Source organism: Shewanella sp. 8A, assembly GCF_023475945.1.
Classification (GTDB): Bacteria; Pseudomonadota; Gammaproteobacteria; order Enterobacterales; family Shewanellaceae; genus Shewanella; species Shewanella xiamenensis.
On sequence record NZ_JAMDJP010000003.1, the window covers coordinates 1 to 115,343 of the forward strand.

The following is a 115,343-nucleotide window of genomic DNA, read 5'->3' on the forward strand; positions in this document are numbered from 1 at the left end:
GCATTGTGGTCCCACCTGATCCCATCCCGAACTCAGAAGTGAAACGCAATCGCGCCGATGGTAGTGTGGGGTCTCCCCATGTGAGAGTAGGTCATCGCCAAGCGCCTAATTAAACAATGAAGCCAGCTGAATAGCTGGCTTTTTTGTTTTAGGCATTTGTAATTTCATTCTCTCTATTACTACTTCCTATTCATACTTCCTTTTATTCGCTTCTGCGATGACGATAGTTATTACCTACATATCGATTTGACCGACAGAGCAATAGTTTCAAAGGCTTTCTTCGAGCTAATAAAAAGGGCAGCGTTTGGCTGCCCTTTATGCTTAGCATTGGTTTTTAAACCCGATTATTTAGCTTCTTTTAGCCACTGTGCTGCACGTTTGGCGAAGTAGGTAAGAATGCCATCGGCACCGGCACGTTTGAAGCATAGTAGCGATTCCATGACGATAGCCTTTTCAGCTAACCAGCCATTTTGGATCGCGGCCATGTGCATGGCATATTCACCACTCACTTGGTAAGCAAAAGTAGGAACAGCTAACTCAGTTTTAACACGATGAACGATGTCGAGATATGGCATACCTGGTTTTACCATCACCATATCAGCACCTTCTTGGATATCGAGCGCCACTTCGTGTAGTGCTTCATCACTGTTAGCTGGATCCATTTGATAGCTATGCTTATTGCCACCTTTTAGGTTGCCTGCTGAGCCAACTGCATCACGGAATGGGCCATAGTAGCTCGAAGAGTATTTAGCTGAATAGGCCATGATCTGGGTATTAACATGGCCAGCTGCTTCCAGTGCTTGACGGATCGCGCCGATGCGGCCATCCATCATATCCGATGGCGCAACAATATCAGCGCCCGCTTCGGCATGGGACAAGGCTTGTTTAACTAAAATTTCTGTAGTGATGTCATTCAGGATATAGCCTGTTTCATCAATAATGCCGTCTTGACCATGGGTCGTGAAAGGATCTAGAGCCACGTCCGTCATAATGCCAAGTTGTGGGAAGGCTTTTTTGAGTTCACGTACAGCACGTTGCACTAGTGCGTCAGAATTGTAAGCTTCTTCTGCCATAAGAGACTTTTTCTCTGCTGGCGTGACAGGAAAGAGGGCAATTAAGGGGATGCCTAATTCAACAAGTTCTTCTGCTTCTTTGAGCAGTAAGTCGATTGAATAACGCTCCACACCTGGCATTGAAGCGACTTTTTCGCTGCGATTACTGCCTTCGAGCACAAACATAGGATAGATTAGGTCATTCACTGTTAGGTGATTCTCTGCCATCAGGCGACGGCTAAAATCATGTTTGCGCATGCGGCGCATTCTGCGCTGTGGAAAGGCACTGGTAATGATATTCACATTAGACTCCTAATTAGGTTCTGTTTGCGCTGGCGCATACAATTTCACTTGATTGCGTCCGCTATTTTTTGCTTGATAGAGGGCTTTATCTGCCTGCTCTAATAATTCGGTACTGTGTTGTTCATTCAAGATTACGTCGGCACTCACGCCGATACTGACGGTGAGTGGTATGGGTTTTCCTTCCCATTCAAGGCCGATACTAGTCACTGCATCTCTTATATTTTCAGCGACTTGAAGCGCACCATCCGCGTTGGTATTGGGGAGAATAATAGCAAACTCTTCTCCACCAAAACGTGATACTAGATCCGTTGGTCGTTTTAAATGCTGCTGCAATGTCTTCGTGATAAGTTTTAGGGCTTGATCACCCGCTAAATGGCCAAATTGATCATTGATAGATTTAAATCGATCGATATCGATCATTAATAGTGCTATTGGCGTTTCTTGACGACGACTTATACGGCTTTCTGCTAATAGGCGTTTATCGAAGGCACTGCGGTTTTTAGCCCCCGTTAAGCTGTCTATAGTGCTTTGTTCTGTGAGCTTTTGATTAACTTCATGCAATTCGCGCAGGGTAATTTCAAGTTCCAAAGTGCGCTCTTGCACCATTTGTTCCAGTCTTTCGTTAGTTTCTGCTTCTACTTTTAATGCATCTTCACGTGCGCTACGAATTTTTTGTGCTTGTTTTAGTGCTTCTTGTTGAATGCGTTGTTTGGCTTTACGTTCGTCGTTATAGCGGATAGCAAGCACGAGTGACATAAAGATGATTTCAAAGGTTAACCCCAGCATTACAGGTGTCTGAGGTTTGATATTCAGCTCGATAACGCCTAAATACAGTAAGCTACTCAGGCACGCACCCGTCAGCATACTCACCCAGCCAACAGTATAAAGTTTGGCTAATTTTTGCCCTCTAGCGGCTTGAATAATTGCGAGTATCATCATAATGATACTGAGCACGACAACCGAGATAATCTCAATGTAAAGTACAGTGCCATAACGCAAAAAGGGGACTAATAAACAGATTAAAAGGATATAAACGGCACTATAACGGCACATCAATAGCATGCGGCGATTATAGTATTTTAATTGTAAAATTTTTTCGGTAAACATTAAGGCGAAAGCCATAACTAAAGGGAGTAGCACAGGAACCATCAGTTGCTGCAATGTTGGCCAATTAGGCCAGAGGAAGCGGAATGCGAAACCATTAATCGTAGCAACTAAGAGAGTCATGCTAAGGACGTAGCCGGAGTAATAGCTGTAACTGAATGAACCAGAAGCTAACGCGATAAATAGACTGAATATACCGATGGCGGCGAGTACCCCAAGCTGAAATCCATGTTCGACAGCTGTTGATTCCGCTATTTGTGCCAAATCGTTGGCCGACCACAAATTTAAAGGAACGGCCGCATTGCCTTCGGTTTCAATATGTATATAAAAGGTATGTTGTTCATTGGTGTTAATTTTAAAAGGGTATAGAAAAATATTACTCAGCAGTGGACGCTGTTTATAGGGAAGTGTATCTCCCATATACGTTGTGTTGACGAGTTGGTTATCTACAAGATGGTAAATAGTTACTTTATCTAATAAGGGATTATCTAAGGCAAGAATGCGTGAAAGGCTTTCGTTGTTACTACTAAGATTAACTGACAGCCAAAAATTATGCAGGCTAAGACGTTGAATATCCTTACTGGTAAACTTATGCCATTGTGCCTTGGGAAGTGCTTCAATATCCGCTAACTGACTTTCAGAATGGGGATGAGTCACCATTAGCCAAGGTGTTAGACTGAGCGGCGTCGGAGTGTGTTCATTGATGTTGATTATGCTTGCGAAGCTGCCAGATGATATGAGCATGCTGATAAGCAAAATCAATAAGCAACTTAATTTAGCCATTCTGTTGACTCAAATTAAAAAACGCTAGGCTATTTTGATAGCATTGTTTTGCAAATTCAGCCGGATCTTCACCGCGTAGATTGGCAATATACTGAGCAATATAAGGCAAATATTCGGGTTTATTTTTACTGGATTTAGGCTTAGGACGCATGCTACGCGGTAGCAGATAAGGACTATCTGTTTCGATCAATAAACGATCTTTTGGAATAAAGGGCACTAGCGCTGCTAATTCTTGGCCACGCCTTTCATCACAAACCCAACCTGTAATTCCTAAGTGTAAATCGAGATCGATATAAGCTTCCATTTGCGTGCGAGTGCCAGTAAAGCAGTGTAACAATGCGCCGCGAAGATGGGGGCGGTAATCACTAACAATGCTGAGAAAATCACTATGGGCATCTCGCTCATGCATCAGAACGGGTTTTTGAAGTTCAATCGCCAGTTCTAATTGGGCGATAAATGCTTTGCGCTGGGCCGGACGGGGGGAAAAGTCCCTATTATAGTCTAGCCCGCATTCACCAACGGCAACGACCTGCGATGCTTGGCATAAATCTATGAGAGTTTGTTTGGAATTCGTTTGCCATTCGCTAGCATGATGCGGGTGTACACCTGCAGTGCAATAAAGCTGTTTGGGATACTGTTGGCATAATTGAATGGCTGCCGCGCTTTCGCTTAAATCACTGCCAATAACAATTAACGGCGAAACCCCTTGGTCCGCCGCTGCTTGTATGATTTGCGCTATGTCTGGTTCGAGTGCGCTGCCAAGCAAGTTGACAGCGATATCTATATAAGATGACATTATTTTAGGCGTTTTACCCTCACCTTAGCATTACGATCCTCAGTACCCATTAAGAAAGAGCCAAGCGCAGCTTTTTCGATAAATACTTTTTCACCGACTTTGAGATTGAATTTACGGTTTTCGGTTTGTTTCCAAACTTGGCCATTGGTAAAGGTAATCTTTAAGGCACCGTAGGCATCTTCTGCTATTGACTCCACATCGAGATAAATTTTGTCAGTCGTATTCTCTTGGACGCGTTTAACTTCCATACCGAAATTATCTTCGACATTGGTCGCGGCAGCAGCAACAGGAGCTGCAGTCGCCAAAGCTGCAGGGGCCGCTGCGGGAGTGACAACGGGGGCGACAGCTATCGGTGCCGTGGTGTTATTGGTCACTGTGGTGACTTGAATGCTTGCTGCGAGGTTGTCATAGCATACCAAGCGCTCGAGCTTGTCCGTTATCCCTGCACATTGAGTTAATTGCTGCTCAATACCGGCATTAGCCTGTGCAGATACCAGTAACACTGCACCAGTCAGTAGAGTTAAACGCATCCCAGTTTCCTTATTATTATTTTCCTCTAATGCCGATTGAGGCATTAGTCATTCGTTGGTTGTTCTTCATCGGTCTCGTCATCAGGTTTACTGTAAAAACGAGCCGCAAATAATCCGCCTTCGAACAATAACAGCATTGGCACGGCAAGCATAGTTTGGGAAATAACATCAGGTGGTGTGAGCAGCATACCCACCACGAATGCGCCGACAATAATATAGGGGCGTTTTTGCTTGAGATCTTCAGGTGTTGTCACACCGGCCCAGCAGAGTAAAACAACGGCAATCGGGATCTCAAAGGATAAGCCGAATGCAAAAAATAATTTCAGTACAAAATCAAGATAGCTGCTGATATCGGTTGCAACTTGTACTCCCTCTGGAGCCGTGTTGGCAAAAAAGCCAAATACAACTGGGAATACAACGTAATAAGCGAAGGCTATACCTAAATAAAATAGCACTGTGCTGCTAAAAAGTAGCGGCATAACTAAGCGTTTTTCATGCTTATACAAACCCGGTGCTACGAAGGACCAAATTTGAAAGAGCACATAGGGTACGGCCACAAAAAATGACAGAACTAATGTCAGTTTAAAAGGGGCGAAGAAAGGTGCGGCCACATCGGTCGCAATCATACTGCCACCTAAGGGCAAAGACTGCATTAAAGGGATTGCCATGTAATGGTAAATATCATTTGCCCAATACACACTACAAATAAATACAATCAATACACTGGCAATGGATTTAAGCAGCTTGGACCTAAGTTCAAGCAAATGGCTGATAAGTGGCTGCTGTTGCGACATGAATTATCCGTTAGCTTTCGGGTTAGAACGGGTATCCTCGCCCTGAATGGACTCACTATGTGGGGCGGAGGAAGCCGAAGTTGGACTCGCCTCGGTAGAAACCGTTTGGCTTGCAGGATTGTGGATCTGGTTTTCCTGTGCACTGGGAATATCTTGCACTTGGTAAGGACGATTCACTGACTGCGCGGCTTGCTTCAATTGATCGATTGACTCTTGCAGCTCGGGAGAGAGGTTAGATAAACCTTTGCTCTCCGCTTTTTTGAGGTCGGCGTGCAACTGCTCGATCTTTAGCTCTTGCTCAAGTTCTTCTTTGACTGAGTTGGCCATGCGTTTCATCGCGCGGATCCAACTGGTTACTGAACGTACTGCAACCGGTAGACGTTCGGGGCCAAGAACGACCAGCCCCAGAACACCGATCAGCAGCAGCTCCATAAAGCCGATACCGTCAAACATAAAGAGTTACGCCTGTTCTTTGTGAGACTCAGGTTTCTTTTCAGTCGCCTGTTGAGTTGGTTGTGCGGTTTGTGCTGTTTGCACTGGTTTTGCCGCTTCAGTGTCTTCTAGCGCCTTTTTATCTTCTTCTGAAGACATGGCGTTTTTGAAGCCCTTAACAGCACCACCTAAGTCACCACCCAAAGAGCGTAATTTCTTAGTTCCAAACAATAAGACAACGATTAACGCGATGATAAGAAGTTGCCAAATACTAATGCCACCCATGAAGGTATCCTCTTAATTGATATCGGTTCTATTATGAACCTCTGATTAATTAGTGCTAGCTAAAATTTACGATTCTTTGGCCTAGATCGCCATCCGATAATCCACAGTACCGTACCTGAAATCAGGCACACGTAAGGGCTCAACAGTGTAGCGTCTTGGTTGAACAATAACGTGCCACAGATCAATAAAATTGCAGAAGTGATGAGTAAGTAATTACTCTTATGTGCTTGCTGCTGGTATTTCAAATACTTATCTAGCATTTGTTGCTGAGAACTCAGCAATTTCCTGCCTAATTTAAGGTTGTCATAAATTAGTTCAGGGAATTCCGGAAGTTTATCAGACCAATATGGCAGTTTTGTGGATACCTTTTTAAACATGGCTTTAGGTCCCACTTGCTCGGCCATCCACTGCTCTAAAAAGGGTTTAGCGGTCTGCCAGAGATCCAGCTGCGGATAAAGCTGACGGCCTAAACCTTCAATATACAGCAAAGTCTTTTCGAGCAGCACGAGCTGAGGCTGCACGACGATATCAAAATGCCGTGCGGTACGGAACAGCTCTAACAACACATGCCCAAAGGAGATTTCATCTAAGGGCTTGTTAAACATGGGTTCACACACGACCTTGATGGCTTGTTCAAACGCTTGCAGATCGGTTTTTTCCGACACCCAGCCCGACTCAATATACAGTTGCGCGATGCGGTGATAATCACGATTGAAAAACGCGAGGAAGTTTTCCGCGAGATAGCGCTTATCGACCTCGCTGAGCGTGCCCATAATGCCGCAATCAAGGCCGATGTAGTAAGGATTTTCGGGATGTTCGCGGGAGATAAAAATATTTCCCGGATGCATATCCGCGTGGAAAAAGTTATCGCGGAACACTTGGGTGAAAAATAGCTCTACGCCCCGTTCGGCTAGCAGTTTAAAGTTTGTGCCTTGTGCCTTAAGTGCAGCGATATCCGATACTGGAATGCCATAAATCCGTTCCATCACCATCAAGCGTGGATAACAAAACTCTTCATATACATAAGGAATATAGAGCGCGTCTGAGTCGAGGAAGTTATTACGTAGCTTAATGGCATTGAGGGCCTCAAGCTTAAGGTTGAGCTCCCCTAAAATGGTGACGCGGTAATCTTCAATCACCTCGGCTGGGCGTAGTCGGTTACCTTCGCCAAGAAGATAATCGATGACCTTCGCCGTTTGCGACATCAGCAGGAGATCGGCCTGGATTTTAGTTTCTACGTTCGGGCGCAGCACTTTTAATACCACGGCCTTGCCATTGGATTTAAGCGTGGCGGTATGTACTTGGGAAATCGAGGCCGAGGCTAATGGCGTTTCATTAAAGTCATTAAAGAAGGTCTCGATTGGTGCTTTAAGCTCTGCTTCTATCGCGAGTCGGGCGAGTGCGCCATCGAAGGGAGGGACTTTATCCTGCAACATGGCAAGCTCTGTCGCCCATTCATCACTCAGTAAGTCACGGCGGGTGGAGAGCATTTGCCCGAGCTTGATATACACAGGGCCAAGCTCTTGCATTGCTAGCTTTAAGCGCTCGCCACCGGATTTACCTTTGTGTTTATTACGGATCCAAAACAGACTATTGCGGGCGAGTTTAAAGTACCAAGGGGTCATCTTTGGCGGTAAAACATCATCTAACCCATATTGCAATAGGGTCTTAATCACATGATAACCGCGGCGGATACTGGCAAGGGTCATGGCTTAATTGAGTCTCTTAATTGGGCAATCCGTTGTTCGAGCGCGCGAGTGTCGTTAACTAAGTCATCTATTTGATCGCACAAATGAATAAGTTCAATCCGATGGGGCGCAAGCCGATACTCTTCGATAGCGAGTTGCCCTAAATGGGAGCGGGTTTTACGCAATACTTCAAGTGCAAAACCTTTTGCCTGATGGCTTGTACTGATGAGCTTGTGAGTGGGGCCGTCACCCAAATAACGCGAAATGGGTTCGGCAAAATCAAACTCTATGCTACGTAGATATTGGCTAAAGCTTTGTAATAAGTTCAGATCGCCTTCGAGCTTGAGCTTATCTTGCTTGATAAGTTCAGTCAGGTTGGCACCTTCGGACACGCGATAAAGTGTGGTTGCATCAGCGTGCAGACTGACATCGACATCGCCCTCATAGCGACTCATTACTTGGATTTCTTTGGCAAAGACCAAGTAAATTGGCCAGTTGAGTTGCGTTAATTGAATACGAAATACTTTGCCATGTAGCTGGCGCTGGCGCGCATAGGCGTCGCCCGCTTGGGTCTGAAGTTGTTTCAGACCCATCTCAATCGCGGCGCAGGCAAGTAACACCACTTCTTGCGGCATCATTAGAATTTATAACCACGGTGCAGGGCGACAATGCCATCGGTCATATTGGTGTAATCGACCTGTTCAAAGCCCGCATCCACCATCATTTGCTTAAGAGTGTCTTGATCTGGATGCATCCGAATGGATTCGGCCAAGTACTCATAGCTGTCAGCGTCTTTAGTAATGAGTTCACCCATCTTTGGTAAGACTTTGAAGCTATATAAATCATACACTTTACGCATGATTTCATGCTGGGGCTTAGAAAACTCTAATACCAATAACTTACCGCCTGGCTTAAGTACGCGGTTCATAGAACGAAGCGCGGCATCTTTGTCTGTTACGTTACGCAGACCGAAGGCGATAGTGATGATATCGAAGTGATTATCGGGGAAGGGCAGTGCTTCGGCATTGGCTTGCACGTAGCTGACATTGTTGACAATGCCTTTGTCACGTAGCTTAGTGCGGCCCACTTTTAGCATAGAATCGTTGATATCAGCTAAAACCACTTCGCCTTTATCGCCCACTAAGTGAGAGAATTTAGCGGTTAAATCGCCCGTACCACCGGCAAGGTCAAGCACCTTCATACCCGGACGAGCGCCAGATACTTCAATGGTGTAGCGTTTCCAAAAACGGTGAATACCGAAGGACATAACGTCATTCATGATATCGTACTTGGCGGCAACCGAATGGAACACGCCAGCAACGAGATCGGCCTTTTTATCCGCCTCTACGGTTTTATAACCAAAGTGGGTATTTTTAGATTCACCCTCAGACATCAATGTATTCCTATTGTTTTGCAAAGTATTAGTGGCGAGTGTAAGCCATCGCCTGCATTTGCTGAATCTTTGATCTATCACTCTGTGATCGAGCTAGTAAACTCTCCTCAAGGCGTTAGCTTAAAGAGTTTGGCTTTTGCCAGTGTTTAGTGTGCCGACCCGATAAAATGGACTGGCATTAGACCACAATATCAGGATTTGGTGAATAGCTTCGCGCCTGTAAGGGTACAAGCAAACGATGCTATCGGGCTAAAAATTGGCATCTTGCTTGTACATAGGCATAAATTAACTCGCTGATACTCTGACCCACATCCCTAAAGCCAGCTTCTATGCCAGCCTCATGGCAGCTTGGAGCCGCTTCGGCTAAATGTAAATAAGCACAGGGACAGCGGCTGGCGATATAGCTGATGTAGTGGGCGGCATCGAGTAGTGGAATTCCGGCGGCGGTCGAGGCGCTGCTCGGCATTTTGGCGATGGCATCGACATCCAACTCTAACGCTACTGGGAGCGAGGTTTGGTTAAGTTTGTTGGCAATATCCTGCAGCGCCTGCGTCAGGCTAATCTCTCGGCGAATCCAAATTTGTTGCAGACTATGCCAAGTGCCACCAAACTCAGTGAGTTGTTGTAAATTGGCTTCGCTGTTTTTGAGCTCGTGCAAACCGAGTACATGGTAATACCCCAGCGCGCCGCGATTGGCGGCGTAACTAAAGCCATTACCGCTGTGACGCCCTTCGAGCAGGCGAAAATCACTGTGCGGATCTAAATTCACTGCGGCAACTTGGCGTTGATAATGGGCCGAGGTCGCCATTAACAGGCCATAGGCATTGTTGTGGCCGCCACCAATCACTATGGGTTCAAGCCCTGCCGCTTGTATGGCGCTGACTAGTTTAATCACCCGTTCATCGAGCAGCTCAACTGCTTGGCGTAGATGGGTTAGGCTCGCGCCTTCGCCATCCTGTGCTTGTAATTGCAGATCCGCCGTATGAACTTGCCCTAAAATCAGGCATTCGGCGCCCGAAAGAAAACGATTCGACTGTAAATTCAACCACTGGCGCATGCTGGTGGTAAAGGCGTCGGTGGCACCGCCTCTGCCTAGGTTAGCCCGTGGGCCGATATCTTCACCCACTCCGACAATGGCAAATTGTGCACCATGGGCTTTAGCGGTGGTGAGTATCGTTTCTAATGGATGTTCATGGTTAGCCAGGTGTACGCATTGGCCTATTTTGGTCTCACCGGCTCGCGGGCTAACGAGACTGGCGATATCGGCTTGGGTAAATGGGATAAATTCAGACATAGATTAGTATTCTTATCGGGTAGGGACAGGGATATTGTGGCGTACCCAAGGACGAATATTCAATGGTACTTAATGGTATCTGCCAATAAAAAAGCCAGCTTAGCTGGCTTTCTTTCGATGTTATTTAGCGTTACTCGATATCGAGTGGTTCTGGCGATAGAATGACGCCAGTGTTATCGGCATAGATATGATCGCCAGGGAGGAAGGTCACGCCGCCAAAGTTGACCGGGATATCGACTTCACCCACTGAATTGCCATCGGCGCCCACAGGAATTGAAGCAAGGGCTTGAATGCCGATGTCTAATTCTTCCAGCGCATCCACATCGCGTACTGAACCGTAAACGATAATGCCTTCCCAGTTGTTGTTGACTGCGATTTCTGCGATAGATGCATCGATCAGGGCGCGGCGTAATGAACCACCACCGTCAACCAGCAAGACTTTACCTTGGCCATCTTCTTGTAAGACCTCGGTGATTAGGCCGTTGTCTTCAAAGCACTTAATGGTGCTGATAGAACCGCCAAAAGAGCTACAACCACCGTAGTTACTGAACATGGGCTCGACTACATCTACGACATCTAAGTACATGTCACATAGTTCTGAGGTGTTGTATTCCATATTTACACTCCTATTGATCCGCGTTGCGTACAGTTTAGCGAGTTTACGCCAGTATAAAAGGGATTCCTGAAAAGAAAAGTGTTATCAATCACGGTATTGTTGCACTTGGACGTTAACACTTATGTTGTAAACTTTCGTCACTTAACAGGTGTTTATCCTCAAAACTTGATATCGGTCATTAAATAACGGTTTTTTATTACAACTCTGTTGCGCGTTTTGGTATTATATCCCAAGTTTAAATTAACTTACTTAACTTAATTTGCTTTAGGGGCAAGGACCCCCCGTTACGCTTATGGACGGTAGAGGGCCTTCGAGAGGTGCCTATGGAAGCTGTAAACACGATTGAAATTATTGGTTATTTTGCCTCAGTAATGGTGGCAATTTCACTTATGATGAAGAATATCATCTGGTTAAGATGGTTAAACTTTGTCGGTTGTACCTTGTTTGTTATCTATGGCGTATTTATTTCAGCCTGGCCTGTTGCGGGTATGAACGCCTTTGTTGCCTGTATCAATATTTACCATTTGACGAAAATTTACCGCGCTAAAGCGCTGGAACAAGCTGTCGCTTGAAGGTTTTCTGACAGTGCTGCCCGTTCATAGCAACTGGGCAGCACTGTATTCTCCCCGTACGTTTTCCCTCTTGCTCCAATTGATCGCTTCATTCCTCACCATTTTCGCCACAGGTGTCATAAAACTTTAGGCCTGATGTCACTTTACCGTCATCGCCAGTTCTTAGTCTCACCTTAACACTGAGCACTTAAGCCATCTCTGTTTAAGTTGTCGTAGGTTTAGCGTGGGGTTCTATCGTGAAATAGTCGTCTGACAGGGCGTTAACACATGCAGACGCTAACAGCTGTCGAGAGAATGCACTCATTAACATCGCCATGATACTCGCTGGCATGCCAGCAAGGAGCCTGTTTTATGTTGAGTTACATTACAGACTTAGATAAGCGCATGTTTTACCGCATTGTGGATTTGAGCCAGCGTCACGGTGTTTATGCTTGGGCGAAGCGTATATCGGCAACTGGAGATGGGCATGTGTATCTGTATCTCTCTGTTGGGTTGATGCTGACACACTCCCAAGGGCAGAACCTGTTCAATCTACTGTTGGCGAGTTTTTTGATTGAATTGCCGTTGTACATATTACTCAAAAATAGCATTCGCCGTACTCGACCCTGTCATGCCTTGGTTGGGTTTGAAAGCGGCTTTGAACCCTCAGATCGTTTTAGCCTACCTTCGGGACACACGGCGGCCGCCTTTGTGATGGCCACAAGTGTGGCGCAGGTGTATCCCGTGGCTGCGCCTTTTGCTTACGTATGGGCGCTCTGTATTGGTGCCTCACGTATTGCGCTTGGGGTGCATTACCCCTCAGATATTGTCGCCGGTGTTCTGTTAGGTACGGGGGCTGTTTTGCTTGTGCATCCCGTGATTTAACACAATCAGGCACTCATTCGTTGGATACCTCCTTGATTCACCACTCTTTCATTCACAGTTAAAGGATAAGCAATGCGAATACTCTACGGAGTTCAAGGCACAGGGAATGGTCATTTAAGTCGTGCTCGAGTGATGGCAAAGGCCTTAGTTGAGCGCAATATTCAAGTCGACTTTTTGTTTTCGGGGCGCAAGACTGAAGATTTTTTCGATATGGAGTGTTTTGGGGATTACCGCGTCCAAGCAGGGATGACTTTTGCTACGCACTCAGGGCGAGTCAATATCACGCAAACGGTGAAGCAGAATTGTTCTTTATCGTTGCTTAAGGATATTCAAGCGCTGGATCTTAGTTGCTATGACCTCGTTCTAAATGATTTTGAACCCATATCCGCATGGGCGGCGAGGCGCCAGGGAGTCCCCTCTATTGGGATAAGCCACCAAGCTGCCTTGACTCATCCTGTGCCTAAATTGGGAAGCACTTGGTTGAATGAGTTACTACTCAACTACTTTGCACCGGTGGATGTGGCTTTAGGATGCCATTGGCATCATTTTGGTTTTCCGATCTTGCCTCCCTTTGTCGAAGTGGATGTCAGTCCCATTGAACATACCCATCAAATATTGGTGTATTTACCCTTCGAAGAGGCGGATGTGATTGCCGATTTTTTTAAGCCTTTTACGGATTATCAGTTTTTGGTGTATCACGCCAAGCAGCCTACCAAACGCATTGCCGATCATATTCAATGGCATGGGTTTAATCGTGATGGATTTAAACAGCATTTAGCGAGCTGCGGTGGTGTCATCGGTAATGCGGGATTCGAGCTTGCGAGTGAGGCGCTGACCTTAGGTAAAAAGTTGTTGGTCAAGCCGCTGATTGGTCAATTCGAGCAGCTATCGAATGTGGCAGCGCTACAATTATTGGGCGCGGGCGACAGTATGATGAGCTTAGATATCAGCGCGGTGAAGCGTTGGCTTAAGGCCGCATCGCCAAATCCCATTGCCTATCCGCAAGTCGGTGATGCTTTAGTGAAATGGATAGGGAGTGGTCAGTGGCAGCACACCGCGCCATTGTGCGCCGATCTTTGGAGCCAAGTGAAATTGCCAGACACATGGCGCTAAGATTGATATGAGCTCTGTGATAAAAGGCTATTTCCGCTCTAGCTGGGAATCTGGGGTTAGCGTATAATTTGGCCAATTTGCTGTTAGCCCCAGCAGCGTGTCTTTATTGGCCTAGTCTGGCCACAATTTAGTTGTCATAAATGAGCCTTAAGAAGTTTACTCAGTACAAGTTACTGTTTTTAATGTTGTTGTCCCTCGGTATTTTGCTTCCTTTTATTCCCGACCAAGCCTACCACATGCCCGGCCCTGATACAGCCAAGCAAAATCTGCATGTGATTGAATTTAACGATCAAGGCCAGCCCCACAATGATGGACAATGGCAAGCGCTTAAGGCGCGGATTTTACAACCCAATAATGGCACTGCGCCTGAGTTGCTGATTTTTGTCCATGGCTGGCACCACAGTGCCAATCCCAAGGATGAAAACTTTGTCGCTTTCGAACAGTTTTATCAGCAAATGGCGGCCTCTGATTCTCAACGAAACTTGCTCGGCTTATACATCGGCTGGCGGGGAGATAAGTACGATCCTTTCTGGCTCGATGGTTCGGATGATGCTACTAGTTGGATTGAACCATTGGATTTCCCGACTATTTTGCAGCGTAAAGCCGTAGCAAAACGCATAGGGCAAACGGGTTTATCGCAGTTACTGGATAAATTGGATGGATTGGTCGCTGAGCATCAGCTACTGCGTTATACCGTTATCGGTCATAGTCTTGGTGGCTTAGTCGTGTTGCACGCCAGCAAAGATAGAATTAAGGCGGCTATCGATACTGAGCAAGATAACCCGAATCTATTCTTACTGTTAAACCCCGCCGCGCCAGCGCAGGATTTTAAGCCGCTCGATACTTTGATGAGCTTAGATAGGCAAAAACCGAGTATGGTAGTGTTGCAATCTAAGGGCGATTTTGCGGTAAAAGAGGCGTTTAATTACATAAAAGATGGCGAACGGGCACTGGGTAATTCTTGGGCAATAACCCATGATATCGATAAATGTTCAGGCGGTAACTGTGCTACGCCGATGAAAATGCCTTCAGCATTAATGGCTCACGATCAGCTTCCCGGTTGTATGATGACGTTGCCGCATTCGGGCTGGAAAATTCGAGCCCGCTTACAGGCAAGGCGCAGTGTGCAGACCTGTCCCGATGCCAATATGCAGGCGGTTTGGGTGCTCGCTGTGTCCGATGAAATTGTCTCTGGGCATAATGGGATCTTAACGTCGGATCACGCTAAGGCGCTGTCCGAGGTGATGGGTATGATTGATTTATATCGAAATCAATTGCCTAAACATGCGGTTGAAAGCCCTGCGAATGAAGATTTAGCCACCCTTGCGCCAGAGCCTGAAGCCACAAATACAACCAGTGGCCAAACGAGTACTCCAGACGAGCCTGTGGTTATTGTTGAACCTGTTGCTGAAGCTGAAAACCCATCACAGCAACCAGAGCCTCCAGTACCGATTAAGACAGAATCAACCTTGGAATTGCCACAGCGGGAAGGTGTAAAGGAAGAATCGCCACAGGCTAATCCAGCGAATGAGCATCAACCGCTAGAGGAAACGCCACCTCGACCTAAAGTTGAGAATGAGTAACTCATTACTACAATTGGGTTACCACAATCTCGGCGGAAAAATGAGCATATGGAAGTGCGCACTTTATTGATTTTTCATTTGCCATTTACGCCAACTTAGCAGCAGTAACGAGATTAGCAACAGGCTAACGATCGCCCATGTAGGGTATTTATGTTGATGATAAAACGCGAGTATTGGGGCGATTTCATCGCGGATTAACACTGGCCCTAGACTAAAAAGAGTCACCCAAATGCTGGTGGCGAGTAGGTTGCCCATCACAAATTGTTTAAAAGGCATCTTGGCCAGCCCACAGCCTATAAACATAAATTGCTTAAGCCCTTCGACAAAGCGGCTGAGCACTAAGGCTGCAATGCCATATTGGCCAATCACATCATGAATTTTGTCTTCTAGTTTGGGTTTTATCCAACCTTTTCGCAGCAATACCTCGCCAAAGCGTCGACCAATAAAATAACCCAATGTATTGCCACACAGGGCTGCACCGCTGGCTACGATCAAAACTAATGAAAGTGACATTTGCCCCGTAGCCGCCAGTAAACTGGCAACAATGAGTAAGGATTGTCCTGGGGCTGGAATGCCAAATCCCTCGACGGCAATAGCGATAAACAGAAGCAGATAACCGTATTGCTGCAACCAAGGGGTCATTTCGGTAATAAGGTGTTGTAAGACTTCTGGCATGATGAAAACAGGGAGCAGGAATGAATCATCCCATCTTACTCGGCACTGCCAAATTTAGGGTAGCTTTATGAGCAAAGTTTCATACTGATTTTATGGAATGGAGCATATCGAAGGCACAAAAAAGCCGAACTGAGTTCGGCTTTTTAGGCATTACGACTTAATGGTCGCCTAAGCGAAAGCGGCCTGCAGTTGTGGTACAACTTGCTTCTTACGGCTTAATACACCGTCTAACCACACTTTGCCATCAACTGGAGTTTTACCGTAGGCGCGGTTAATCAGATCGGTATCGTCAGAAACCACTAATAGTTCTGAGCCTTCTTTCATAATGTCGGTCAGCAGTAACAGTACGCTGTGGCGGTTACCTTCAACCTTCAATGCTTTGATATCGGCTTCTAGTTCGGCTTTGATTGCATCAAATACTGACAGATCAATTACTTCTAATTGGCCGATACCCACTAAGTTACCGTTCATGTTGAAGTCTTTAAAGTCGCGCATCACGAGGTCGCGTGCTGGCGTGCCTTCAACTGCCGATTTTACTTTGAACATTTCCATGCCCAGTGCTTTAAAGTCTTCTATGCCTGCGATTTCGGCTAAGGCTTCAACGCAGCGAATGTCAGCTGTGGTGCAAGTCGGTGATTTGAAGATCACAGTGTCGCTTAGGATGGCGCACATCATAATGCCAGCGATATTTTTAGGAATGGCGACTTGGTAAAAGTCGTACATCATCTTAATGACCGTGTTGCTGCAACCTACTGGGCGGATCCAACACTCTAATGGCGTATCAGTGGTCAGATCGCCTAATTTGTGGTGATCCACAATCCCTACGATGGTCGCTTTGGCGATATCGTCCGGTGCTTGAGTCAGTTCAGAGTGGTCAACAATGTAGACCTGCTCGCCAGCATAGCTGGTTTTGTATTCTGGCGCTTCAAAGCCAAAACGCTCCAGAATAAAAGCGGTTTCGGGTGATAACTCACCTAAACGTGCGGCAACGGCTTCTTCACCGATTTGGTTTTTTAGATAAGCTAACGCGATAGCACCACAGATTGAATCAGAATCGGGGATTTTGTGACCGACAACGTACATAGGCATTTCAGGGACTCTCCTTTAAATTTGTGGCAATTTTAACAATATTTCGTCCGATTCGGAAATAGCCAAAGCGCATATCGCTGCGCCTTAAGCGGCTATTTCTGTCAAAACTTAGGCATTGTTGACTCAGATTTTAGATTTTCACTTTTATCACGACTTTACGCACCGCTGTCGGTGTATCACTCGTGCCGGGCATATGCATGTCGCCAGGGAAAAAGAGCGCAAACATGCCTGCCTTTAGTTGAATGTAGGAGGCGTTGGCTTTATTCGACTCGTAATCGAACTCGGCGTAATCGTGCTTTTCGAAATAAGGTTTTGAGGGTGTTTGGTCGGCCAATGGTAGATAGCCAAACTCTTCTTCGCCGCTGACCACATACTGCACATCGATGTATTTTTGATGTACTTCAAAGGGTTCCGTCGATTGTAGCTTGGTGTGGTAATCATTGACGATCACGAAAATATCCTCGCCATCAAGGGGATAATTGCCAACGGGCAGTTGGCTAAAGTCTGTGCTGGCAAGATGTGCTAATGCCGTGGCAATGCGTGGGCTGAGTGATTGATAAATATGGCGATTAGCTAAGGTATCGACAATCATGGGGTACTCGATATGGCGTAAGTAAATGAGTGAATTGTAAAGATTATAATCAGTTCACCGCCGTTAGAACATAAGCGATAGACATAAAAAACAGGCCATAAATGGCCTGTTTTGATGGTTTGCGGCTTAGTAAGTGTACTTAGCCTCGAGGAAGTAGTAACCCCCATTAAATCCAAACGGCGTGTTGGTTAATGGATAGACGAAAATACCATTGAAGTTATTGTCATCTGGGCGTTTTTCAGGATACACATCAAACAAGTTTTGTACGCCAGCGGTGAAGCTTAAGGCATCGGTTGCGGCGTAGCGTACGGATAAATCCATCACCCATTGGTCGCTGTAATTCACATCACCCGTTGAGTAACCCACAGTGTAATCACCGAAATAGCTGAGGCGAATGTTAGTCTTAAAGTCACCTAATTCATGGGTCAGACCAAAGTTACCTGTGTTATGTGGCGTCGCAGAGGTCATGCGGGTTTGTTCGATATTATCGAAGAGTTTAGGGCCGAGTCCGTCCAAAATTTCAGGGAAATGAATATCTTGGATTTCAGTTTTGTTATAGGCGTACGCCAAGTTGGCGCGTAAATCGCCCCAAGAGCCGATATCAAAATCTTGGCTCACTACTAAATCGACGCCGCGAGTACGGGTATCGACGGCATTAATAAAGAAGCGCGCCGATTCTGCATTGGTATTGGCCAGCGCCGCGGCAACTGCGGGTGAGTCGTTTGGCGTCACTGAGCTTGAGAGGATAATCCTGTCATCGATTGAAATCTGATAGGCATCCAAGGTTAACGCTAAACCCGTATCATTGGTGTAGACCAAGCCTAAGCTGAAGGATTGCGACAGCTCTGGGTCGAGTTCGTTAATGCCAAGGGCCTTAGTGACTGGTGATAAGGTGTTGAAGGTGCCTGATTCGATAGGCACTAACTGGCCCGTAGTCGGATCAGGATTAAACAGGGTAGATATATTGCTGAAGTACAGCTGTTGTACGCTCGGCGCTCTAAAGCCTGTGTTCACTGTGCCGCGCAGGGCTAAATGGTCAGTGAAGTCGTAACGACCCGCGAGCTTCCAACTGGTGTTGCCGCCAAAGTCAGAATAGTTTTCGTAACGTAGCGCCGCTGCCCAATAAAACTCAGTGGTTAATTGGTTTTCAAGCTCGACATAAACACCGGTATTGTCGCGAGTTTCATCGACTTCTGACTCAGGTGTAAAGCCGGTAAAACCTTGGCTGCCCGCTGCACGGTTATCATAACCGCCATTGATGTAAGAACCCGGTTCGCCTGCGTCAATCTGATAACCGTTTTGGCGCCAAGAGACACCCGTTGCCACTAAGATCTCTGAGTCATTGGCAAAGTTATAGTAGCGCGAGATATCGATGTTCAGGTTTGCTTCGCTGGTGGACAGGGTGCCCGCATCGAATTCCGTCGGGCTATCTGGGCCGAGTGATGCGTTTAGGGTGTTTACAATGTTGTATTCGAACGAGTTTCCGCCATAGCCCGCTGAAGTATCAATATTCCACTCGCCGAGATTGAACTCATAGCCCAGCACGAATGATGAGTCGATGATCTTAGGATTGATCTGCGGTAAAAAGCCGTCGGGATAAAGCTCGGTCAAGTTACGGGCATCGAGCGCGCGGCGATAAAATGCGCCGGATTTGGTTTCACGTTGGCTAATGCCACCAAAGGCATAGAGTTTACTGTCGTTTGAGAAAGGCTGCGCCGCGTTGATAAATAAGCCTAAGTTATCGTATTCGGCGTCGCCCACTTGGTGGCTCTTACGGTTGAAAGTCGCTTCACGCGGATCAGCAGAACCGTCTGGCAGCTTAGGATATTGTTGGCGTGGATCTAAGCCTGCGCGGTTGGTGCTGTCTTTATGGTGGGCTTCGACGCCAATATTCACAAAACCGTCGTTGTTAAAACTCATCCCGTGGTTTACGCCAACGCGCCATTGTTCACCGTCACCCTGATAGGTTTGTCCGGCTTGAGCCGAGACGCTACCGCCTTGGTCGTTGTCTTTTAAGACTACGTTGATAACACCGGCAATCGCATCTGAGCCGTATTGTGCCGAGGCGCCGTCACGCAGGATTTCAATGCGTTTAATGGATGTCATCGGGATTGCGTTCAAATCGACGTTAGATGAGCCCTTGCCGACAGTGCCGCTTAAATGCACCAGCGCCGAACCATGGCGGCGTTTACCGTTTACCAGTACTAGCGTGTGGTCTGGCGACAGGCCGCGTAAGCTGGCAGGACGCACCGCATCTGAGCCATCGGTCACCGATGAGAAGGGGAAACTGTAACTTGGCGCGGCAAATTGCAGCGCCTTAGCGGTTTCGGTCATACCTGTGGATTCGAGTTGCTCCGCGGTAATGATATCGACGGGGGCAACGCTGTCGGTTGCGGTGCGCAGAGCGATCCGCGAGCCGACGACTTCAATTTTCTCAACGTTGCTGGCCTGTTCTTCTGCGTGTACGACAGGAAAAACCAAAGTTGAAGATACTGCTAATGCGATAACGGCTGGACGCATAAAACCTCTCAATGTGGATTAACCTTAAGCTGGAACGAAAACATTGAACCAACGAAAGTAACAATTCGATAGGGCGAAGGTTATCACTGTAACAATTGTTACATCTAGACAGAAAAGAACTAACTCAGAGCTTACTGTTCTAGATAATCATTTAAAGCTAGTCGAATATGTCGCCACAGCTCATATGATTGGCTAAGTGAATAAAATCATCTAGATCCATTAGGTTTGCTGAAGGTTTATCGCGCTTGGCGGCTGTGTTTTAATGGCAGTAAACCTCAGGTTTGAGGCACTTTAAGGAGTTAAGTTTTGCCCGCATTACGCTTTCTTGCAGGTCCTACGGCCTTTAACATTATCAGGGAGCAAGGTCTGCATCCCGATGCTTTTACACAACTATTGGCGGCATCCGGTGGACCCAAATGGTTAGGGATTGCGGGGCTTGATAAGTATCTTTTTGCTGAATTTTTTAAAGATAGGCAAACGCCGCTATACACCTTAGGGGCATCCTCTGGCGCCTGGCGTTTAGCCTGTTTAGCACAGCAGGATCCACTACAAGCCTACGCACGTTTAGAGGATTACTACATTGGCCAACGGTATGAAACGATACCGACACCGCAGGAAGTGAGCGAGCAGGTAAAGGGCATAGTCCAAGGAATTCTTGGCGAGACGGGTGGTCGCGAGATAGTCAATCATCCCTTTATTCATAGTCACTTAATTGCCTGCCGCGCTAAACACATCAATCGTCTTAGCCATAGATTGCCATTAGCGGCTGGGCTAGCGATGGCGGCTGCGACCAACATCATTAGCCGCAAAACCTTGGGCTGGCATTTCGAGCGGGTGGTGTTTAGCCAGCAAGTGGCAGCATCACCTTTTAAGCAACTTGACGATTTACCCAGCCAGCAGGCGAGGCTCACCGAGGCCAATATGGATGCTGTGATGTTGGCAACGGGATCTATTCCATTAGTGCTTGCGTCAGTCTCACGGATTGATGGCGCGCCCGCGGGGCAATACTATGATGGCGGCATCACCGACTATCACTTCGATTTGCCCTTATCCCATACTATTATGGGATTGACCCTGTACCCGCATTTTTATCCCCATATGAGCCCTGGATGGTTCGATAAATCCTTGACCTGGCGCCGAGCGCGCACCAATTACCATAACGCCTTGGTGCTGGCGCCTTCGGCGGAGTTTGTGGCGTCACTGCCTTTTGGTAAGGTGCCCGACCGTGAAGACTTTAAACAACTGGATACTGCGCAGCGGATGCAGTATTGGCGCCGTTCTGTTGCCTTAAGCGAGCGCCTTGCTGACGAATTTGCCGAGGTGTGTGCCAAGGGAAATATCGCCGCACACTTAGCGCCGCTGTAGGGTGAGAGAGGCAAGTACGCCTAAATGCTTTTTTAGCGTCAGCGACTTTAGGAAGGAAATTATTTCTCCTGCTACACTCTAAATTAATAAGAATTCGGCTAGTTTTTGAGCGTTTTCTTCTATAAGGGGCAGGAGGTTGCTATGCAAACACGAGAAATGGCGTTAATTATGCGCGATGCCTTGTTGCTGCCACAGGGAAGGATTGAGGTCCGCGTGGTCGAGCCGGGCCAATTGCGCATGGTCGCGGATGTGTTAAAAGGCAAATACGATTTAGCGTTTGCGGCGAGTAAGCCCAGCGGCAATCCGCCCTGTTATCCGACTGCGACACAGTGCGAGATTATCGATTTTAATCAGTTAGAAGATGATACCCTCAGCATTGTTTTAGAGGGGTGCCAAAGGGTTAGTATTCTCTCGGCTGCACAGACGAAAGATAAGTTATGGATGTCCCGCACTCTGCCTTGCCAAAACTGGCAGGAAGAGCCGATACAAGGGGAGTTCGAGCTGATCAGTGCCGCCCTTGAACAGTTTTATGAAGTAAATCCTGACTTACTAGAATTATATTCCCAAGTGCATTTAGAGGATGCGGCTTGGGTTAGCCAACGTTGGTTAGAAGTGCTGCCCATGTATAACCGCGATAAGCTGGTGCTGGTGAATCAACCCGATTGCCACAAAACCATGGACTTTGTTTTACAACTCATCAAGTCCCATGTGGACTGAAAAACCACACCGAGGCTAAAATAGCGACTCATTGTAGCCGCTAGTTCTTTTTATGACTCAAACCGCCCGCGCCGCCCAGCCTTCTTTTGTGGTACTTCCCTTAGATGTGGTCGATAAACCAACCGTGTTTTCCTTTTTGATTGATCATTTTGCCCGTATTGGCGAAGCGGTATGGCGTCAGCGCATCCTCGATGGCAAAGTACATTGGCAAGACGGCAGCTTAATTGGGCTCGATACCGCTTATCGCCCGACGGCGAGGGCCTATTATTACCGTGAAGTGCCGGTGGAAACGAAAGTCCCGTTCGCGGAGCAGATTTTATTTCAAGATGACAATCTTATCTTGGCCTACAAACCGCATTTTTTACCCGTGACCCCTAGTGGCGATTATGTGAATGAATGCCTAGTGCATCGTTTACGTCTTCGAACGGGCATCGACACTATCGCACCAGCGCATCGACTTGATCGTGAAACCGCCGGAGTGATCCTGATGACCATTCGTCCTGAAACGCGGCATATTTATCATCAGCTTTTTGTCGATGATGCGATTCGTAAAGATTATCAAGCGATTGCCAAACTTACTCCTGAACTTTTGGCACAACATGCGAGTGGCGAATTAATGTTGCCACGACATTGGACGGTCAAAAATCGCATGCAACGCAGCGAACCCAGTTTTACCATGAAAATAGTCGAAGGCGAGGCAAATACCCATTCGGAAATAAGCTTGATCGCGATTAAAGGGCAGTTTGGATTATTCGAGTTAAGTCCGATTACCGGCAAAACTCACCAATTGCGGGTGCATATGCAAAGTCTTGGTATGCCATTATTAAATGACCGCTTTTATCCAACCTTATTACCTCAAGGGCCGGATGATTTTGCCAAACCACTACAACTCTTAGCGCAGCGATTACGTTTTGTCGATCCTCTTTCGGACAATAAACATGATGTTCAATGCGAACACTTGTATATAAATATCGATTGATGTTATTTATTTGTGTTGAAACTCGTTTATTCGTTTTTTAATACCCTGTCTTTAGTTGAAATATAAGTTTTATCTGTTTATATTTATTGTTCTTAATAAATAATTAAGGTCAATATTGCTGTGGTTTAAGCTATTTTTGATACTTTGTGTTACATCTGTTTTTGATGTTCTCATTGCTCTAGCCTAATCTAGGATAAGATTAAGCGTTAGAAGAGTCTTCTGATGATAACTCAGTGTAAGAATTACTTTTATAAGTTATTACATGGATGTTTGCTTTTATGATGGGTGTTTTTATATCTGCGTAAGGTTTTTATATGACATCTACATATTCAGTAAGTATTGCAGACGATTGTTATTACGAAAATTTTATTTGGATTGGTCCTTGCCATAGACAATCTTGGTATCCTGATTTTGATGCATTTAATTCTGTTGAAGCTTTGTTAGAACTGGGGCATTCAGCAGAACTAATTGTATTATCGTTGCAGACGGAAGAACAAGATAAGTGTCTCCGTGTTCTTAGAGAAAATGATGCTACTTTTTTGAGTCATATATTAGTCTGCCATGAAAGTGCCTTATCTCCTTATTTAGCAAATGGTTTATGGAATGCTGAATATAATGAACACTATCAAATATACAAACTGAAGAAGCAGCAGGTTAAGTTAGATTATCAAGATGATCCTCGTTATAAGCTGCTGGCTTATCTGTGGTGTCATCACAATGCCATATTAGAACCGCATTCCGTACCTGAAAAAAAATACCTCTATGATTATCCGTTATTACGCTGTTTTGGTATTCATCCTGAGGAAAGCTTTACTTGGTTGGGCGAATTACAAAAATCTCAGTTGATTGAAAAGGCTGAATTATCTAATCGATTACGTTTTTGCCCTGGGTGTCATTCTGGGCATCTTAATTACATCGATGTCTGTCCCCAATGTCATAGTATCGACATCGAGTTGCAAAGTAGTTTGCATTGTTTTAACTGTGGGCACGTTGGTGCTCAAGCATCATTTCGCAAGTTGAATACGCTAAGTTGTCCAAACTGTTTACAAAGCCTGCGTCACATTGGGGTGGATTACGATAGGCCGATAGAGAATCAGCATTGTAATAGCTGCCAAACCTTGTTTGTCGATGCTGTGGTGGAGGCAAAATGCTTGCATTGCCAGCTCAGCAGCAAGCTAGATGATTTGCATGTAAGGAATGTGTACAGCTTTAAACTGGCGATCCCTGGGCGTACCTTAGTTCGTCAAGGGCGTTCGCAATCTTGGTTCGCCTTTGAGCCAGGTGAGCAAATGACCAGTGCACAGTTTTTTTGGTTGGTTGATTGGCAAAATAAATTGGCGAAACGCCATCATCAAACCCATTCTATTTTGTCGATTCAAATGCTCAATGTAGATGAGTTTTTGCAGGCAGAGGGCGAGGCGAAGGGCTTTGCTCAGCTTGATGCCCTGCAAGAGCGGCTGCGAAGCGTTATTCGGGTGACTGATGCATGCAGTAATTATACCCGTGATGGTTTGCTGATGTTACTGCCCATGACGGATATGAGCCAGCTAAAGAGTATCTATAAGAAGTTGTTTGATCTTAAAGAATTGCAATCCACATCTAAGATTGAACTCAGCGTAAAAGCCCTAACCTTGCCCGCGGACATTGGTGAAAATGTGGGTGAATGGCTAACAGATCAATTAGTTAAAGCTAAGCCAATATGAGTGAGTTCAACACCATCAGCTACATGGTGCTCGATATCTGGCACCAATTGGCTGAACACTTAAGCTTTTTCGCTTGGCTGGTGCCGCTCATACTGCTGTATGAGGCGCCGCTAATGCTATTGGTGCTCACTGGCATTATGCGGTTTTACTACACCAACTTCGTACAAGTGCCTCGGCAGTCACTTTATAAACCTAAAGTTTCCTGTGTGATCACTTGTTATGCCGAGGGTGAAGCTGTCAAATCGACAATCGATTCCTTTATCGAACAGGTTTATGACGGTGAGATAGAGATCATTGCTGTTGTTGATGGTGCCGTCCAAAACGCACTGACTTATCAAGTTGCGATGGCGGCGGCCAAGGCTTGCCAAGCACCAAATCGCAAGGTGGTGGTGTTGCCCAAGTGGCAGCGCGGAGGCCGGGTGTCGACCTTAAATGCGGGGCTATCAATTGCCACGGGCGACATTGTGATCAATGCCGATGCGGATACCTCGTTCGACAATGACATGGTGTCGCAGATAGTGCCCTATTTTGAAGATCCTAATGTGCCCGCTGTTGGGGGCGCATTAAGGGTGCGCAATGTGAATGAGTCGATATTGACTCGCATGCAGTCGATTGAATATCTGATCTCAATGCAAGGTGGAAAAACCGGACTTGGGCAATGGAACCTGCTGAATAATATTTCTGGGGCTTTTGGCGCTTTTAGGCGGACCTTTTTAATTCAAATTGGCGGCTGGGATACCCATACTGCTGAAGATTTGGATTTAACCGTGAGGATTAAGCAATACTTTAAGCGTCATCCAGACTGGCGTATTCCTTTTGCGACCTTGGCCGTTGGCCATACAGATGCGCCGGCCGATCTCAAAACGTTAGTGTTACAGCGCCTGCGTTGGGATGGGGATTTATTATTTTTGTATTTTCGCAAACACTGGCCAGCCTTTACGCCTAAGCTGCTCGGCACCGGAACCTTTATCTTTACCTTGCTCTATGGTTTCTTGCAGAACGTGTTGATGCCATTTGTTATCGTATTTTATTCCATCGGAATAGTGCTGAGTTATCCGTGGCAGTTTATTACCTCAATTTCGCTAACGATTTATGGCTTCTATTTTGCCATCTTAGTGTTCTTCTACTTGATGGTTTTATTAGCAATTTCGGAGCGATTGTCCCAGGACTTACGTTTAGCCATTTGGTTACCTTTATATCCGTTTTATGCGCTGTTTATGCGTTTAGTGTGTCTATTTGCGCTATTGAATGAGGTTTTTCGCCGCTCCCATGAAGAAAGTTCAATGGCGCCGTGGTGGGTTTTGAAACGTGGGAGAAAGTTCTAATGAAAGTGAATTATCAACCGAGCGACAAAGCGCAACGACCAACTGATGACAAAGGCATAGGGGTAAAATATGCCGCAGCTAAAAGAGGGGGCTTTAAAGGGCGTTGGTACTTGTTATTAACCTTAGTTATTGCACCTGTAGTTGTGGTCGGCTGGATATTACTGCGCCCTCATTTGTTTATTTTGGCCAGTGGCATAGTGACTACCGAACCCTTAGAGGTGCGTGCCCCAAGTGCTGGAGATGTGGCCGCGATTATGGTGAAACGAGGTGATGTGATTACCAAGGGAGCCGATATTCTCACCTTAGTAGATACGCAGTTAGATGCTCAGATCCAAGAGTTAGAGAAGCAATTATCTCAGCTTGAGTTTGATCATCTCAGCATCAATGCTGAAATCCTCGCGCAATTACAACAGCGTATCGATGTCGCGGCTGAAGGTGTTACGCGGCAGAATGGTTTGCTTGATAGTTTTGAGCGTTACCAACGTCAAGGTGTTGTTCCCACGGCTGATATGGCGGCGGTGTTACAGGCGCATACTGCTGCAAAAATGGCGCTTGAACAGGCAAAAGTCGATTTGATGCAGGCACGTCAACAGCAGAAAACCGAGTTGCTTGCGGGGTCCATCGCTCAATCAAAATATAATATCGAGCTGCAGTTAGCTCGATTAAGAGCGCAAGAGTCGCAATTACATATCAAGGCGCTTAATTCGACTCGCGTGGTCGATGTGCTAGTACAAACGGGAGAGCATATAGTCGAAGATAAACCCCTCGTACTGCTCTCGGGGCGTAAGGAGGCGGTCATCTTTGCCTATCTTGAGCCTAAGTACTTGGAATACACTGCTATTGGTCAAAAGGCAACCATCAAGTTACCCAATGGCACTCGGTTACGCGCCGAGATCTCTGAACCCACCGAGCTGGTGGGGCGCTTACCTAAGCAATTGTCAGGTCCCTTCGATGGCGAAAAACCCGTATTGAAAATCACCTTGAAGCCGGAAACTGATTTGCCTACTGCTATTGAAGGAGTTCCTGTTGAAGTGAGTTTCGATTATCTTTGGTAGCCATTCCTATTGGATAAATGTCGCTCTCAATAAAGCGAAGTGAGGGCGGTGTACAAATTTTAATACTGTTCTGTGCGTGCCAGCTTTGGTTTTAAACTAGTTGGCGGTAGCCTTATATGGTTATGATACTGTCCGACCAACGTTTCAGTGCTGCGTTTTATCGGCCCATTAGGATGGTAAGATGACCAAATCTGCAATCATTTCAATTTTGCTCTGTCTCGCAGTGCTTTTAGGCGCCATGTATGTTGGTAACTGGACGAAACATCCTTATGTTCATGAGTTGACAACAGAGATCCGTAAAGCGAGTGCGGTAATCGAACCCAAAAAGCCAAGTGCAGAGATCATGCAGGAGGATGAGAGTAAAGCCGAATCGTCATCCTCACCAAAGGTCATTTGGGATCAGATGTTAGATAATACCTCGCCGCTAAAGCGTCCCGAGTCACAGCTATTTAATCAGAGCTTACCCAAGCAAGAAGATAGCGCGGTAACGCCAGCTAATTCGGCCGTGGTTGAAAAGCGTGTTGAACCGTTGCAATAAGCTATTCTTGCCTCGGTGGTTCGAACCGAGTTTCGCTCATATCCCCATGTAATACGGCAATTTTAGTGGGCTCGCCATTATCCGCTAATACCAAAATGCCGATGCCGCTGCGGTTGACTAAACGCTTGCTCCGTTCGCCATTTGGCCGTCTGCCCCGTAATGACATTCGCTTTCGCTTGGTAAATAGGTTCAATGGTGAGAAGTGGCCGTAAAGCCAACCATTGAGCTTGTCGAAAAGTGGCAGCAGTTTTTCGGGGAACTGGTTTTTAATCCCGCTACAGGTAATTTGGTAAATCTTTGGGCTGCTACGGCGAAAGCGAATGCTGATGTCATAGGCAAAGGAATAGTGCACATCCCCCGAGAGGATCACAAATTGCTCTGGGGTCTTGCGGTGCATAAAGATGCTTAGCAAAGCATTGGCTGCGCCCGGATGCGCCATCCAGTTTTCCGCATCAACCAGCAGCGAAGCGCCCATAAAAGTGGCCATGCGTTGCACCGCCTCAATCACTTTGACACCAAACATCGGCGCGGGCGAGACGATAATGACCTTAGATTGACCCAGTAGCGCCTGCTGTAAATCCATTAAGGCTTCCCAATCCATCAAGCCCGAGGGTTTGGCGAGATTCGATTCGCTGCGCCAACGGCGGGTGCGAGTATCGAGTACAACCAGCTTGGGTGAGGTGTCTAAGCTGTAATGCCATTGCTCAAATGTCAGTAAGAGATCAATCAAGGCATCCTGAGTGTTAGGGTCGGGGCGATTGAAAAACGCATCTAACTTTGGGCGAACCTCGGCATTAAATTTATCCGGTGCATTACCTAATCCTTGGAATAAGGTATAGGCAATCAAGGCATTACCAATGATTCGTTTAGAAAATGCATGACCGTAGGCGGCTTGTTCCCATTTAGCGGTCAGATTCCAATCATCGGTAATATCATGGTCATCAAACATCATATACACGGGAATATGCGCCATAAGGCGCCTAACCTGAGTGAGTCCCGCTTTAAAGGCCAGTAAGTTTTGCCATTCTTTTTGCCACCGCAGCTTGTTGGCGGCAGAGAGACCGTCGACATCCTTGGGTAAATCAACCAACTCCCATAGTTCGGGCGACCAAGTGAGTAGGTATAGGGCGATCATTTCACTCAGGCTAACTAAATGGTTTTCTGCGATGGATGAGGTAAATATCGGATGGTTGACATACCAGCGCCAAAGCGCAGTTTTGGCGGGATATTCGGTACGTGGCAGCAGCGTTTTATGGCGTAAGTACAAGCTATCGGCTTGATAACGGATTGCCTCGCTTCCCGCAATAGTGGCGCCGTGAAAGGCTTCATGGTGCAGGCCGAGTTTTTCAATCACCTGACCAATGGCGCATAACATGGGGCCAGCCACATCATCCACATAAACTTGATCGCCACTGAGCATTAACAGGGCTGGGCGCTGCTGCGAATCCTTATCGATAAGCTGTGCTAGCGTGGTATCGGCGGCGACTAAGGCATCCTCGCTATGGTGGTGGGGGTTGCGGCATGAGCCATGCCATACCTGTTTGAGTTCGGTGCAAAAGTAAACCTGGGGTGAGTCGGCACCGCTATAGTGCAATCCATTGACACCATTGAAAATATCGCCAATCCCCTTAGCCGAAACGCGGTATGGAATAGCCGTTTCAGGCGTAAGCAGTGTAGGTCGCGACACACTAATCAAATACTGAAAGGCGTGTTTGCCGAGTGGGATGCAATGCACTTCTTCCTCTGTTAACCCATAACTTTGCTCCCCTAAGGCCAGTTGTAACTCAGTCAATGGCTCACGGCTCACAAACCAGAGAGTAAAGTGCGAGGCATCACAGTGGCGCAGCATCGGGCCTGCGAGGATAAGGGGAAGTGCTTGAGTCAAATTCAGCCTTTTATTGTTAATCAGGTCGAGTGGGATAAACCCAAATCAGTTTACGTACGGGCAAATAAGAGTAAACAAGTGCGTTGAATATGAAAAGCTTTTAGAATTATCCGCCAAATGGGTGGCTAAGGAGTTTGGGGCAATATGGCAAATATTATGGTGACGGGCGCAACCGGATTACTCGGCAGGGCGGTCGTTAAACAGTTAACTGCCGCAGGGCATAAGGTGATTGCCACCGGCTTTAGCCGCGCCGAAGCGAATATCCATAAACTCGATTTAACCCAAGCTATTACAGTAGAAGCCTTTATTGCCCACGAACGGCCAGAGGTTATCGTGCACTGCGCCGCTGAGCGTCGCCCCGATGTGTCCGAGCACTCGCCTGAGCAGGCTTTGGCGCTGAATCTGAGCGCTAGCCAAACCCTTGCTAAGGCCGCTAAACAGCATGGAGCTTGGCTGCTGTATATCTCAACCGACTATGTGTTTGATGGCACAACGCCGCCCTATGCCGAAGATGCCGCACCCAATCCCGTCAACTTTTATGGTGAGTCTAAATTACAGGGTGAAACCTGTGTGCTGAATACCGACAGCGGTTTTGCGGTATTACGTTTACCGATCCTCTACGGCGAAGTGACTCAACTGAGCGAATCTGCGGTATTAGTGTTAATCAATCAATTACTGGATAGCAGGCCGCAGCGGGTCGATGCTTGGGCCATTCGCTCGCCGACCTCGACGGCGGATATTGCTGGCGCCATCGCTAAGCTGATCAAGCGGCAGTTACATGTTGCCGATGTGTCTGGGATTTATCATTTTAGTGCGTCGCAAACCATGACTAAGTACCAAATGCTACTGAGTTTAGGTGAGTTATTGGCGATTAACACCGCGCATTTAATCCCTGAACTCACACCGATGGATCGCGCTAAAAGGCCGCAAAACTGCACCTTAAGTTGCGGGCGTTTAGCGGCGCTGGGCATTTATTCTGAGTTGGAATTTAGCGCAGGGCTTAATCAGGCGCTCGCTCAATCCAGTGCAGCACTTGCAGCTGCTGGCCTTAAGCTTAAGGAATAATGATGGTTAAAATTTTAGGAGCGAATCTGCAAGCCGCCGACCAAGTCGCGCTGCTGCGCACCTTAGGTTTATTGCTGCAAATTGGTTTGACGTTGTTTGCCGCCGATACCTTTGGCCTGAGTTTGCAAATGGAGCCGCTCATGCACGTGTTTGTGCTGGAGGTGCTCTATCTTTCGCTCACATTAGCATTACGTAAACCCTTGTTTGCTAAAGAGCGCGGCCTGTTTATTGCCCTGAGTCTGGATACGTTGTTTTGGATTTCTTGGCTGTATTTTTCGGGCGGGGCGACCAATGCGTTTATTTCGCTATTATTGTTACCTATCGCCTTGGCTGCGGTCACATTGCCTATTTGGGCGCCTTGGAGCTTGACCGCGATATCAACGCTTGCCTATAGCCTGATGATTTTTACCGTGCCAGAGTCGCAGATGCAGCACCATGGCATGGATATGAGTTCCCACTATTTAGGCATGTGGTTTAACTTTGTGATTTCAGCCTTAGTGCTGACCACCAGTGTGGCACTGATCGCCAAACGGATGCGCCGTCAGGATGCGCAGCTTGCCTATATGCGCGAAGGACAACTGCGGCAGGAGCAGTTAGTGGCGCTCGGTACTGTGTCGGCGCAAATGGCCCATCAATTAGCTACACCACTCTCAACACTGCATTTATTGCTCGATGAGTTAAGGGAAGAACCCCCTGAACCCTCAATAACCTTAGTTGAAATGGAAACCGCACTGGGGCGTTGTGAGCACACCTTGGCGGAGCTGCGATTGGCGACCGAGTCGATTCGTGACCGTCGTCAGCGGCCTCAAAATATCACTGAGCTGGTGGCTGGATTAAAACAGAAAACCCAGTTATTGATGCCGCAAACAGAACTCAATTGGTTGATAACCTGTGAGCCTAAGCTGCTAGAAGAAAAGCAGATCTTAACCGATATGAGCTTAACTCCCGCCATTATGGCCTTGATTGAAAATGCCGCCCGCGCCAGTGTCGAAACCATAGGTACTTCGCAGGTGGATATTAGCGTCGATTGTTCGCCAAGCGAGGGGCAGGCTTATTTGCAGATCCGTGATTATGGCGCGGGTATCGCCCCTTCATTATTGCCACAATTAGGCACCTTATTAATCGAAAGCCCTAAAGGCTTAGGCGTAGCCTTGTTACTGAGCCATGCTAGCTTGGAGCGTTTAGGGGCGGAGCTTATTCTGGCAAATCATCCCCAAGGCGGCACCGTGGCGCAAATTCGTTTTACACTCTTGGCGCCTAAAGTGCCAACTGGAGAAACCGTATGAAACGGTTATTGATTATTGAAGATGATCAAGCGCTTGCAGGTATTTTAGCGCGGCGTTTGACTCGCCATGGGTTTGAATGTCGTTTAAGTCACGATGCCAGTAGTGCCCTGCTGGTGGCGCGGGAGTGTTGCCCAACCCATATCCTGCTGGATATGAAATTGGCCGAGGCCAACGGCCTGAGTTTAATTGTGCCGCTGCGTAATTTGTTACCCAAAGTGGTGATGGTGCTACTGACGGGCTACGCCAGCATTGCCACCGCGGTGGAGGCGATTCGTCTTGGCGCGGATAACTATCTGGCTAAACCCGTCGATACCCAAACCCTGCTAGCCGCCTTTGAGCTTGATGCTTATACCAATACCTTGCAAGAAGATGATGTTGACGACTCACCGCTTAATCCTAAACGGCTGGAGTGGGAACATATTCAGCAGGTGCTCAATGCTAATCAGGGCAATGTGTCGGCTACCGCTCGGCAACTGGGTATGCACCGCCGCACCTTGCAGCGTAAGTTATTAAAGAAACCGGTGAGTGAAACGGGCCGCTAAAGTAAACGAGTATTCGCTCAAGGAAGGAGGCGTGGAATGCGTGAGTATGATGGTGTTGAGGTGCGTTATCGCAGGCCCGATGCCGATTTAGCTAAAAGCTTACAAGTGGTTGAAAATCTATTGGGCTTTGCCCCCGATCCGCAGCAGTTAGACTTTGATTTATCCTTTTGGGCGGGCGGTGTTGGGGTGCTCGATAAGCTGGCGATCTCCTGCAATGTTTCGCCCGAGCAGTGGCAAACACTCAAGCAAAAGCTGGACTTATATTCCCCCGAAGAGATGGTTGCGAGGGATGATTGCCGCGAAGACTTTATCTGGTTAGTCGCCGACGATGAGGAGTGCAGTGATATTTTGGCGGCTTCGGCGCAGTTTATTAATGACAATAAGGCACCGTTTCAAGGGGAATGTGACACTTCGCAGTCAATCCACTTTGGCTATATGAGCGATGTGAATACTTGGACGGCAGTATGGGGGCAAGGCAGCCGCATCAATTATGCCTACTTTTGTCAGGGTTAAGAGTTGCCAGGGTTAAGAGTTGCCAAGGTTAAGAGGTGTCAGTACTGAAAGCTGCCAAGGTTAACCAGTATCAGTGCTAAACGCTTGTGTCGCTACCAAGGCAGTTCTACCCCATCGTAGGCCAAAAATTGCCCTGTTTGAGTTGGGGTGGCATTGGTAATAATGCCCACTAAACATTGGGCTACGTACTCTGGTGTAAACAGCTTTTCTTTGGGTACACTCTGCTGAAAAGGTTTGGATAGTGGCGTATCTGTGGTGCCGGGATGCAGTGACAGCACCACGCAGTGTTTGATGCTTCTTTGCCATTCAATCGATAGCGTTTTAAGGAACATATTCAGCGCCGCTTTCGAGGTGCGATAGCTGTACCAACCACCTAATCTGTTATCGCTTATGCTGCCGACTTTGGCCGACACTACAGCAAATCTTGCCGACGTACTGCGTTTTAACGCCGTTTCAAAGTGCTGTGCCAGCATCATACTCGGCAGCGTATTGAGCTGGATATTGTGCATGAAAAAATCCCCATCGAGTGCCTGCAGGCTTTTTTCTGGCCCCTTATCCTCCGTGTGCAGCACGCCAATACAGTTGATTAGCCAATCTAATTGGGGGATGTTTTGACTCAGTTGCTTAATTTCCTCCTCAAGGGTGATATCCAGCTGATGCCAGATAACGCCATCGTCTCGCCCAGTATCTGGCCGATGCTGTTTATAGGTCGCATGAATAGTGGCCTCGGGATAGGTTTCGCCAAGCTTATTGACTATCGCTTGACCTATACCACCGCTGCCGCCCAGTACTAGAATATGCATGGCTTTTCTCCTCAATACTCAGTCGTTATAGCCATTCAAGTTGCGCTATATGCTGTTCCGCAGTGGCCAAAATCGCCTGTTTAACCGACTCCTCGGTGTTATCCCAAGTGCGGTACAGCATGGCGATGCGTGGATTGTGGGAGAGCTGCGCGCGGTGTTTATCCATAAAGCGCCAATACAGGCTGTTCAATGGGCAGGCTGATTCGCCGCTACGTTCTTTTATCTTGTAATGACAACTGCCGCAGTAATCACTCATTTTATTGATATAACTGCCGCTTGCGGCATAGGGTTTAGTGCCGACGATGCCGCCATCGGCGAATAGCGCCATACCGCGAGTGTTGGGCATTTCGACCCATTCAATCGCATCCACATACACGCCTAAGTACCATTTATCCACTTCATCGGGGGCGATTTCGGTCAATAAACAAAAGTTGCCAATCACCATCAAACGTTGAATATGATGGGCATAGGCATAATCGAGTGACTGAGATAAGGCGTGGTGCAGGCAATTCATTTGAGTCTTGCCATGCCAAAAGTAGTCGGGCAGCTTGCGCGTGGCCTCGAGGGCATTAATGCTGGCGTACTTTGGCATATTCGCCCAATAGATGCCGCGCACATATTCACGCCAACCGATGATTTGCCGAACAAAGCCTTCGACTTGGGCTATCTCAATAAAAGGGTTGGCATGATAGTGCTCAATCACCGCATTGATCACTTCTAATGGGCTGATTAATTTGGCGTTTAAGCTAAAGGACAGCCGACTATGATACAGGCTCCACTGCGCTGGATGTTGCTGGGTCATCGCATCTTGAAACCGGCCAAAGGCGGGCAGGCAATACTCACAAAAATGTTTTAGTAATTCGAGGCTTTGCGCGCGGTTTATCGGCCAGAGTAAATGCGTATCCGCCTTGCCCATAGTATTAATCCCATGGCGCATAAGGCGAGCGAGAATGTCTTGCACATTGTGGCCAAACATCAAAGGTGTAGGTAAAGATTTGATATCTTGGGATTTAAGCTTTTGCCTGTTGTTGGCATCAAAGTTCCACTGTCCGCCAACGGGCTTGCCATCTGTCATTAAGATATTGAATCTTTTGCGCATTCGCCGATAAAAATGCTCCATCAGCCTGTGTTGCCCTTGGGGGAATTCCCTATCAATTTCGTCAAAGGGGAATAAAAAGTGCTCGGTATCGACGCAATTCACCACGGCATTGGCCAACTTCAACTGGCTTAATTGCGCGAGGAGTCGATATTCGTCAGGCCGTTGATATTCAAACTTAATCGCCCCTGTTTCGGCAACATAGTGTTGGAGTAGGGCATTAAGATCGACAAAGTCTTGGGTATCGTCGAGGGTGAGGTAATGCACTTGATGCCCCGCCGCGCCAAGCTCGCTGGCAAACTGCGCCATGGCACTAAAGAACGCACAAATTTTTTGCACATGATGCGTCACATAGGTGTTTTCTTGATGCAATTCTGCAATTAAATACAGCACCTTAGGATCGACTTGCTGATACCAAGTATGCTGGGCGTTAAGCTGATCGCCCAAAATCAGCCTAACCGTATGGAAGTGCTGTAATTGCTGCTGTGATTGCTGCCGTAATTGCATTAGGTGGACTCTGGTGGATGGTATTTGCAATTGTGGATTACGATGATATGGGTGGTTGGGATCAATCTGAAGATTGCTCTACGAGGGTAGTTTTATCGCTGTGATTTGGGATTGGTTAACTGATTTGAATATCGAATCGGATGAAGTGATGTAAAAGCAAAGTCAAAGTCGTGGGGCTTCACCCCACACCCGACCAAGGAGGACTGCTCGTCCTATCCTCCTTGGATTCTCCAAGACGCCCCAACGGAGTTGAAAGCCCCTTGTGCTCATAGCCAAATTTGCTATCGCTTCCGAAGGATGCGTCCCTGCACATGCGAAAGCTAGCTCTCCATCCATGGCGAGACTCACGCAATTTGTCTATTTGCCCTGCGGCAACTCCGAGGGGAGATGAACTTCTGTGGATTCGGTGTTGGCTGTTTATCTCAAAAGAGTTTTGCTTGCCCCATCTTTCGATAAATTCATAAACTTTTTGATGAGGTAAATAGTTCAAATCAAAGCTATAGTCGATTGAAGGCTTTGTGGATCTGCTCTTCATAGCATCTAACTGCATCTGCAGCTCTGTCGTTACAAATTTTAATGTTAAATCCTTGTCGCACACCAAAATGTAATACTTCTGTAAGCCATTCCCTATACAAATACAAGCAATTCATTGCTTTAGTGATATTTGGTATAACTTCAATGGTATGTTGAACATTCAAATGAGCAATTCTGACATTACGAAAATCAACCATACTTTGGTGATATTTCACCCATTCATCCTCGGAAATTTTCAAATACTTTAAAATCATTTCTTTATTGAAAATTTTTAGTTTATCCCCCGGTGGGATTGTTATCTGACTAACTAATTTACTCCAATGAGTCTCTTGACTCGTTTGCCCAAAAATCTGATTCCATGAAATAACAGCCTCTGCATAACACATATTCATAATTGACCTCCAAGCATGATCACTATCGGTGCTATTTCTAAAAATATAGTCACCGAAAACACAACCTCTGAGACCGTTGTCAATGATTTTGAATTGCTGAGAGAAAATATCCATCTAAGTATCAACCTTGATTCATAAAACCTTTGTTCTATCAGTGCCATAACTCTTTTTAGTTAATAGCTTGTCTGCATTAAATAGTCTTTATCTTCACTTAACATTAAATCCAGTCTGTTGATAAATTCAAAAAGTACTAACTTAATAGATTGTTCGTAGCGCAAACATTCTTCATCTGTTTTGACCTGTAGGCCTTCACTCAACACACTGTGGAGCAGGGGTAATGAGTTTTGCCCATTGATGCTTAATCTTTCAGGCAGGGCATGTTTGATTCTATCTACAGCCTTAGTAAATTGAGATTCCCTTTTAGGAATTAATAGAGACACCCATTATTAAATTTTACAATGTTGATGGCTCTTGGTATTAACAGCTTACGCCGAAGTTACAGAATACTCATCCCCTCGGAGTTGCCGCAGGGCATTTGCGTTCGTTGCGTGAGCGAGGCATGGATGCCGAGATAGCGTCAGTCGAATCAGGGACGAGCGTCTGACGCGATAGCATTAGAACGCTTAATGCCCAAGGGGCTTTCAACTCCGTAGGGGCGTCTTGGAGCATCCAAGGAGGATAGGACGAGCAGTCCTCCTTGGTCGGGTGTGGGGTGAAGCCCCACGACTTTGAGTAGTGTCATTCAATGAGCCAACAAGATTAAATTGAATGCCTTTAGCTCTTACTATATATCACTTAATGATTGAATTAATTGGAGTAAATCTGAAATCATTTGATTGCGTTAACCAACCCAGTTTGTATTGCATAGCTTTCTAGCTTGATATCAAGATTATCCAAATCTTTATAAAACTCATCATCGAGTTGATTGAGTCGGGCTTCGGCGACTGGATTATCGGTTGCGGCGAGGCGTTGGCCTCTGTCGGTCGGGACGGGATGGTCGCCAAATACCGCCTGTTTAGCCTGTTGTAATAGGGCTAATGAGTGCAAAGCGCCAATTTGCTCAAGGCCGCGCTCGGCAACGGCATAATGCTCGCCCGATGAGTTATCGAAATACTGGATAAAGCCGCCGTTGTAGACTTCGCCAGAGAGACAATTGACGGCGTAATAGTGCTGCGCTGCTTCGCTTAGCGTGTGAAAGCCCTGATTATCGTCGTGCACCCGCACCACAATATCTCGCAACAACGCTCTAAAAGGGCAGGTTTTATCTAATTCCCGCTCCTTTTGGTAATAGGCTTTTGCTTGCTCAATATTTTCACGATTGCCATTTTTGCAGGGCATACATAAGCCTGCGTTTCGCTCGGCGGTGCTGGGCATAATTAAAGTTTGGCAGGCTGTGCAGGGGACTTTTTCCGACATTATCTTTCCTTAGATATTCAGGTCAGCAAGAGAAATAACAGATTCACAAACGACCCATTGTAAAATGACCTGTTTTTAGAGTTAAAGCATACGCAGAGATTAGTGGAATTAAGCATTGGTATGGAAGTGACCGTTGGCGGCATGGCCGCTCTTTCACATCCATGTGATCGCGGCATTCGCACTTCCATATGCAGCAGATGCCGCCGTCGAGCCTATAGGGATATATTTACGGCGTGTCACTGGAATAACAGTGCTTAATCTATGGTTGAATACTCTTAAACATCTGTCGTTAGCTGTAATGTAATTGTTTAAATATCACAATTAACAGCCAGCTATCCTAATGTATTAGTTGTACTTTATATTCATCGCGATCAGGGGTTCGCGAGAAGCCTTCTCAGCTCGTAGGCGTGCTAAGTACTTTTCCCATAGTTCCACTTGGTGAGTAGCGAGATCGTAAAGCACTTGCCAGGAGAATAACCCGGTATCGTGGCCATCGTCGAAGACGATTTTAACTGCGTAGTTACCTACGGGTTCGATGCTGGTGATATTGACGTTTTTCTTATGGGTGACCAGCTTAGGGTTACCGTGACCATGCACTTCGGCGGAGGGAGAATAGACGCGTAACATCTCACAGGTGAGTTGATACTGCTCGCCGTTATCGAAGCTGATTTCTAAAATGCGCGATTTACGCTTGAGCTTAAGATCGGTGACATTGGGTGTGCTAGTGGTCATAGGTAGTGCCAAGAAAATGCTGAGAATGGACAAGCTGTAACATAACAATTTGTGGCTAAGGTTACAAAGTGTAAGCCTTAGCCACTGTCACAATTTCGAACTTGTCTCCGCCATATATGCATGGCAGATGTTGTGTGCTAATCGCTTAGAGGATAAAGCGGCTTAGGTCTTCGTCTTGAACCAGATTATCTAAGTGAGCACTCACATAATCGGCATCAATCACAAATGAGCTGCCAGACTTGTCAGACGCCTCATAGGAGATATCTTCCATCAGCTTTTCCATTACGGTATGCAGACGACGGGCACCAATGTTTTCGGTGCGCTCGTTCACCTGCCATGCCGCTTTGGCGATGCTCTCAATACCTGATTCGGTAAACTCAATGGTCACGCCTTCGGTCGCCATCAGCGCGATATATTGCTCGGTCAGTGAGGCATGTGGCTCAGTTAAAATGCGTTTAAAATCATCGGCTGATAGCGCATCTAGCTCAACGCGGATCGGTAAACGGCCTTGTAGCTCGGGGATTAAGTCCGATGGTTTTGACATCTGGAATGCGCCCGACGCAATAAACAGAATATGGTCGGTTTTCACCATGCCGTGTTTAGTGGTTACCGTGCAGCCTTCGACTAAAGGTAATAGGTCGCGCTGTACCCCTTCGCGGGACACGTCTGGGCCTGAGGTTTCGCCACGCTTACAGATTTTGTCGATTTCGTCGAGGAACACGATACCGTGCTGCTCAACCAATTCAATGGCTTGCTCTTTTAAATCTTCTTGATTTACCAGCTTGGCCGCTTCTTCTTCGATCAACAGCTTAAAGGCTTCTTTGATCTTCATTTTGCGACGTTTGGCCGGTGCTTGGCCCATATTTTTAAACAGGCTTTGCAGTTGATTGGTCATTTCTTCCATGCCGGGCGGTGACATGATTTCAATACCAATTTGTGGCTGGGCTACATCGATATCGATTTCTTTGTCATCTAATTGGCCTTCGCGCAGCTTCTTACGGAAGATTTGACGGGTATTGGAGCTGGTATCGCTTTCTGTGTTATCCCAGTCATTTTTCGGCTTGGGCAGCAGGGCATCGAGAATGCGCTCTTCAGCGTGTTCTTCGGCGCGTTGGCGGCATTTGCCCATTTGCTGCTCGCGGGTCAGCTTGATGGCGATGTCGGTTAAATCACGGATGATTTGCTCGACTTCTTTACCCACGTAACCCACTTCGGTGAACTTAGTGGCTTCAACCTTGATAAATGGCGCGTTGGCGAGCTTTGCCAAACGGCGGGCGATTTCAGTTTTACCTACGCCGGTTGGGCCAATCATCAGAATGTTTTTTGGGGTAACTTCTTGACGGAAATCGGCATCTAGCTGCATGCGGCGCCAGCGGTTACGCAGGGCGACGGCGACGGAACGTTTGGCCTTTTTCTGGCCGATAATGTGGGCATCCAGCTCGTGGACAATCTCACGGGGGGTCATTTCAGACATAATATTCCTCACGCCCTGTTAGTAATTAAGTTCTTCAATTGTCTTGAATTGATTGGTGAATACGCAGATATCGCCGGCAATAGTCAATGACTTTTCAGCAATTTCCAGCGCCGATAATTCGGTATTTTGTAGTAGTGCTAACGCCGCCGCTTGGGCATAGTTACCGCCCGAGCCAATGGCGACTAAATCATGCTCTGGCTGCACTACGTCACCATTACCTGTGATGATAAGTGAGGCTTCGGCATCGGCGACCACAAGCATAGCCTCGAGTTTGCGCAGCATACGGTCGGTACGCCAATCTTTGGCAAGTTCAACAGCCGAGCGTAACAGGTGACCTTGGTGCATCTCGAGCTTGGACTCGAAACGCTCAAATAAGGTAAAAGCGTCGGCGGTGCCGCCAGCAAAACCTGCCAACACTTTATTGTGATACAAGCGACGCACTTTTTTGGCGTTACCTTTCATGACGGTATTGCCTAGGGAGACTTGGCCATCGCCGGCGATGACAACTTGGTTATTACGGCGTACTGATACGATAGTGGTCACAATGAATCCTCTTCTCTTGCCCGCAATGAAAATTCTGCGGTGGATGATGGACTAAATATGGGGATGGATAGTCAGAATTCAAGTTATTGCAGAAAAAGCCAATGGGGTTTGCGTGTTCGCGCGCCTTTTGCAACCAAATAACGGCATACGGGGAAGTGGCGGCCAGCTTCAGTCTTGCCACGACTGAAGCGTCGGCTGATTCGCAAAGACTGCCGTTGGCGCTATTTCGGCAGTCTCGGTTTTACCATAGGCGATCACGAGGTTTTTAATAGACTGATGGCGGCGGGAATACTATCAATACCACATTCTTGTAATGTCTGATTGATGCCCTGGGCAAATTTCGCTTTATGTTGCCGCACAACGCTATAGATCTGAAAACAAAGCACTATGTCACTTTCTGTCAGTCCATTATTTTTAAATGCCATGGCAGATAAGTAACAGCGGATCATAAAGCAATCTATCACGAGCAGGCGAAATGCCATCCAAGGCTGCTGTGAATCACTCATGGGGAAATGCTCATGGTAAAGCGAATATAAAATATAACGGTCAAATAAATCCTGATAATTGCTCAACGCAGGCAACGCTTTTTCTTCCCACGCTTTATTTAAATCGTCAATTTGATATTGATTACTCTCATTACACAGCAAACCAATTGCGTCATTAAGCGAGGTAAAACGAGGCTTTAAGCTTCTTGAGTGGAGTTTGCATAATTGATCATGTATGGAAACAAAAGCATGGGTTTGAGGCTGTGGTGTGTAGGGTATTTTTTGATATTGCTCATCGATTTGATTGGTTTGGGCCAGCAAGATTAATTGTTCAAAACGCTGATCTATTTGTGCAATAGGAAGAGTATTTTGCCTCACTTGGTCACTGACTTTTACCAATAATCCTATGGCCATGAGTGCCTGTTGCCAATCCACACCCATATTAATTAATAAATCCAAACTGTAATCGTAGGTTTTTTCTAACCATGCAGGATTGGCCGCGGTTGGACGTTTGGCGCCACCGCTCTTTGCCTCAAATTGAAATGCATTGGCGTCAAATAGCACCAGGCGGGCAGCCTCAGGGCAAGATATCGTTAAACTTTCGTATTTAGTGGTTGCGATAACATTGTCACTACGGGGGTAGGTTTTACAGGTGTGACTTAAGGCTGTTTCACCAGCAGCCGCATGGATGGAACATAACTTCTGCTCGTTTACAAACGGGCATATTCCATTGGCGTTAAGTTTGATTTTTGCCCACTGATTAGCATCGGTTTTGGTTTCAATAAATGCCTCTTTGGCAAGAGACGCGAGTTTTGGATGGTTAAGGGTATTTTTGTAGCTTTTTTTGTCAAAAATGATGGTCCAGTCATGGCAGCAACTGTCTTCACATGCGGCACCTATACAACTGAATTGTGAAGCGTAGCCTGGTGTAACAATGAGATTATTCATTGGCGTTTATTCATCTGAGTGTTCCATAAACAAAAAGGTAACAAATCTATAGGATTAAGGCCAATCTTTGGTGAATTTGACGGCCGAGTGTAAAAGAAACCTTAGTGTCTACTCTTAATGAAAATGATGCGGAGGAAAACAAAGTCACTATAGGATGGATAGTCAGAATTCAAGTTATTGCATAAAAAGCCACAGGACTTTGTTGATTTTTGTCCTGTGGCGAAAGCGGATATGCTGGATGGATTAAGGTGCAGATAACGAGGAGCGGCCGACAACAGTTCGTCCATCGAGGGGATAGTATTTTAGCTCCCAATTCTCGCTGCCAAGGCGGCGATCATCCGACACATAGTTAAAGTAACAATAAGTATTAGGGTCACTTATCGCGCCGCCGCTATACCAGTAGACGATGTCGATATTGGGTGCTTGTTGCGTTTCCCAATCCGTGTGTGTGGTAAGGACAAAGTCCTGATTATCGAGTAACGATTGCCACAGTTCTCCGCAGTAAGCGCCTTGTAATTGAGTGCCTTGGCTGCTGCTTTGAGCCGTGTCTTTTCCGAGTGGAAAGCCCGTGGTGGTCGAGTCGATAGTGCCATCACCATAGCAAGCGAGATTTTGGGTATATCCCGAGTGTCCGCCCGCAAGCCAACAACTGTGATACAGCTTGACGCCAGAGGTAAAAGCAGCAAAAGCAGCTTTTGCCCGAGTATCGTGGGCATCTTGACTTAGATTCATAAAGCGCGGGGCTGCGACTACAGCAAGAATGCCTAAAATGATGATAACCACCACTAGTTCGATTAGGGTGAATCCCTTAGATGTGTGTAAACGACTCATACTGCTCACCTGTTGCCAAGATAGTCGCATTCTAACTTCATTTTGAAAAATTATCATTAAGTTATTGATAGATATTAATTTAATTAACAATAGCGCTACATTGGTTGTTCGGGTTTTGGGCGGCGAGGCGGGGTTTGTAGGGATAAAAAAATCCCCGAGAACACTGGCCGTACTCGGGGAAAGGTTCAAAAGCAGTGGATCTTTAATGCCTACGGAGCATAAAGGAGAGAACCTAACTTGAGTGTGGCAGTGAATGGTGTTTGATACAAAGCCAAAGATGCAAACTGCGACAGCTTGTCGCAGTTTGGATGAAAACGCCGCCATCAGCGCATTCTAAATGGTCTGAGTTATATGGAATGAGCGGTTTAATCGTGACAAGCGTGGCGAGAATATATTGCGATTGTTTAGCGTGCTGGTCACTGATTTATAAAACAGAATTTAGATTTCCTAAGTGTTGTACTAACTCTGCCATATTGTTCACTTCAAGCTTTTTCATAATCTTTGCGCGATGCACTTCGATGGTTCTTAAGGATAAATACATGGCTTCGGAGATCTGTTTGTTGGTCATGCCTTGAACCACATGGGCTAATACTTGTTGTTCGCGCTCAGTCAGTTGGGCAAATTTCTGCTGCAGACTCTGTTGCTCAAAGCTGGATTGGCTTTCTTTATGTGCCTTTTCAATCGCTTGTACAAGGGCTTTACCCGACACAGGTTTTTGAAAAAAGTCGCATGCGCCTTTACGAAAAGCGCTTAATGCCATGGGTAAATCACCGTGCCCAGTGAGAAAAATCACTCCTAATGGACTTTGGGTTTCAAGTAGTTTTTGCTGCACTTCTTGGCCAGTGATCTCCGGCATTCGGCTATCTAAGATGACACAGCCCGCTTGAGTTAACGGGCATTGGGCTAAAAAATCCCGTCCACTGCTAAAGGTTTGTACTTGGTAGCCAAATTGCCCGAGCATAAATCCTAAAGAGTCGAGAATCGCTTCATCATCATCGACTAAATACAGTGGCAGCATAGTGGACATGGTTTTCCTTTTGGTGGTGGGGCTCTTTATCAGCTTAAGCCTGCCTTGTCGTAGGCTCAATTTTAAGCCTAGGTCTTGGGAGGTTTATCACTAAATTAGTCAAATCACTTTAGGGGGAATGCCAGAGTTTGGTGTTATTCACAGCATCATTTTGGCCTTGCGTATAAAGTACTCCGAATACAAAAGCATACAAGACAGGGCGATAGCAATGAGAACTTGGTGTAGGGCAATACTCGTGAGCTGCATATTGAGCGTAATGATGCTTAATTTGTCCTATGCCGATGAAGATATTCCCGTTCATGAATTTAAAGTGGGAGTGCTGGCGAATCATGGGGTGTTGCAGGCAAAACAGCGCTGGCAGCCTATGATGGATTACCTTAGCGAAAACGTCCCTAATAGCCGTTTTGAAGTGGTGCCTGTCGACTTTAATGGTATGCGTAGCCAGTTACTGAGCAATGAATTGCAGTTTATTGTGACTAACCCCGGCCAGTATCTGCACTTGAGTAATAATTTCCCCCTCTCTTGGCTCGCGACCATGAAAAGCCGTAAACATCAGGGCAGCACTTTTACCATAGGCGCGACCATTATTGTGCGTGCCGATAGCCCTATACGTAGCTTGCAGGATTTACGCGGTAAGAATGTGGTTGCTAGCGATCCGCAGGCACTTGGTGGCTATCAGGCTGCGATGGGATTACTGCATAAAATGGGTTATTTACCGGAGCAATTCTTTGGCCAAGTGCGATTTTTAGGATTTCCCCTCGCGCCGCTGATCTATCAAGTGCGCGATGGGAGTGCCGATGCCGCCATTGCGCCTTTTTGTACCCTAGAGGAAATGATTGAAACAGGGCTTATCAATAAGACGGACTATCGTGTCATTCATCCAACCCATCCTCCTGGATATGACTGCGAGGTGAGCACCCAACTCTATCCTAATTGGTCATTTGCGGCGGCGGATACGGTTTCGCCACGGATCACCATGCAAATCACCCGCGCCTTGTTTGACCTGCCCCCAGACCATGTGGCGGCGATTACCGCCGATACTTTAGGTTGGACTGCGCCGGTGAGTCAGCTAAAGGTGATTGAATTATTTAAAGAATTACAGCTGCAAGGTGCATCACCTCCCTTATATCAAACCGTGTATAAATGGATGGAGAAAAATAAAGAGTGGGGTGGGGTATTACTGCTGATCTTTATTGTATCGACCATTTATCACCTGTGGCTCGAATATAAATTCCGCCAAAAGAGCGAGTTTTTAGTCAGTACTGAGCGGCAATTAAAAGACAAGGCATTGCAGTTAGAACGCTTACAAAGTGCGGCGATCCTTGGGGAAATCGGTGCTGGGTTGGCCCATGAGCTAAATCAACCGATTGCGGCGATAACCCAATACAGTGAGGGCGCCATGATACAGCTAGAAAGGCTGGGACAGGACAACCCAGAGCTTTATGATATTTTGGGTAAAATCAATGCGCAGTCGATACGGGCCGGGGCGGTAGTACACCGTATTCGTGGCTTGCTTAAACGCCGTCAGTCGAAGGCCGAACCGCTGGATGTGACGTTAGTCGTCAAAGAGGCACTGGCCTTATTACGCCGAGAATTAGACCGAGCGGGGGTACAAGTTGACGTACAGGTGCAAGGTCGTCCCTATGAATTGATGGGCGATAGTGTTGGCTTAAGTCAAATGTGGGTCAATTTGGTGAAAAATAGCCTCGATGCGCTGGAAGCATGTGAGGATAACCGTGCACGTAAGTTAAGGATTGAGATCCACTATCAACCCACTGAAATCAAAGTATTGGTAATTGATAATGGCCAAGGTTTACAGGGGCAAGCTAATGAGTTGATGGCCTCTTTTGCCTCCACCAAAGATGCAGGGCTCGGATTAGGTTTAGCGATCTGTAAGGATGTCGTCAGCCGTCACCACGGCAGTATTGAGATTGAAAACTGCAAGCAATCGACACAAACGCCATTGCCTTGGCAGCAAGGCTGTGTGGTGACGGTGATATTACCTCGGGGCTAGAATGAATCGCCGCAGAGTTTTTAAGTATCTATCTTCAGTTGCGGGTGCAAGCTGCTTTTTATCAGGCCCAATTATCGTTTAAGGCGCGGGATATTCTTGGCTAAATTGCAGCAGCTTTTGGGCTAAAAATTCAATAGTGCGGCGAATTTTATGGCTAGGATAGTCGGTTTGTAGATAAACCAATTGTAGTGGCACCGCAGGCGCGAGTTTATCGGCTAGGATAAGCTGTAGTCTGCCTTCGGTGACATCCTGCGCCACATCGAGCCAACTTTTATAGGCTATACCTCGCCCCGCCAGTGCCCAATCGCGCACAACGGCGCCATCATTGCAAAAGCGTTTTCCTCTCACTTCAATCTCTACGGTTTCACCATTATGGCTGAATTTCCATTTCTGCCATGGCTCGCCGCCACGATTTAAGATCAACACTTGGTGTTGGCTCAGCTCGTTCAGTGTTTGCGGTTCACCATATTGCGCAAGATAAGCGGGGGAGGCGACGAGCACCCTTGGCGTCATCGACAGTTGGCGCCGTTTTAGATTGGAATCTTCCAGTTGGCCATAACGCAGGGCTAAATGGATATTTTGATCGATGAGATCCGTCATATGGTCGCCAAAGTACAGCTGAATCGACAGCTCAGGCGCGCTATCCATCAGCTCATCTAGCCAATTGCGGATCTGGCTGCGGCCAATGTCCGAGGGCAGAGCAATACGCACTTCGCCTTTAAGCTCGCCCCTATGCTCGGCCAAATTAGCGGAAGCGGTTTCGAGTAACGCAAGGGCAGGTTTAGCTGCATCGAGAAATATTCGCCCTTCTTCCGTGAGTTGCAACCGCCGAGTTGATCGCGCAAATAGCTGACAACCTAACTTTTTTTCAAGTCGTTGCAGGGCCGCACTCGCGGCGGCGGGCGTCATGCCGACTTCTTTACTGGCGGCGGACAGGCTTTCTAGTGCAGCAATACGCAGGGCGAGTTGCAGATCGTTTATATGATACATATCAAATTATTTTTGAAAATGATTTAAATAATAGGCTGATTATCAATATAGATTAACTAATGCACAATTGCACTCAGATATTCAATCATCATTTATGGTTCGGGAGTGCATATGAGTTTATTTACAGCCTATGAGTCAGCGGCACTGACATTGCAAAATCGTATTGTTATGGCGCCGATGACAAGGGCGCGTACCACACAACCGGGTAATATCCCTAATGATTTAATGGCGCAATATTACGCCCAGCGTGCGTCGGCAGGGCTTATCATCAGTGAAGCGACCCAAATTTCCGACGACAGCCAAGGCTACTCATTTACCCCCGGCGTCTATACCGAGGCGCAAATTGATGGCTGGAAAAAGGTTACTGCGGCGGTGCATCAAGCGGGTGGAAAAATCTTTAATCAAATCTGGCATGTAGGCCGAGTGTCCCATCCGATTTTTCAACAGGGTGCAGCGCCGATTGCACCTTCAGCGATTGCTCCTGTCGGTACTAAGGTATGGATCGTTGATGAGGAGCATCCCGAGGGACAAATGGTAGATTGCCCCGAGCCGAGGGAAATGACGCAAGCGGATATCGACCGCGTGGTGGCCGACTTTGCCAACGCAGGGGCAAATGCCGTTGCCGCGGGTTTTGATGGCATCGAAATCCATGGCGGCAATGGTTATCTCATTGACCAATTCCTGCGGACTAATTCTAACCATAGAACCGACGCCTACGGCGGTACGCCGGAGAAGCGTATTCGGTTTTTATTGGAAGTGGTTAAAGCGGTAAGTGCCCAGATTGGTGCCGATAAAGTGGGTGTTCGCCTTGCACCCTATGTGACCTTTAAGGATATGGCCTGCCCAGAGATTGTCGATACTATCCTGTTGGCCGCCAAACACTTATCGGCGTTGGGCGTAGCGTATTTGCACTTGTCTGAAGCCGATTGGGATGATGCGCCGCAAATACCCGAGTCCTTCAGAATTGAGCTACGCAAAGTGTTTAAAGGCAGCATTATTGTGGCGGGGCGTTACGATGTCGAGCGTGCCAATGAGGTTATCGAAAAAGGTTATGCCGACTTAGTGGCCTTTGGCCGTGCCTTTATTGCTAACCCCGATCTGCCCTATCGATTAGCCAATCAATTACCCCTATCGCCCTTCGATAAGGGGCCATTATTTGGCGGCAGTGCGGCGGGCTATACCGATTATCCTAGCTATCAAGCGGCACTGCGCGCCGTCATCCGCTCTAGTGACGATGAGGTGGCATAATGCAAAACCGTATTTATTGCCCTGTTTCTCCTTGGATAAGAGTAGGTTTGTGGAGCTCAGGATTACTCGGCTTAGCCATTATAGGCTTTGCGCTTGCGAGTCTAAGTATGACGGCGTTTGCCGCTCAAGGTGGTTCAACCCAAGCCAGTGTTGATGTCAAAACCGCTCTTACTCCTAAGGTAACGGCAATGGAGCTGATCAGCGATGGTTCACCACAGGCTGAATCTATTGCCCACGCCGCTTTGCTATACGCTAGTTTTTGGGATACTGGTGATCCGACATTTGCCCGTTGGGCATTAGCGACCCGTTTTATTGATCGCACCTTGCCCGAAGGTCGTGCACAGGGGATTAGCGGACCGCTCGACGCCTCTAAAACCTTTAGGGCGGCGGTGCCAGATCTCTCGGTAACCGTTGAGCACTTGCTGGTAGTCGGTGACCGTGCGGTTGTGCGCCTCCGTTTTTATGGCCACTTTACGGGGACCTTTGGTGAACAGCGTGGTCAAGGGCAAAAAATTGATTTTCGCGCCGTAGATATGTACCGCGTGCGTGAGGGTTTTATTACTGATAACTGGCACCTAGAGGATTATCAAACGCTATTTAACCAGCTTGCCTCTAACGCTGTGACCACAGGAGCGAAGTCATGAATCAACGTCGACAATTTTTAAAGACCAGTTTACAGGCGGGCGGCGCTTTGATTGCAGGGGTAGGGCTGAGTCAGTCAGCCTTTTCAATGGGAGTTCCGAGCTTAGTGGCGGTCGATGATCAAACTCAAACTTCGGTAGGAGGCAATATGAATAAGCGTTTTTGGCCTAATGGCGAGCAACTAGTGATCTCTATATCCATGCAGTTTGAGGCTGGCGCGCAGGATAAAAACGCTGAAGGGCCGTTTCCACCAATGGAGAAAGGCTACCCAGATACAATTACTCCCAGTTGGTACGACTACGGGATGAATGAAGGGATACCGCGTTTGCTGCGTATATGGCGTAAGCACAATATTCACGTGACATCCCATATGGTGGGCCGCGCCGCCGAATTACATCCACAACTTGCCAAACAAGTGGCGGATGAAGGCCATGAGATTTCAGGCCATGGGCAGACGTGGACGCCGCAATACAGTATGTCGCCAGCGCAGGAGCGTGATTCTTATATCCAGAGTATCAATACCTTAGAAAAGATCACTGGTCAGCGTCCTGTCGGGTTTAATGCGTTTTGGATGCGCCACAGCACCCAAACCTTAAATATCCTGCAGGACTTAGGTTTTATCTATCACATTGATGATTTATCAAGGGATGAACCTTCAATTATCCCTGTGCAGGGTAAACCGTTTGCCGTGGTGCCTTATACATTGCGCAACAATGATATAGGTCGCTTTGGTGGTAACACTGCGATGACGGCTGCCGCCTTCTTACAGGAGCTTAAAGACGAATTCGATATGCTCTATCAGGAAGGAGCATCGCAGCGGCGGATGATGTCGATTAGTGTGCACGACCGTATCGGGGGCACGCCAGGTCTTGCCAATGCCTTAGACAAGTTTATTCAATACGCGAAAGAACACTCAAAAGTGGGTTTTATGCGTAAGGATGCGATTGCTAAATGGGCGCTGGCGCAAAAGGATACGCCAACCAATCCTGCAAGAACATTTTAAGAGCTAAAAACACAGCACAGGGATGTGCTGTGTTTTTTACTTTCTTGGGGATATTGGCGCTTAACGCATCGCGAGCATGGCCCAAGTGCGGCGACCTTGCTCAAGAAGAATCCCCACGGCAAGCCCTGCCGCGGCGTTAATGGCTAGGCAGGTCACAGCGGTAGATAAGATCACAAAGATACAGAAGGGCTTACCATCAATAAGGCGTTTTGACCACGCCAGTTGCAAACCGCCGATGGACAGCAAACTGCCGAGAATTGCTACAGGAATAAGCCCGAGCAACCATGCCATTTGGCTATCCCAAAACAGGGCGATAACCACACAAGTACCGCCGAAGATTAATGGTGCGAGGTGGGTTCGTGCGCCAAAGTGATACTGCACCGCAAGTCCTCCTGCGCCATGGCACATGGCCGCTGCACCAAAAGGCGCGAGTAATAAATTGGCCAGCCCAGAGCTAATGGCCAAGTTTTTAGGCGTGAGTTTAGCGGCGTCTTCGGGGAATTTTTCCTGCGCCATGGCCGAGGTGGCTATCACTGCATTGGTTAAGGTGAGGGCGAGCTGGGGCAACACCAGTAAAATCGCCGCCGAGCTCCACTCATTAAGGCTCGGCCAAGCCAAATGCAGTGAGGCGCTCAAAGCGGGAATCGTCAGGCTGCTAGTTATTTCGGTTTGGCTGTTGGCTTGCCACAACATACCCGCTGCGATAACGAGTGGCATGGCAAGGTAACGCAATGGCAAGAATTTACTCACAAACAGTAAGGCAAACGCGCCGAGTCCGAGCAACCAAAAGTCACTCATCATCTTAGTGCCCATCCACATCAATTGCAGACCAATCGCTAATTGAATCCCCACACTCACTGCTTGGGATAATTGCTTGGCAAGCCAAGTAATGGCGCCGCTAAACGCCAAGATTAACAGAATGATACCCATCAGCATGGCACTGGCTTGGAGCATCCCTGGCGTTAAGCCTTGGGCGATCACAAGGGCAGCGATGACCTTCATGGGCTGAACTGGGATCGGACGGCGATAAAATAAGGCGCTAAAGATGGCGAATAGGCCAAAGCCTAAAAATATCCCTTGGGGCGAAAATTGGTTTAGGGCAATTAATCCCAAGACTAAAGGTAAAAATGTGCCTAAGTCAGCAAAGGCTCCGCTGGTTTCACCGAGTAAACGGTTGAGCGGTTGAGTAGGGTGCTGTGTTGGGGTTTTGCCCGCGGTCATAGAGGTTGCCACAATTGAACATTGCCTACTTAGGCAAAATAAATGCCAGATATTTAAGGAGTTAAAGGGGATATAGGGAGTAATTTTCTGAGGTTTTTTTAAGCCGAGAGACATTTTGGCTGTCGAGCGGATGATACTGTGGCCTAAATGTCAGTTATGCACTTTTAGCCTAATAGACCCTAGGTACCTGCCTAGGGTCTATTGCGGATAAGTTATGGTCAGCGAAGAGAACAAGATAAATATTTGTTCTTCCCTTTGACTACATTTGGTTGTGCATGTCGTTTAGAGCGGAATGTAAGAGATCATCATCGTTTGGATTCACCTCTAATTGTGCATGTTCTCCCTGAAAGCCATACTGGTCCAAATGAGGTGTTTTGTGTTCCTCAATCAGTGGATTTTCAAAATGGTTAATCGTAACCATATCTAACATATCAGTATCCATATCTTGGAATGTTGATGATGGTGTGTTTAACGTTGCCAGTTCAATCGGTGTAGTTGGTTGTTGCTCAATAGAATCGGGCATCAGTCCCACCATTTGCAGATAGTGATCGATAGGGGATGTGGTTGCTTGCGCGGAAAAATTGCCTCCCTCAAAAAGGGTTGTATCGACAGATTTATCCTGCGCTGGGTTAGTTTGAGCAGTCTGTTCGTCTACAGATCCCACTAGGAGACTGGCATCATAGTTAACACTACTGACATTCAAGTGGCCACTTGACGCCAAATCAAGGTCATGTGCCGAAGTGGCTAGAGTAGCCGGCTCTGCAACATCAAGATTAACGCTGTCTATAGCTTCAAAGTTTGCTTCATCACTTGATTGTGATGATGTTTGCGCATGGAGTTGCAACTCTCCAAAAGTATATGGCCCGAGGTAGTCTGCCAATGGCGAGACCGCAGTGCCATCCGCCGCACTGCCAAGATCGACGTGTTGCGATGTGTCCGCAAAGTGCAGGTAATCAGCGAGCGGTGAGCCGGTACCACCCTGCTCGTTGGTTACAACTTTAGTGAATACCGGCACCGAGTCGTGACTCTCATCTGTACTATCAGTTGAGGAAGGCAAAGTACTCGCTGCATGGTTCGACAAATCTGATTGATCAGCCTGATGATGCGCGTCCTCCACAATTCCAGCATGCTGTTCAGCGTCAGTGCTTGGTGCCTGTGGCGCCGGAGGAGCAGGTCTGGTAGAGCGCACCGCACTGTCGTCGATACCAGTGATTTCAAGGTGAAGTACTCGCTGATCACTGGTGCCATGCTTATCCGTTGCTACCACCGGAATATCTAGAGAAAGTTTATGCCCTTGAGCAAGGTGATGATAGGCAGCATCGGCAGGGTTGAAACTGAAACTACCGTCTGAGTTAAGCGTAAATCCAGCAACGTGTGCACTGGTACTGAAGGTTCTAGTATCGCCTGAATCCACATCCGAGGCTTGTATGTGACCAGTCAGACGAGGGCCTCCCTCTACAACTGTCAAAACTCCATTCAGATTAGGCATGGCAACTTCCGATGTGGTTTTCTGCACAGAAGATTTGCCGCTGTAGCTGGTGCCATCACCAAAAATAATATCCTCTATATTGTTGGCGGTCCCCCAGCTTTTTCCGGTGGCTATCTCCGTAACCTGTACGTTTCCATAGTTGGTGCCTGAATCGACATGATTAGCAGACGAGGTAATCCGATAAGCACTAGCAGGTTTATCCAGCACAATGTAATCCTTTGGATCTCTCCCATCACTGCCACCGCCATCGGCACCGTGAACAGTGGCCGCATCGCTGAAGACAAAAATATCTCCAACAGAATTGCTCCCATGTGCGTTATGACTCAGAGCTGCGTAATCTGAGGCTTGCCAAACCCGCTGATGGGCGCCTGCGTGTACGACGCCGTCAACAATGGAGAATCCACCTCCTGACGCACCACCATCAATATTGATTACGGTATGCGGAGTTGTGACGCCTGTGATTTGGGGGCGATCATTCGTTCCCGTAATCTGGATAGTCAGATTATTTGTAGCAGTTGCACCGGAGCCATCCCGCACCTCGACAGGGATCGTAAGCGTTTGCGTCTGTCCCTGAGCGAGATGTTGGTAGGCAGCATCACTGGGGTCAAAGGTATAACTGCCGTCAGCGTGCAATGTGAAACCGGAGATTTTCGCGGTGGTGCTGAACGCTTGAGTGTCGCCTGTATCAACGTCGGTAGCGACCATCCTGCCGCTCAACTGTGCACCATTCTCAGCGACACTCTTGCTTTGTGCCGCAAGCGTAGGTGCATCGTTCGTGCCGTTGATCGTTACTGTAATGGTGTGCGCCGTGCCGTCCACAGAATGCACGGTTATCGTGTCCTGAAGAGCGTCATGTCGCCCCAGTGCCTGGATGCGAGGATCAGCGTTATTGGCAACGAAATTCCAGTGACCGTTTGCGCCGACCTCAAATTGCCCCAATCCCTTGTCGCCTGATATCAGGCTGCCTGCGGTCGTGCCGGTCGGAATCAGCCGGGACTCGGCAGCGCCATCCGGGTCGGTCACACTCAGGGTGCCCCCCGTACTCAACTTGCCCCGCAATACATGCTGGTCTTCGGTGACGGAGCCGCTGTCTTGTCCGGAAATGATTGCCGCATCGGGCGCTGCAGACAGCATCATGGTTGCCGTTTGGCTCACGCGCCCTCCGTGCCCATCGACAAGATCGTAGTGGAACGTCACCTGACCGTTGTAGTTCGCGGCTGGCGTGAATGTATAGCTGCCGTCTCGGTGGCTCACCAAGCTGCCGTGATCGGATGTAATGTTGGTGATGCTCAGGTTGTCGCCATCCACATCGCTGACATGCGCCAAGAGTTGCGCCTTGCTCAGGACAAACACAGCATCCTCTCGGCTAGCCGTTAGCACCTCGACTTGGGATACTTTCGGGACGTCATTTCTGCCGGTGATGGTAATGATGAGATTTTCTGTGTCGCTCGCCCCTTCGCCGTCGGTCACGGTGATCGGAATGGTGAGCTTCTGGGTCTGGCCGGCGGCCAGATGCTGGTAAGCAGTATTAGCCGGATCAAAGGTGTAGCTGCCATCGTCATGGAGCACAAAGCCTGCAGTGGTGGAACTGGTGCTGAAGTTCAGGACATCGCCATGGTCTACATCTTGCGCCACCATCTGTCCGCGTAGCACGCTGCCGTCTTCAGTCACTGACTGACTCTGCGCCTGCAGCACAGGCGCGTCATTGCTGCCCTGCACGGTGATGTGCAGCTCATGGCTGCTACCATCGGCGCTGTGCACCATCAGGGTGTCGGTCAGCGTCTCACCGGCCTTGAGCGCCTGCACGGCGGGGTCGGTGTTATCCAGGCGGTACTGCCAGGCGCCCTGCTCGTCGAGGCTGAAGTGGCCGTGCCGCCCTTTCGCGTCGGCCAGGGCGATGAAGTGCGCTTCGCCGGCATCAGGGTCGACCACGCTCAGCTGGCCGCTAACCTGCGCCTGCGCGGTATCCTCGGTGAGTGTTCCGCTGTCCACCCCGCTGATGGTGGCGGCGGTGCGCTGGGAACTGCCGAACAGCTGCACGGTGACGGTGTGACTCGTGCCATCAGCGCTGGTGACGGTGAAGTTTTCGCTCAGGGATTTGCCTGCCGCCAGCAACAGCAAGGCGCTCTGATGACCATCGGCTTGGTAATGCCAGAGGCCCTGCGCGTCGATGCTGAACTGGCCGTACTGGCCCTTGACATCTTGCTGGGCGGTAAAGTGAGCTTGGTCACCATCGGCGTCGAGCACAGTCAAGTGACCCTGAGTCTGCAGTTGAGCGTCACCATCGACGAGCACGCTGCCACCGTCGGCACCGGCCAGTACTGCGGCCGATCCGTGCGGGTTGAGTAGGCTATGGTTGGGCACACTGCCAAGCGTTCTGATGGCAACGTCGTATTTGGCGGAGCCCGCATAATCCAGCTGCTGCGGATTGCCACTGTTGTTCACATAGAACGAACTGCTAGCGCCCGGCGTTCCCTCGAGAATCAGTTGTGAGCCAGGATGGCTCTTGATCAGTTCGACTAGATGCCCCAGTGGTATATGTGTGCCAAAGGAATCTTGATGAGTGAAGCTCTCCAATACATGGCCATCGGCGGCCACTACTGTGGGTGTGCCGCCCGTAAAGGACAGCTCAAGGCCACTCAGGTTAGCGATATTGCCCGAACTGATTGCGCCCCCTATCGCGGGCCAAGGATCCAACTGGTTGAATAGTGAGTTTGCCACATGGGCCATCACATCCAGGTATGCATCATCCGCCCCCTGAAGAGCAACGCTGATAGTATGTGCCGTGCCATCGAAGCTGTGCACAACAAAGCTGTCACTGACGGTCTGCCCCTTGACCAGCGCCTGCACGGCCCTGCTGTTGTTATCTGCCTGGTAAACCCAGGCACCGTTCTTGTCCAGGCTCAGATGGCCGTAATGGCCCGCAAGATCCTGAATTGGTTGGAAGACCGCCTGGCCGGCATCGGCATCGGTCACCTGCAACTGGCCGCGAGCCTCCAACTGATGGGCGGCATTGAGATTCTGATCCTCGGTGACTGTGCCGCTGTCAGTGCCGCTGATCACCGCATCCTCGGCCGTGCCCTGGATGCTTAGGGTGATCTGATGGGTCGTGCCCTCGGCACTGATGACGCTCACCACCTCGCTGAGCACTCCCGGCAACGGCGGCGTCTGCCATGCTAGGGCCAGGTGCACCGCAGCGTTCTCCGGGTCGGTGAGCATGGTAGCGCCGGAGAGCGGCAGGCCATGCAGCACCCCCATATCGCCGCGATCGTGGACGAAGAATTGTACATCGCTCTGCGAGCCTTGCAGGTGCACTTCATAGCCTGTGCCCTGATGTAGCCAGCTCAGCAGCTCGTCCACCCCGAGCGTGCTACGGCCCTGGGCGTCCATCGCATAGACCACTGGCGTTGTGCCCGATGGGCCACTGAGCACAATGGCAGCGCCCTGCACCGTCAGATCCAGCACGCCGGCTAAGGCGCCCGATTGCCCTTGCGTCAGCGCCTCGCCCACTGCATGAAAGCCCTCCATAGTGGACTGCACCAAAGCTTGCCCTAGCGCCTGGGCCATATTGCCGGTCTCGCCCAGCGTGCCGCCCGGTTTGAGCGCCTGCACCTCAGGCTTGTTGTTGTCCACTGTGTAGCTCCAAGCACCTAGGGCATCGATGCTGAAATGGCCATACTGGGTTGCCACGCCATTTTGCGCGACAAAGTTGGACTGGCCAGCATCGGCATCCTGGATCTGTAATTGCCCCGAAGCATGCAGTAGACCTTGGGCATCGACGTTCTGATCTTCAATCACTCGGCCTGTGTCGACGCCGCTGATGGTGGCACCATCGTTGGTGCCAGTGAGCGTAATCGTCAAATTCGCAGTGCTAGTTGCGCCAGTGCTGTCGGTAACTGTGATGGGGATAGTGAGCGTCTCAGTCTGGCCTTGGGCTAGATGTTGGTAAGCCGCACTGGCTGGGTCGAAGCTGTAGCTGCCATCGGTGTTGAGCGTGAAGCCATCGACCCCATTGGCGAGACTGAAGGAGAGTGTGTCACCGGTATCCACATCCGTGACCACCATCTGCCCGGTGAGTTTGGCGCCATCTTCGGTGACCGATTGGCTTTGCGCCGTGAGCACTGGTGCATCGTTGCTACCAGTGAGGGTCACTGTGACTGCATGGTTAGTGCCATCGGCGCTGGTAACGGTGAAGCTGTCGGTGAGGGTTTCGCCCGCCTTGAGCTGCTGAATGGCACTTTGGCTGTTATCGGCGCTGTAGCGCCACTGACCGTCGGCGTCGAGGCTGAGCGTGCCGTAACTGCCCGCCACATTGGTTTGTGCGGTGAAATGGTCCTGGCCTGCATCCGGGTCGCTGATTGTGAGTTGTCCATGGGTTTCGAGCTGGCCTGCCGTCAGGTTGGCGTCTTCAGTGACGGTGCCGCTATCGACACCCGCAATCTCGGCGCCGTCATCATGGCCGTTGATGGTGATGGTCACTGTGTGGGTCGTGCCGCCCACAGACTGGACGGTGATACTGTCGGTGAGGGTTTCGCCCGCCTTGAGCTGCTGGATAGCGGTTTGGCTGTTGTCGGCGCTGTAGTGCCACTGGCCGTCGGCGTCGAGGCTGAACGTGCCGTAACTGCCCGCCACATTGGTTTGTGCGGTGAAGTGGTCCTGGCCCGTATCCGGGTCGGTGATTGTCAGTTTTCCATGGGTTTCGAGCTGGTCTGCCGTCAGGTTGGCGTCTTCAGTGACGGTGCCGCTGTCCACTCCCGCAATCACTGCGCCATCATCATGGCCGTTGATGGTAACGGTGATCTGGTGAGTGGTGCCGTCGACCGACTGAACAGTGAGGCTGTCGGTCAGTGTGCCGGTCTGTGAGAGCGCTTGAACAGTCGGGTTGGTGTTGTCCAGCGTGTAGGTCCAGTGGCCGTCCGCCGCGAGCGTGAAGCTGCCATAGCTGCCAGCGGCCTTCGTCTGCGCCGTGAAGGCGGCTTCCTGATCATCGATGTCGGTGACGGTGAGCTGGCCCGCCGTGGTGAGCTGGGTGTCTTCGGTGACCGAGCCAGCATCTATGCCGCTGATGACGGCGCCATCGTTGCTGCCGCTGACGGTGATAACCAGCTGCTGGGTGGAGGTTGCGCCTGCACTGTCGGTCACGCTGACCGGAATGGTCAGTGTCTCAGTCTGGCCTTGAGCCAGATGTTGGTAGGCCGCGTCAATTGGCTCGAAGCTGTAGCTGCCATCGGCGTTGAGCGTAAAGCCATCTACCGAATTAGCGAGGCTGAAGGTGAGTGTGTCACCGGTATCCACATCTGTGGCAACCATCTGGCCCGTGAGCAACGAGCCATCTTCGGTTACCGATTGGCTTTGTGCCGTGAGCACTGGCGCATCGTTCGTGCCGACGATATCGACGGAAATCGTGTGAGTGGTGCCGTCGGCGCTATGTACGGTGAAGCTGTCGTGCAGGAGCTGGCCTTCGCCAAGCTGCTGGATCTCAGTCTTGCTGTTGTCGACGCTGTAGCGCCAATAGGCCTGGCCGTTGGCCTGCGGGGTCAGAACAAAGCTGCCGTAACCGCTCAGGCCCGCGCCCTGCTGGGCCGGGAAGAGGCCTTCGCCGCTGTCCACATCGCCCACGCTGAGGTGGCCTTCGATGGCGGTGTGCTGGTCTTCCTTGATCTGGCCGGGCGTGCCGTGGTCAGTGATGGTGGCGCCGTCGTTGGTGCCGGTGAGCGTAATCGTCAGGTTCTGAGTGCTGCTGGCCCCGGCGCCGTCAGTCACGGTGACCGGGATGGTCTGCGTCTCGGTCCGGCCGGCGGCCAGGTGCTGGTAGGCCGCGTTGGACGGGTCGAAGCTGTAGCTGCCGTCGGCGTTCAGGGTGAGGCCGGCCACCGGCTGGTCGATGTGGAAGCTCAGGGTGTCGCCCGCATCCGCGTCGCTGGCCTGCATCTGGCCGCTGAGCAGGGCGCCGTCTTCACTCACCGACTGGGTTTGCGCGAACAGCACCGGGGCGTCGTTCTTGCCGTAGACCGCCACCGAAACCACATGGCTGGTGCCATCGGCACTGGTCACCAGGAAGCTGTCGGTCAGTTGGGCGCCGGCCTGCAGGTTCTGCACCGCCGACTGGCCGTTGTCCACGCTGTAGACCCAGTGGCCGCTGGCATCGATGCTGAAGCTGCCATAGGTGCCGGCCACCTCCTGCTGCGCGTTGAAGTGGCTCTCGCCGGCATCGGCGTCGCTGATGCCGAGCTGGCCGCTGGTCTGCAGCTGGCCGGCGTGATCGACGCGGATGTCGGTGACCGAGATGGTCAGCGCGTCGCTGGCATCGGGCACGGCTCCCGCTGCGCTCAAGGGGGTGGGCAGGCCGTCGATGGGCACACTGCTCAAGGTGTTTTGATGCACGTTGTAGCGCGCATTGCCGGCGAAGTGCAGCTGCCCTTGGTCACCGCTGTCATGCAAGTAGAAGGCGCTGGAGCCGCCCACCGGCCCGTCCAACACCAGCCGCGCACCCGGATGGCTCTTCAGCAAGTCCACCACCTGACCGAGGCCGATGTCGTAGCCGAACATGCCCCTGTTACTGCCACTGGCCAGCACATGGCCATCCGCATCCACCACGTGGGGGTTGCCGCCGTAGAAGCTGAGAACCACGTTGCCCAGACTGCCCGCATCCTTGGCGTCGATCGCGTTGCCGATCTGTTTGAACAGGAACACGTTGCTCTTGAGCGTGCTGACGATGCTGGACAAGAGGTCGTGCTGGATCTCGTCGGCGCCCTGGATGCTCAGGCTCAGGGTGTGGGCCGTACCGTCGGCGCTGTGCACGGTGAAGCTCTCGGTGGCGCTCTGTCCCGCGCCCAAGGCCTGCACGGCGGGGCTGTTGTTGTCGGCCTTGTAGACCCAATGGCCATCCGCACCCAGTGAGAGATGGCCGAACTTGCCGGCCAGGTCTGAGAGGGGCGTGAACTGGTCGCCACCGGCGTCCGGCGTGCTGGCGTGCAGCTGGCCTTGGGCGATGAGCTGGCCGCCGCTGACGTTCTGGTCTTCGGTCAGGGTCTGGTGATCCTCCCCGGTGATGACCGCGGCATCGTTCTTGCCGGTAATCGTGACGGTCACCTGATGCAGGCCGCCATCGGCGCTGGTCACGGTGAAGGTGTCTGTCACCTGCTGGCCGTCCTTGAGCGCTTGTACCTCGTGCTTGCTGTTGTCGAGCTGATAGCTCCACTGGCCATTGTCCAGCAGCGTGAAGCTGCCATAAGTACCGGCGGTATTGCTTTGCGCCAGGAAGTGGGCTTCACCATCATCGATATCCGAGATGGTCAGTCGGCCGTTGGTTGCCTGTGTTGAGTCCTCCGTGGTCGCGGCGCTAATGTCACCGCCAATCACCGCGCCGTCGTTGGTACCAGTCAGGTTCAGGCTGAGGTTCTGCGTGCTGCTCGCGCCCGCGCTGTCGGTCACCGTGATCGGAATCGTCAGGTTCAGGGTCTGGCCTTGGGCTAGGTGTTGGTAGGCCGCATTGGACGGATCGAAGCTGTAGCTGCCATCGGCGTTGAGCGTAAAGCCATCTACCGAATTGGCGAGACTGAAGGTGAGTGTGTCACCGGTATCCACATCCGTGGCCACCATCTGGCCAGTGAGCAACGAGCCATCTTCGGTTACAGATTGGCTTTGCGCGGTAAGCACTGGGGCATCGTTGCTGCCGGTGATTGTGATAGTGACGGTGTGGGTCGTGCCGCCCACTGATTGGACGGTAAGGCTGTCGGTGAGGATTTCGCCCGCTTTGAGCTGCTGGATAGCGGTTTGGCTGTTGTCGGCGCTGTAGTGCCACTGGCCGTCGGCGTCGAGGCTGAACGTGCCATAACTGCCCGCCACATGGGTTTGTGCGGTGAAATGGTCCTGATCCGCGTCCGGGTCACTGATTGTCAGTTGACCATGGGTTTCGAGCTGGCCTGCCGTCAGGTTGGCGTCTTCAGTGACTGTGCCGCTATCGACACCTGCAATCACGGCGCCATCATCATGGCCGTTGATGGTGACGGTGACTTTGTGTGTCGTGCCGTCCACTGACTGCACGGTCAGGCTGTCGGTCAGCGTGGCGTTTTGGCCTAGGGCCTGAACTGCTGGGAGACTATTATCGAGCGTGTAGGTCCAGTGGCCATCGGCTGCCAGCGTGAAGCTGCCGTAGCTGCCCGCGGTGTTCGCTTGCGCCGTGAAGGCCGACTCCTGGTCGTCGATATCGGTGACCGTGAGTTGGCCTTGGGTTGTGAGCTGGGTGTCTTCGGTGACTGCGCTGGCATCTGTGCCACTAATGATTGCGCCATCGTTGCTGCCTGTGAGCGTAATCGTCAAATTCGCAGTGCTAGTTGCGCCAGCGTTGTCGGTGACTGTGATGGGGATAGAGAGCGTCTCAGTCTGGCCAGCGGCCAGATGTTGGTAGGCCGCATTGCTTGGGTCAAAGTTGTAGCTGCCATCGGCGTTCAGGGTGAAGCCCGCGACGCGGGTGCCCATGCTGAAGTGCAGGGTGTCGCCCTGATCCACATCGGTGGCGACCATCTGACCGCTGAGGCGGCTGCCGTCTTCCATCACGGATTGGCTTTGCGCAGTGAGCACTGGTGCGTCATTGCTGCCAGTAAGGGTCACTGTGACGGTATGATTGGTGCCATCGGCGCTGGTAACGATGAGGCTGTCGGTGAGCGTGGCGTCGGCTTTTAGTTGCTGGATAGCGGTTTGGCTGTTATCGCTGACGTAAGTCCAGTGTCCTGCTTGATCGAGGCTGAACGTGCCATAACTGCCCGCCACATTGGTTTGTGAGGTGAAATGGTCTTGGCCTGCATCCGGATCGCTGATCGTCAGTTGTCCATGGGTTTCGAGCTGGCTTGCTGACAGGTTGGCGTCTTCAGTGACGGTGCCACTGTCCACGCCAGCAATCACGGCGCCGTCATCATGGCCGTTAATGGTGACGGTGATGGTGTGGGTTGTGCCGTCCACCGACTGCACGGTCAGGCTGTCGGTCAGTGTGGCGTTCTGACCTAGGGCCTGAACCGCACTGTTCTTGTTGTCCAGCGTGTAGGTCCAGTGACCATCGGCCGCCAGCGTGAAGCTGCCGTAGCTGCCTGCGGTTTTGACCTGCGCCGTGAAGGCTGACTCCTGGTCGTCGATATCGGTGACCGTGAGTTGGCCACCGGTCGTGAGCTGGGTGTCTTCGATGACCGTACCTGCATCTGTGCCACTAATGACGGCGCCATCGTTGCTGCCTGTGAGCGTAATCGTCAGGTTCGCAGTGCTAGTTGCGCCAGTGCTGTCGGTCACTGTGACGGGGATGGTGAGCGTCTCAGTCTGGCCAGCTGCCAGGTGTTGGTAGGCCGCGTTACTGGGGTCAAAGCTATAGCTGCCATCGGCGTTGAGCGTAAAGCCATTGACCGCATTGGCGAGACTAAAGGTAAGTGTGTCGCCGGTATCCACATCGGTAGCAACCATCTGCCCACTGAGTTTGGTGCCATCTTCGGTTACAGATTGGCTTTGCGCGGTAAGTACTGGCGCATCATTGCTGCCGGTAATTGTGATAGTGACAGTGTGGGTCGTGCCGCCCACAGACTGGACGGTAAGGCTGTCAGTGAGGGTTTCGCCCGCCTTGAGTTGCTGGATAGCGGTTTGGCTGTTGTCGCTGACGTAAGTCCAGTGCCCCGCTTGATCGAGGCTGAAGCTGCCATAGCTGCCCGCCACATGGGTTTGTGCGGTGAAGTGGTCCTGGCCCGCGTCCGGATCGCTGATCGTCAGTTGTCCAGACGTGGTGATTTTTCCAGTAGTCACGTTACTGTCTTCAGTGACTGCGCCGCTGTCCACGCCAGCAATCACTGCGCCGTCATCATGGCCGTTGATGGTGACGGTGATGGTGTGGGTTGTGCCGTCCACCGACTGCACGGTAAGGCTGTCGGTCAGCGTGGCGTTCTGGCCAAGGGCCTGGACTGCACTGTTCTTGTTGTCCAGCGTGTAGGTCCAGTGGCCATCGGCCGCCAGCGTGAAGCTGCCGTAGCTGCCCGCGGTTTTGACCTGTGCCGTGAAGGCTGACTCCTGGTCGTCGATATCGGTGACCGTGAGTTGGCCACTGGTTGTGAGCTGGGTGTCTTCGGTGACCGCGCCAGTATCTGTGCCGCTGATGAGGGCGCCATCGTTGCTGCCAGTGAGCGTAATCGTCAAATTCGCAGTGCTAGTTGCGCCAGCACTGTCGGTCACGCTGACCGGAATGGTGAGCGTCTGAGTCTGGCCTGCGGCAAGGTGTTGGTAGGCCGCGTTACTGGGGTCAAAGCTATAGCTGCCATCGGCGTTGAGCGTAAAGCCATCTACCGAATTAGCGAGGCTGAAGGTGAGTGTGTCACCGGTATCCATATCCGTAGCGACCATCTGGCCCGTGAGCAACGAGCCATCTTCGGTTACAGATTGGCTTTGCGCGGTGAGTACTGGCACATCGTTCGTGCCGACGATATCGACGGAAATCGTGTGAGTGGTGCCGTCGGCGCTATGTACGGTGAAGCTGTCGTGCAGGAGCTGGCCTTCGCCAAGCTGCTGGATCTCAGTCTTGCTGTTGTCGACGCTGTAGCGCCAATAGGCCTGGCCGTTGGCCTGCGGGGTCAGAACAAAGCTGCCGTAACCGCTCAGGCCCGCGCCTTGCTGGGCAGGGAAGAGGCCTTCGCCACTGTCCACATCGCGCACGCTGAGATGGCCTTCGATGGCGGTGTGCAGATCTTCCTTGATCTGGCCGGGCGTGCCGTGATCGGTGAGGGTTGCGCCGTCGTTGGTGCCGGTGAGCGTAATCGTCAGGTTCGCAGTGCTAGTTGCGCCAGTGCTGTCGGTCACGCTGACCGGAATGGTGAGCGTCTGCGTCTGGCCTTGGGCCAAGTATTGGTAGGCCGCGTTACTGGGGTCAAAGCTGTAGCTGCCATCGGCGTTCAGGGTGAAGCCCGCGACGCGGGTGCCAATGCTGAAGTGCAAGGTGTCGCCCTGATCCACATCGGTGGCGACCATCTGACCGCTGAGGCGGCTGCCGTCTTCCGTCACGGATTGGCTTTGCGCGGTGAGCACTGGCGCGTCGTTGCTGCCAGTGAGGGTCACTGTGACGGTATGATTGGTGCCATCGGCGCTGGTAACGGTGAAGCTGTCGGTGAGCGTGGCACCGGCTTTGAGTTGCTGGATAGCGGTTTGGCTGTTGTCAGCGCTGTAGCGCCACTGACCGTCGGCGTTGAGGCTGAACGTGCCATAACTGCCCGCCACATTGGTTTGTGCGGTGAAATGGTCTTGGCCTGCATCCGGATCGCTGATTGTCAGTTGTCCAGACGTGGTGATTTTTCCGGTAGCCACGTTACTGTCTTCTGTGACTGTGCCGCTATCGACACCTGCAATCAGGGCGCCGTCATCATGGCCGTTGATGGTTACTGTGATGGCGTGGGTCGTGCCGTCTACCGACTGCACGGTCAGGCTGTCGGTCAGCGTGGCGTTTTGGCCAAGGGCCTGAACCGCACTGTTCTTGTTGTCCAGCGTGTAGGTCCAGTGACCATCGGCCGCCAGCGTGAAGCTGCCGTAGCTGCCTGCGGTGTTCGCTTGTGCCGTGAAGGCAGACTCCTGGTCGTCGATGTCGGTGACCGTGAGTTGGCCTTGGGTTGTGAGCTGGGTGTCTTCGGTGACTGTACTGGCATCTGTGCCGCTGATGATGGCGCCATCGTTGCTGCCTGTGACGGTGATAACCAACTGCTGGGTGGCGGTCGCCCCCGCACTGTCGGTCACGCTGACCGGAATGGTGAGCGTCTGCGTCTGGCCAGCGGCCAGATGTTGATAAGCCGCATTGGCTGGGTCAAAGCTGTAGCTGCCATCGGCGTTGAGCGTAAAGCCAGCCGTCTGGGCGGTGGAGCTAAAGGTTTGGCTGTCACCCGTATCCACATCCTTAGCCACCATCTGCCCGGTTAGTTTGGCCCCATCTTCTGTGATGGATTGGCTTTGCGCGGTGAGTACTGGCACATCGTTGCTGCCTGTGACGGTGATAACCAACTGCTGGGTGGCGGTCGCCCCCGCACTGTCGGTCACGCTGACCGGAATGGTGAGCGTCTGCGTCTGGCCTGCGGCAAGGTGTTGATAAGCCGCATTGGATGGATCGAAGCTATAGCTGCCATCGGCGTTGAGCGTAAAGCCATCGACCGCATTGGCGAGGCTGAAGGTAAGTGTGTCACCGATATCCACATCCGTAGCAACCATCTGGCCCGTGAGCAACGAGCCATCTTCGGTTACCGATTGGCTTTGCGCGGTAAGCACCGGCGCGTCGTTGCTGCCAGTTAAGGTGATGGTCACTGTGTGGGTCGTACCGCCCACTGATTGGACGGTAAGGCTGTCGGTGAGGGTTTCGCCCGCCTTGAGTTGCTGGATTGCGGTTTGGCTGTTGTCGGCGCTGTAGTTCCACTGGCCGTCGGCGTCGAGGCTGAACGTGCCGTAACTGCCCGCCACATGGGTTTGTGCAGTGAAGTGGTCCTGGCCCGCATCTGGGTCGCTGATTGTCAGTTGTCCACGGGTTTCGAGCTGGCCAGCCGTCAGGTTGGCGTCTTCAGTGACGGTGCCGCTATCGACCCCCGCAATCACGGCGCCATCATCATGGCCGTTGATGGTTACTGTGATGGTGTGGGTCGTGCCGTCCACCGACTGCACGGTCAGGCTGTCGGTCAGTGTGGCGTTTTGGCCAAGAGCCTGAACCGCACTGTTCTTGTTGTCCAGCGTGTAGGTCCAGCGGCCATCGGCCGCCAGCGTGAAGCTGCCGTAGCTGCCTGCGGTGTTCGCCTGCGCCGTGAAGGCCGACTCCTGGTCGTCGATGTCGGTGACCGTGAGTTGGCCACCAGTCGTGAGCTGGGTGTCTTCGGTGACTGTACTGGCATCTGTGCCGCTGATGACGGCGCCATCGTTGCTGCCTGTGAGCGTAATCGTCAGGTTCGCAGTGCTAGTTGCGCCAGCGCTGTCGGTGGCTGTGATGGGGATTGTGAGCGTCTCAGTCTGGCCGGCGGCCAGGTGTTGATAAGCCGCATCAGTTGGGTCGAAGCTGTAGCTGCCATCGGCGTTGAGCGTAAAGCCAGCCGTCTGGGCTGTGGTGCTAAAGGTTTGGCTGTCGCTGGTATCCACATCAGTAGCCACCATCTGCCCACTGAGTTTGGTGCCGTCTTCCGTGACCGATTGGCGCTGCGCGGTAAGTACCGGCGCATCGTTGCTGCCGGTGATTGTGACGGTGACGGTGTGCTGACTTCCATCGGCGCTGTGGAAAGTGTATGTCTCAACCAGAGTCTGGCCCGCTTTTAGCTGTTGAATTTCCGGCAGGTTGTTGTCGACGCTGTAACCCCAGCCCCCAGTCGGTGCGAGCAAGAAGTTGCCTAGGCCGAGGCTGCCAGCACCCTGTTGTAGCGGAAAGCGGGCTTCGCCAGTATCAATGTCGCTCACGGTCAATGTGCTGGAGAACGAAATCAGACCGCTGATTTTGACGTTACTGTCTTCAGTGACGGTGCCGCTATCGACCCCCGCAATCACGGCGCCATCATCATGGCCGTTGATGGTGACGGTGACTTTGTGTGTCGTGCCGTCCACCGACTGCACGGTCAGGCTGTCGGTCAGTGTGGCGTTCTGGCCAAGGGCCTGGACTGCTGGGAGACTGTTATCGAGCGTGTAGGTCCAATGGCCATCGGCCGCCAGCGTGAAGCTGCCGTAGCTGCCTGCGGTTTTGACCTGCGCCGTGAAGGCCGACTCCTGGTCGTCGATATCGGTGACCGTGAGTTGGCCTTGGGTTGTGAGCTGGGTGTCTTCGGTGACTGCGCTGGCATCTGTGCCACTAATGATGGCGCCATCGTTGCTGCCTGTGACGGTGATAACCAACTGCTGGGTGACGGTCGCCCCCTCACTGTCGGTCACGCTGACCGGAATGGTCAGCGTCTGCGTCTGGCCAGCTGCCAGGTGTTGGTAGGCCGCGTTACTGGGGTCAAAGCTATAGCTGCCATCGGCGTTGAGCGTAAAGCCATCTACCGAATTGACGAGACTGAAAGTGAGTGTGTCACCCGTATCCACATCGGTAGCCACCATCTGCCCGCTGAGTTGGGTGCCATCTTCGCTGACCGATTGGCTTTGCGCGATAAGTACCGGCGCATCATTGCTGCCGGTAATTGTGATAGTGACAGTGTGGGTCGTGCCGCCCACAGACTGGACGGTGAGGCTGTCGGTGAGGGTTTCGCCCGCCTTGAGTTGCTGAATAGCGGTTTGGCTGTTGTCGGCGCTGTAGTGCCACTGGCCGTCGGCGTCGAGGCTGAACGTGCCATAACTGCCCGCCACATTGGTTTGTGCGGTGAAATGGTTCTGCCCCGCATCCGAGTCGGTGATTGTCAGTTGTCCAGACGTGGTGATTTTTCCAGTAGTCACGTTACTGTCTTCAGTGACTGTGCCGCTATCGACACCTGCAATCACGGCGCCATCATCATGGCCGTTGATGGTGACGGTGACGGTGTGGGCCGTGCCGTCCACCGACTGCACGGTCAGGCTGTCGGTCAGGGTGGCGTTCTGGCCAAGGGCCTGGACCGCAATGTTCTTGTTGTCCAGCGTGTAGGTCCAATGGCCATCGGTCGCCAGCGTGAAGCTGCCGTAGCTGCCCGCGGTGTTCGCTTGCGCCGTGAAGGCCGACTCCTGGTCGTCGATATCGGTGACCGTGAGTTGGCCTTGGGTTGTGAGCTGGGTGTCTTCGGTGACTGCGCTGGCATCTGTGCCGCTGATGACGGCGCCATCGTTGCTGCCTGTGAGCGTAATCGTCAAATTCGCAGTGCTAGTTGCGCCAGCGTTGTCGGTGACTGTGATGGGGATAGAGAGCGTCTCAGTCTGGCCAGCGGGCAGATGTTGATAAGCCGCATTGGATGGATCGAGGCTGTAGCTGCCATCGGCGTTAAGCGTAAAGCCATCGACCGCATTGGCGAGACTGAAGGTAAGTGTGTCACCGGTATCCACATCAGTAGCCACCATCTGGCCAGTGAGCAACGAGCCATCTTCGCTGACCGATTGGCTTTGCGCTGCAAGCACTGGCGCATCGTTCGTGCCGACGATATCGACGGAAATCGTGTGAGTCGTGCCGTCGGCGCTATGTACTGTGAAGTTTTCGTGCAGCATCAGTCCTTCGCTGAGCTGCTGGATTTCTGGCTTACTGTTGTCGAGCTGGTAGCTCCATCGGCCGTCTGCACTCAGGCTAAAGTGGCCGTAAGTGCCAGCCGTGTCGGTCTGCGCTACGAAGTGTGCTTCACCATCGTCCACATCGGCCACACTGAGCTGGCCGGTGGTGATCTGGGCGTTGTCTTCTTTGGCACTGCCAGTGCTGACTCCGCCGATAGTCGCGCCATCGTTGCTGCCGTTGAGCTTGATTACTAAGTCCTGGGAGCTGGTCGCGCCAGCGGCATCGGTCACTGTAACAGGAATGGTGAGCGTCAGCGTCTGGCCGGCTGCCAGGTGCTGGTAGCTGGCATGACTGGGGTCGAAGCGCCAACTGCCGTCGGTGTTGACGGAGAGACCATCCACTGGCTGCGCGATACTGAAGGTGAGCGTATCGCCACTGTCGGGATCCGTCGCGGTGAACTGCCCGGTGACCTGTGCGCCATCTTCGGTGGTGTGCACCGTGGCAATCGGATTCAGCGTGGGCACATCGTTGGTGTTGTTCACGGTGAGCTCAAAGGTGGTGCTCACTTTTGCGCCGCTGCTGTCGGTTGCAGTGAGAGTGACGTGTGTTGTGCCCACATCGCCATTGGTGGGCGTACCCGAGAAGGTGCCTGTAGCCGCATCGAAGTGCAGCCAGGCCGGCAAGCTGCCGGTGCTCAAAATCAATGTATCGCCGGTATCGATATCGGCAAAGGTGCCCGCAGGAATGCTGAAGCTGAAGGCAGTATCTTCCGTTGCAGTCGTTGTGACCAAGCTTTGAGCCACTACTGGTGCATCGTCGCTGCCCGTTATCGTCACTGTTAGTGTGTGGTTTGTGCCGTCTGCACTCGATATTGTCAGGCTATCAGTGAGGCGCTCACCGGTATTGAGCTGCTGAATGGCTGTTAGTGTGTTATCTACTGTGTAGGTCCAGTTACCGGTAGCGTCTATGCTGAAATGTCCGTAGCCAGCACTGCCTGTGACATCGGTTAGTGCCGCGAACTGGGCTTGGCCTGCATCGGGATCGGTTATAGTTAATGTGCCGTGTGCCTGTAATTGCCCATGCTGGACAGATTGATCCTCGACAAGCGTTGCAGTGTCGGTTCCACCGATAATCGCTTTATCATCAGCGCCTTTGATCAAAATCTCGATCTTTTGGGTCGTTCCATCCAACGCTTTTACAAACAGGGTTTCAGTTACGAATTCGCCATGTTTGAGAGCTTGTATGCTGGGATTGTTGTTGTCTGCTATGTAGGTCCAATGACCATCGCTATTGATGGATAATACGCCGAATTGACCTTGGCGCTGTTCGGCTGCAAATCCTGCTCGTCCGGTATCGGGATTGCTGACCCAGAGTTGACCATCTGTATGGAGTTGTCCTTGAGAAAGGCGTTTGTCTTCAAACACTCTCACCACTGATGTGCCCCTAATCACAGAGTGATCATCGGTACCATGAATGGTGATGGAGATGGTTTGCTGTGTGCCATCTTGGGTTTGTACCACAAGGGTATCAGTGATGGATTCTCCTGTTTTGAGTGCTTGAATTGCCGTTTGCGAGTTATCTGCGATGTAGGTCCAGTGGCCTAATTCATCAATGGTGAGGGTGCCAAACTGACCAGATTGCTCGGTCGCAGTAAATAAGTGTGGTCCGTGGTCGTTATCTGTAATGGTAAGGTTGCCATTAGCTCTAAGCATGCCTTGGTATGTGTCACTATCTTCAGTGAGTGAGGCCGAGGTTGTACCTGATATTTCGGCCTTATCATCGGTCCCGTTAATCGTGACCGTGATGTTTTGCGCGGTGCCATCGGCGCTGTGGATGATAAAAGTATCGGTTAGATGTTCACCCGATCTAAGGCTCTGAATGGTTGCTTGGGTGTTATCAGCGTTGTAGATCCAATGGCCGTTTACATCGATCGTGAGATAGCCAAATTGTCCTTGTAATGAATCTGCCGAAAAATGCGCTTGATCCTTATCTGGATCTTGGATGCTTAATTGGCCTGATACCGTTAATTGACCGTTGATCGTCTGAGTATCTTCCGTCACTAAACCTGTCATCTCGCCTTGAATGATAGCGGCATCATCAGCGCCATTCACTTGAATACTGACTTGTTGGCTTACTGGATGGCCTGATTGATCGGTTGCGGTGACGGTAAAGGTTTCCGTTACCTGTTGACCAGAGACTAGAGCAAGTGTGGCGTTTGCATGGTTATTTAGTTGGTATTGCCATTGGCCCGTGAGTGGATTGATGCTTAGTTGGCCATATTGACCTTGTCCATCAAGCACAGCCCAAGTGATTACATCGTTATGATCGGGATCGACACTGCGTAGTTGCCCCATCACTGTCTGCAAGGCGTCCGCCGCATTAGTGCTAGCGAGGTGCGATCCTAAAATTTGGGGCAGATCGTTACTGCCTTCGACATCGATGACGATGATAGTGCTTACTTGTTCGCCATTGGGACCGCTGACAGTAACCGTAAATTGTTCGGTTTGATGCTCACCTTCGGCTAATCCATCAGTCTTAGGCGCATTGTTATCGAGTTGGTAATGCCACTCGCCAGTGATTGGATCGATATCAAGGCGACCAAATTGGCCTTGATGTTCTGCGACTGTCCATTGGAGTGACGTTATTGCTTCACCATGGGCATGCAGTTTGCCTGAGATGCTCGCCGCTGGGGCATCTTCTTTAATAGATTGATGGGTGACTTGTTCGTCAATGCTCAGTGGTGTGTGATGTTGCTCAGTGCTAATAATCGGAGGACGCACACTTTGAGTCAATGTGGTTCTCGCCATTGATACCGTTAATGCTGTCGGTTCAATCTGCTGCTTAATATCTCCAATTTCAGGCAGTTGGCTGAGGGTAACAAGTGGATGCTGTGTGTCGTCAAAATGCGGACCTTGCCCTAAATGGGTTGATTCACTCGAGCCATAATCTTGGAACTTAGGGAAGGTTTGGGTTTCAGCTGCATTTGCTTGCTGCTGTTGTTCTAGCAAGGTTTTTTCAGGATCAGTGCTTGCTGTCTGTGTAGTTGAATGGCGGTTATCAATATCTGCCGTAGTCGATTGCGCATTAGCTTTTTGCTCTGTCGATTGTTCGGTATTAGCAAGCTGCGTTGTAGCATGCGTGGCTAAGCGCCAAGACTGAGTTGCCACAATATCTGGGGTTGCAGAGTTTTGGACTTCGCTCTCTCTAAATTCCTTCGCCTTGAGTTTGGCGACATCTTTATCAAGTTTTTTAGCGGCAATTTCAGACTTTTTGGCGAGTTTTGCTGAAATTCGACTTTTACGTTTTGCGGTTGAGAGCGTTAATGGTTTTTTTGGGCTCATAGTTAGTGCTTCCTAGCGTTCACCAAAGGCTTCAGTCACATTGGTAAATACGGGTTTCCACAGGTATTGGAAGACGGTTTTATCCCCAGTGATAATATCCGCTTCACCTGTCATACCGGGGATCAGTTCCAACTTATCGGGTCGTTCGCCAAAGTAGGGCTTATCAATCGAGATTTGTACTTTGTAAAAGACGCCGCCTTTTTCATCTGCATCTGTGCTTGGGGAGATACGTTTGACGATCCCATCGAGTGCCCCGTAGCGACTGTAATCAAAAGCATCAATTTTTATGCGTGCTTTTTGTCCAACACTGACAAAGCCAATATCCCGAGGGGAGAGTTTGGCCTCTAGTAGAGCTGTTGGCGTGGTGGGAACGATCACCGCAACGGTGCCTCCAGGTTGAATCACACTCCCTGATGAGGTGTTAGGAATCGATTGAATAATGCCATCAACGGGGGAGGTGATGGTGTTTTGTTGCACCTGCGAATCGGAGGATTTTAAACGTGCCGTAATCCCCAATAATTCAGCCTGTGCATCTGTGCGTGCTTCACCCACTTCTTTAAATAATGTGGCTTCCTTTTGCTCCAACTGTCGTTGAAGATTTTCAATATCCCGCGCCAATACTTGCTGTTTACCTTCCATACCTTTTAGCTCACGTATATAGGAGTCTAATTTTTGTTGAGATTCCAACATCGTGAGCTTAGAGACTGCCTGCGATTCTTTGATGGACTCCATCATATTGATGGTTTGTTGGGCCGAATTAATTTGATGTTTAAGTGGCGGAATTTCTTGCTCAAGACTTGCCAGCTCAGCCTGAGATTTAGCGATTTCAGCGAGAGAAGATTGAATGATGGCTTGTTTTTCATTATTCATCCGTTCGAGATCACTAATATGTCCTTTCACAAGATTGGGATGACTTTCAACATAGGCATCAAAGTTGGCTTCTCTTGACTCGATAAAAGCACTGTAACGCTCAATTTTGAGCACTAGATTAGCTTGTTTACTTTCCAGCTCTTCAGCGGCAGCTTGGCTATCAATAGCGATAAAGTTGGCGAGAACATCACCTTTTTTCACTAAATCTCCTTCAGAAACCAAGATAGAGGCTAAGGTTCCTCCAGAAAAACTTTGAATTACTTGTTGATGTCCAAGGGGGATAACTTGGCCTTTCGCTTTGGCAATTTCTTCAATATCGGTGAGCAGTGACCAAACAAACATAATGAACACTGAACCCGCAATAAAATAAGTGATTTGTTTGACGATGCGTTTTTCTGCTGGTGTTTCAATGGCTTGAGTGAACTCATGTTCTGGCAAAGAACGATGGTTAAGTTGACGATCATTCATTGAGAGTTATCTCCATACTAGCCATTAATTGGGTTTCATCGCTTGCTGTGGGTTTGTTTGGAATAGGGCCGGCATAAACCACTGTGCCTTTATTTAAGATAACGACCTTATCAGCATGCTGGATCAGTTCTTGATCATGGCTAGTAAACAAAATAGTCGTTTTGCCCTTTAACTTGGTTAAGGTCTCGATAAAGGTTTTTTTCGCAAAAGGATTGCGATTGGCTATGGGTTCATCCATGACAAGCAAAGGTGATTTTTTTAACAGAGCTCGAGCCAGGCTGATATAGCCGCTACCAACCACTGAAAACATATTGGCCCCCTGTGCAGATAAACTACGATGTAAATCGCCACCGAGCACCTCTTTTAAAGCGTCGCCTCCAGCCTCATACAGGGCTTGGCATAACTCCTCATCGGTGGCATCGGGTTTCGCCAAACGTAAGTTGTCTGCTAACGATCCTGGCAGTAGCTCGGTGTGGGTTGGGCTGAATGCGGCCCATTGGCGTAACGCTTCGGGGTCAAATTGTTTCAGGTTTTTGCCATCTAAAGTCACAAAGCCGGCCTGTGTATCTATCACGCCTATAGCTGCCAGCAATAAGGTCGTTTTACCACTGCCATTCGGGCCGATAATGGCGACGGTCTCTCCTGCTTCTACATCAAATGTGACGCCAGAGAGTGCAGGCTCTGCTTCTGCAGTGTAGCGAAGGGTGACATGTTTAAAGCTAAGTGATGGCGCTTTATTTAAGTTGGGTCCGTCGAGTCGGAGTTGATTAAATTCGGTCGTTACTTCCATAAAACGATCAAACTGGGTGATAGTGTTGGTTATCATGTTAATTTTAGGCATTGAAGAAAATGCTAATTGAGCAGGGCCTGTAATGCGCCAAATTAACATACCACAGGCGATTAACGCGCCGGGTGATATGCTTTGATTTAACACTAAAAAAATGCCACAAAACACGGTAACTAAGGCTGTCATTAGCCCCATAGCATGGGCAACTGCCGCATTAAGTCCATTACGTTTGGCATATATAAACTGTTGACGGCAGTGCTCGCGGCAGCGACGGATAAAATCCGCGTACCAGCCTTCGGTTTCCCCTGCGGTTTTGAGCTCTAATACATTCTTGGCTAGTTCATTGAGGCTGTTTTGGTAGTCACTGCTGATGGTTGGGCTGGCGGCTTGGGTAAAACGGTTTAGGGCTTTCATGACGAGGTAAAACAGAATGAGCATACAAAGTGGCACTAATACTAACCAACCACTGAGAACGGTGATGGCAATTAGCGCCACTATCGTAAAGGGCAAATCAATCAGCCCGGCTCCGCTGGGGCCAGACAGCAATCCTCTCACCTTTTCGGCATTACGTAGTCGCGCTAAATGATTTGATAGTCCCACTCGGGATAGCATCATCAAGGGCATACTGAGGAGTTGATTAAAGGATACGGCTGACAGATCTCGCGCTAATTTATTGCTTGCACTGGCCAGCACTTTGGCGCGCAGCAATCGGCTTGCAATAAAAATGCTTAAGGCAAGCAATGCACCAATTGCGATCCCCGGCAAAATATCAGGGGCTTGTCCTCCTATCACTCTGTCGTATACCGCCATTGTAAAAAGCGGTATCGCTAATCCGGTTAAGCTGGAGATGAGGCTTAATAAAAAAACGGGTTTGAACCATTTTTTTTGCTGCTTAAACTGGCTGGCAAAGCGACTCCTTTTTTGATTGATAGACGGTAGGCTATTAATAATAAAAACTTTCCCATCAGAAGGGAGTGTGAGTGGCTGCCATTGATGGTGTGGGCCTAAATACTCAAAGATGTGCTGGTTTCGACGCCCAATTTGCGGTTCCCCCTCTTCAGGTAGGATCAAGAACGGATAGATTGTATGGCTGAGCATTTCAGGATCAATAGAGCGTAGGTCGGCCACAACATGATGTTTTTTGAATAAAACATACGCATCTAAGTAACTCGCATCATCGACTAACGCGCTGCGTTCAATATTCTTAGCTTGGGCATTAAGTCCTAGTTGATTAAATAGTGTGACTAATAGGGATTTTAAATTTGGGACAGACTGCGCTTGGTTATGCATTGCTAAAGTTCCCCATTTGACGACATAGTTGCATCCCCTTGCGATGAAATATGGATACGATAGTCACTGATCGCCGTAATTTCCGTAAAATAGGAGGCCACAATGAGGGTTATGTGGTTTTTGAGTTCGAGTAACAAAGCGAGTAGGCGTTGCTGGGAGTCTGCATCGAGGGAGACCATAGGCTCGTCGAGTAACAGTATCGAAGGGGATTGTGCAAGCGCTCTGACAATGGTGATGAGTTTGATAGCCCCTTGATTGAGCATTTGGTTGTCATTATTACCCACTAAGGTTTGATAACCCGCAGGTAACTGCGCAATCGTGGCAGATAAGCCCAGTTTGTCTGCGAGAACCATGGCATAGGCTTCTCGCTCATGGCGAAACAGAGTCAGGTTATCCAAAATCGATCCTGCAAATAACGTTGCCCATGGCGGCACATAGCTAATAGATTGACGATACTCAAGCGGGTCATGTTCAGTCAGTGGGATGGAGTCGATTTTGATCGTCCCCTCAGATACTTGATGATAACCGCCCACGGTACTTAATAATAAACTGGCATGTGTGAGTGGATTTGAAGTGACAGTGACAAGGCTACCCGCGGGGATAGTCAGGTTAATGTGCTTAAGCTTTGCCCCCGTTTGTTGTGCTGATACCTGTTCAAATTCAATAGGGCCAGAGGGTAATTTTTGGTGGTAAACCTGAGTGCCATTCAAGGATTCTGGCGGCGAGGCTATGATTTCATTAACATCCTGCATCGCAGACTGAGCGGTAACAAACTTTGCTTTTAAACTGCCGATTGCACTTAAGGGCGCTACGGCTCTGCCTGCAAGGATTGAACATGCCGCTAATCCCCCTGTTGTTAGATCGCCATTTAAGACTTCAAAACAGCCAATCAGCACCAGTGCCAGTGTGGTGGCCTGCGAGGCTCCTTGGATCCATTCTTGTAACTTGGATGATAGCCAATCAACCTCATTTTGCTGCGCTAACCTTTGGTAGTTGATTTTTTTGTAGGCATAAGTAATTCGCGATTCTAATGCTAGGGACTTTGCAGTCGTTAAGCCTGATAAGACTAAAATGAGTAAACGGGTTCGTTCATCATCGCTGATGGCGAGTTCTCGGGTGGCGACGGAGAGTTTTTTGCCTATTTGCCACACGCCAATGCCTGCTATCCCCCAAACCAGTATGGGGATAAAGACTAAAGGCCCACCAATATAGGCAACTAAGGCTAAAAATATGATAACAAATGGAAAATCCATTAAGGCAACAGCAGCTTGCCCTGAGTAAATCTCCCGCATGGTTGCAATACTGGTGATACCTTGGAGTATTTTGCCTGATCCTAATTGCTCAACGTGATGGTAATCCGCCTTCATTAGTCGGTCGACAAATTGAGTGGTGGTTTGCAGTTCATAATTTGAAGCATTGAGAGCAAGCAACCAACTGCGTGTATAGCGCAACAATAGCTCTAGTAGTATGGCGATCCCAACGCCAATTGCTAATACACTGGCAGTGCCATAGGCTTCATTGGGTAAAATCCGGTCATAGATTTGTAGCATGGTGAATGGTAATGCCAGTGACAGCACATTAATCAGGGTGGATGAAAGCAAAAGCTCGGAAAATGATTTGTGCTGTGCCAATAGACGTAAAGATTCGATCATGTTTCATACACCTTAATATAGCATTACATTCATCACGAAAATCAGAACCGCAACTACATCCTAATTAACACTATCATTAACAATTTGTTGTGTACAACATCAAGTAAGTGAATTTTATTACTTATTTAGCTTAGTCTTAATATGTTGATTTTGAATAATTGTTAATGTTTTGCTTTTCTCGTGTTTACTGTTGTTATGGTGTTTTCAGTGATGTTAGACAGTTTCATCATGGTTTGTAGTGATAGTGGGGGATGAACAAGTCATGGTGCAAAATAAAGTAGGCGATTATTTTTCTCGTCGGGTTTGCATTCGGATTGGTGCTAGCAAAAGGCGGGTATTGCATCATGGCTAATAGCGTTATCGCGCTAGATTTGATTAGAAGAGGCTTGCAACTCAATTTCAAAGGTATATGACTTAATCAACTCGACAACGACTGGAAATGCCTCGTTTAGACACTATTGTGACTTCTACCGCTGAATGAGAACGTCTCTTTAAACAGAAAACCTTTGACTCTAGTTTTGTCCACTGACCGCAATTTATAAAGATAACCAATTCATCTAGCCGTATGTCGTAACACTCTAGGATTCAACGGTCTTGAACGCCGTAGGGTGAGATAAAATGTAAGTCTTGCGGTGGTGACATCATACTCACTCAGGCAAGTCACGAATTTGTTGGTTGCATCTACTCATCTATTAGCTCGAATTAAGGCGATGTTGTGAGGTAAAAAGAGAGCTTAGCCAACGGCATCAGCTCTCGAAGGTTGCAGGGAAGCGATAATCGCTTTAGCCTCGGATAGGCTTTCAGCGAGTCAGTACGATTATTGTTGTTTGTGTTTAGGGCCTTGTTTGTTTTTCATCGGGTCGCCTTGATAGCCCAAGGCTTGCCAATCTAGACGAGTGCCTTTGTTGTGGCAGTCATTACAGTTAAGGGCTTGTTCCTTTGGTGATACCATATGGTTGATACGCCACCACATTTCAGTGGCAGCAAAGTCATATTCACCACTGTATTTGATGCCTTTTTCCAACATAGTTGGATTGGCTTCCATACCCAGTTTCGCCGCTAAATTCCAATCAAACTCGCTCCAATATCCGCCTTTGCCGTAGGTTTTCGGGGTGATAAAGATATTGAGTTTTTTGTCGTAAATCTGCTTACCTGTATGTACCTTAAAGGGATAAATCTTGGCTTTAGCGTCGTTAATGTCGCCCATAGGGTAGGTCAGCTTGGTGACGACTTTCGGGTCCATCTTGTCCCCCGCCATATAAGCGTTTGCGGTGCCGTTGTACCAAGCGTACTGTGGCTTGACCATTTTTTCCCACACAAAGTCACCCTTTTTCTTCTGATAGGTGTGTTTGCCGTATTGATCTACGGTCTCAGGTTTATCATCACCCGCAGTTGACCAATCCCAGTGCATTTTGGTGGGCTCATTCTTAGCGAAGAATGGAATATGGCAGGTTTGGCAGGCCACGGTTGCGGTATGGGTATTGAGCTTTTTGTTGCTGTGCGGCGCGCTCTCGTGGCAGTTCTCACAACCTATATGGTCGATACCGCCTGGAGATACCCCCATAGCATTACCCGAAATTTTATGTTTTTCAGTGGTATGACAGTTTTGGCATTGGAAGTTATTGCCGTCGCTGTCCATATGCACATCGGTGGCTTTATCGGGATAGGCCATAGAAGAGTCGAGATCCCCGTGCTTGACCGCATCACCACCGCCACCATAGAAATGGCAGCTACCGCAGTTATCCCGCACGGGTTCACCCACGTTTTGCGCGATCTTCGCCAGATCGAGTTTTGCCATGGGTTCACCTGCACCGGCGGGATCTTTCACATAGGTGCCAGTGGTGTCGTGGCAGACAAGGCAATCCACTTTGGTTTTGTCTTTAAAATCAAAGTTACTGTCCTTCCAGCCATAACCTGCATGGCAGCTAGTGCAGCGAGGCTCGTTGCTGGAAATCGACACACAGAAGTTATTGATACTGTTTTTCTTACCGCGTAATACGGTTCTATCGGGGAGCTTTTGTTCTAATTCCCATGTCCAGTGGGAGGTTTTCATCATATCTGTGGCTTGTTCTTCGTGGCAGGTTAGGCACTGAGTCGTGACTTCAGAACCGGTTGCGAAGGGGCCTTTAAGGACCTCTTTATGGGGATTAGCGGCCTGCGCATGCAACGCCATACCCGCCAAGGCAATAACAATGAGTTTTTTCATTCTGTACTCCTGCCCTCGGTGATACCGAGGGCTGAATGGCGTCTAGGTTAGAAGTTAATAGTTAGTGAGGCGTTCACATCGAAGGCCTTATCGACTACCGGCAGCATTGAGTAGGCTGAGCCCGCTAACACGTCATCGATTTTTTGTGGTGCGCCCACAGGCGTGCCGCTACCTGTGTATTCGTAGTCGTAGTAGAGTCCGGCCAGTTTGATAAACATCTTGGGATTGATATCAAAGATGTAATAGGCTTCGCCTACGTGGCCACGGGTGGCTAACTTGCTGCCAATAGGGTCATCTTGAGCTTGGGTGAAGGGCGTCCAGTATTCGGAACCATAGTTATATTCCAAACCGAATTTGCCGTAGGGGGCGGGGATTTGAATACCCACATAGATGCCATAACCATCTTTAGTATCGGTATCATCGCTGGTTTTCGGCACCATGATGATTTCGGTCCCTGTGCTGTTGAGCTCAGCTTCAAACACCGCATCGGATAACATGCCGCCGAACATGCCGGCATTGCCATTTGGCTCTGCGCGCGTCCAGCCTAGTGACGCAAACCATTTGATATCGTTAGCTTCTTCCCGTGCAAAGCCAATGCCGCCAAGGTACATATCACCAATGACGCCGCTAGGTTGCACTCGGGTGACAAAGTTAAAGTTGTCAAACTTTTGCATATCTTGGTACATGGTGGGGGCAAAAATGCCTGCCAGTTGGGTCGGGAAGGCCATTGTGCCTTTAAAGCCATCGTTGACGTCTTTGGCACCAAACAGGGTGAATTGCAGGAAGTTAGTACCATCGTTAATAGCATCGATATTAAAGCCACCGAGATGAGTATCTTTGGTAACGATATCGCCAAACATTTCGCCATTACCCCATTGGGATTCAAAGCCTTGGCCATAACAGAAGCGAACCACTTGCCCCTCAACGCCAGTGATTTCCCCTAGGTTGTAGCCTAAGGTGGCACCGTCGAAGTTAAAGTTAACTAAATGGCCTGAAGGCGTACCGCCACGCAGTTCGTTTTCACGGTAGTGGCTTGGTGGGCCATAGGTAGATGGGCGGCGGCCAATGGAGAGGTAAAACTCGGAGCCGTTGATGTTTTTCCAGTCGAAATAGGCGCGCTCGACCCGCAGCCAGTCACCACTGGTGTTGCCGCTGCTGGTGCCATCCATTGTGAATGAGCGCCAAGAGTCGAACACTTGTACGCCGGTGGAGTCGCCCCAGTTTTTGTACATGCTCAGACGACCGGCAAAGCTGACGTTATCCCATACCTTGGCCTTAAGATTTAACCGCAGGCGAGTGGTATAAAAGATATCATTATCAATATCTTGGATATTTTGCTGTGCCAGTACGTAGGGCATGACGCCCTGTAACATGCCATTTTGAAAGGCGGCGGCCAGATCGGGATTGGCTTGCATCATCTGGCCGAGTGGCGAGTTAGGATCGTTTGGCATCCCAAAGGCGCCGGACATGGCCTTGGCGCCAAAGTCATTAAAGTCCACCTTAATGGCGGGGTTCCAAACAACATCGCGGTAATGCAGTGAGTGGGCCTTGGTTCTAAAGTCGCCAGTGATTTCAAGGCGGTCTAACGAGGTGTGGCGTTCGGTTTTATCGACACGGCTATTGAGATCATCGAGTTGTTCGGTGATATCGGCAAGCTGTTGTTTCAGCTCGGCCATTTTTGGGGTGTCGGCTGGCGTTTCGTTGGCTTCGGCAAAGGTTTGGCCGGACATAAACAGCGCATTAGCAACCAATATCGAAATGAGTGTACGTGTACGCATAGGGTTTCTCCCTGAGTGTTCCGCTGGCACTGGCTCAAGGCTCTGTGCCAAATTTACCCAACAGGAGGCCCTGAGGTGTGCTCCCCATTTTTCTCTTATTGGGCTTGGTTTTTATTTCAATGGGTTAACTTACAGTTGCAGGCCTGCAGTTATCCCTTTGATTTAGGCTTAGCAGCAATTAACCGCAGGTTTGCGGTTGCTCCGAGTCGGCGGCATGGTCATACAGAAATTGCTGTATATCTTTGAGATCTTGCTCGGTGAGGCCGTTGAATACCTCAGGTTTGAGTTTGTGTTTATCTTTGTCGAAGAAGCGATCCCATTGGCTCATGGTTTTGCTCATTGGGGTTAGCTCGCCACCTTCACCACCTTGGCTATGGCAGGCTTTACATTCTTTTTTATAGAGGTGTTTCCCTTTTTTAGGATTACCCCCTTCGGCGGCATAGGCTTGAAGGCCTAAGCTGCTAATTAGTGCGACGGCAATTGCGATCTTAGTTGAAGTTTTCATCATCTCATCCTTTCTTAATTGTCATTCACATGACTTTGTTGGTGGAATGTGGCTATTGCTTCCACCTTGTGAATAAATTTATCAAAGGTGATGGGATGTTTATTTGAGGTATATCACTTCCATTAAAAAAATCTAATTGATAAAAATTTCATTGATAAAAATCTAATTGACTGATGAGGGAGTGACTTTGACAGATATTTACATTTTCAAAAACAACAGGTTGTTTTTACAGCTAAATTAGTGTTTTGTGTAATAGAGTGAATTTAAGGTTGTAAAGGTCTGAAAATGGATAGTGATCGAGTTAACACTTTGTAAAATTTGCAATATCTAAAGTAGTTATTCGGAATGATTTAGCTCCATTTTCGCTGTATGGAGGGGGAGATTTTGTCTACTAGGTGTTGATAACGCTTGACTGAGTTTTAAATTTTTTAACGCAGCGGCACTCGCACACTGCGTTTCACCCATGATTCTGGCGAGGTCGCGCCAAGTAAGTCGCTTAAGGTTGCTGGCGTGTCGGCGCTAACACTATCTCACGTACACAGACATTTTGCGGCTGTTGCCAAGCAAATAATGCTGCTGCGGCAACGTTTTCGGGGGCAATCACCCCGCCCATTTGTGTTTTCCAATCATGGTAACCCGCTTTGATAGCATCATCCGTGGTGTGGCTTAAGAGTTCTGTCTCGACCGCTCCTGGTGCAATAGTGATTAGGCGTACATCGTCCATTGCCACTTCTTCGCGGATGTTTTCGGTTAAGGCATGCACGGCAAATTTAGTCGCGCAATAAGCCGCATGGTTGGGGAAGGTCTTACGTCCCGCCACTGAGCTGATGTTGATAATGGTGCCTGTTTTGCGGGCCTTCATTCCGGCTAAAACCGCATGGATACCATTGAGTACGCCCATCACATTGATATTGAGCATGCGACTCCATTCGTTAGGATCTTGAGTATCAATTTGCCCAAGCAACATGACGCCAGCGTTGTTGATAAGGCAGCCTACGGGGCCAAACTGTGCTTCCGCTTGATTAATCGCCGCCTTGATAGCGTCTGCATCGGTTACATCAACGCTGATGGATAAACTGTTTGGTAAAGCAAGGGCTTGCATTGCCTCGACGCGGCGCGCTAACAGTAAGAGTGGGTGTCCGGCAGCACTAAAACTTTTAGCGATAGCTGCGCCAATACCAGATGAAGCGCCTGTGATCACAACGAGGGATTTATTGGGCTTTGTCATTTGAGTTTCCTATCTTTATCTGCGAAGAATATGGTTAATTGAGCAATATCTAGCTTGTTCATCAGTATAGATGGGGATTTTTAGGCTGGAAAATACTTATTCCCACTGGATATGATAGGATTTTCCTATGACATATGCTGGGCAGACTGGTGAAGGCTGATGGTAGATTTACGCTTATTACGCTTTTTTATCGCAATTTATGAAGAAAACAATATTACCGCGGCGGCAACACGTTGTTATGTGAGTCAACCCTCGCTTTCCGCTGGGCTTAAACAGTTAGAGGAAGAGCTTGGCGGCGCCTTATTCGAGCGCAGTAAAAAGGGCGTAAAAGCTTTGGATAGTGCCCACTATCTTTATCCACTGGCGGTTAAGTTGGTGGAGGAAGCCAGTAAATTACCCGCTCTATTTATGGCAAAAGCGAGTCGACAAAAGCTGCGCTTAGCCGTGATGCCCGATCTGAGTCAGCGTCGTCTTGCAGGGTTATTAACTCAAATCAATCAGGCGATTAGCCATTTAGATTTAGAGCTAGTGGATTATCAAAGCCCTGCGGATTGCAGGTTAACTTTAGACAGTTTACGCCATGAGGATGAAGTGTTTTTTCCGCTGTGGGAGGAGGACTATGTGCTGTGTGTGCCGAGTGAGCATTCACTGGCCCGGGTTAGCAGTATTCGCCCCGAAGAGTTAAGCCTGTATGACTTTATTGAGTGCCCACCCTGCGAGGCGCACCAGCAAACCATAGGCTTACTCGCCTGCAGCAATTTGTCGCTCAATTTGGTGGCGAAGGCGGAATCTAAGTCTTTAGTGATGTCGCTGGTTCTGGCGGGATTTGGAGTGAGTTTTCTCCCCGATGGATTAATCGAAGACGAGCCTCGGCTTAAACAGATTAAATTCGATGGGCCTCGGATGTTTCGCCGTATTGGTTTGTGTTATCCATCCCATCAAACCGTTGCGCCTACGTTGGCAACATTGCTGCGGCATTTGAGCAAAACCACGGCTTAAGCCGTGGTTTTTAATAATAGGGTTTGGCCAAACGGCTAAACCCTAGTAATCAGCAATTTAATCCTTATTCATTACTCTGTAAGTAAGGTGCTAGCTGAGTTTCAATCCTCTCGATTTCATCTTGGGCATACAACAACTCGGACTCTGTTAAGCGGGATTGAGCCTGTTGCTGATACAAAAGCTGATCGCTATTCATCCCGTATTTGCCAAAGTTGCGCAGTAATATGCTCGACCAAATATATGTCTGAACCGGTTTATCAATCGACTCATGGCGGTTGATATCAACGAGGGCTTGCATGCCATCTTGGCTGCCCAAGTCGGCAGCTTTACGGTACCAAGTCTCTGCGGTTTGCAGCGCTTCGCGGCTCGGATGTTCACCCTTGCGGCAGATTTCTGCTTGGTTAAGGTAGTAATAAGTTTGCTGCTCATCGGGGATAGGATGTTGATGTAGAAAGTTATTACACAGGTTTTGGGCTTCGCGGATCTCTAGGGTGCCCAAGCGCTTACTGAGCTTCTCATATGCGTCTTGATAGTCAGTAATATGGCTCATGGCCGCCAGTTGGTAATACATTAAGGCTTTAATCGGTTGGCGTGATACGCCTAAGCCTTCCTCGTAGATTTTACCTAGACCGAATAGGGCTTCTTCTTGCCACTGGGATGCCAGAGTCTCGAATTCTGTTCTTGCCTGCTGGTAGTCATTATCCGTTTGTGGGTCGAGTAGTTTAAGGTGTGCCAGCGCTAATTTGGCAAAGACATTATCAGCGGCGCAGGATTTTTCTAGCCAGTGGCGGGCCTTGCCGTAGTCGACGGCAAAATCTTCACCATAGAGGAAACGTTTGCCTAGGTAATACTGGCGAAAATCATTTTCTGCGGCATATTCGCTGAGTAGGGCTTCGGCACGGACGAGATCCTTGGGGCCACCTTGGCCTGCGGCTAGCATATGGCCTAGGTTATCTTTTGCGAGTTCATCACCGGCGGCGACGGCTTTCTCAAAGTATTCCCGCGCTTTGCTATAGTCGGGCGTGACACGTTCATCATGCCAGTAGAGTGTACCTAAGTGGTAATAGGCATCTTGGTTTCCTTGGGCAGCCGCCTTTTCGAACCAGTAAATGGCTTGGCTTGCATCGGGATCGAGAAAGGGTTGTCTGAGATACAAATAGGCGAGCTCATATTGAAACTCGACTTGCCCCGCTTCAGCACTAGTTTTGAGCTGTTCTACCTGTTCGCGTAACTGCTCGGGTGTTTGTGCCTCTGTGGCGACCAAGCTAGTTAGGGTGAGCATGGGTAAATATTGCGGATCGATCTCGGCGGCTTTTCGATACCAATATTCAGATGCCTTGGGATCGGCGGGGACTTGTAGGAATCGACCCGAATACAGCTCGGCCATGGCAATGGCGGCCACGGCAAATCCCTTATCAACGGCTTGCTGAATATAGTTTAGGCCTGAGTTGACTTCGCCCTGATTGATTAATGTGAGTCCATGATTGAGTAGCGCCGAGGGTTCCCCTGCGGCAAGCGCTTCGGCTTGAATCTTCTTTTTTTGGTACTTTGCGAAAAAAACAAAGAGTACGATAAAGGCTATAATGATAAGTATCAACAACATAGTATTCCGTCACTATCGATATTTTGGCAGCACAGTAAACTTGTAACAGACTAAAATTGCAAGTGTAGTGTTTGAAGTTAGGTCGCTAAGTCTGATATATCCCATGTGAGTGGACGTCTTTTAAAGACGTATTCGTGATGCATTGTGAAGCGTATCATGTAATAGCTCGGATTAAATGAGCAGGTTACCAGACTCGGGTATGCTATTGCCCGTATCTAAAATGGAGCTAAGTGTTTATGAGAAAGCTGTTGTTGTGCCTGTCCTTCCTTTTCACTCCCATGATGGCGTTGGCTACAAGTTATGTAGCGGGAGACGCGATAAGTCCTATTTCATTGCAAGATCAAAATGATAAGGCGGTCAGTGTTACCGAACAAACCAAAGTAGTGCTCTTTAGTCGTAGCATGAAAGGTGGCGATATCATTAAAGAAACTCTAACGCCTTTAACGGGGGATAAGTTTCCTGCGCATTTAGTTTATGTGGCTGATATCAGTGGTATGCCATCGCTGATAGCCAAATTTGTGGCTGTACCACAAATGCAGGAACTGCCTTTTGCCATTGGTTTAGACAGGGAAGGGCAGATTAGCCGCCTATTGCCCGATACCAAAGATATGGCAACCATGATTTTATTGGATAATCTCAATATTCAAGATATTGCTTACTTTGACTCCAGCGAAGCCCTAGGCCAAGCCTTAGTCAAATTAAATGAGTCACAGCAATAAAGTCGTAGGACTACGCCCTATCTGAGGGGGAGAGATTTCCCCTCTTTTATATCTGACTAATCCTTATATAACACTACAGATGTGTTTTCTCGCTCGGTATTACTACGCCGTGGAACTTAAGGTTCATCCTATCGTTTTCTCCCTGATAATCTGCCCTTAGCTAAAGCGGGCTGCCATCTTAAAAAATTCATTTTTAGCGTTAATAAAGCTTAAGATTCTTTGCTGAACTCTTATGCATAATTATTTGTTTTAAAAATAGTTTTTTTAGGTCCAACTCGGCTTAATATTTGTTGGAATAAAAAGTTAGTTATTAAGCATAAAAATTCGTTGCGTTAACTAAAAAAATAGCGTTTACTGCGCACGTTTTTAAGACACATAACGACTTTTTATCATCTGACCCAAAGGAGACTCTGGCCCAATGAGCCAATTTCAATCTATTGATGTTGCTGACTATTATGATGCTCAAACCTTCAAACGTATTGAAGAGTTTGCGAAGGATAAAGCGACCCCGTTCGTAGTGATTGATACCAGTATCATTGCGAAACAATACGATGACATGGTTAATAGTTTTCCTTATGCCAATGTTTATTATGCAGTTAAGGCAAACCCTGCGGCTGAGATCCTGACGTTACTAAAAAATAAAGGGTCAAACTTTGATATTGCCTCGATTTATGAGCTAGATATGGTTATGAATGTCGGCGTTACAGCTGACCGTGTTAGCTATGGCAATACCATTAAAAAGCGCCAAGATGTACGTGCTTTTTATGAGCGTGGCGTGCGTATGTATGCATCGGATTCTGAAGCTGACTTACGTATGATCGCCGAAGAAGCACCAGGTTCACGCATCTATGTGCGTATCCTGACCGAAGGCACAGACACCGCCGATTGGCCACTGTCTCGTAAGTTTGGTTGCCAAAATGAGATGGCTTATGAGCTGTTAGTGTTGGCGAAGGAACTCGGCTTAGAACCCTACGGTATTTCATTCCACGTGGGATCACAGCAGCGTGATATCGGTGCTTGGGATTCGGCGATTGGTAAAGTGAAAAGTATATTCGATCGTTTGCGCGATGAGCACAATATTGTATTGAAGATGATCAACATGGGGGGCGGTTTCCCTGCGAATTATATCGACAAAACCAATCAACTCGGTGTCTATGCTGAGCAAATCACTCACTTCCTGAAGGAAGATTTTGGTGATGATCTTCCCCAAATTATTTTGGAGCCGGGTCGTTCGCTGATCTCTAACGCTGGGGTGTTGGTGTCTGAGGTGGTGTTGATCAGTAAGAAATCCTACACCGCATTAGAGCGTTGGGTGTTTACCGATGTGGGTAAGTTCTCTGGTTTAATCGAAACCATGGATGAGGCAATTAAATTCCCAATCTACACCCATAAACAGGGTGAGCTGGATAAGTGCGTGATTGCTGGCCCAACCTGCGACAGCGCCGACATTATGTATGAGCACTACAGCTATGGTTTACCGAATGACCTAGCGATTGGAGACCGTATGTACTGGTTAACCGCCGGTGCTTACACCACGACTTATTCAGCGGTGTGTTTTAATGGCTTCCCACCACTGAAGGATTACTATTTGTAATCGGTCTTAGATAGCAACAAAAAGGGCGCTGCGGCGCCCTTAGTTTTTCCCGTGATAGCAGCTTAGCTGTGGGATTTGAGAATTTGATAGATCTCTTCTTTTAAGTGGAGTTTTTTGCTCTTGAGCTCTTTCACTGCGGGATTGAAATCACTACCGACACGTTTTTCCAGTTGTTTGATTTCCTCATCTAATTGATTGTGCTCGTTGAATTTACGTTGAAAATGAGCATCTTGGGTCTTTAAGGTGGTAATCAGATCTCGGTACTCTGGAAACATTGGCGTTCTCCTTGTCGTCTTTCTACTGTGCTTTGGTCTCGTCTTAACCCTAACCTTAGGCATAATGAATAAACGTGATATGGATCAATATTTGTCCTTCTACAGGTTAATACTAAAGCGTGATTTCAGCAAATCAGCTATAAATCAATGATCTATATCTTTTATATTGCTTGATGTGGCGATTGAGTCAGATCTGACTCACACTTTATTCCACGTAATTGATACAAGCTCACAGAAGCATCACAGATTTGCTATCTTTGTGATCAAGCTGTAATAGATTTGGTAATTACATTACGGATGAACAATTCTTCTTGCCGATAATTCTGTGATCAAGTTAACCTTCACCGCTTCGATACTAGGTTAAAGTCGATTATATAAGAATTTTACTATCAAAAATGAAAGGGGTTTTCACGATGGCTGATGTATTTCATTTAGGTTTGACCAAAGCGATGCTCGATGGCGCTACGTTGGCGATTGTGCCAGGCGATCCTGAGCGTGTAAAACGTATTGCTGAGTTAATGGATAATCCAACGTTTCTTGCAAGCCACCGCGAGTACACCAGCTACCTAGCGTATGCTGATGGTAAGCCAGTGGTGATTTGTTCTACCGGTATCGGTGGTCCATCAACATCGATTGCGGTAGAAGAGTTAGCGCAATTAGGCGTGAATACTTTCTTACGTGTTGGTACTACTGGTGCGATTCAACCCCATGTGAATGTGGGTGATGTGATTGTGACTCAAGCGTCAGTGCGTTTAGATGGCGCAAGTTTGCACTTTGCACCAATGGAGTTCCCTGCGGTGGCTAACTTTGAATGTACCACAGCTATGGTTGCTGCGTGCCGCGATGCGGGTGTTGAGCCGCATATTGGTGTTACCGCATCTTCAGATACCTTCTATCCAGGTCAAGAGCGTTACGACACTGTCACTGGCCGTGTGACCCGCCGTTTTGCTGGTTCAATGAAAGAGTGGCAAGAAATGGGCGTGCTGAACTATGAAATGGAATCAGCTACCCTATTTACTATGTGTGCGACTCAAGGTTGGCGCGCTGCCTGTGTGGCGGGTGTGATCGTAAACCGTACTCAACAAGAAATTCCTGATGAAGCAACAATGAAGAAAACCGAAGTCAGTGCGGTTTCTATCGTGGTTGCAGCGGCTAAGAAGTTACTCGCGTAATCTTGGTTCAATATCACTCCCCTGCAAAGCGAGTGGCTCAATAACAAAAAAGGTGCCTTGGGCACCTTTTTAATTTTCAAAACTAACTTTGACTTTTGCCAGTCACTGTTAGAAGTGGTACTGAGCAATCACAGAGTAAGTGTCTTGGTCGATACCTTTCACGCCGTATTTATTGGTCCACAGATCGTACTCAATACCTACCAGCAGTTTATTTGCCTTATGGTCACCAAATAGGCTCTTACCTAAATCGTATTTAAGCTGAGGGTTAAAGTGGAAGTTCTCTTCATAACCACTGTTGTCTGTTGCAAATACCCAATCGATAAAGCCATCGAGAATGATGTTAGCAGACCCTACAGGGATATCGATTCTGAATACTGGGGTGAACTGCCAACCATCACTGATGTTGCCTGAGCTCATCGCATCGCGACGATAGGTGTTGAAGTTAAGGTAAGTAAAGTAAGGCACGGCAACATCGACCCCTAAGCCATAGAGCAAGCTATGCACAGGGCCTTCACCTTCTTCGTAGGTGAGGGCTAATGAAAGATCGGTAATTGGGCCGAAGGCAATCTTTTCGCCGAGGATTTTACTCGCGCTAAAGCGCGGTGAAATCTCTCCGTAGGTGGTGCTATCCATGCCCGTGTGGTCGCCTTTGAAATAGATAAAATCTTGGAAGGCAAACCAATCACCGTATTTCCATGCACCAGCGGTTTCGAGTGTGACTGTCGTTTGCTTGTCCGAAGGAGCCAAGTCGTAGTCTTCGCCATAAAGGGCGGTTGCACTGAAATCCCACCACTGTACTAAGTCACCAGCAAATGCTTGAGGTGAAAGCATTAATGCTAGACATAGGCATGTCTTTTTCATTGTTATTTCCTGTTGTAGGGGTAGAGGTTAATAAGGTTGTACTCAGTTCCTGCTCTGTGCACTGTATGGCAAAGCGACTCAGGTGTTGTGTCTTGAGTCGACCCCCGACAGAGAGCTAGGTCAAAAGTGCGGGCAATATATGCAAAAATTTACAATTATTCAAAGTTTTTATCGAATGTTGTTGTGAAAATCACATAATCATATTGTGGGTTTGTGTTTGCTTAATTTATTGATTTTGTATGATTATTTATTGTTCTCATTCTTGTTTGTTGATGTTTTAAGCTAACTTTTTGAATTGATTGTGCTTAATTTTAGAACAGAAACCCATAGCGTTTTCCCTATAAAGCGATTCAGCCTATTAGTCAGCTTCAGTTATTTCCCTTGCTGTCGTTTAAAAATCGGCGTATAAATTTATGACATATTATGTCGCGCGTCTGTTGTTCTGCTGCTATAGTGCTGCACTGGATGCTCTCATTTCAGGGGGAAATATGGAGTTTTCGAATCTGATTGTCATCTGGTCTATTATCGGGATTATCTTGATGCTAGCGGAACTGGTGATACCCGGAGGTATAGTTGTGCTTCTTGGTGCCGCCTGTTTAGTGGTCGCAGGTGCCTTAGGTATTGGCCTAGTGGAAGGCCTAGTTCAAAGTCTGACACTGTGGTTTATGTCGGCCATTGTCCTATTGCTTGCCTTTCGGCAAGTCACACAAAAATTGGTCGGTGGGGATTCCCATGTGGACAACACCGATGAAGAACTTGATATCTACAATCAAATCGCTCGAGTGAAACAAACCATAGGCCCAGGACAATCGACAGGAAGAGTCGAGTTTCAAGGGAGCGAATGGCCCGCATTGGGGGATGGTAGTGTCATTGCTGCGGGCTCTGAGGTCAGGATTATCTGCCGTGAAAACATTGCCCTAGTGGTTGAGCCTGTTCATCAGGCAACGTCTCAAAACTAAAGGATGAGTCTATGTTTGTGTTTACCTTAATCATTTTATTTGTCTTGTTTATTCTCTATAAGCTCATGCTAATAGTGCCAATGCGTGAGGTGCATGTCATTGAGCGTTTAGGGAAATTTCGCACTGTGTTACAACCGGGATTTCATTTCTTAATTCCCTTTTTCGACCGTGTGGCCTATCGCCACGATACCCGTGAGCAAGTGCTCGACGTGCCGCCACAAAGCTGTATCTCCAAGGATAACACTCAGCTTGAAGTGGATGGTTTAGTGTATCTCAAGGTTATGGATGGAAAACTAGCGAGCTACGGTATTGAAAACTATCGTAAAGCTGCCGTCAATCTGGCGCAAACTACGATGCGTTCTGAAATCGGTAAGCTCACTTTGAGTGAAACTTTTTCCGAGCGTGACCGCTTAAACGAATCCATAGTGCGCGAGATTGATAAGGCGTCTGAGCCTTGGGGGATCAAAGTGTTACGTTATGAGATCCGCAATATCACGCCATCGCGCCACGTGATCCATACCCTTGAAAAACAAATGGAAGCCGAGCGCCGTAAACGCGCTGAAATTACCCTAGCCAATGCTGAAAAGGCTGCGATGATCAATATGTCAGAGGGTGAACGCCAAGAAGCGATTAACATTTCTGAAGGCCAAAAACAGAAGCGTATCAACGAAGCTAAGGGTACAGGCCAAGAGATTGCCATTATTGCTAAGGCAAAGTCCGAAGGCATGGCAATGATTTCCCAAGCGTTAGCGGTTAATGGCGGTACCGATGCGATGAATATGTTGTTAAAAGAGCAGTTTATTGCTCAGGTTGGTAAGATCCTCAACGATTCGCAAGTGTCGGTCGTCCCGGCTGAAATGGCAAAACTCGAAGGATTCTTCGAAGGAATGGAACAAGTCACCCAAACCGTGGCTGGCCATAATGCAACTAGCAAAGGAGCACGCTAATGGAAATCCCATTGAATACTGATGTCGCAGTAATGGTTATTTGGGGGCTGATTTTCGCCATATTTGTGATTAAGCTGTTCCAATCCATTCGCTTAGTCCCGACTAAATCGGCCTATATCGTTGAGCGTTTAGGTAAGTACCACTCGACGTTAGATGCGGGTTTCCACACCCTGATCCCATTTGTCGATAAAGTGGCTTATATCCATGACTTAAAAGAAGAGACTATCGACGTGCCACCACAGGAGTGTTTCTCGAGCGATGAGGTGAATGTGGAAGTCGATGGGGTGATTTATATCTCTGTTACCGATCCTGTGAAGGCAAGCTACGGCATCACCGACTATCGTTATGCGGCTATCCAGCTGGCACAGACCACCACGCGCTCAGTGATCGGCACCTTAGATCTCGATCGCACCTTCGAAGAGAGGGATGTGATTTCCGCTAAGGTAGTGGAAGTGCTCGACCAAGCAGGCGCCATGTGGGGGATCCGCGTGCATCGTTATGAGATTAAAAACATTACGCCGCCCGAGACGGTGAAAAACGCCATGGAAATGCAAGTGAATGCCGAGCGTGAGCGCCGTGCATTACTGGCAAAGAGTGAGGGTGATAAGCAGAGTAAGATCAATCGTTCCGAAGGGATTAAAGCGGAAACGATTAACCGTTCTGAGGGGGAAATGCAGCGTCGTATCAACGAGGCCGAAGGTAAAGCGGAGGAGATTTTAACGCTGTCGCGTGCCACGGCGGAATCGATTGAACGTTTAGCAACAGTGATTGCCGCTCCTGGTGGCCATAACGCACTGCGTATGCAACTCGGTGAGCAGTACTTCAAGCAGCTTGATGGGTTAAGCCAAAAGTCTAGCCGTATTGTGTTGCCCGGTAATATGGTCGATTTCGATTACTGGATGAATAGCATAGGCTTAAAAGAGAAAGCTTAAGACACTAAACCATGCAGTTGCTTAAATATTCATAAGCTTAAGCACCAATAAACCTAAGGCCAAATAGTGATATTTGGCCTTATTTTTTGCGGTTTTGCATAGGAGTGACAAGGATGATTGGTTGAAAATGTTTCGGACGAATGCATCTAATTGACGCGGTACAGGGGGAATTCAATGAAGCCATCCGTTGGCGTTACATTGTATTAAGATTAAGCGCGTTAATAGGCCAAACGTTCAGAGATTTCAGAGTGGGAATGGGTTTCGATAAGCCGCGCGATAGTGTCTTGTTCAAGTACTGCTAAGGCGGAAATTTCGTTGTAAATCTTATCCTGCACATCTAAAGGCATGTGAACATGCTCCATAAACATCCGGATACTTAAGGCGTCACCACTTTTGAACAGTTGGCTAAATTCAGAGGCTTCGATCTCGATTAATGCATTCATAATACTTCACCCTGAGGTTGGTTTTTGGAGAGTAGACAACAGGTTTTGCTGTTTATTAAGAGATACGCCTAAGTTTGATCTAGGTCAATTAAACGCCATATTAATCTTTCTTAATAAACAAATTTACTGTGTAAAAATAGGTGGTTATAAATTCCATAAAATGAAGTTGTGACTTATACCAATCACATTAAATATCTAATCAGTTCAGAGCCTCACAGGCATCTCAATCCAAGGCGCATTGACGAAGAAATGGTTATTCCCTTTTAAGTCAATGTAACACGGGAGTGAGATGCCTGTGAGACTCCCGAAGGGCGGGGTTGAACGGGCTTTATACTGCGTTTAAGGCTTTCGACAGAGCACCACTATGCCTTCAAGCCTTCGCCTTGTCTAAAGCCCGTTTAACTCCCGCTGAATGAACAGATATTTGATACGATTGGTATTAGCTCAATGTTTAAAACGAGGCGAAAGAGGGGGGGTGGAAGCGGACTTCAGTTGGCAAGAAGATAAAAAAATCGCGGCGCGTAATGGCTCACGCGCCGCGATTCAGAGACCCATTTCCGAGTAGGATTACTTAGGAATGGCTAAGAGTTGGCAGCCATTGATCCCTGCATTTTGCAAGGTGTGACGCTTACGCTCGGCATCACGTTTGCGCTCATAAGGCCCGAGGATGACTTTGTACCAAGTGCCTGAGGTGCCCTCAATTTGCCTGACCTGCGCTTCTAATCCTTGGAATGCAATCACGGCCTTCATCTGGTTCGCCTGCGACTCCTGACGGAATGAGGCGCACTGCAATTGATATTGCTGTGGCGCTCGCGTCGCCACGACATCAGGAATATCCACTTCGACGTGTTTATTCTCAAGCTCGTCCAGATAGGTCCATTCTTCCTTGGGTTTAGGCGGCAAGGCATTCGGATCTTTCTTCGGCACTTCAACTACCGGCTGTTCCTCTACCGGAGCGGCGACGGCGACCTCTTGGCGTTCAGTCTCTTTCACCTTTGGTGTAAGGAGAGCAGCAGGTTCTTTTGTCTTCACTTCTTTTTCTGTTTTGACTTCTACAGGCGCTTCCTGCTTGGCCGTGTCTTTAATGCTCCACAGAAAATAGCCAAAACTGCCTACAGCAATAAAGGCAAACAGGATCAAAGGAATAGGAAGCTTACGGCTAGGCGGGGCCTTTTTAGCCGCAGGCCTTGCGCGTGTCGCGCGGATCGGGCGCGGTTTTGCGCCCGATTGCGGTCTTCTGTTGGCATAGTCACGATTGCTCATGGCTTACATCCGTTCTAGGGTTTCGATACCTAGTAGATTTAGGCCTTTTTGCAGAGTGCTCGCCGTCAGTTGTGACAGCAGTAAACGACTGTGTTTTTGCTCGTCGTTATCGGCTGCAAGCACTGGGCAGGCCTCATAGAAACTAGAGAAAGCTCCTGCTAATTCATAGAGGTAACCGCAGAGCACATGTGGTTGGCCTTTGTCGATAACACGGCTTAGGATTTCACCAAACTGCGCCAGTTTGTTGCCTAGATCTTTCTCTTTTTCGTGGTCGAGTACGATTTTGGCTTGGCTTAAGTCAACATCGGTCGCACGCTTAAAAATGCCAGCGACACGGGTGTAAGCGTATAACAGGTAAGGCGCGGTATTGCCTTCAAAGCTCAGCATTTGCTCGAAGCTGAAGATGTAATCGCTGGTACGGTTTTTCGACAGATCAGCATATTTTACCGCGCTGATCCCAACTACGCGGGCAATCTCTGCAAGTGTCGCTTCATCCATATCTGGATTCTTACTGCGAACTAATTCCAGCGCGCGGCTGTTGGCTTCGTCGAGCAGATCAACTAATTTCACCACGCCACCAGTACGGGTCTTGAACGGACGACCATCTTCGCCATTCATAGTACCAAAGCCTAAGTGCTCGAGTGACATATCCTCGCGGACAAACTTGGCCAGTTTGGCAAGGCTAAACACTTGCTGGAAGTGCAGTGCTTGGCGTAAATCAACAAAGTACAGCACGCGGTCGGCTTTGAGTACACTTGAGCGGTAACGCATCGCGGCTAAGTCGGTTGTGGCGTACAGGTAACCACCATCGGCTTTTTGAATGATAACCGGCAGTGGTTCGCCTTCTTTTGTGCGGAAGGCCTCTTGGAAGACCACTTTGGCGCCGTTACTTTCAGTCAATAAACCTTGGGCATCTAAATCTTTAACAACTTGCTCTAAATCGGCGTTGTAGGCGCTTTCACCGTGCACGTCGGCGCGGGTTAAACTCACCCCTAAACGCTCGTATACTTCGTGGCAATGGCTTAGCGAAATATCGTTAAATTCGCGCCACAGTTTGTTGCAGTACTCATCACCGGATTGCAGTGCAACCACAAGCTGACGGGCGCGGGTCGCGAACTCAGCCGATTCGTCGAAACGCAGTTTGGCGGCGCGGTAGAAGGTTTCGAGATCCGATAACTCTAATTGGGCTTGTTCGCCATTGGCTGCACGTAATTCTTCCATGTAAGCCAGCAACATACCAAATTGGGTGCCCCAGTCGCCCACGTGGTTTTGACGGATCACTTTGTGGCCTAAAAACTCGAGGGTGCGCACCACGCTATCGCCGATGATGGTTGAACGCAGGTGACCTACGTGCATCTCTTTGGCGAGGTTGGGTGATGAATAATCCACCACAACAGTTTGTGGTGCGGGTAATTTGATCCCTAAATGCGCATCGCCAATCGCGGCTTGTAATTGGTTAGCCAGTGCGCTGTCATCGATGAAGAAGTTGATAAAACCTGGGCCTGCAATTTCAACTTTTGCCACATAGGCGGAGGCGGGAAGGTTGTCGATGATCAGCTGTGCTAATTCACGCGGATTTTTACCTGTTGCCTTGGTTAGCATCATGGCTACGTTGGTTGCCAAGTCGCCATGGCTCTTATCCTTGGTTCGATCTACTTGAATTCGGGCCTCAAAATCCGCAGGTAAAATACCTTGTTGTTTAAAGGATTCGATAGTTTGTTCAAGTAATGATTGGATATGTGATTTCATGGGTTAATTAGCTACTAACTTTAAGAGTGAATACAGGGAATAACCGCGTATTTTAGCCGTTTGTGGTGACTAATTGCTATCTTCCCGATGATTTTTTATCAAATTATTGAATCACAACAGATCCTGCGGATCCCTATCTAGGCTCCAGCGGCAGCGTTTGGCTTCGGGCAGTTGTTCCACAAGCGGATAAATACGCTCGAACTCCTGCTGTAATCTATGTCTGTGTTTGGCCTGAAACATCAACTGGCGGCGGAACTTACCGGCCTTTCGATCGAGTGGCGCGGGCATTGGGCCGATAATCTCAAACTCTTTATCTTGGGGCAGCAAGGATGCAAACGCATTAAGAAAATTGTCAGCATCTAAGGCAGAATGCGCCTCGGCGCGCACCAGTACCATATGCCAAGCGGGTGGCAAGAGCGCCATTTGCCGTTCTTTTAATTGACTGCGGGCAAATTCGCCATAACCGCGGTGGAGTAAATCCCTAAGGATCGGGTTATCACTCTGGTGAGTTTGCAGAAGCACTGTACCGGGTTTATTGGCCCGCCCAGCGCGGCCCGCCACTTGGGTATAAAGCTGGCCGAAGCGCTCTGGCGCCCTAAAGTCGGCGCTAAATAGCGCACCATCGACATCGAGTAAGCCCACTAAGGTAACATCAGGGAAGTGGTGCCCTTTGGCCAGCATTTGGGTGCCAACCAAGATTTTATATTCGCCCTTATGAATCGCACTTAAATGGTTTTCTAGCGAACCTTTAAGGCGGGTGGTATCGCGATCGATACGCACCACTGGATATTTTGGAAACTCCAATTGCAGTGCTTCGGCGAGCTGCTCGGTACCAATACCTTGGCCCATCAACATGGTACTGCCGCAATTATGGCATTGCCTTGGGATGGCATATTGATTACCACAGTGGTGGCAGCGAATTTCCCCAAGGGATTGATGCACGGTAAAAAATGCATCGCAGCGGTCGCATTCGTGTAAGTGCCCACACTCGTGGCACAGCAGTGCTGGCGCAAAGCCGCGGCGGTTTAAAAATAGTAATACCTGATTGCCGGCCTCTAAATGGCTGCGGATCTCGTTGATAAGTGGTGCCGACATGCCCGCCTTAAGGGGCAGGTTTTTAATATCGACAATACCTTGGCGTACTTTTTTAGCATTGCCAGCCCGCTCACCGAGTTGCAGATGATGATAACGACCACTGAGGGCATTTTGCAGGCTTTCTAAGGAAGGCGTTGCTGACCCTAAAATCACTGGGATTGATTCTAAATGCCCACGCATTACCGCTAAGTCGCGCGCATGATAACCAACGCCTTCTTGCTGTTTAAAGCTGTTGTCGTGCTCTTCGTCGAGGATGATTACACCGGGAAATGCCATCGGCGTAAACAATGCGGAGCGAGTACCAATGATGATGGCCGCTTGGCCACAGCGAGCTTGCCGCCAGGCTTCGAGGCGCTGATTGTCGGTTAAACCTGAGTGCAGCACGGCAACATTCACCTTAAATCGGCGTTTAAAGCGATTAATGGTTTGCGGCGTGAGGCCAATTTCAGGCACTAGAATAAGTGCTTGTTTACCTTGTTTAAGGATATGTTCGAGCAAGGCTAAATAGACTTCTGTTTTACCCGAACCGGTAATGCCCTCGAGCAGAGTACAGTGATATCCTTGTTGCTGCGTTAATACCGTTACGGCAATTGCTTGCTCTTTATTTAGCCTGTGGGGCGTTTCATCGAGCTCGAGTTGGCTGCGCCAATCGAGATTGAGCTCGGCGAGTTTTTCGTGGCGGGCAATCCAGCCTTTATCTTCTAAGGTTTTGAGCGCGGTCTTGTTCAGCGCTAGGCTGATGACTTCTTCCTGGGTAAGACTGGTTTGTTTTAGCTGTTCGAGTAATTTTTTTTGAGCGGGCGCGCGTTTTAAGGTTTCTGGCGCAATATTGCTGCCAAGTGTCGTGATTTGCCAATATTGGATTTTTTGTGGCGCGGCATCTAGGCCCTTGCGCAGTGCTACAGGTAAGGCTTGGGTGAGCATTTGGCCTTGGCTGCAAAAGTAGTATCGGGCCGCCCATAGGGTTAATTTATAGAGCGATTCTGGCAATAAGGGCGCGTCATCAATAAACTCTATAACGGATTTCAGTTGCGTTGGCGCCAGATCGCAACTGTCAGTAATGGCGGTGACGAGACCAATAAGTTGTTGGCGTCCAAAGGGGACTTTGACCCGAACGCCAATTTGTGGTTTGGCTTGGGGGCTATCATCGCTTTGCTCGTTTGTCTTTACGCGATAAGTAAAGTTTTGCCGCATAGGCACAGGTAACGCAACTTCAACAAACAGTGACATATGCTGGGCGAGTCTAAAAGGGAAATGAGGTTTAGTGTACTCAGCGCGGCTAGCAAGGGCTAGTCCTAATGACAGTTTATCCAAGGATAGTTGAGAGTAAGTAAATGACTAAAATAGCGAAATCATTAGGACTCTTTGCCTTAGTATGCAGTGCTGCTGTGCAGGCACAGGTTTCCCATGTCAGCATCAACAATCGGATGTTTGAATTGGGCGCCTATCCCAAAATGCGCGTGAATGTGATCAGTGATAATCAGGATATGACGCGGCTTGAGTTTGTGTTGCATCAGTCCAGCGGTGAAGAAAAGCTGATGGCTGAGCAGCTTAATCGTTTTTTGATATTGCTGACGGGAGTTGAGGATGTCACTGATCCTAAGGCACGCTTGTTAGTTCGTGAATATCGAGTCGATCGCTGGTATGAAGTGAAAAATCTGCCGCTGTTTGATAATACTTCCTCTGCGACGTCTTCAGTATCGCAAGCAAAAACCGCGGTTGTTAAATCAAGCAAAGCAGCCAAAGCCGAAACTAGTCAGTTGGCGGCAAGCTCTGCTAAAAGTGACAAAACCACAGTTAAATCAACTAAGGTTGTGCAAGAGGTGAATTTAGTCACCGCTGAAGCAGATGTTGCGCCCGTTATTGTGGCGGCTGTGACGGCAAACGTTGCTGCGCCCCGCGCTTCTGGATTTACCTTCCCAGAGGATAAGCCTGAGGCGAAAGCATCCTCAGCTTCGAGTTTGTCTACAGAACCTTCTATAGCTAAGCCATCGACCGAACCATCTGCTGCCCAAGTCTCATCTGCAAACGCAGATATGGTAAAAGCTGATAAGAGTATAAATGGGATTGATGTGTCTGACGCTAAGACAGCCGAAGTGACTAAGATCGCTAGCTCGACAAATGCCAATGCAACAAGCTCGGGTGAGTGTATGTTGGATTATCACAACGAGACCCTATGGCGGATTGCCAATCGCTATGCCCTTGAGTGGCAAGTCAGTGTATATGGTGCGATGTTGGCGATTCATGACGCTAATCCTAAAGCATTTGCTAAAAATCGTATCAATGCCTTAAAGAAAGATGCCATTTTAACTTGTCCATCGGCTGAGATACTCGCGCGTTATCCCGATGCACAGGGCGCTAAGGCGAGTTTCGAAGATAGGGAAGCTGGCCAATAAAAGCTGAGACAAATGGGCAGTAAACAAGTGGATTATCGTTAAAATGCTCAGATAATCTACTTGTATCCGCTTAGGTGATACTGTAATATCCTGCGCCCTAACATATCCGTTATTAACTGCATGTGGTGTCCGACTTCGGGTTGGAAGAGCGACATGGCCTTACTTTTGAGGTAACCCCAATGAAACCAGGTATCCACCCAGAATATGCAGTAATCACTGCAAACTGTACTTGTGGCAACGTAATCAAAGTAAACTCTACTGCTGGTAAAGACCTGCATTTAGACGTTTGTGGTGCATGTCACCCATTCTACACAGGTACACAAAAAATTGTTGATACAGGCGGTCGTATCGACAAGTTCAACAAGCGTTTTGGTATGCTTGGCAAGAAATAATTGCGTTAGCAATATTTCTCTCGAAGGCGCCTCTGGCGCCTTTTTGCTTTTTGTCGTTAGCTGGCACGTAATCGCTACTTTTTAGCCTTTCTGGTACGACTTCAATTAAAAAAACACCACTATCACTTTCTTCCTGTTGAAATTGCGCAAAATCGACTTATTTATAGTAATTAACGATAAGATAATGCGGGTTAGTGTCTTTATTGTAATTTAGTCAACATTTTTTAGGTTTTACCACAGTTTTACCCTTGTTTTATTGCATATTTTCGTTTGTTTTCTACAAAATTAAACAGGTAATCATCCGTTATCGACTAAGATAAGTTTGTAAAACTTAGCTTAGGGCGACAATTCAGCCGTAAAGGCGAAATTTCTCAAGATCTTATTTAAAATGTGACCTAATTGGCGTATCTTACCCCGACCTGCCACACTGTTTAAATCACCCATAAATGAGGTGATCTTGAGTCGGTCGGCCTTACTTCCATACTTATAAATGTCGCATTTCAGGATGTTAAAATGTCAGATATTCGTCAACAAGCACTCGATTATCATGAATTCCCCGTTCCCGGTAAAACTGCAGTATGCCTCACTAAACCTGCTGAAACGAGCCATGACCTCGCGCTAGCCTATAGCCCTGGTGTGGCTGAACCAGTACGTGAAATTGCCGCTAATCCTGAAAATGCCTATCGTTATACCAACAAAGGTAACACTGTTGCCGTTATTTCTAACGGTACGGCGATTCTGGGCCTAGGCAACTTAGGTCCATTGGCTTCAAAGCCAGTTATGGAAGGTAAGGCACTATTATTCAAACACTTTGCTAATATCGACTCGACCGATATTGAAGTAACGCATAACACTGCTGAAGAGTTTATTAATACAGTTGCGGCCATTGCTGGCACCTTTGGTGGGATTAACCTTGAAGATATTAAAGCGCCGGAGTGCTTTGTTATCGAGCGCGAATTGATTGAGCGTTGTAATGTGCCAGTGTTTCACGATGACCAGCATGGCACAGCCATTGTTACCGCAGCTGGCATGATTAACGCTTTAGAGATTCAAGGTAAACTGATTAGCGATGCCACTTTTGTGTGTATGGGTGCTGGTGCGGCTGCCATTGCCTGTATGACCATGTTAGTGAAGTGTGGTGCTAACCGCGCCAACATTTACATGCTTGACACCAAAGGCGTGATCCATGCGGGTCGTACTGATCTGAATGAATACAAAGCCTTGTTTGCGAATGAGACTGACAAGCGTACCTTGCAAGATGTGATTAAAGGCGCTGACGTTTTCTTAGGGCTATCCGGCCCAAATGTGATTGGTGCTGAAGAAGTGGCCATGATGGCGGATAAGCCAGTGATTTTTGCCTGCTCAAACCCAGACCCTGAAATAAAACCTGAACTTGCCCACGCGACGCGCAGCGATTTAATTATGGGCACTGGTCGCAGCGATTATCCAAACCAAGTGAACAACGTACTGTGTTTTCCGTTTATTTTCCGCGGCGCATTAGATGTGCGTGCATCGTGCATTAACGATGAGATGAAGATTGCGGCTGTGCATGCCATTGCCGGATTAGCGAAAGAAGAAGTCCCAGCAAGTGTACTTAAGGCTTATCCAAAGGTAAGTTCATTAAGTTTTGGTCCTGAATATGTGTTACCAAAACCGATGGATCCACGTTTATTGCCGCGCGTGGCCCGCGCCGTGGCGCAAGCGGCCATTGATTCGGGTGTTGCTGCAATAACGACTTTGCCCCAATATGCGGATTAAGCGACAACAGAATTAATAGAAGAAGAGGCTAATTAGCCTCTTTTTTGTTTTAACGTTGGCTGAAATCTCTGCTATTGGCGCGATTTTCAATGTCTTTGAAAATAAATCCTAGGTTGCCTTTTAGCTTATGCTACTGAATAATCTTGAGTAGCATTTGTTTAACTCATGTTAAGAGTGCACCAATAATTATAATAATCCTGCAGGATAGCGGCTCGATGAAATTCACTCGAATGTTAACAACAAAACTAACCAGCTTCTGGTTAATGTCTTTAGCCGCTATTGCCTTCGTCTTTTTACTCAGCGCAATGATGAGTTTTGTACAATTAACCTATAAGTTTCAGCAGCAGAAAGTGTCTGAACTTGAATCCCTTCTAATAGAGCATTATCACTCCCAGCCCGATTGGGAGTTGGAGTCTTGGCTGCCTCCCATGTTGCTGGCGTATAACGCCGTTGAATTTCGTTTAACCATGAAGAGCGAAGTGCTTTTCGCCTATCACGGCAATGTGCAGACGCAAAATGCCATGGTGTATACCCATTTGCTCGATCCTCAGTCGGGTCTCACTATGGCACTGAGCTTGCCACAACCTTTCGAACATTACAGTGTGAGTTGGTATGAGTTGCTTATCTTGGGCATTGGTTTGCTAGCTGTGATTGCTTTGGTTCGTTTCGGACATATATGGTTTTCGCAGCAGTTGGATGGTATTGAGGAACTTGCTCAGCGCAGTCGATTAATTTTACAAGGTAAACATGAACAAGCGCTGGCAACCCCTGGTAATGGTAAGCCAAGGCTAATCAATAGAGCCTTAACCAAACTGCTTGAGGAATTGCAGGATGCCCATAAGGAACGAGGTCGTTTCGATAAGTTTATTCGCTCCAATACCTTTTTAGATGCGCAAACCCGTATTGGTAATCGGCTGTTTTTAAATAACCGCCTCGATGCCATGAGCCATGACCAAGGTATGGTCGCTCATGGGGTGATTTATCTGTTAGAAATGGATGATCTCGATTTGATACAGCAGGCAAAGGGTGAAGCTGCTGTTAAAGAGTTACTCCATGCGACGGTCAATAGTATTAACTCTATCTTGCAAACCTTGCCGAACAGTATTTTTGCGCGGCGTAACCATAATCAATTTGCGATAGTTGTGCCCCACGTCTCTTTGATTGAGGCAGATCAGCTCGCCAGTAAGTTACTTAAAGTCTGCTTGAGTCAAACCTTGCCCGATGATGTGGACAATAGAGATAACTTTTACCACTTGGGCTGTGCTTATTTTACCGCCGGGGATAATGTTAATCAGCTGCTTGATGAGGCCGATATGGCGTTACGTGCTGCTCAATTACAAGGTAATAGTAATTGGTTTATGTACGATAAGGGCGCGATTGATGAGGAGTTTGCCAAAGGTTCAGTGCGTTGGCGCAGCTTCTTAGAGAATGCCTTAGTTCAGCGGCGTTTTTATCCCTTTAGTCAGCCCATTATGGATTTAGATGGGGGAGAGCACCATAAAGAGATCTTTACCCGGGCGCGGGATAATCAAGGGACATTAGTGCGGGCGACGTTGTTTATCCCCATGGCAAACAAATGTGGTTTGATGCCACAAATTGAACGGCAGATGATTGAGCGTGTATTGGGGTTGCTCGGCCAAGAGCAGCATAAAGATCAGACCTATAGTGTGAATCTTAGCTTAGATAGTTTGATGAGCCGCGCCTTTACCCAGTGGCTTAAAACGACCTTACTTGAGCATCGCCATCTGACACCTCAACTGATTTTTGAGGTGTCAGAGGATATAGTGATCCAGCATCAAGACAAGCTTCAGCCTAAACTCGATATGATCCGTAAGATGGGCGCTCGTCTGTGTGTCGACCATGTTGGACAACAGGTTGTTGGCACTTACTATATCCGAGAGTGCCATTTCGACATGATTAAACTGCACCGTTCTATCGTACGTCATATTCATTTACGCCCTGAAAATCAATTGTTTATTCGTAGTTTAATCGGTGGTTTGTACCGTACTGAAGTGCAAGTGTGTGCGGAGGGGGTTGAAGTGTTTGAAGAATGGCAAACTTTGCAAATTCTTGGGGTGGGGATGGCCCAGGGCATGTATTTTAGCGATCCAGCAGAGGTGTTATAAGTCGTATTGTTTTCCCCGAGTGATGTGATCCTCGTGGAAGAATAGGGCTGGGTTGTTGAATTTCTCTATAAAATTCACAGATTAGCGGATAAACTAGCCTGTGCCAAAATTATGACGCTGGATATGACGAATTTCGCATTCTAATTGCTGTGAGCTTATCTCCGTCTGGTGGTGTAGAAATAGCGCAATTCGCTGGCTTATCACTCAAGCTTAACTTTATCGGAAGACAGGCATTTTTATGGATAAAGGACTTTTTGCTCGGTTGGCCTTTTGGCGAGCCAAACAGACGGGTGTTGCACTGGGGGTGTATGTCTGTGCTGATAAGCTGTGGGTCTATGCACCTGCCACCGAACGTCTGCATGAGCAGTGGGTTTCTTTTGAATTACAACAAGATCAATGGCAAAGCGTCTTTGCTGAACTTGCCAGCACTTTCCCCCATGCCGCTTTACAGATCACTCTTAGTAGTGGTCGCTATCAATTGCTCGTCGCCGATAAACCGAATGTCGATAGTGAAGAATTATCTCAAGCTTTGATTTGGTCTATCAAAGATATGGTCAATATTCCTGTGCCGCAAATTCACTTGGATTATTTTGAGCCCCCTTTGCCAAGCAATAAACTCAATGTTGTCGTTGTCGATAAAGACAAATTGATCAATATGGTTCAAGCCATCAGTGAGCAAGGCTTGACTGTTTTAGGGATTAGCATCGAAGAACTCGCGATGACCAACCTGTTTATCGATGATAATCAGGCAAGATTGGTCGTTAGCCATCATTCTGGGCAGGAGTTGTTACTGACGGTGGTAAAACAGGGGCTGTTATATATGCAGCGCCGTGTACGCGGTTTTAGCCAATTAGATAAGGCTGAAGTGGATGAACTAAACTATGGATTGGCAGATAACTTAAGCCTAGAAATTCAAAGATCTATGGATTATTTTGAGAGTCAACTGCGCCAGCCTCCTGTTAACTCCATTGAGTTATTTGCCGACGGTGCGGTCGATGCCTTAGCGAAGTTGGTGTCTGCCAACTTTAATCAAGCTGTAAACGTGGTTAATAAGACCTCCGTTGGCGCGAAAATGGCGGGATTGGCCTTTAGTGAGCTTTCACGAGGTGACGAGTGATAAAATCGAGAGTCAACCTATATTCTGCCGCCCTATTGCCGCCAAAGCAGAGCTTAACCTTCGCTAAATTAATCAGTTATACCGTAGGCTTGTTAGTTGTCTGCGGTGCAGTTGCCGGTTTTAGCTATTGGACATTAAATGAGTCTGTGCAGGCGCTAAGCCAAGCGTCAGCGCAAAAACAGCAATTTGACCAGCAAAAGGCGGAGTTTGAAGCACAAATCGCCGCCCGTAAACCCGATCCTGAGTTAGTTGCGCGCGTCGAGTTAGAGTCACAGCAGCTCGAGCTAAAGCAATTATTAATGAATGAGCTGGCACTGCGCTCCTCCCTCACCAGCCGAGGTTTTGCACCTGTATTGAAGGATTTGGCTATGGTGGCCGATGCGAGTGTTTGGCTTAACCATATTGTGATTAACGAGCAGCACTTTATGTTTGAAGGATTTGCAGATCATCCTCAGAGTATCCCGCTTTGGGTGAGTAAGCTAAAAGCGACCCAGACCTTAAAAGGGCAGGCTTTTTCGTCTATGACCATGGATCGCGGTGAGGATAAACCGCTGGCTTTCACGCTGACGAGTGAGACCCCAGAGGAGCAGGCGCGATGAAAGCCCAATTTGAACAATTAGCGCAAAAGTTTGATGCTCTCAGCCAACGCGAGCGTGGGCTAATCGCCATTGCCCTGTTAGCACTGATCGCTATGTTGGCTTATATGCCTATTGAGTCGCTTTGGAAACAACAGCATTCGACGGCGCAGCAGTTAAAGGTCATAGAGCAAGAAAATCAGGTTTCGGTGCAACAGATTGATTTATATCAGCAGCGATTAGCGCTAGATCCCAATCAGGACTATCGCCAGCGTTTAACCTTGCTACAGCAACAAAACCAACAGCTTGATATTCAGCTTAACGAGCAGATGGTCGATATGGTGCCCGCCGATTATATGCCTGAACTATTGGGTAATCTGCTTGGGCAGGTTCAGGGGATTACCTTACTGAAGTTTACCTCTGTCGCGCCCGTACCACTGCTTGCGGTAGGTGAAGAGAAAAAGTTGAATTTGTATAGCCATGGGATCCGCATGAGCTTAGAAGGTGATTATTTCTCGGTATTGCGTTTTGTTGAAGCAGTAGAAGCCATGCCCGACAAACTTTACTGGAAACGCCTCGACTATAAAGTGGCTGATTATCCCAAAGGGAAAGTCGATATCGAGCTTTATACCTTGAGTATTAATAAGGACTTTATCAGTGTTGCTCAATAAGCCTTATATTTTCATCGCATTACTGGTGATTTCGGCACAAGTGTCGGCTGAAAACTTACGGGACCCTACTTTGCCCGGTAAAAGCTATTCGGCTGTAAGCGCTGCGAGTCAAAATCAGCATCAAGCCTTAGTGCTCAACAGCATTGTCAGCTCAGGCAACACGGCTTACGCCGTGATTAATAATAAAATTGTGTCCGTAGGTGATAGCATCCAAGGGGTCAAAGTCGTGCGTATTACCCCCTCGTCAGTATCACTTTCTGACGGACGGAAATTAGCATTATTTCAAGCAATAACAGAGAGATAGGGAATAAGACTCAGATGACCGCCATTAAATACTTCACACCTCTACTCTCACTTTGCCTTATGGCTTGCCAAACTACAGATAGACCGCAGCCTATGGCATCAAAAGAGGCTCTTTCTGCGTCGATGCAGGCCGCGAAGCTGTCAACGCCACCTCCGCCAGCCGTTATGCCAGACGCGGTGCAGCGTGAACTAAATACTAATACCTTAATGGGCAGTTTAGCAGCGCCCATGGAAACCGAACGTCGTATCGATGTTTCTGCCCATGATGTCGATGCGAGGGTGTTTTTTCCGAGCCTCGTTCAGGGAACCCCCTTTAGTGTGGCGGTGCATCCCGATGTGCAGGGCACGATTTCATTGTCGCTAAAAGGCGTGACATTGAGCGAAGCCATTCAAGTGGTTGAAGATATTTATGGCTATGAGGTCAGCCGTGAAGGACGTATTTTGCGAGTATTCCCTGCGGGGATGCGTACTGAGACTTTTCCGGTCAATTACTTATACATGGTACGCGATGGCCTGTCGTTAACCTCGGTGAGTTCGGGCCGAATTTCCGATAACAGCAACTCGAATAACAATAACGGCAATAATAACTCGAATAACGGTAACGTTAGTGGCAATAACAATTCGAGTAACGGTAATAATGCCAACAATAACAGCAGCGATAGCAGCAATGGCACCTTTATCCGTTCGCACACTAAGACCGATTTTTGGGGCGAGTTAAAAGAAACCTTAACCGCCATTGTGGGTGACACGGGCGGCGGTCGCCAAGTGGTCGTCACTCCACAGGCGGGATTAGTGACGATTCGTGCCTATCCGAATGAATTACGTCAAGTGCGTGCATTTTTAAGTTCGGCAGAGACACATTTACAACGCCAAGTGATCCTTGAGGCAAAGATCCTCGAGGTGACTCTGTCTGATGGTTATCAGCAGGGGATTCAATGGCAAGCGCTTGGTTCAGCGTTAGCAGGGGGAAATACTCAGGTAGGCGTAGGTACGTCTGCTGGTCCAGGTTTGAGTGATCAAATTAGCTCAACGCTGGGTGGCGTAACGACGATTAGTTTCAAGGGTGCGGATTTTGCGGGGATGATTAACCTGCTCGATACCCAAGGTGATGTGGATGTATTATCCAGCCCAAGGGTGACGGCATCGAATAACCAAAAAGCGGTAATTAAAGTCGGTACCGATGAGTATTTTGTTACCGATGTTTCATCAACTACTGTGGCTGGCACTACGCCTATTACGACACCTCAAGTTCAATTAACTCCTTTTTTCTCGGGGATTGCGCTGGATGTAACTCCGCAAATCGATAAAGACGGCAACGTATTACTGCATGTTCATCCATCGGTGATCGATGTCAAAGAACAGGAAAAAGGCATTGTAATCAATGACCAACCTTTAAAATTACCCTTGGCGCAAAGTGAAATTCGCGAATCTGATACTGTGATCCGTGCGGCTTCTGGCGATGTTGTCGTCATTGGTGGTTTGATGAAGAGTGAAAACTCAGAAGTGGTATCGCAAGTACCTTTGCTTGGTGATATCCCTTGGGTGGGTGAACTGTTTAAAAACCGCAGTAAGCAGAAGAAGAAAACCGAGCTGATTATTATGTTAAAGCCGACCGTGGTGGGCGGGGATACGTGGAAAAACGAGTTAGAGCGTTCTAAGACCTTACTCGACCGTTGGTATCCAGAAAATAAGTAAGCTTTCATGTATTTGAAGCACTTTGGACTTAGCCAAACGCCATTTTCGTTAACCCCTAATACCGGATTTTTTTTCGGGTTATCCCCGCACGTAGAGGCGCTGCAAGTATTGCAGACCGCCCTACAAACCGGGGAGGGTTTTATCAAAGTCACTGGCGAAGTGGGCACGGGCAAAACCTTAATCTGCCGTAAGTTGATTAATGAGCTGCCGCAGGGCTTTCATTGTGCGTATCTACCCAATCCTTATCTCACCCCCGCCGAGCTGCGCTGGGCGGTGGCCAATGAACTTGGATTAAAATACACCAGCGAAATCGATCAGCAGCAACTCACTGGACTTATTCAGCAACAATTACTCGCCCTGAGCGCCCATGGTCACGCCATCGTATTAGTGCTGGACGAAGCGCAGGCCTTGCCCGATGAGAGCCTCGAAGCGTTGCGGCTGTTTACCAATCTTGAAACCGAAAGCCGTAAGCTGTTGCAAGTGGTGCTCTTTGGTCAGCCCGAGTTGGATGAGCGATTAAAGCGCCAAGCCTTTAGACAACTGCGGCAGCGCATCACCTTTAGTTACAGTCTGCGGCCGTTAACTTGGGATGAAACCGATGCCTACATTCGTTACCGCTTAGCGGTGGCAGGCTATGCGGGGCAAGCATTATTTAGCCCTAAACTGACGCGTAAAATCGCCGAGGCATCACGAGGCATTCCGAGATTGATCAATATTTTAGCCCATAAAGCCCTGATGCTCAGTTTTGGCGAAGGGGCAACTCAGGTGCGCATCGCCCACATTAAGGGCGCGATACAGGATACCGAAGATGCTAGTCGCGGTTCGCAAAACTGGCCGACCTATATGGCGATCGCGCTGATAGTATGTGCAGCGGCCATTGGGGCATTGCTGGCATCTGGCGTTAACCTGCAACAGTTGTGGGGAGGCTCCGCATGAGCGTGATCAACAAGATGCTGCAGGATCTCGATAAACGCCAGCAGGGGCATTCTCTCAGCAATGTGGCTGTGCATCAGGCCCAGTTTCTGGGGCGCCCCAATCCATCTCGTAAATGGTTAGTCATCAGCTTAGTGTCACTGTTTGTAGGTGGTGTCTCAGTTTATGCCTTTCAGGCCATGTACGACTCAAGGAACGCCACTGATAACAGTGTTAACACTGTGATGAGTGCGCAAACTCAGTCGGATAACACCAACCCACAGACAGATACGAGTTCTATGGGAGCAGAAACGGGAGCAGAAACGACTATACCAACAGAGCCAACTGCGGAGATGGTGCAAGTGAGTCCGTCGTCGACAGATACTCCAGCAAAGGATATGTCTGCGTCAGTAGAATTTGCCCCAAGTATGGCTCTATCTCCCCGTGTTAATGCGGCGCCCGTTGAGCCAACGAGTGAACCGACAATCGAATCAGTTGCGGTAAACTCCTCAACCGATACGGCTAACAAGGCGGCATTACCCCAAGAGTCGGTGCAGGCACAAACTGAGCCACAACAGGTTGCGGTTAAAGCAAATCAAGCGGAAGTTAACGTAAATCAGAGTGAAGTAAAAATAACCCAAACAGAGGCCAGGGCGAGTGAGTCAGTCGAGTCTGCTGCGGCTCAGCCAACAGGGCAAATGGCGGTGACGGAAGTAAAGCTTTCTCCAAGCCAGTTAGCACAAAAACAACTGGTATTGGCGAGCGATGCCGAAAAGCAAGGTCAGTTGGTTAAGGCGATGGATTACTACGCTAAAGCGCTCAAGCTTGACCCGAGCTTACACGAGTCGCGCAAACAACTGGCAGCGTTGCACTATGGTCAAGGTGAGCAGCCCCAAGCGGCCGAAGTGTTAGCGCAGGGACGATTACTTTATCCGCAAGAGTTTGAATTTGCTTTGCTATTGGCAAGGGTGCAACATGCGATGGGTGATACTGACGCAGCACTTGCCAGCCTTGCGCAAATCCCTGATAGTCATCCTTTAGCTCGGCAAAAGTGGTTAGCGCAGACGGATTTAGCCCAAAAACAGGGGCAATATCCGTTAGTTGAACAGGCTTACCGTAAGTTATTGCAGCAGGAGCCGCAGCAGGGTAAATGGTGGATGGGATTAGCCTATGCTCTTGACTCTCAAAAGCAATTTACCCAAGCCAGTCAAGCCTATCGTACAGCATTAAGCTATTCCGGTTTATCAACTCAGGCCACGGCTTTTATTGAACAACGTTTACAACAACTAGGAGATAGCCAATGAAACCCAGATTAAAGATGCGTTTGGGCGATCTGTTAGTTCAAGAATCCATTATTACCGAAGAGCAGTTGCAGCAAGCCTTGGGCGAGCAGCGAAAGACGGGCCATAAACTTGGCCGAACCCTGATTGAGCTGCGCTCTATTACCGAAACTCAACTGCTGCAATTTTTGTCGCAGCAGTTAAATCTACCGCTGCTGGATATCAGCAAACGCCCAATTCCCACCGAGGTGGTGAATCTGATCCCTGAGGTGCAAGCAAGGCGTTTTCGTGCCCTTGCGGTTGAAGATCGGGGTGATACGGTATTAGTGGCCATGAGCGATCCGGCGGATTTGCAGGCGCTCGACCATTTAGAAAGCTTAATTGCGCCGAAAAAGCTCAGTGTCGCAGTCGCACCCGAGCAGCAATTACTGCAAGCCTTCGATAATCTGTATCGCCGCACCGACCAAATCGCGCAAATCGCTGGTAAGCTTGAAGAGGAATATGCCGCCGATCAAATGTTTGATCTGGCCAGCTTAACCTCGGGCGATAGCGATAATGAAACCACAGTGGTTAAGCTGCTGCAGTCGATTTTTGAAGATGCGGTGCAAATGCGCGCTTCGGATATTCATATTGAGCCCGGCGAAAAAGCCCTGCGGATCCGCCAACGTATCGATGGCCAGTTACACGAAACCATTCTAAATGAAGTCAATATCGCAGCGGCCTTAGTACTGCGGCTTAAGCTTATGGCTGGGCTGGATATTTCTGAAAAACGTCTGCCGCAGGATGGGCGTTTCCATATGGAAATTAAAGGTCACAAGATTGACGTGCGGATGTCGACCATGCCGATTTACCACGGCGAATCTGTGGTAATGCGTCTACTCGATCAATCCGCTGGGCTGTTGACCTTAAATGAGACGGGGATGCCGCCACATATTTTGGCGCGTATTCGTAAACAGATTAAACGCCCCCACGGCATGTTGCTGGTGACAGGGCCTACGGGTAGCGGTAAAACCACCACCTTGTATGGTATCTTAAGTGAGCTCAATACTGCGGATCGTAAAATTATCACGGTAGAAGATCCGGTCGAATACCAATTGCCAAGGATCAACCAAGTTCAAGTTAACCATAAGATTGGACTCGATTTTTCGAACGTGCTGCGCACTACTTTGCGTCAAGACCCAGACATTATCATGGTCGGTGAGATGCGTGACCAAGAAACTGTTGAGATTGGCCTAAGGGGCGCACTTACGGGTCACTTTGTGTTATCCACATTGCACACTAACGATGCGGTAACCAGCGCGCTGCGTTTACTCGATATGGGCGCCGCCAGTTACTTAGTGGCGAGTGCGTTAAGGGTGATTATTGCCCAGCGTTTAGTGCGCCGCGTGTGCCATAACTGCGGGGTGGAATATCAGCCTACGGCGCAGGAAAAAGCCTGGCTGAATAGTGTGAGTCGTCAGGACTTTTCATCGGCCAAGTTCCGCATTGGCACGGGCTGCCAAAGCTGCAATGGCAGTGGTTATCGCGGCCGTATCGGTATTTTTGAGATCCTAGAGTTGGATGAAAAGATGATCGATGCGATGCGTACCGGTAATCCACAGGATTTTGCCCGTGCAGCCCTGCAAAGCCCAAATTTTACTCCACTCGCCGAGTCAGCACTGCAATATTTGAGCGAGGGCATGACGACCATTGAAGAGGTGGCTAAGCTAGTTGAAGATGTGAGTGAGTCGCAGGTGCCACTCTCGCAGGATATTATCAGTCAGCAAGGCGTTGAGGCGTAATTATGCCGGTTTATCAATACCGTGGACGCAGTGGACAAGGTCAGGCCGTAACGGGTCAGCTCGATGCTGCCTCCGAAAGTGCTGCTGCCGATATGCTGTTAGCGCGCGGCATTATTCCCTTGGAAGTCAAAGCGGCAAAGGTGACGAAGTCATTTTCACTGATACAGCTCTTTGGTAGTAAAGTCGGCTTAGATGAACTGCAAATTTTTACCCGGCAAATGTATTCGCTAACGCGCTCGGGGATCCCAATTCTGCGAGCCATTGCGGGATTATCCGAAACTGCCCACTCCCAACGGATGAAGGATGCACTGAATGATATTTCAGAGCAGTTAACTGCTGGGCGCCCGCTGTCGTCTGCGATGAATCAACATCCAGATGTGTTTGATTCTCTGTTTGTTTCTATGGTTCATGTGGGTGAAAACACTGGTAAGTTAGAGGATGCTTTTATTCAGCTCTCGGGCTATATCGAGCGTGAGCAGGAAACCCGCCGCCGGATTAAGGCCGCGATGCGTTATCCGATATTTGTATTGATTGCCATTGCGTTGGCCATGGTGATTTTAAATATCATGGTGATCCCAAAATTTGCCGAAATGTTTGCCCGTTTCGGTGCCGACTTACCTTGGGCGACTAAGGTGTTGATTGGCACATCTAACTTATTTGTTCACTACTGGCCTTTGATGTTACTGCTACTACTCGGAACTATTATTGGGATCCGTTATTGGCACCATACGGAAAAAGGTGAAAAACAATGGGATCAGTGGAAATTACATATTCCCGCCGTGGGTTCGATTATAGAGCGCTCGACTCTTTCCCGTTATTGCCGCAGTTTTTCGATGATGTTAAGTGCGGGCGTGCCGATGACGCAGGCGCTTAGCCTGGTCGCCGATGCGGTAGATAATGCGTATATGCACGACAAAATTGTCGGGATGCGCCGTGGTATAGAGTCAGGCGAATCTATGCTGAGGGTATCGAATCAAAGCAAATTGTTTACGCCACTGGTACTGCAAATGGTCGCCGTCGGTGAAGAAACCGGCCAAATTGACCAACTGTTAAATGATGCCGCCGATTTTTACGAAGGTGAGGTTGACTATGACCTTAAAAATCTTACCGCTAAGTTAGAGCCGATTTTAATCGGTATTGTGGCCGTTATTGTGTTGGTACTGGCGCTAGGTATTTACCTGCCGATGTGGGATATGCTCAATGTGGTTAAAGGCGGGAAGTAATGCCAAGTCGAGAGTTTAACTCAATTAGGGTCAAATAGATGCAGAGCCAACAGAAGGCTGAAAGCAATCTGTTACGGGTTTATGGGCGGCTCGTTAGCTTGACCTTGGTGCTGATTATTCTCGCGGTGATTGGGGTTAAATATTTTACCGCTATGCCACAACTTGCCGCCCGAAGTGTGGAGGTCGAACATAGTCGCTTCTTAAATGTGTTGGCTATGGTGCGCTCCCAGTGGCTATCCCTTGGCAAACCACAACAAATGCGACTAGATTGGGAAGTGTTTAATGAGCAAAACACTCATAATGAGCAGCAAACGCTGGTGATCATGAGCGCGCAGGGATGGCCGCAACCGACCGAACTTAGTGACCAAGGTTGCCAAGCCTTATGGTGGCAACTCATGGGGCAGGAGGCGGCGGATAACTCCCTCATTGGTAGCTATTTTCTCAAGGATAATAGCTGCCGTTATCGCTCACAAAATGGGGATAGTATTGGCTATCAACTAAACTCTGGCAGGGTCATTTTTTTGACGAACTCCTAAAATATTGTTAAGTAACGGGCTTTTATAAACTGATTTAGCTGTTAGAATGGACTTTCATCAAGTAGGGGGAAACTAATGAAGACTAAACAAAATGGTTTTTCATTGATTGAACTGGTCATAGTGATCGTCATTTTGGGTCTGTTAGCGGCAACGGCAATCCCACGTTTTTTAAACGTCACCGATGATGCTGAAGATGCCAGTGTGGACGGTGTGGCGGGTGGTTTATCTACAGCAGTGAGTTTTGTGCGTTCACAATGGGAAGTCGATGGTCGCCAAAATAGCAGTGTGATCTTAGATGGTACTTCTGTTTCACTCGACCCACGTTTTGGCTATCCAACGGGTACCTCTGGTACCGATGCAACGGCGATGACGGATGCAAGCTGTCAACAGGTATTCAATACGGTATTGCAAAGTGCGCCGCGTAATGTGCTCTATTCGCAAGATGCGCGAAATCAACGTTATACCGTACGCGTTATCGATGGTGCGGGTGGCAGTACTAATTCAATTGCGGGTACAGCAGTGAGCGGTTTGGATTTATGTGTTTATCACCAAGTGGCCTCTCTGGTGTTAAACCAAAATACAGGTGTGCCAACTCCAGCACCAGATTTATCAACCACAGGCGCTAAAGGCGTGGTTTATAATCCAGGTACAGGCAAAGTATTAAGTTTCACTCAAACACCATTTACGCCTTAATTTAATGTTTTAATTGGTTTATCTTTTAATTAGTTTTAGTTAATTGGTTCTCAAAAAAGGGTAGTTTTATATGAAAAGACAACAAGGTTTTACCTTAATCGAATTAGTCGTAGTGATCATTATCTTAGGTATTCTTGCTGTCACAGCAGCACCTAAGTTTATTAATCTGCAAGGTGATGCGCGTGCGTCTGCATTACAAGGTCTAAAAGGTGCAATTCAAGGTGCAAATAGTTTAGTGTTTTCTAAAGCGGCATTAGCTGGTAAAGAAAAGGGATCACAACCAACCTTTTCGTTGGGAGACACTGGAACAATCGCAATTCTTGATGGTTATATGCTGGCAACAAAAGCTTCATTAGAAGCTGGTATGGATATTACTTTTGACGCTAAAGCTGATCCTCAGCCTGTTACTGCAGATTGGATTATAGATCCAACAGCTGGTACACCGGGTACTGCTAAGATTTATCAACATGGCGCACCTGCAAATTGTTTTTTAACTTATACAGAAGCAAAAGCGGCTAATACTTCAGCAAATCCAGCCACCCCAGGTGAACTGCCTAAGTATGTAATTACAGATAGCGGTTGTTAATTTGAATTACTGAAGAAGGCCTGCCTAGCAGGCCTTTTTTTTAGGTCAGCTATCTATCGGAGTGTTGGCTGTAATAAAATGAATTTGTTAATTATTTCTTTTGTTTAGGTGAAATATTTGCCTTACGAATCAAGTTGGCAGAAACTGAACCTAGAACCTAGAACCTAGAACCTAGAACCTAGAACCTAGAACCTAGAACCTAGAACCTAGAACCTAGAACCTAGAACCTAGCATCACGGCAAAGCGGACAATGCGTAGATTTTCCACCGGCAGACAGTTTGGGTTTACCTTAGTCGAACTTGTGACCACTATTATCCTGATTGGGATTTTGTCGGTGACGGTATTGCCGCGCTTATTTAGCCAGTCATCCTACAGTGCCTTTAGCTTGCGTAATGAGTTTATGGCCGAGCTGCGCCAGGTTCAGCAAAAAGCCTTAAATAATACCGATAGATGTTACCGCGTAGTCGTTTCAGCGACAGGCTATCAAGTGAGTCAGTTTGCCAGTCGCGATAGCACTGGTTGTACGGGCACGCCTTTATCTCCTAACCCTTTATCCAGCCAAGCTTTTCAAGGTGGCGCGCAGTTAGCTCTTATCAGTAACAATGCCAAGAGCTTTTATCTTGATTTTGATATCAATGGTCGAGCGTCGCTTGCGTGTAATGGGCCATGTATCAATGTGATTGCCAATGACACTGTGGCGATTAATATCTCCAGCGAGGGCTATATTTATGCGAATTAACCCTCGGCTGTTTTCGATAAGTACATCAATAAAAGCATCCTCAAAAGCTAAACCACAACAAGGGTTTACTTTAATCGAATTAGTGGTCGGCATGTTAGTCATTGCCATCGCTATTGTGATGCTCAGTAGCATGTTATTTCCGCAGGCGGATCGCGCCGCCAAAACTTTACACCGAGTAAAAAGTGCCGAGCTTGCCCATTCTGTAATGAATGAGATTTGGGGCAAACGTTATGATCAAA

General features: G+C 48.7%; 89 protein-coding genes and 1 rRNA gene (1 of these 90 running past the window's edge). 45 read left to right on the forward strand and 45 right to left on the reverse strand.

Going from position 1 to position 115,343, the window contains the following annotated elements; translation table 11 throughout:
- Positions 1-103: ribosomal RNA gene (rrf, locus tag M0413_RS02870) — 5S ribosomal RNA — on the forward strand; the annotation flags it as partial.
- Positions 104-344: 241 nt separating this feature from the next.
- Here the strand turns inward: rrf and hemB are convergent.
- From hemB to rraA, 12 genes are all read right to left on the reverse strand, one after another.
- Entirely contained in the window at positions 345-1,355 is a 1,011-nt protein-coding gene (gene hemB / locus M0413_RS02875) for a porphobilinogen synthase (protein WP_249553134.1), read from the reverse strand.
- Between the two features lie 9 nt (positions 1,356-1,364).
- Positions 1,365-3,242, reverse strand: a complete 1,878-nt coding sequence (locus M0413_RS02880) for a sensor domain-containing diguanylate cyclase (protein ID WP_249553135.1) — start codon at positions 3,240-3,242, stop codon at positions 1,365-1,367.
- The gene (locus M0413_RS02885; protein WP_249553136.1) at positions 3,235-4,038 is read right to left on the reverse strand and encodes a TatD family hydrolase; all 804 of its coding nucleotides are present in this window, start codon (positions 4,036-4,038) and stop codon (positions 3,235-3,237) included. The genes M0413_RS02880 and M0413_RS02885 overlap by 8 nt, the downstream gene beginning before the upstream one ends.
- A complete protein-coding gene (locus M0413_RS02890; RefSeq protein ID WP_218678269.1) occupies positions 4,038-4,568 on the reverse strand; it encodes a hypothetical protein in 531 nt (176 codons plus the stop codon). Before M0413_RS02890 ends, M0413_RS02885 begins: the two co-directional genes overlap by 1 nt.
- A gap of 44 nt (positions 4,569-4,612) precedes the next feature.
- Positions 4,613-5,362: a twin-arginine translocase subunit TatC gene (tatC, locus tag M0413_RS02895; RefSeq protein WP_037422645.1), complete on the reverse strand. Its 750-nt coding sequence runs from the start codon at positions 5,360-5,362 to the stop codon at positions 4,613-4,615.
- 3 nt (positions 5,363-5,365) lie between these two features.
- The gene (tatB, locus tag M0413_RS02900) at positions 5,366-5,815 is read right to left on the reverse strand and encodes a Sec-independent protein translocase protein TatB (RefSeq protein WP_037422648.1); all 450 of its coding nucleotides are present in this window, start codon (positions 5,813-5,815) and stop codon (positions 5,366-5,368) included.
- Between the two features lie 6 nt (positions 5,816-5,821).
- The gene (tatA, locus tag M0413_RS02905) at positions 5,822-6,079 is read right to left on the reverse strand and encodes a Sec-independent protein translocase subunit TatA (RefSeq protein ID WP_037422651.1); all 258 of its coding nucleotides are present in this window, start codon (positions 6,077-6,079) and stop codon (positions 5,822-5,824) included.
- Between the two features lie 59 nt (positions 6,080-6,138).
- Complete coding sequence (gene ubiB, locus M0413_RS02910) at positions 6,139-7,788, reverse strand: ubiquinone biosynthesis regulatory protein kinase UbiB (protein WP_037430956.1); 1,650 nt, start codon at positions 7,786-7,788, stop codon at positions 6,139-6,141.
- Positions 7,785-8,405 (reverse strand): ubiquinone biosynthesis accessory factor UbiJ, encoded by a 621-nt coding sequence (locus M0413_RS02915; RefSeq protein ID WP_047536634.1) that lies wholly within the window; start codon positions 8,403-8,405, stop codon positions 7,785-7,787. Before M0413_RS02915 ends, ubiB begins: the two co-directional genes overlap by 4 nt.
- Positions 8,405-9,160, reverse strand: coding sequence for a bifunctional demethylmenaquinone methyltransferase/2-methoxy-6-polyprenyl-1,4-benzoquinol methylase UbiE (gene ubiE / locus M0413_RS02920; RefSeq protein ID WP_037422660.1), 756 nt, complete (start codon positions 9,158-9,160; stop codon positions 8,405-8,407). Before ubiE ends, M0413_RS02915 begins: the two co-directional genes overlap by 1 nt.
- Positions 9,161-9,401: 241 nt before the next feature.
- Positions 9,402-10,454: a formimidoylglutamase gene (locus M0413_RS02925; RefSeq protein ID WP_249553137.1), complete on the reverse strand. Its 1,053-nt coding sequence runs from the start codon at positions 10,452-10,454 to the stop codon at positions 9,402-9,404.
- A gap of 130 nt (positions 10,455-10,584) precedes the next feature.
- Positions 10,585-11,070 carry a ribonuclease E activity regulator RraA gene (rraA, locus tag M0413_RS02930; protein ID WP_037422666.1) on the reverse strand — a complete coding sequence of 162 codons (486 nt, stop codon included), beginning with the start codon at positions 11,068-11,070 and terminating at the stop codon, positions 10,585-10,587.
- Between the two features lie 323 nt (positions 11,071-11,393).
- Here rraA and M0413_RS02935 point away from each other — a divergent pair, with 323 nt between their 5' ends.
- The 4 genes from M0413_RS02935 (at position 11,394) to M0413_RS02950 (ending at position 15,202) form a co-directional block, all read left to right on the forward strand.
- Positions 11,394-11,642, forward strand: a complete 249-nt coding sequence (locus M0413_RS02935) for a YgjV family protein (protein WP_011073879.1) — start codon at positions 11,394-11,396, stop codon at positions 11,640-11,642.
- A 351-nt stretch (positions 11,643-11,993) separates the two neighbouring features.
- Entirely contained in the window at positions 11,994-12,506 is a 513-nt protein-coding gene (locus M0413_RS02940) for a phosphatase PAP2 family protein (RefSeq protein WP_055647629.1), read from the forward strand.
- Positions 12,507-12,578: 72 nt separating this feature from the next.
- A complete protein-coding gene (locus M0413_RS02945) occupies positions 12,579-13,619 on the forward strand; it encodes an MJ1255/VC2487 family glycosyltransferase (RefSeq protein WP_249553138.1) in 1,041 nt (346 codons plus the stop codon).
- A 140-nt stretch (positions 13,620-13,759) separates the two neighbouring features.
- Positions 13,760-15,202: a thioesterase gene (locus M0413_RS02950; protein WP_249553139.1), complete on the forward strand. Its 1,443-nt coding sequence runs from the start codon at positions 13,760-13,762 to the stop codon at positions 15,200-15,202.
- Between the two features lie 63 nt (positions 15,203-15,265).
- On the opposite strand, the gene M0413_RS02955 is transcribed toward M0413_RS02950, so the two are convergent.
- The 4 genes from M0413_RS02955 to M0413_RS02970 form a co-directional block, all read right to left on the reverse strand.
- The gene (locus M0413_RS02955; RefSeq protein ID WP_069454161.1) at positions 15,266-15,877 is read right to left on the reverse strand and encodes a DedA family protein; all 612 of its coding nucleotides are present in this window, start codon (positions 15,875-15,877) and stop codon (positions 15,266-15,268) included.
- 168 nt (positions 15,878-16,045) lie between these two features.
- On the reverse strand, positions 16,046-16,966 hold the full coding sequence (locus tag M0413_RS02960; protein ID WP_069454162.1) for a manganese-dependent inorganic pyrophosphatase: 921 nt from the start codon (positions 16,964-16,966) through the stop codon (positions 16,046-16,048).
- Positions 16,967-17,096: 130 nt separating this feature from the next.
- Complete coding sequence (locus tag M0413_RS02965) at positions 17,097-17,558, reverse strand: NanQ anomerase/TabA/YiaL family protein (protein ID WP_249553141.1); 462 nt, start codon at positions 17,556-17,558, stop codon at positions 17,097-17,099.
- Positions 17,559-17,684: 126 nt separating this feature from the next.
- Entirely contained in the window at positions 17,685-20,078 is a 2,394-nt protein-coding gene (locus M0413_RS02970; protein WP_249553142.1) for a TonB-dependent receptor plug domain-containing protein, read from the reverse strand.
- A 306-nt stretch (positions 20,079-20,384) separates the two neighbouring features.
- On the opposite strand from M0413_RS02970, the gene M0413_RS02975 reads away from it, so the two are divergent.
- The 7 genes from M0413_RS02975 (at position 20,385) to M0413_RS03005 (ending at position 27,760) form a co-directional block, all read left to right on the forward strand.
- Positions 20,385-21,443 (forward strand): alpha/beta hydrolase, encoded by a 1,059-nt coding sequence (locus tag M0413_RS02975; RefSeq protein WP_249553144.1) that lies wholly within the window; start codon positions 20,385-20,387, stop codon positions 21,441-21,443.
- Between the two features lie 141 nt (positions 21,444-21,584).
- On the forward strand, positions 21,585-22,160 hold the full coding sequence (locus M0413_RS02980) for an LON peptidase substrate-binding domain-containing protein (protein WP_249553145.1): 576 nt from the start codon (positions 21,585-21,587) through the stop codon (positions 22,158-22,160).
- A gap of 52 nt (positions 22,161-22,212) precedes the next feature.
- Positions 22,213-23,139, forward strand: a complete 927-nt coding sequence (locus M0413_RS02985) for a pseudouridine synthase (RefSeq protein ID WP_249553147.1) — start codon at positions 22,213-22,215, stop codon at positions 23,137-23,139.
- A gap of 314 nt (positions 23,140-23,453) precedes the next feature.
- Positions 23,454-24,842: a TackOD1 domain-containing metal-binding protein gene (locus M0413_RS02990; RefSeq protein ID WP_249553148.1), complete on the forward strand. Its 1,389-nt coding sequence runs from the start codon at positions 23,454-23,456 to the stop codon at positions 24,840-24,842.
- Positions 24,839-26,167, forward strand: coding sequence for a glycosyltransferase family 2 protein (locus tag M0413_RS02995; protein WP_144376558.1), 1,329 nt, complete (start codon positions 24,839-24,841; stop codon positions 26,165-26,167). Before M0413_RS02990 ends, M0413_RS02995 begins: the two co-directional genes overlap by 4 nt.
- A complete protein-coding gene (locus M0413_RS03000; protein ID WP_203432641.1) occupies positions 26,167-27,222 on the forward strand; it encodes an HlyD family secretion protein in 1,056 nt (351 codons plus the stop codon). Before M0413_RS02995 ends, M0413_RS03000 begins: the two co-directional genes overlap by 1 nt.
- A gap of 181 nt (positions 27,223-27,403) precedes the next feature.
- Complete coding sequence (locus M0413_RS03005; RefSeq protein ID WP_037422696.1) at positions 27,404-27,760, forward strand: hypothetical protein; 357 nt, start codon at positions 27,404-27,406, stop codon at positions 27,758-27,760.
- Between the two features lies 1 nt (position 27,761).
- Here the strand turns inward: M0413_RS03005 and M0413_RS03010 are convergent, their stop codons facing one another.
- A complete protein-coding gene (locus tag M0413_RS03010) occupies positions 27,762-29,609 on the reverse strand; it encodes an alkaline phosphatase D family protein (RefSeq protein WP_249553221.1) in 1,848 nt (615 codons plus the stop codon).
- Between the two features lie 180 nt (positions 29,610-29,789).
- On the opposite strand from M0413_RS03010, the gene M0413_RS03015 reads away from it, so the two are divergent.
- From M0413_RS03015 to M0413_RS03030, 4 genes are read left to right on the forward strand one after another with little or no spacing between them, the layout of a single operon-like run.
- The gene (locus tag M0413_RS03015) at positions 29,790-30,710 is read left to right on the forward strand and encodes a dTDP-4-dehydrorhamnose reductase family protein (RefSeq protein ID WP_249553150.1); all 921 of its coding nucleotides are present in this window, start codon (positions 29,790-29,792) and stop codon (positions 30,708-30,710) included.
- 2 nt (positions 30,711-30,712) lie between these two features.
- Positions 30,713-31,996, forward strand: coding sequence for a sensor histidine kinase (locus tag M0413_RS03020; protein WP_249553151.1), 1,284 nt, complete (start codon positions 30,713-30,715; stop codon positions 31,994-31,996).
- Positions 31,993-32,538, forward strand: coding sequence for a response regulator transcription factor (locus M0413_RS03025; protein ID WP_249553153.1), 546 nt, complete (start codon positions 31,993-31,995; stop codon positions 32,536-32,538). The genes M0413_RS03020 and M0413_RS03025 overlap by 4 nt, the downstream gene beginning before the upstream one ends.
- Before the next feature lie 36 nt (positions 32,539-32,574).
- Entirely contained in the window at positions 32,575-33,051 is a 477-nt protein-coding gene (locus tag M0413_RS03030; protein ID WP_249553154.1) for a hypothetical protein, read from the forward strand.
- A 92-nt stretch (positions 33,052-33,143) separates the two neighbouring features.
- Here M0413_RS03030 and M0413_RS03035 read toward each other — a convergent pair whose 3' ends face one another.
- The 11 genes from M0413_RS03035 to M0413_RS03085 all read right to left on the reverse strand — a co-directional run bounded on the left by M0413_RS03035 (position 33,144) and on the right by M0413_RS03085 (position 43,839).
- A complete protein-coding gene (locus tag M0413_RS03035; RefSeq protein ID WP_249553155.1) occupies positions 33,144-33,854 on the reverse strand; it encodes an SDR family oxidoreductase in 711 nt (236 codons plus the stop codon).
- Between the two features lie 25 nt (positions 33,855-33,879).
- Positions 33,880-35,457, reverse strand: a complete 1,578-nt coding sequence (locus M0413_RS03040; RefSeq protein WP_249553156.1) for a cryptochrome/photolyase family protein — start codon at positions 35,455-35,457, stop codon at positions 33,880-33,882.
- Between the two features lie 497 nt (positions 35,458-35,954).
- Entirely contained in the window at positions 35,955-36,497 is a 543-nt protein-coding gene (locus M0413_RS03045; protein ID WP_249553157.1) for a hypothetical protein, read from the reverse strand.
- 59 nt (positions 36,498-36,556) lie between these two features.
- Entirely contained in the window at positions 36,557-36,823 is a 267-nt protein-coding gene (locus M0413_RS03050) for a hypothetical protein (RefSeq protein ID WP_249553158.1), read from the reverse strand.
- A 388-nt stretch (positions 36,824-37,211) separates the two neighbouring features.
- The gene (locus M0413_RS03055) at positions 37,212-37,799 is read right to left on the reverse strand and encodes a DMP19 family protein (protein WP_249553159.1); all 588 of its coding nucleotides are present in this window, start codon (positions 37,797-37,799) and stop codon (positions 37,212-37,214) included.
- A gap of 345 nt (positions 37,800-38,144) precedes the next feature.
- Positions 38,145-38,531, reverse strand: coding sequence for a gamma-butyrobetaine hydroxylase family protein (locus tag M0413_RS03060; protein WP_109287479.1), 387 nt, complete (start codon positions 38,529-38,531; stop codon positions 38,145-38,147).
- Positions 38,532-38,676: 145 nt separating this feature from the next.
- On the reverse strand, positions 38,677-40,005 hold the full coding sequence (gene hslU / locus M0413_RS03065) for an ATP-dependent protease ATPase subunit HslU (RefSeq protein ID WP_055648059.1): 1,329 nt from the start codon (positions 40,003-40,005) through the stop codon (positions 38,677-38,679).
- An 18-nt stretch (positions 40,006-40,023) separates the two neighbouring features.
- Positions 40,024-40,548, reverse strand: a complete 525-nt coding sequence (gene hslV, locus M0413_RS03070) for an ATP-dependent protease subunit HslV (RefSeq protein ID WP_011073856.1) — start codon at positions 40,546-40,548, stop codon at positions 40,024-40,026.
- 254 nt (positions 40,549-40,802) lie between these two features.
- Positions 40,803-41,981 (reverse strand): flagellin lysine-N-methylase, encoded by a 1,179-nt coding sequence (fliB, locus tag M0413_RS03075; protein WP_249553160.1) that lies wholly within the window; start codon positions 41,979-41,981, stop codon positions 40,803-40,805.
- Positions 41,982-42,224: 243 nt separating this feature from the next.
- Complete coding sequence (locus M0413_RS03080; RefSeq protein ID WP_047540133.1) at positions 42,225-42,812, reverse strand: type II secretion system protein; 588 nt, start codon at positions 42,810-42,812, stop codon at positions 42,225-42,227.
- Between the two features lie 424 nt (positions 42,813-43,236).
- Complete coding sequence (locus tag M0413_RS03085; protein WP_037422732.1) at positions 43,237-43,839, reverse strand: response regulator transcription factor; 603 nt, start codon at positions 43,837-43,839, stop codon at positions 43,237-43,239.
- A 208-nt stretch (positions 43,840-44,047) separates the two neighbouring features.
- On the opposite strand from M0413_RS03085, the gene M0413_RS03090 reads away from it, so the two are divergent.
- Positions 44,048-45,853: a sensor histidine kinase gene (locus tag M0413_RS03090; RefSeq protein WP_088586605.1), complete on the forward strand. Its 1,806-nt coding sequence runs from the start codon at positions 44,048-44,050 to the stop codon at positions 45,851-45,853.
- A 78-nt stretch (positions 45,854-45,931) separates the two neighbouring features.
- Here M0413_RS03090 and M0413_RS03095 read toward each other — a convergent pair whose 3' ends face one another.
- On the reverse strand, positions 45,932-46,843 hold the full coding sequence (locus tag M0413_RS03095; protein ID WP_069454174.1) for a LysR family transcriptional regulator: 912 nt from the start codon (positions 46,841-46,843) through the stop codon (positions 45,932-45,934).
- A gap of 111 nt (positions 46,844-46,954) precedes the next feature.
- Between M0413_RS03095 and M0413_RS03100 the strand changes: the two genes are divergently transcribed.
- The 3 genes from M0413_RS03100 to M0413_RS03110 are packed head-to-tail and all read left to right on the forward strand — an operon-like array spanning position 46,955 to position 49,736.
- A complete protein-coding gene (locus M0413_RS03100) occupies positions 46,955-48,091 on the forward strand; it encodes an alkene reductase (protein ID WP_099457391.1) in 1,137 nt (378 codons plus the stop codon).
- A complete protein-coding gene (locus tag M0413_RS03105) occupies positions 48,091-48,735 on the forward strand; it encodes an ester cyclase (RefSeq protein ID WP_241406273.1) in 645 nt (214 codons plus the stop codon). The genes M0413_RS03100 and M0413_RS03105 overlap by 1 nt, the downstream gene beginning before the upstream one ends.
- On the forward strand, positions 48,732-49,736 hold the full coding sequence (locus tag M0413_RS03110) for a polysaccharide deacetylase family protein (protein WP_249553161.1): 1,005 nt from the start codon (positions 48,732-48,734) through the stop codon (positions 49,734-49,736). The genes M0413_RS03105 and M0413_RS03110 overlap by 4 nt, the downstream gene beginning before the upstream one ends.
- A gap of 60 nt (positions 49,737-49,796) precedes the next feature.
- On the opposite strand, the gene M0413_RS03115 is transcribed toward M0413_RS03110, so the two are convergent.
- From M0413_RS03115 to M0413_RS03155, 9 genes are all read right to left on the reverse strand, one after another.
- Positions 49,797-50,957: a putative sulfate/molybdate transporter gene (locus M0413_RS03115; RefSeq protein WP_188871677.1), complete on the reverse strand. Its 1,161-nt coding sequence runs from the start codon at positions 50,955-50,957 to the stop codon at positions 49,797-49,799.
- Positions 50,958-51,216: 259 nt separating this feature from the next.
- The gene (locus M0413_RS03120; RefSeq protein ID WP_249553162.1) at positions 51,217-70,926 is read right to left on the reverse strand and encodes a VCBS domain-containing protein; all 19,710 of its coding nucleotides are present in this window, start codon (positions 70,924-70,926) and stop codon (positions 51,217-51,219) included.
- A gap of 12 nt (positions 70,927-70,938) precedes the next feature.
- Positions 70,939-72,264 (reverse strand): HlyD family type I secretion periplasmic adaptor subunit, encoded by a 1,326-nt coding sequence (locus M0413_RS03125; protein ID WP_144344805.1) that lies wholly within the window; start codon positions 72,262-72,264, stop codon positions 70,939-70,941.
- Positions 72,257-74,341 carry a peptidase domain-containing ABC transporter gene (locus M0413_RS03130; protein ID WP_249553163.1) on the reverse strand — a complete coding sequence of 695 codons (2,085 nt, stop codon included), beginning with the start codon at positions 74,339-74,341 and terminating at the stop codon, positions 72,257-72,259. The genes M0413_RS03125 and M0413_RS03130 overlap by 8 nt, the downstream gene beginning before the upstream one ends.
- Positions 74,342-74,343: 2 nt before the next feature.
- Positions 74,344-75,993 (reverse strand): ABC transporter transmembrane domain-containing protein, encoded by a 1,650-nt coding sequence (locus M0413_RS03135; RefSeq protein ID WP_037430692.1) that lies wholly within the window; start codon positions 75,991-75,993, stop codon positions 74,344-74,346.
- Between the two features lie 817 nt (positions 75,994-76,810).
- Entirely contained in the window at positions 76,811-78,199 is a 1,389-nt protein-coding gene (locus M0413_RS03140; RefSeq protein WP_249553164.1) for a tetrathionate reductase family octaheme c-type cytochrome, read from the reverse strand.
- 47 nt (positions 78,200-78,246) lie between these two features.
- Positions 78,247-79,977, reverse strand: coding sequence for a DUF3373 domain-containing protein (locus tag M0413_RS03145; RefSeq protein ID WP_249553166.1), 1,731 nt, complete (start codon positions 79,975-79,977; stop codon positions 78,247-78,249).
- A 178-nt stretch (positions 79,978-80,155) separates the two neighbouring features.
- Positions 80,156-80,485, reverse strand: coding sequence for a c-type cytochrome (locus M0413_RS03150; protein ID WP_011718452.1), 330 nt, complete (start codon positions 80,483-80,485; stop codon positions 80,156-80,158).
- A gap of 493 nt (positions 80,486-80,978) precedes the next feature.
- A complete protein-coding gene (locus M0413_RS03155; RefSeq protein ID WP_086902259.1) occupies positions 80,979-81,710 on the reverse strand; it encodes an SDR family oxidoreductase in 732 nt (243 codons plus the stop codon).
- Between the two features lie 159 nt (positions 81,711-81,869).
- Here M0413_RS03155 and M0413_RS03160 point away from each other — a divergent pair, with 159 nt between their 5' ends.
- Positions 81,870-82,709, forward strand: a complete 840-nt coding sequence (locus M0413_RS03160; protein WP_249553167.1) for a LysR family transcriptional regulator — start codon at positions 81,870-81,872, stop codon at positions 82,707-82,709.
- 64 nt (positions 82,710-82,773) lie between these two features.
- Here M0413_RS03160 and M0413_RS03165 read toward each other — a convergent pair whose 3' ends face one another.
- A complete protein-coding gene (locus M0413_RS03165; protein ID WP_249553168.1) occupies positions 82,774-84,312 on the reverse strand; it encodes a tetratricopeptide repeat protein in 1,539 nt (512 codons plus the stop codon).
- Between the two features lie 236 nt (positions 84,313-84,548).
- Between M0413_RS03165 and M0413_RS03170 the strand changes: the two genes are divergently transcribed.
- Positions 84,549-85,031 (forward strand): hypothetical protein, encoded by a 483-nt coding sequence (locus M0413_RS03170; RefSeq protein ID WP_037422362.1) that lies wholly within the window; start codon positions 84,549-84,551, stop codon positions 85,029-85,031.
- Between the two features lie 418 nt (positions 85,032-85,449).
- Positions 85,450-86,625 (forward strand): type III PLP-dependent enzyme, encoded by a 1,176-nt coding sequence (locus M0413_RS03175; protein ID WP_037422364.1) that lies wholly within the window; start codon positions 85,450-85,452, stop codon positions 86,623-86,625.
- A gap of 62 nt (positions 86,626-86,687) precedes the next feature.
- Here M0413_RS03175 and M0413_RS03180 read toward each other — a convergent pair whose 3' ends face one another.
- Positions 86,688-86,900, reverse strand: a complete 213-nt coding sequence (locus M0413_RS03180) for an HP1242/YdcH family protein (RefSeq protein ID WP_037428200.1) — start codon at positions 86,898-86,900, stop codon at positions 86,688-86,690.
- Between the two features lie 413 nt (positions 86,901-87,313).
- On the opposite strand from M0413_RS03180, the gene udp reads away from it, so the two are divergent.
- Positions 87,314-88,072: a uridine phosphorylase gene (gene udp, locus M0413_RS03185; protein ID WP_037422367.1), complete on the forward strand. Its 759-nt coding sequence runs from the start codon at positions 87,314-87,316 to the stop codon at positions 88,070-88,072.
- 108 nt (positions 88,073-88,180) lie between these two features.
- Here the strand turns inward: udp and M0413_RS03190 are convergent, their stop codons facing one another.
- A complete protein-coding gene (locus M0413_RS03190) occupies positions 88,181-88,933 on the reverse strand; it encodes an outer membrane protein OmpK (protein WP_055648047.1) in 753 nt (250 codons plus the stop codon).
- A 488-nt stretch (positions 88,934-89,421) separates the two neighbouring features.
- Between M0413_RS03190 and M0413_RS03195 the strand changes: the two genes are divergently transcribed.
- Genes M0413_RS03195 through M0413_RS03205 form a run of 3 tightly spaced genes read left to right on the forward strand, consistent with a single transcriptional unit; the run spans position 89,422 to position 91,771 of the window.
- Positions 89,422-89,892 (forward strand): NfeD family protein, encoded by a 471-nt coding sequence (locus M0413_RS03195; protein WP_055648046.1) that lies wholly within the window; start codon positions 89,422-89,424, stop codon positions 89,890-89,892.
- An 11-nt stretch (positions 89,893-89,903) separates the two neighbouring features.
- Positions 89,904-90,839: an SPFH domain-containing protein gene (locus tag M0413_RS03200; RefSeq protein WP_037422376.1), complete on the forward strand. Its 936-nt coding sequence runs from the start codon at positions 89,904-89,906 to the stop codon at positions 90,837-90,839.
- The gene (locus tag M0413_RS03205) at positions 90,839-91,771 is read left to right on the forward strand and encodes an SPFH domain-containing protein (protein ID WP_037422379.1); all 933 of its coding nucleotides are present in this window, start codon (positions 90,839-90,841) and stop codon (positions 91,769-91,771) included. Before M0413_RS03200 ends, M0413_RS03205 begins: the two co-directional genes overlap by 1 nt.
- A 218-nt stretch (positions 91,772-91,989) precedes the next feature.
- On the opposite strand, the gene M0413_RS03210 is transcribed toward M0413_RS03205, so the two are convergent.
- From M0413_RS03210 to priA, 4 genes are all read right to left on the reverse strand, one after another.
- The gene (locus M0413_RS03210) at positions 91,990-92,214 is read right to left on the reverse strand and encodes a hypothetical protein (RefSeq protein WP_023266915.1); all 225 of its coding nucleotides are present in this window, start codon (positions 92,212-92,214) and stop codon (positions 91,990-91,992) included.
- Positions 92,215-92,781: 567 nt separating this feature from the next.
- A complete protein-coding gene (locus M0413_RS03215) occupies positions 92,782-93,477 on the reverse strand; it encodes an SPOR domain-containing protein (protein ID WP_088586609.1) in 696 nt (231 codons plus the stop codon).
- Between the two features lie 3 nt (positions 93,478-93,480).
- Positions 93,481-95,226 carry an arginine--tRNA ligase gene (argS, locus tag M0413_RS03220; protein WP_172589030.1) on the reverse strand — a complete coding sequence of 582 codons (1,746 nt, stop codon included), beginning with the start codon at positions 95,224-95,226 and terminating at the stop codon, positions 93,481-93,483.
- Positions 95,227-95,337: 111 nt separating this feature from the next.
- Positions 95,338-97,551, reverse strand: a complete 2,214-nt coding sequence (gene priA, locus M0413_RS03225) for a primosomal protein N' (protein WP_144376320.1) — start codon at positions 97,549-97,551, stop codon at positions 95,338-95,340.
- 104 nt (positions 97,552-97,655) lie between these two features.
- Here priA and M0413_RS03230 point away from each other — a divergent pair, with 104 nt between their 5' ends.
- The 18 genes from M0413_RS03230 to M0413_RS03315 all read left to right on the forward strand — a co-directional run.
- The gene (locus tag M0413_RS03230; RefSeq protein ID WP_249553169.1) at positions 97,656-98,717 is read left to right on the forward strand and encodes a FimV/HubP family polar landmark protein; all 1,062 of its coding nucleotides are present in this window, start codon (positions 97,656-97,658) and stop codon (positions 98,715-98,717) included.
- A 179-nt stretch (positions 98,718-98,896) separates the two neighbouring features.
- On the forward strand, positions 98,897-99,109 hold the full coding sequence (gene rpmE / locus M0413_RS03235) for a 50S ribosomal protein L31 (protein WP_037422397.1): 213 nt from the start codon (positions 98,897-98,899) through the stop codon (positions 99,107-99,109).
- A gap of 513 nt (positions 99,110-99,622) precedes the next feature.
- Positions 99,623-100,867 (forward strand): malic enzyme-like NAD(P)-binding protein, encoded by a 1,245-nt coding sequence (locus M0413_RS03240; RefSeq protein WP_037422400.1) that lies wholly within the window; start codon positions 99,623-99,625, stop codon positions 100,865-100,867.
- Positions 100,868-101,082: 215 nt separating this feature from the next.
- Positions 101,083-102,993: an RNase E specificity factor CsrD gene (csrD, locus tag M0413_RS03245; RefSeq protein WP_249553170.1), complete on the forward strand. Its 1,911-nt coding sequence runs from the start codon at positions 101,083-101,085 to the stop codon at positions 102,991-102,993.
- A gap of 238 nt (positions 102,994-103,231) precedes the next feature.
- Positions 103,232-104,110 carry a pilus assembly protein PilM gene (locus M0413_RS03250; protein ID WP_249553171.1) on the forward strand — a complete coding sequence of 293 codons (879 nt, stop codon included), beginning with the start codon at positions 103,232-103,234 and terminating at the stop codon, positions 104,108-104,110.
- The gene (locus tag M0413_RS03255; protein WP_037422409.1) at positions 104,107-104,709 is read left to right on the forward strand and encodes a PilN domain-containing protein; all 603 of its coding nucleotides are present in this window, start codon (positions 104,107-104,109) and stop codon (positions 104,707-104,709) included. Before M0413_RS03250 ends, M0413_RS03255 begins: the two co-directional genes overlap by 4 nt.
- A complete protein-coding gene (locus tag M0413_RS03260; protein WP_249553172.1) occupies positions 104,706-105,356 on the forward strand; it encodes an MSHA biogenesis protein MshJ in 651 nt (216 codons plus the stop codon). Before M0413_RS03255 ends, M0413_RS03260 begins: the two co-directional genes overlap by 4 nt.
- Positions 105,343-105,660 carry an MSHA biogenesis protein MshK gene (locus M0413_RS03265; protein WP_037422414.1) on the forward strand — a complete coding sequence of 106 codons (318 nt, stop codon included), beginning with the start codon at positions 105,343-105,345 and terminating at the stop codon, positions 105,658-105,660. Before M0413_RS03260 ends, M0413_RS03265 begins: the two co-directional genes overlap by 14 nt.
- A 14-nt stretch (positions 105,661-105,674) precedes the next feature.
- Complete coding sequence (gene mshL, locus M0413_RS03270) at positions 105,675-107,354, forward strand: pilus (MSHA type) biogenesis protein MshL (protein WP_249553174.1); 1,680 nt, start codon at positions 105,675-105,677, stop codon at positions 107,352-107,354.
- Between the two features lie 6 nt (positions 107,355-107,360).
- On the forward strand, positions 107,361-108,290 hold the full coding sequence (locus M0413_RS03275; RefSeq protein ID WP_172589026.1) for an ExeA family protein: 930 nt from the start codon (positions 107,361-107,363) through the stop codon (positions 108,288-108,290).
- Positions 108,287-109,570: a tetratricopeptide repeat protein gene (locus M0413_RS03280; RefSeq protein ID WP_249553176.1), complete on the forward strand. Its 1,284-nt coding sequence runs from the start codon at positions 108,287-108,289 to the stop codon at positions 109,568-109,570. The genes M0413_RS03275 and M0413_RS03280 overlap by 4 nt, the downstream gene beginning before the upstream one ends.
- Positions 109,567-111,327, forward strand: coding sequence for a GspE/PulE family protein (locus M0413_RS03285; protein WP_249553178.1), 1,761 nt, complete (start codon positions 109,567-109,569; stop codon positions 111,325-111,327). The genes M0413_RS03280 and M0413_RS03285 overlap by 4 nt, the downstream gene beginning before the upstream one ends.
- 2 nt (positions 111,328-111,329) lie before the next feature.
- Positions 111,330-112,550 (forward strand): type II secretion system F family protein, encoded by a 1,221-nt coding sequence (locus tag M0413_RS03290; RefSeq protein ID WP_037428181.1) that lies wholly within the window; start codon positions 111,330-111,332, stop codon positions 112,548-112,550.
- A gap of 38 nt (positions 112,551-112,588) precedes the next feature.
- Positions 112,589-113,086: an MSHA biogenesis protein MshF gene (locus tag M0413_RS03295; RefSeq protein ID WP_172589024.1), complete on the forward strand. Its 498-nt coding sequence runs from the start codon at positions 112,589-112,591 to the stop codon at positions 113,084-113,086.
- Positions 113,087-113,161: 75 nt separating this feature from the next.
- A complete protein-coding gene (locus M0413_RS03300; protein ID WP_023266932.1) occupies positions 113,162-113,779 on the forward strand; it encodes a pilus assembly FimT family protein in 618 nt (205 codons plus the stop codon).
- Positions 113,780-113,849: 70 nt separating this feature from the next.
- Complete coding sequence (locus M0413_RS03305) at positions 113,850-114,365, forward strand: type II secretion system protein (RefSeq protein ID WP_241406261.1); 516 nt, start codon at positions 113,850-113,852, stop codon at positions 114,363-114,365.
- 250 nt (positions 114,366-114,615) lie between these two features.
- On the forward strand, positions 114,616-115,104 hold the full coding sequence (locus M0413_RS03310) for a prepilin-type N-terminal cleavage/methylation domain-containing protein (protein WP_241406260.1): 489 nt from the start codon (positions 114,616-114,618) through the stop codon (positions 115,102-115,104).
- On the forward strand, positions 115,094-115,343 hold the start of the coding sequence (locus M0413_RS03315) for a type IV pilus modification PilV family protein (protein ID WP_241406259.1). The gene runs 305 nt beyond the window's last position; the window shows 250 of its 555 coding nt (coding positions 1-250); the start codon lies at positions 115,094-115,096; its stop codon lies off the right edge, out of view. The genes M0413_RS03310 and M0413_RS03315 overlap by 11 nt, the downstream gene beginning before the upstream one ends.

Coding starts and splice junctions, on each gene's coding strand:
- M0413_RS02880 (WP_249553135.1), bottom strand. CDS start 3,242: ATGGCTAAATTAAGTTGCTTATTGATTTTGCTTATCAGCATGCTCATA.
- M0413_RS02885 (WP_249553136.1), bottom strand. CDS start 4,038: ATGTCATCTTATATAGATATCGCTGTCAACTTGCTTGGCAGCGCACTC.
- M0413_RS02890 (WP_218678269.1), bottom strand. CDS start 4,568: ATGCGTTTAACTCTACTGACTGGTGCAGTGTTACTGGTATCTGCACAG.
- tatC (WP_037422645.1), bottom strand. CDS start 5,362: ATGTCGCAACAGCAGCCACTTATCAGCCATTTGCTTGAACTTAGGTCC.
- tatB (WP_037422648.1), bottom strand. CDS start 5,815: ATGTTTGACGGTATCGGCTTTATGGAGCTGCTGCTGATCGGTGTTCTG.
- tatA (WP_037422651.1), bottom strand. CDS start 6,079: ATGGGTGGCATTAGTATTTGGCAACTTCTTATCATCGCGTTAATCGTT.
- ubiB (WP_037430956.1), bottom strand. CDS start 7,788: ATGACCCTTGCCAGTATCCGCCGCGGTTATCATGTGATTAAGACCCTA.
- M0413_RS02915 (WP_047536634.1), bottom strand. CDS start 8,405: ATGATGCCGCAAGAAGTGGTGTTACTTGCCTGCGCCGCGATTGAGATG.
- ubiE (WP_037422660.1), bottom strand. CDS start 9,160: ATGTCTGAGGGTGAATCTAAAAATACCCACTTTGGTTATAAAACCGTA.
- M0413_RS02925 (WP_249553137.1), bottom strand. CDS start 10,454: ATGTCTGAATTTATCCCATTTACCCAAGCCGATATCGCCAGTCTCGTT.
- rraA (WP_037422666.1), bottom strand. CDS start 11,070: ATGGAATACAACACCTCAGAACTATGTGACATGTACTTAGATGTCGTA.
- M0413_RS02935 (WP_011073879.1), top strand. CDS start 11,394: ATGGAAGCTGTAAACACGATTGAAATTATTGGTTATTTTGCCTCAGTA.
- M0413_RS02940 (WP_055647629.1), top strand. CDS start 11,994: ATGTTGAGTTACATTACAGACTTAGATAAGCGCATGTTTTACCGCATT.
- M0413_RS02945 (WP_249553138.1), top strand. CDS start 12,579: ATGCGAATACTCTACGGAGTTCAAGGCACAGGGAATGGTCATTTAAGT.
- M0413_RS02950 (WP_249553139.1), top strand. CDS start 13,760: ATGAGCCTTAAGAAGTTTACTCAGTACAAGTTACTGTTTTTAATGTTG.
- M0413_RS02955 (WP_069454161.1), bottom strand. CDS start 15,877: ATGCCAGAAGTCTTACAACACCTTATTACCGAAATGACCCCTTGGTTG.
- M0413_RS02960 (WP_069454162.1), bottom strand. CDS start 16,966: ATGCCTATGTACGTTGTCGGTCACAAAATCCCCGATTCTGATTCAATC.
- M0413_RS02965 (WP_249553141.1), bottom strand. CDS start 17,558: ATGATTGTCGATACCTTAGCTAATCGCCATATTTATCAATCACTCAGC.
- M0413_RS02970 (WP_249553142.1), bottom strand. CDS start 20,078: ATGCGTCCAGCCGTTATCGCATTAGCAGTATCTTCAACTTTGGTTTTT.
- M0413_RS02980 (WP_249553145.1), top strand. CDS start 21,585: ATGCAAACACGAGAAATGGCGTTAATTATGCGCGATGCCTTGTTGCTG.
- M0413_RS02985 (WP_249553147.1), top strand. CDS start 22,213: ATGACTCAAACCGCCCGCGCCGCCCAGCCTTCTTTTGTGGTACTTCCC.
- M0413_RS02990 (WP_249553148.1), top strand. CDS start 23,454: ATGACATCTACATATTCAGTAAGTATTGCAGACGATTGTTATTACGAA.
- M0413_RS02995 (WP_144376558.1), top strand. CDS start 24,839: ATGAGTGAGTTCAACACCATCAGCTACATGGTGCTCGATATCTGGCAC.
- M0413_RS03000 (WP_203432641.1), top strand. CDS start 26,167: ATGAAAGTGAATTATCAACCGAGCGACAAAGCGCAACGACCAACTGAT.
- M0413_RS03005 (WP_037422696.1), top strand. CDS start 27,404: ATGACCAAATCTGCAATCATTTCAATTTTGCTCTGTCTCGCAGTGCTT.
- M0413_RS03010 (WP_249553221.1), bottom strand. CDS start 29,609: ATGCTGCGCCACTGTGATGCCTCGCACTTTACTCTCTGGTTTGTGAGC.
- M0413_RS03015 (WP_249553150.1), top strand. CDS start 29,790: ATGGCAAATATTATGGTGACGGGCGCAACCGGATTACTCGGCAGGGCG.
- M0413_RS03020 (WP_249553151.1), top strand. CDS start 30,713: ATGGTTAAAATTTTAGGAGCGAATCTGCAAGCCGCCGACCAAGTCGCG.
- M0413_RS03025 (WP_249553153.1), top strand. CDS start 31,993: ATGAAACGGTTATTGATTATTGAAGATGATCAAGCGCTTGCAGGTATT.
- M0413_RS03030 (WP_249553154.1), top strand. CDS start 32,575: ATGCGTGAGTATGATGGTGTTGAGGTGCGTTATCGCAGGCCCGATGCC.
- M0413_RS03035 (WP_249553155.1), bottom strand. CDS start 33,854: ATGCATATTCTAGTACTGGGCGGCAGCGGTGGTATAGGTCAAGCGATA.
- M0413_RS03040 (WP_249553156.1), bottom strand. CDS start 35,457: ATGCAATTACGGCAGCAATCACAGCAGCAATTACAGCACTTCCATACG.
- M0413_RS03045 (WP_249553157.1), bottom strand. CDS start 36,497: ATGGATATTTTCTCTCAGCAATTCAAAATCATTGACAACGGTCTCAGA.
- M0413_RS03055 (WP_249553159.1), bottom strand. CDS start 37,799: ATGTCGGAAAAAGTCCCCTGCACAGCCTGCCAAACTTTAATTATGCCC.
- M0413_RS03060 (WP_109287479.1), bottom strand. CDS start 38,531: ATGACCACTAGCACACCCAATGTCACCGATCTTAAGCTCAAGCGTAAA.
- hslU (WP_055648059.1), bottom strand. CDS start 40,005: ATGTCTGAAATGACCCCCCGTGAGATTGTCCACGAGCTGGATGCCCAC.
- fliB (WP_249553160.1), bottom strand. CDS start 41,981: ATGAATAATCTCATTGTTACACCAGGCTACGCTTCACAATTCAGTTGT.
- M0413_RS03080 (WP_047540133.1), bottom strand. CDS start 42,812: ATGAGTCGTTTACACACATCTAAGGGATTCACCCTAATCGAACTAGTG.
- M0413_RS03085 (WP_037422732.1), bottom strand. CDS start 43,839: ATGTCCACTATGCTGCCACTGTATTTAGTCGATGATGATGAAGCGATT.
- M0413_RS03090 (WP_088586605.1), top strand. CDS start 44,048: ATGAGAACTTGGTGTAGGGCAATACTCGTGAGCTGCATATTGAGCGTA.
- M0413_RS03095 (WP_069454174.1), bottom strand. CDS start 46,843: ATGTATCATATAAACGATCTGCAACTCGCCCTGCGTATTGCTGCACTA.
- M0413_RS03100 (WP_099457391.1), top strand. CDS start 46,955: ATGAGTTTATTTACAGCCTATGAGTCAGCGGCACTGACATTGCAAAAT.
- M0413_RS03105 (WP_241406273.1), top strand. CDS start 48,091: ATGCAAAACCGTATTTATTGCCCTGTTTCTCCTTGGATAAGAGTAGGT.
- M0413_RS03110 (WP_249553161.1), top strand. CDS start 48,732: ATGAATCAACGTCGACAATTTTTAAAGACCAGTTTACAGGCGGGCGGC.
- M0413_RS03115 (WP_188871677.1), bottom strand. CDS start 50,957: ATGACCGCGGGCAAAACCCCAACACAGCACCCTACTCAACCGCTCAAC.
- M0413_RS03120 (WP_249553162.1), bottom strand. CDS start 70,926: ATGAGCCCAAAAAAACCATTAACGCTCTCAACCGCAAAACGTAAAAGT.
- M0413_RS03125 (WP_144344805.1), bottom strand. CDS start 72,264: ATGAATGATCGTCAACTTAACCATCGTTCTTTGCCAGAACATGAGTTC.
- M0413_RS03130 (WP_249553163.1), bottom strand. CDS start 74,341: ATGCATAACCAAGCGCAGTCTGTCCCAAATTTAAAATCCCTATTAGTC.
- M0413_RS03135 (WP_037430692.1), bottom strand. CDS start 75,993: ATGATCGAATCTTTACGTCTATTGGCACAGCACAAATCATTTTCCGAG.
- M0413_RS03140 (WP_249553164.1), bottom strand. CDS start 78,199: ATGAAAAAACTCATTGTTATTGCCTTGGCGGGTATGGCGTTGCATGCG.
- M0413_RS03145 (WP_249553166.1), bottom strand. CDS start 79,977: ATGCGTACACGTACACTCATTTCGATATTGGTTGCTAATGCGCTGTTT.
- M0413_RS03150 (WP_011718452.1), bottom strand. CDS start 80,485: ATGATGAAAACTTCAACTAAGATCGCAATTGCCGTCGCACTAATTAGC.
- M0413_RS03155 (WP_086902259.1), bottom strand. CDS start 81,710: ATGACAAAGCCCAATAAATCCCTCGTTGTGATCACAGGCGCTTCATCT.
- M0413_RS03160 (WP_249553167.1), top strand. CDS start 81,870: ATGGTAGATTTACGCTTATTACGCTTTTTTATCGCAATTTATGAAGAA.
- M0413_RS03165 (WP_249553168.1), bottom strand. CDS start 84,312: ATGTTGTTGATACTTATCATTATAGCCTTTATCGTACTCTTTGTTTTT.
- M0413_RS03170 (WP_037422362.1), top strand. CDS start 84,549: ATGAGAAAGCTGTTGTTGTGCCTGTCCTTCCTTTTCACTCCCATGATG.
- M0413_RS03175 (WP_037422364.1), top strand. CDS start 85,450: ATGAGCCAATTTCAATCTATTGATGTTGCTGACTATTATGATGCTCAA.
- M0413_RS03180 (WP_037428200.1), bottom strand. CDS start 86,900: ATGTTTCCAGAGTACCGAGATCTGATTACCACCTTAAAGACCCAAGAT.
- udp (WP_037422367.1), top strand. CDS start 87,314: ATGGCTGATGTATTTCATTTAGGTTTGACCAAAGCGATGCTCGATGGC.
- M0413_RS03190 (WP_055648047.1), bottom strand. CDS start 88,933: ATGAAAAAGACATGCCTATGTCTAGCATTAATGCTTTCACCTCAAGCA.
- M0413_RS03195 (WP_055648046.1), top strand. CDS start 89,422: ATGGAGTTTTCGAATCTGATTGTCATCTGGTCTATTATCGGGATTATC.
- M0413_RS03200 (WP_037422376.1), top strand. CDS start 89,904: ATGTTTGTGTTTACCTTAATCATTTTATTTGTCTTGTTTATTCTCTAT.
- M0413_RS03205 (WP_037422379.1), top strand. CDS start 90,839: ATGGAAATCCCATTGAATACTGATGTCGCAGTAATGGTTATTTGGGGG.
- M0413_RS03210 (WP_023266915.1), bottom strand. CDS start 92,214: ATGAATGCATTAATCGAGATCGAAGCCTCTGAATTTAGCCAACTGTTC.
- M0413_RS03215 (WP_088586609.1), bottom strand. CDS start 93,477: ATGAGCAATCGTGACTATGCCAACAGAAGACCGCAATCGGGCGCAAAA.
- argS (WP_172589030.1), bottom strand. CDS start 95,226: ATGAAATCACATATCCAATCATTACTTGAACAAACTATCGAATCCTTT.
- priA (WP_144376320.1), bottom strand. CDS start 97,551: ATGTCACTGTTTGTTGAAGTTGCGTTACCTGTGCCTATGCGGCAAAAC.
- M0413_RS03230 (WP_249553169.1), top strand. CDS start 97,656: ATGACTAAAATAGCGAAATCATTAGGACTCTTTGCCTTAGTATGCAGT.
- rpmE (WP_037422397.1), top strand. CDS start 98,897: ATGAAACCAGGTATCCACCCAGAATATGCAGTAATCACTGCAAACTGT.
- M0413_RS03240 (WP_037422400.1), top strand. CDS start 99,623: ATGTCAGATATTCGTCAACAAGCACTCGATTATCATGAATTCCCCGTT.
- csrD (WP_249553170.1), top strand. CDS start 101,083: ATGAAATTCACTCGAATGTTAACAACAAAACTAACCAGCTTCTGGTTA.
- M0413_RS03250 (WP_249553171.1), top strand. CDS start 103,232: ATGGATAAAGGACTTTTTGCTCGGTTGGCCTTTTGGCGAGCCAAACAG.
- M0413_RS03260 (WP_249553172.1), top strand. CDS start 104,706: ATGAAAGCCCAATTTGAACAATTAGCGCAAAAGTTTGATGCTCTCAGC.
- mshL (WP_249553174.1), top strand. CDS start 105,675: ATGACCGCCATTAAATACTTCACACCTCTACTCTCACTTTGCCTTATG.
- M0413_RS03275 (WP_172589026.1), top strand. CDS start 107,361: ATGTATTTGAAGCACTTTGGACTTAGCCAAACGCCATTTTCGTTAACC.
- M0413_RS03280 (WP_249553176.1), top strand. CDS start 108,287: ATGAGCGTGATCAACAAGATGCTGCAGGATCTCGATAAACGCCAGCAG.
- M0413_RS03285 (WP_249553178.1), top strand. CDS start 109,567: ATGAAACCCAGATTAAAGATGCGTTTGGGCGATCTGTTAGTTCAAGAA.
- M0413_RS03290 (WP_037428181.1), top strand. CDS start 111,330: ATGCCGGTTTATCAATACCGTGGACGCAGTGGACAAGGTCAGGCCGTA.
- M0413_RS03295 (WP_172589024.1), top strand. CDS start 112,589: ATGCAGAGCCAACAGAAGGCTGAAAGCAATCTGTTACGGGTTTATGGG.
- M0413_RS03300 (WP_023266932.1), top strand. CDS start 113,162: ATGAAGACTAAACAAAATGGTTTTTCATTGATTGAACTGGTCATAGTG.
- M0413_RS03305 (WP_241406261.1), top strand. CDS start 113,850: ATGAAAAGACAACAAGGTTTTACCTTAATCGAATTAGTCGTAGTGATC.
- M0413_RS03310 (WP_241406260.1), top strand. CDS start 114,616: ATGCGTAGATTTTCCACCGGCAGACAGTTTGGGTTTACCTTAGTCGAA.